Source organism: Oceanisphaera sp. IT1-181 (genome assembly GCF_033807535.1).
Taxonomy (GTDB): domain Bacteria; phylum Pseudomonadota; class Gammaproteobacteria; order Enterobacterales; family Aeromonadaceae; genus Oceanimonas.
In genome coordinates, this window is sequence record NZ_CP136856.1 from 3,255,001 (window position 1) to 3,370,343 (window position 115,343).

Consider the following 115,343-nt stretch of genomic DNA (forward strand, 5'->3'; position numbering starts at 1 on the left):
TCTACTCAGCGCTTTTTAAGTTATGCCAGATCACATTTATCACGCTTAGCGCTAACAAGCATTACTCCATACCCCAATTGAGGCTATGCTGTAATCGGTAGTGGGTAACGCCCTACCATATGCATGCTATTTACATTCATCCACTTTGAGATTGGACTGCCGATGAAGTTATCCCATTATCCTGTTTATATTCAGTCTGCCCTTTATGCAGTTGTGCTGGCCGCGATTGGTTATTTTGTTGTTAGCTGGGCTGCGCCTACGCTTTCTCCTGCTATCTGTATGGCTGTTGGTTTGCTGTTAGGAGGATTTTTAGTTCCGTTATTGACTCGTCCTCCGGTGCCGGCGGCTATTCCTACTACTACCTTATATGTCGGTAATCTGCCTTACCGTGCCAACGAAGCTTCGGTAAGATCATTGTTTGAAGAGTTTGGTCAGGTGTTATCGGTACGCTTGATGAAGGATAAGCACACCGGCAAACGCCGTGGCTTTGGTTTTGTGGAAATGCCCAGCGATGCGGCCATGGCAGCACAACAGGCATTGAACGATTCTGAGTTTCAACAACGCACCTTAAAAGTGCGCGAAGCAAATGAACGCAAAGATGAGGAAGAAGATGCAGAGCCAACCTCTTAAGTTTGCCTATGCACTTTAACTATCATGCCTAAGGCACAAAGCAGTTAAGTTCGCCAAAGCCTTCTTTACTAAAAGCCCTCGCTTGTTGCAGGGCTTTTTTTGTGAGTTCGGTACAGAATAATATCCCTGCTTTATCTTCTATCTGCACGGGCTTGTTACTACTCGCCAGCGCAGGCTGCAATAACAAACTCCCTACTCGCCGAGCGATGGCTGCTCCTGAGTCAATCAATTTAGTCTGTGGCAAGCATTGGCTGATTTCAAAAGCTAACAGTGGGAAATGAGTACATCCCAGCACTAAGGTGTCGGGTGCTTGCTCACCCAACCAAGGCGCCAGTATTTGCTGTAGTCGTTTTAAGTCAACCGGCTGTCCTGCTAATTTATCTTCCGCCATTTTTACTAGCTCTGTGGTACCCAGCATGGAGACCTGTAAGTCTGCGGCGAAGCTTTGCACGAGTTCGGCGGTGTAGCGGCGAGATACGGTGCCAGGTGTGGCCAATAAACCAATGTGTGCTTGTAGGTTTGGATGAGCAAGTTGCCGCTGGCGACTATATTCGGCGGCGGGCTTGATGGCGGGCACCACCCCCACTACAGGAATTGATAAGCACTGGCGCAAGGCGGGCAGTACATGAGTGCTGGCAGTGTTGCAGGCAATAATGGCGATATCCACCGGATAAAGTGCGACGAAGGCACTAAACAATTCTACCACCCGCTCCACTAACCGCGATTCGCTCAGCTCACCGTAGGGAAAGTAGGCGTTATCGAACAGATAAAGATACTGATGACCGCTAAGTGTTTGGCTAAGTTCGCGGTACACAGACAAGCCGCCCATGCCGGAGTCGAAGATAAGAATGTTTGCCAACTTTTTTCCCTTCTATATAAGCAGCCTTGTTGTACAAAGGCCGCCTTTACTGAGCAAGGATCTCCCTCGCTGTGCGGGATCACATCATAACGCCAAAGCTAAAAATGAAAAAGCCGGCACTGTGGCCGGCTTGATATTGTTCATTAACGCTTAGTTCGATTAGAAGCGGTAATCGGCACCCATGTAGAACTCCATGTCAGGGGCGTCGTAGCCATCTATTACTTGGTAGTCTTTATCGAACAGATTGTTGATCTTACCGTTCAAGGTCAGTTGCTGCGTTAGTGGGTAACGAGCGCCTATGTTCCAAATTGTGTAGGAAGGTAGAGTTACATTACCTACGTCTCCACGTTCACCTACATACAGCACCTGTGCAAACAGGTTAGTACTAGCTACATCTATGTCCCCAGTCCAACTAGCCTTGCGCTTCGCACGTCGAACTAATTGCTGAGCGGTTTTGATGTCTTTGGCATTGGTGTAGTCATAACTAATAGTGTGATGCACTAATCCGGTGTCGGCTTTTACTATAAACTCAGCACCTCTAATCAAGGAGTCTGTATTTTCAGTAGAGTTAACGTAACCGCCTTTATAAATAATAAGGTTATCAATTTCATTGCGATAAAGATTGAGCTGCCAATCTAGCACATCATAGTCGCCGGTAAAGCCCAGCTCCCAGTTTTGAGACTCTTCTGGCTGCAATTCTATCCCGCTTTTAGCATATGCAATGTCTCCAAAGCTTGGTGCTTTAAAAGCAGTACCGTAACTTAGCGTCGTTCTATGTTGTGCAGACATAGCCAGTGACAAAGCACCTTGCCAAGTACCGTGAGTACCATACTGTTCGTTCTCATCAACACGGCCTGTTAGTTCAAGAGTTAGTGGTGACCAAGTATGATAGAGAGAAGTAAATACTCCGGTGTTGTCACGACTAGGCTGTGCAGAACCTGTAGACTTCGAAAGTTGGCGCTCTTGCTGCCAGTCCATGCCAGCTAATGCGTAGCCTTGCTCAGAGTAGTGATGCTGTACTAAACCATCTAGACGAGTAATAGCATTTTCAACATTGCTGTATAAATTGGAATTTCGGCCATCTTCTTTGACCCAGTTTTCATTTTCAAACTCACTATAGCTAGCGTTTAATTGGCCAGCTAATTGCTGAGCTTGATAGCTTAAGCCGGTATCAAATTGATAGCTTTTAGTCGCAGAGGTATCAGAAAAGCTACCATCATAATCAGTATTGCTTTCCCAACCGTTAACGTTAGCGTCCCAAGTCCAAGCTTGATTTAGCTGATGCTCAATACCCAAGGTTAAGTTCTTGCTATCGAAGGCATCGCGGTCAGTCTCAGTATTTCCTGGTTGAGGCTGCACATCATAACCACGAGTTTCACGATAGCCGGTGCCTAACTGTAAACGCGTATCTTCGGTTACCCACTGGTTGATCGACACATCGGCAGCATAGTAATCATTGCTACCGGTAGTCACGCTCAGTTTTGAGTCGTTAACTTGAGAGGTAGTAATGATGTTTACAACACCACCGATTGCGCTTGAGCCGTAAATAGCTGCACGTGGCCCACGAATATACTCGATACGCTCGACGTTACTCACCGGCAACCGACTAAAATCAAAATTATTATTAACCATTTGCGCCTGAGGACGACCATTAACCAGTACTAACACATGGTCGGATTCAGTACCACGAACAAACAGACTAGATTGCTGGCCTATTCCGCCATTTTGGCTGCCAAACTGCATACCCGGCAGGGTTTCGAGCAAGTCGACTAACGAGCGCGGCTGGCGACGTTCGATGTCGGCTTTGGTGATCACTTCTACGGGCGCGAGTGCACTGGTGAGCGGTTGTTTCACTTTGCTGTAAATGGTGATTTCGGTGGCATCGTCAGCTTGAGGTGTAGAGTTTTGGGCAAACGCCGCCCATGGCAACAGTGCAACTGCCGCCAGCCATTTCTTAGACATGTTATTACTTCCTAGTACGCGTAGTAATTAGCAACGGGCCATTCCCGTTGGCTCTTTGGCAGGTTTTCGGACTTGGAGGCTCGAGCCCTTCGCTCACCTAAACGACGGCTTCCCACCCTCTTTTTGAGTTGGCAGTGCCTGGGCTTCCCCTTGTCGTGTCGTTCCTCATTACCGCTGCGCGCCAGTTCCGGATTTACACCGGATTCCCGTTTATGCCATTTGGCACCAAAGCGCGGGCATTATAGGGAAAGGCAAGCCAGCTGTATATGCACATACGGGAGCAAAATGTGCATGCTTCCTTATAAAAATGAATATGCGTTAGGTCTCAAACTTGCTTAATTTACATAGCAGTAACATCTAGCTATTTGCTAGGCTGCTTTAATCTATAGTTATGGTCTGACGCTGCCGGTGCATGCGTTGCAAGGAGAGAATAAGATGGCAAACCAACCAAAAGATAACAGTGAGCAGCCTAGCCGAGGCTTACATGAGCTTTACGCAGAAGATCCGATCAAGGCAGATGAACTGGTATGGAGCCGTGAAACCGACGAGGGCAGTCGCCGTGGCTTTCTCAAACGTGGTGGTCTGCTCGCCATGGCCACCGCCATAGGAGCCAGCATTCCCTTCGCAAAGAATATGCCTGCGGGGCTCATTCCCGCTGCCTTTGCCCAGTCTAGCGAACCTTTTTCCCTTCCTGGTAAAGAAGGTCTGACGGTGCTCAACGATCGGCCACTTAACGCCGAAACACCGCCCCATTTATTGGATGATGAGATTACCCCCGCCAAGCATATGTTTGTGCGCAACAATGGACTGATACCCGATGCCAGCGTGTTGGATCCAGCGAGCTGGACGCTGGAAATTGCCGGCGAGTCCTGTGAGAAACCCACCACCTTTACCTTAGCCGAGCTCAAGTCGCGCTTTAAGCATTACAGCTATCAGCTAACGCTGGAATGTGGTGGTAATGGCCGCAGCGAATTCGCACCTGCTGCCAGTGGTAACCAATGGACCACAGGTGCCGTCGCTAGCCCTAAATTTACTGGGGCAAGGCTGCGCGACGTATTAGAAGCCTGTGGGATTAAAAAAGACGCAGTTTATATCGGCTATTATGGCGCTGATTTACACCCCAGTGGCGATGCTAGCAAAGCCGCTATCTCGCGGGGCGTGCCTATGTCTAAAGCATTAGAAGACGAAACCTTGATTGCGTGGGCCATGAACGATGAAGATATGCCGGTGTTAAACGGTCATCCTTTACGTTTGGTGTGCGGCGGCTGGCCCGCTTCCACTTCTGGCAAGTGGCTGAAAAAAATCGTGGTCCGCGATAAAATACACGATGGCAATAAAATGGCCTCTCCTTCTTACCATATGCCTAAATATCCAGTGGCCCCCGGCACACAAGTACCCGATGAAGACATGGAAATTATTAGTTCCATGCCAGTAAGATCGCTGATCACCTTTCCAAAAACCGGTATCACCCATCAATTGGGCGAGCCTTTGCCCGTGCGTGGCCATGCTTGGGCGGGCGATCTGGAAGTGAGCGACTTTTATGTGTCGATAGACTTTGGTACCACTTGGCAAAAAGCCGAGCTGCGGGCACCTGCTAATCGACTCGCTTGGCAGCATTGGCACAGCGAGCTTACTTTTCCTGAAAAAGGCTATTACGAAGTATGGGCCAGAGCCGTGGACAGTGAAGGACAGGCGCAACCAATGGTAGTTCCTGGTTGGAACCCCAAAGGCTATTTAAACAATGCTTGTCACCGTATTGCGGTACAGGTTGTATAACAGGAGCACATAATGGCACACCCTATTGCTGTGAGTTTATTATTGCTGGGGCTGTCGGCCACTCCTGCTTTGGCCGCAGAGCAAGACCCTCAAACCGGCTTTATTATGGCGCCGGGTTGGGAAACGGTACGCAATAATTGCATTGCTTGTCATTCGGCAAGTTTGGTCACCCAAAACAGTGGTAGCCGTGAACATTGGCTATCTTTGATCCGTTGGATGCAGGAATCTCAAGGATTATGGGCGTTTGATGATAGTACAGAAAAAACGATTCTTGATTATCTAAGTAGCAATTATGGCCCTAAGGAAGACGCCCGACGGCCATCGTTGCGCGCCGACCAATTACCGGAAAATCCCTATCGCAAGAAGCAGTCTTAACTATTAAGCCTGAGCCATTCAGTGTTAATAATTGATGCTGATATAAGGCACTTCTTCTACGTTTAGCCGATGCTTGATGGCAACGGTAAGTACAAAGAAAAAATTGGCCAGTACATTGGCAAATCGGAGCAGGGTTTCGTCGAAACTCCTGCCCTCTTGCTCTAAACGCACCAGCATACGTACTATTTTCTTACCGGTGCAACGGCACAAGTGCAGCTGCGGCACGGGCGCTGGCCCTCTGGGTAACACAAACCCCGTCACTCGACCTTCGCTCACTTGCTGATAATAGGTGTAGCGCGTTTTTAACCATTCGATATCTGCTTCAAAGATCCCATTCTTACCACGCACCGAGCCATTAAGGTTATAAATCAACGGCTGTAATTGCTCTAAATCGGCACGAATATCGGCAAATTCTTCCGGCAACATAGAGAGCACAACGCCAATATGGCAGCAGAGTTCGTCGGTGAGTATTTCGTAATCACAAGTAAGTCGGGTTTCGTAGATAAACGGATAACACCATTCGCGAAGATCGGCAGGCTTAGGGCGGCGCATGGGCTCTACTCTCATATTTAGTTGAATATTTCTGGTTGTCAGTTTGACAAAAACAACCATTCACCGCCAGCAGAGCTTGTGCTTGCACACTTCTGAACAGGAGCGTGCTAGAATTTGCGCTTCGTTTTTAAGAGAGGCACATCATGAGCACAGTGGTTAACCCGCACACCTATCAGGCCCAGTTAGATGCAAAAATTGCTCAACTGCAGCAGACTTTTGCGCCTTTTAATCCGCCAAGCCTAGATGTGTTCGCTTCAAAACCTGAGCATTATCGGATGCGCGCCGAGTTTCGTATTTGGCATGATGATGAAGACTTGTATTACATCATGTTTGATCAAGTGACTAAGCAGAGATACCGCGTCGACCAATTTCCTACCGCCTCTTTGCTGATCAACCAAGCTATGCCAGCCTTGCTGGCGGCTCTTAAGCCGGACGCCGTATTGCGCCGTAGCTTATTTCAGGTGGATTTTTTATCGTCTTTGAGCGGCGAGCTGGTGATCAGCCTCTTGTATCATCGCCAGTTAGACGATGCTTGGCAGCAAGCCATGCAAGAGGTGCGAGAGCAATTACAGCAAGCGGGGATTAATGCCAGCATTATTGGCCGAGCGAAGAAGCAAAAAATCGTGCTCGGACAAGATTACGTCATTGAAAAGCTACAGGTGACGACGCAGGCGGGCAAGCAGGAGCTGATTTATCAACAAGTAGAAAACAGCTTTACCCAACCCAATGGCCACATGAATGAGCAGATGCTGAGCTGGGCATTAGCCGCCACTCAAGGTGCGAGCGGCGATTTACTGGAATTATATTGCGGTAACGGTAACTTTTCACTGGCTTTGGCGCCTAATTTTAGGCGCGTGCTGGCCACCGAGATTGCCAGTTCATCGGTAAAATCGGCGCAATATAATATTGCCGCCAATAACATAGATAATGTGACTATTTTGCGGATGTCGGCGGAAGAGTTTACTCAAGCCATGCGCGGTGTACGCGAGTTTCGTCGTCTGCGCGGCATTGATCTGAGTAGTTATGACTGCAATACCATATTGGTAGATCCGCCGCGTTCAGGCTTAGATGAGGAAACCGTGAAGCTGGTGCAAGAATACGACAATATTTTGTATATCTCTTGTAACCCAGACACCTTACAACAAAATTTAGCAACCTTGTCGCAGACTCATGAGATTAGCCGTTTTGCGCTGTTTGATCAGTTCCCATATACCCATCATGTAGAAGCAGGGGTGTATCTGACGAGAAAGCTGCAAGCGTAGAGCTGTGAGTTAGAAGGAAAACATAATTAGGGTAAAGCGGTCGAATAAATTCAACCCTACATAAATAGAACTGCGCGATCAAAAAAGGGAGCCGAAGCTCCCTTTTTTCTATCATGCGTGGAGATTAATCCAGCATGTAGTTTTCTGGCAACTCGATACGAGCTACGCCTGAGGCAACGGCGGCCAGTGCAACGGCACGTGCTACACGAGGCAGTAAACGTGGGTCCATTGGCTTAGGAATCACGTAGTCTTTACCGAAGGTCAGGCTTTCGTAACCTGAAGCGTCTAATACTTCCTGTGGCACTGGCTCTTTAGCCAAGGCACGGATAGCGTCAACAGCAGCAACTTTCATCTCGTCATTAATCTGTGAAGCACGAACATCTAATGCACCACGGAAGATGAACGGGAAGCACAACACGTTGTTTACTTGATTAGGGTAGTCAGAACGACCGGTGCCCATGACCAAATCTTGACGGGTTGCGTGTGCCAATTCTGGCTTGATTTCTGGATCTGGGTTAGAACAAGCAAAGATAACTGGCTTGTCGGCCATCATGGCAACAGCTTCAACTGGCAATACGTCTGGACCAGAAACACCTACGAATACATCCGCTCCTTCCATTACATCTTCCAGCGTGCGCTTGTCGGTGTTGTTGGCGAACAGCGCTTTATATTCGTTCAAGTCGTCACGACGTGAGTGGATAACGCCATTGCGGTCCAACATGTAAATGTTTTCACGCAGCGCGCCACACTTGATCAGCAGTTGCATACAAGCAACGGCAGCAGCACCGGCACCCATGCACACGATTTTGGCTTCTTCGATGCGCTTGCCTTGTACTTCAAGGGAGTTGATCAGGCCTGCTGCGGTAACGATAGCAGTACCGTGCTGATCATCGTGGAATACAGGTACGTTACAACGCTCAATCAGCGCTTTTTCGATTTCAAAGCACTCAGGCGCCTTGATATCTTCCAGGTTAATACCACCAAAGGTGTCGGCGATAGCGGCAACAACTTGGATGAATTCTTCGGTAGTGCGGTGCGTTACTTCGATATCAACAGAGTCGATATTAGCGAAGCGCTTAAACAGTAATGCTTTACCTTCCATTACTGGCTTAGACGCCAATGGACCTAAGTTACCTAGGCCTAAAATGGCGGTACCGTTGGTGATAACGGCAACCAAGTTACCTTTACCGGTATATTTGTAAGCGTTGTCTGGATCAGCGGCGATTTCGCGCACTGGCTCAGCCACACCTGGGCTGTAGGCTAAGGCGAGATCCTGAGCGGTTTCTGCCGGCTTACTGATTTCAACAGAGATCTTTCCTGGTGTAGGGAAAGCATGATAATCGAGCGCTTTTTGACGGAAGTCGGACATTCTACGAGTACCCTGATGTGATTGGAGACATTTAAACGAGTTATGTGTGAACAAGTTTATCATAATGTTTATACAATGTGATAGTAATCAACTTATTCGACACGGCTTAGCAATATTCATTGCTTTATTTGATAAAACTGCCAGTGATAACCCCTACCATAAGATGAGCTCACCAAGGCGATTAATTTTATTTCTGGCTACGCTTATTTTGCCGAGCACATTTGGCCTCAAGCAAACAAGACAGAAGCATCATTCGGTCAGATCTACAGTAACGGCATTGAGCCTAATTCACGCACCTGACTGGCTAATAATAGCCCTTGCTCCGTGAGCGAATGCGCTAACCAGCTGACTTAATCATCACGCCTTTCGATATCAATAACCAGTTTCAGTCGAATCTTATTCGGAATTTTATTCTGTAACTAATCTTTGCTGGTCTGAGCGGCCCCCGCTGGCGGAAATGCGTGGTGTTTATTGAGCTCTGGCTTAGCTATGCCGACAAAGCGGATTACTCTGCCATCCTGCAAAATAACAGTGTCACCCTCTATAATGTAGCGTAAGGAAAAATTTCGTCTGGCATTAAAGTTGGCCAATAAGCCGACTCGCCATCAGTCACAGCGTCACCCTTATCACCAAAAAACTTTACTTATACTCGTTCTCTATATAATTCTGAGGGGCTTGAGTACCGATGAGATAAAGATTATTGAGTCTTAAGTAAAAAAAAAGGCAATAAAAAAGGCGCCCTTAGGCGCCCTCTTGCAGCGATAAACTCGCTTATTTCTTGCTGGCCAAGGCACCGAAGCGCTTGGTGAAGCGATCCACACGACCACCGCTATCAACCATTTTCTGCTTACCAGTGTAGAATGGGTGACATGCACCGCATACGTCCAAGTTCAGGCTTTTGCCTAAAGTAGAACCAACCTTTATCTCATTACCGCAAGAACATTTAGCAGTAATTTCTTTGTACTCTGGATGAATACCTTGTCTCATGGGGATAACCTCTGAATTTGTAGGCCGTGTCGCTATCTGATCCTATGCCAGACACCACACGTAACGATTCACGTTTTGTGAAGGGTGCGAATAATATAGTATCGCTTTTTTACAGGCAAGGATAACCGGAGGTTAATTCATCAATGTCGTCATCGACCACACTTGCTTTGCTTAGGGTGGTGCTGCCCGTCCCGCTGCGTCGAGAGTTTGATTATCTCTGTCCTTTGCCATTACCCGCTCTCGGTTGTCGGGTGGCGGTGCTGTTTGGCAACCGTTCCATGACCGGCTTAGTGCTGTCTCATCCCACAGACTCCAGTATAGATCTCGCGAAAATAAAACCGATTACCGCAGTATTAGATGCCGAGCCTATTTTAGCCGATGGCGAGCTCAAGCTACTGGCCTGGGCCGCGCAGTACTATTTATATGCCACGGGCGAAGTGTATTTTCAGGCGCTGCCCACTTTACTGCGCAAAGGCGAAGCGGCCACTTATCGCAGTTCCAGCGTCTGGCATTTATTAGATAGCGAGGCCGAAGTAGCGGCACGGGCTATTAAGCAGCAGCAAGCACTCACGCTGCTACGCCAAGGGCCATTAAGCGCCGGCGAGTTGCAGGTGCGCGGGGTAAGTAGTGCCACCTTAAATGCCTTGGCGAAAAAGCAGCTGGTTGAAAAACGCGACCAAGTGCCACAGCCCCAAGATTGGCGGGACACCCCTTGGGAGATTAGTGAGCAAGACAAACACAGGCTCACCACAGAGCAAGCCTTAGCAGTGAGTGTGATTCAAAGTGCTTTGGGTTTCAGCCCGTTTTTATTAGAAGGTATTACTGGATCTGGCAAAACCGAAGTCTATCTACAAGTAATGGAAGCCGTGCTCAAGGCGGGATTACAAGTGCTGGTTTTGGTGCCAGAAATTGGCCTCACGCCCCAAACCATTTCCCGTTTTCAACAGCGTTTTAGCTTGCCAATTTGTACGTTGCACTCCGGCATGAACGAGCGCGAGCGATTAGACGCTTGGTTGTCCTGTGGTGATGGCAGCAGTGCCATCGTTATCGGCACTCGCTCTGCCCTGCTTACGCCTTTCGCCCGCTTGGGGCTAATTATTATCGATGAAGAACACGATACCTCTTTTAAACAGCAAGAAGGCTTTCGCTATCACGCCCGCGACTTAGCGCTATTACGGGCCCACCAGCTGGATATTCCTATCGTGCTCGGCTCGGCCACGCCTTGCTTTGAAAGTTTGCACAACGCCGCTCAAGGTAAATATCAACTGTTAACCTTGAGCCAACGCCCCGGCACCGCCACCGTAGCGGAGCATGTGTTGCTGGATAGCAAAAACGTGCAGATGCACGCCGGCTTATCGCCACAACTGATTGAGTTATTGGGCCAAGAGCTAAATAAAGGCAACCAGGTGATGCTGTTTTTAAATCGCCGTGGCTATGCGCCCGCACTCTTGTGCCACGGCTGTGGTTGGATCGCAGATTGTGAGCGCTGCGATGCGCACTTTACGTGGCACCGCCAGCCTTCGCGACTGCATTGCCATCATTGTGATCACCAACGCCCGCTGCCGCCCGCCTGCCCCAGTTGTGGCAGTAGCCAGTTAATGGGCACCGGCCTTGGCACCGAGCAAGTAGAGCAAGCCCTCAGCGGCTTGTTTCCTCAATACGGTATTATTCGTATCGACCGAGATAATACCCGTCGCAAAGGCAGCTTAGAGCAGCACTTAGAAGGCATTCGCAACGGCCAATATCAGATTTTAATCGGCACGCAAATGCTGGCCAAGGGCCATCACTTTCCTGATGTGACCTTAGTGGCGATGTTAGATGCTGACGGCGCCTTATTTGCCAGTGACTTTCGGGCCACCGAGCGCTTTGCCCAGCTTTATATTCAAGTGGCGGGCCGCGCCGGTCGCGCCAGTAAACCGGGCCGCGTGATACTGCAAACCCATCAGCCGGACCACGCGCTGTTGCAAGACTTAGCCAATCAAGGTTACCGACACTTTGCCCACAGTGCGCTGCAAGAACGGCAACTGGCAAACTTGCCGCCCTTTAGTTTTCAGGCCTTGTTTCGAGCCAGAGCTACGGATGCACGCCAAGTGCAGACTTTTTTACAACAATTGGTAGCACAGCTGCAGCCGCATTTACCGGATACCGTGCTGTGCTTAGGCCCGCTAAGCGCCCAAATGGAGCGCAAAGCCGGCGAGTATCGCTACCAACTGTTATTACAATCGGGACAAAGGCGCGAGCTCGCCTCGGCGTGTCGGTTAGCGCTGGCTATCATCGATAAGTTGGCATCCGCCCGTAAGGTGCGTTGGTCATTAGATATAGACCCCGTCGATCTCTTTTAGATATTGGCCAGCTTTTCCACTAGGCTATTGATTAAATAACGAATAACTCGCCAACCGCGACTAACCAGCGCGCGCAAGCCCTAATATAAGGCGACGAGTTTAGTCGTCGTCAGCAAAATACTTCTGTACTGAGATAACCCAGCGGGTGGTTTTACCGGCTATTGCAGGCCTCACTAGGCCTTGGCGGTAGTTTTCTGCCCTCGATATGAGTAGAATTTCCCACCCGGGTTATCTGTGACCTTGTCTTTAATTTGGTGAATTGACTATGAAAGAACATATTCAGGCTCTACTTGAGCAGACGGTAGCGACGCTACAACAGCAAGGCAAACTGCCTGCAGACTTAGCCATTCGAGTCCAAGTAGACAGAACCAAAGACAAAAGCCACGGAGATCTCGCCACTAACCTTGCCTTATTGTTAGCAAAACCTGCGGGTCAAAACCCGCGCGTGTTAGCGCAATTGCTGATGGATAATCTGCCTGCCTCTGAGTTAGTGGCGAAAACCGAATTAGCCGGCCCTGGCTTTATTAACTTCTTCTTGGATGGCGCTTGGCTGGGCCGCCAAATAGACGCCATGGTGGCAGACGATCGCGCTAATATTCCGGTTGCCGAGCACACCCAAACCGTAGTGGTGGATTATTCCGCGCCTAACGTGGCCAAAGAAATGCACGTCGGCCATTTACGCTCCAGCGTCATTGGCGATGCGGTAGTGCGCACGTTAGAGTTTTTAGGTCACAAGGTGATCCGCGCTAACCACATTGGCGATTGGGGCACCCAGTTCGGCATGTTGATTGCCCATCTTGAAGAGTTGGAAAAAGAAAACCCTGACGTGGCCGACTCAGGCTTGGCGGATTTAGAACAGTTCTATCGCGAATCTAAGCAAAAGTACGATGCGGACCCGGTGTTTGCCGAACGCGCCCGTAATTACGTGGTCAAGCTACAAGGCGGCGATACCTATTGTTTGGCCATGTGGCAAAAGCTGGTCAATATCACGCTGCACCATAACCAAGAAATCTATGCACGCCTTAATGTGTCACTTACGCCCGAGCATGTGATGGGTGAAAGCATGTATAACCCTATGCTGGCCGGCATCGTTGAAGACTTGCAAGCCAAAGGGCTAGCGGTAGAAAGTGAAGGCGCCATAGTGGTGTACTTGGACGAGTACAAAAATAAAGACGGCGATCCTATGGGCGTGATCGTGCGCAAAAGAGATGGCGGATTTTTGTATACCACCACCGACATCGCCTGTGCCAAATATCGCTACGAGCAGCTACATGCGGATCGCGTGCTGTACTTTATCGACTCTCGCCAGCATCAACATCTTATGCAAGCTTGGAGCATAGTGCACAAGGCAGGCTACGTGCCTGAGTCCGTGAGCTTAGAGCACCACGCCTTTGGCATGATGCTGGGCAAAGACGGTCGCCCCTTTAAGACTCGCAGCGGCGGTACCGTACGCTTAGTGGACTTGTTGGATGAGGCGCAAGAAAGAGCCACCGCCCTGCTGGCCAAAAGAGATACCGACTTCAGTGAGACAGAAAAAGCCGATATTGCGCGTCGGGTCGCCATGGGTGCGGTTAAGTATGCAGATTTGTCGAAAAGCCGCACTACCGATTACATTTTCGACTGGGACAACATGCTGTCCTTTGAAGGCAATACCGCGCCTTATTTGCAGTATGCCTACACCCGAGTGCAGTCTATTTTCCGCAAATCTGGCATTGTCAGTGACGCCAACTTACAAGGTCAGGTGATTTTAAATGCACCGGCTGAAGAAGCCTTGGCACAAAAGCTGGTGCAGTTTAACGACACCATTAAATCAGTGGCCGACAAAGGCCTGCCACATTTAATGTGCTTATATCTTTATGAATTATCCGGCGCCTTTATGAGCTTTTATGAAGCCTGCCCTATTAATAAAGAAGGGGTCAGCAGTGAGGAGCGCAGCAGCCGCTTACGCTTGTGTGCCGCTACCGCTAAGGTATTAGATCTCGGCTTATCTTTGCTGGGCATCGAAACTTTGGAGCGCATGTAAATCCATGGCCAAGGATTACGTGAGACGCAGTAAGCCGAAAAGCAAAACCAACACTCGGGCTAAAAAAAGCAGCGGCGGCGGTCGAGGCCGCGCCGCTGCACCGCGGCGCTTACCTATTGTACCGGTGTTATTACTGGTGATGGTCGCCGGTGCCCTAGGCTATCTGATCCACATCATTAAGGGCGCAGCCGACCAGCGCTCGGTGACGCCAACGGCTGTGGTGTCAACGAAAAACACCGCCATCGGTGCGCAAAAACCAAGCACAACACCGGTTAATCCTATCGACCAAAAACCGGTCGAGAAGTGGACTTATATCCAACAACTGGAAAATAAAGAAGTGGTGGTGAAGCTCCCCGAGGCACAAGAGTCGTCGCAGCTTTTTTTATTGCAGTGTGGCTCTTTTCGCTCTTCAGCGCAGGCCGAACAAGTCAAAGCCAAAATTGCCTTCCAAGGCTTAGGGTCTCAAGTGCGTCATTCCAGCGGCAGTTCTTGGTATCGAGTGGTGTTAGGCCCCTACGACAGTAAACGCGCGGCTGAGCAACATAAGCACAAATTAATTAAAGCCAAAGCCGTCGGTGATTGTGCTATCTCAAACTGGTAGGGTTGATCTCAACGCTTTTCGTCCCCATTTCTGTGTAGATGACATTTTTGCCGCTTAAAGCGGCTACACAGTCAAGTGAGGTTTTTAGTGACAACGATCGTTTCAGTCCGCCGTAATGGCAAAGTGGTTATTGGCGGCGATGGCCAAGTTTCCCTTGGTAATACCGTAATGAAGGGCAATGCCCGCAAGGTGCATCGCCTCTATAACGGCAAGGTACTGGCAGGCTTTGCCGGTGGCACCGCCGATGCCTTTACCCTGCTGGAACGCTTTGAAGCCAAGCTGCAGGCCCACCAAGGCAACCTAGAGCGCGCCGCCGTAGAGCTCGCCAAAGACTGGCGCACCGACCGCGCCTTACGCAAATTAGAAGCCCTGTTGGCGGTCGCCGACGCCAAAAATTCCTTTATTATCACCGGTAACGGTGACGTGGTGCAGCCCGAAGAGGACTTGATCGCGATCGGCTCCGGTGGCGCTTTTGCCCAATCTGCCGCCCGCGCCTTATTAGAAAATACCGAATTAGATGCCAAAGAAATAGTCGAAAAAGCCCTGACTATCGCAGGCGATATCTGCGTCTTTACTAATGGTAAACACACCATAGAAGAGCTGGACTATGCCGACAAATAAGCGCAGCAAATAAGGCAACTAATTTACTGAGGCTAGACTCTGTCTGGCCCGCATTAAGGATTTGATAATGTCTGACATGACTCCCAGAGAAATCGTTCACGAGCTGGACCAGCATATCGTTGGCCAGTCTGATGCTAAGCGCGCCGTGGCCATTGCCCTGCGTAACCGCTGGCGTCGTATGCAGCTGCCACTGGAGCTGCGCCAAGAAGTCTCGCCAAAAAATATTCTGATGATAGGCCCCACCGGTGTGGGTAAAACCGAAATTGCTCGTCGTCTGGCCAAGCTTGCCAATGCGCCTTTCATTAAAGTGGAAGCCACTAAGTTCACGGAAGTGGGCTATGTAGGCAAAGAAGTGGACAGCATCATCCGCGATCTTACCGATATCGCCATGAAGATGACCCGCGAACAGCAAATGAAAAAATACCAGCACCGCGCCGAAGAATCCGCCGAAGAGCGGGTATTGGATGCACTGCTGCCTAATCCGCGCAATAGCCGCGGCGAAGAAGAAAAAGCCGACAACAGCAACAGTCGCCAGATTTTTCGTAAGAAACTGCGCGAAGGTCAGCTAGACGATAAAGAAATTGAGATTGATGTGGCGGCACCACAAATGGGCGTCGAAATCATGGCCCCTCCTGGCATGGAAGAAATGACCAATCAGCTGCAAGGTATGTTCCAAAACCTCGCTGCCGGCCACACCAGCAAACCGCGCAAGATGAAAATCAAAGAAGCGCTGAAATTATTAATCGAAGAAGAAGCCGCCAAGCAACTCAACCCCGAAGAGCTAAAAGAGCAGGCTATTCATGCAGTGGAAAACCACGGCATCGTCTTTATCGATGAATTCGACAAAATTTGTAAACGCGGTGAAAGCTCAGGCCCAGATGTGTCACGTGAGGGCGTACAGCGCGACTTGCTGCCCTTGATTGAAGGCAGCAGCGTCAACACCAAACACGGCATGGTGCGCACCGACCACATGCTGTTTATCGCCTCAGGCGCCTTTCAGGTAGCCAAGCCTTCTGACTTGATCCCTGAGTTGCAGGGCCGCTTGCCGATCCGTGTTGAATTACGCTCACTGGACACCGATGATTTTGAACGCATCTTAACCGAGCCTAATGCCTCGCTCACCGAGCAATATAAGGCGCTGTTGGCCACCGAGAACGTGACTATCGACTTTACCAAAGCCGGTATTCGTCGCTTGGCAGAAGCCGCGTGGCGCGTGAACGAACGCACCGAGAATATTGGTGCGCGTCGCTTGCACACCATTATGGAGCGCTTGCTCGATGAATTGTCGTTTGAAGCATCAGACAAGTCCGGTGAAAGCATCCTTATTGACGAGCATTATGTGGATCGCTACCTCGAAGACTTGATAGAAGACGAAGATTTGAGCCGTTTTATTCTCTAATTTTCACTCTCAAGTTAGCGATAACTTTCAAGGCATTAAGCAAGGTGCGGCGAGCGGGAACACGATTATGATTGAAAACCGCTCACGCCCCTTTATACTTGATGCCACCTTGTTTCCAAATGTGGCTGACTTCATGGAATACAATACTTCAGAATTGTGCGATACCTATATTGATATGGTGGATGTGGTTGAACCCATGTTCTCCAGTTTTGGCGGCCGAAATTCCTTTGGCGGCTCTATCACCACCATCAAGTGTTTTGAGTCTAACGGCTTAATTAGCGACACGGTAAAAGAAGACGGCCAAGGCCGAGTGTTGCTGATTGACGGCGGTGGCTCTTTACGGCGCGCCTTGCTTGATGCAGACATTGCCGAAACCGCAGCCGACAATGGCTGGGAAGGCATTATTTGCTACGGTTGTGTGCGCGAGGTAGATGCGCTGGAAGATCTGGATATTGGCATTCAAGCCTTAGCGTCAATACCTGTAGGTGCTGATGCCAACGACATAGGTGAGCTGCAAGTACCGGTTAACTTTGGCGGCGTGACCTTCTTGCCCGCCGACTATGTCTATGCGGATACCACGGGGGTTATTTTATCGCCGGAGCCGTTGGATATCGAAGATGAAGGCGACTACGACGGCGATTACGTCGAAAGCGAAGACGACGATCAAGCCTAAAAATAGCCGTAAGCTGTCAGTTAGAGATAAAAACTAACCAGAGCTAAAACAAAAGGCCAACCCCATGGGGTTGGCCTTTTTGCATGGCGCTTTATGCAACATTGAGCAGTGCGGGTCGCGATAGGTATTGCGCCTCTCGCTTTACCCCTCACTCCTCACGGCAAAATTATGCGCTTTCTTCTACCTGATCAATCTTACCTAACAAGACGCGTAAACGGTCTTGCCAAGCTTCATGCTGCTGCTTGAGCTGCTGATTATCTTGCTCGAGCTGAGTATGGTGTTGCTTGAGTTGCTGATTCTCTTCGCCTAACTGGCTGTTCAGCTCTTTTAACTCTTCAACTTCCATTTGCAGTAAATCAATAGTGTCTACGGCCGACAGTATTTTGGCTTCCAGCTTTTCTAATACATCAAAAGACATGCATTCACCTCTAAAATAACGGTTGTCCGGCCTGCTGGCCGCTAATAGCAACGAGGATACAGCGGCATTTGCTTGACAACAAGTAGCCACTGCGTTTGCAACGCAGATTAGAGGATATTTATCTGCTCTGCGTCAATAAAAGTCCTAAATATTTTGGTTCATATCAAAAGAAGGCATATCGGAGCAAGGTCGCCCTACTGCACGCGCCGGTACTCCAGCCACAGTAGTGTGCGGCGGAACAGATTCTAACACCACACTGCCGGCCCCCACTTTGGCCCCACAGCCCACTTCTATATTACCCAAAATTTTTGCGCCCGCACCTATCATCACCCCTTGACGAATTTTCGGGTGTCGATCGCCTCCCGCCTTACCGGTGCCGCCTAAGGTGACATTTTGTAAGATAGAAACGTCGTCTTCAATTACCGCGGTTTCACCCACTACAATACCGGTGGCATGATCAAACATAATGCCTTTGCCAATGCGCGCCGCTGGGTGTACATCGACTCCAAACACCACCGAAATCTGATTTTGCAAATAGGTGGCCAACGCGCGGCGACCATGACGCCACAACCAATTAGCGATGCGGTGGCCCTGTAGCGCATGAAAGCCTTTTAGATACAAAAGCGGCGTGGAAAATAAGTCCACCGCTGGATCCCGCTCTTGTACCGCACAAATGTCGGTCGCTGCAATATCGAGAATACAGGGCTCTGCATCCATTACCGACTCTATCACCTCACGCAGGCTGATAGCTGGCATCACCGAGCTCTCTAACTTATTGGCCAGAATAAAGCTCAGTGAGCACTTTAATGTCTCATGGTTGAGAATAGTCGAATAATAAAAGCTACCTAACATGGGCTCTTCTGCAATCATCCAGCGTGCTTCTTCGCGGATGCGCAACCAAGTACTAGCTTGAATGCCGTCTTCCATGGGTTAAACCTTGTCTACTGTAAAAAGTGGTGTTCATACCCCAGCAGGGGCCAGGACCGATAATGGGTCCATATGAATAATAATATCGGTGTGCGGAAATAGCTGCTCTAGCTCTCGCTCGGTTTGCAGAACAATCTGGTGTGCTTGCACTAAGGGTAAATGATCATCCAGCTCAAGGTGCAATTGAATAAAGCGGGTCACGCCCGATTGGCGAGTGCGCAAGTCATGCAAACCGTGCACCCCAGCGACGCTTAAACACACCTCAATAATGCGCCTTTGCTCGTCATCCGGCAACTGATGATCTAACAGCATCTGTACCGCATCATAGCCAATTTTTAGCGCGCCTTTAAGAATATAGCCGCCAATTAATAGCGCAAATAACCCGTCCGCCCAATGAAAACCCTGCCAAGCCAGACCAATGGCCAGCAACACACCCACGTTCAATAAGATGTCCGCTCGGTAGTGCTGCTGATCCGCACGGATGGCCACCGAATTGGTTTGTTTGATCACATAACTCTGATAAAGCACCAACATCAAAGTGACCAATATCGAAAACAGGATCACGCCAATGCCAAGCCCTGCATGACTGACGGTTTGAGTATTTAACAATCGAGAGATACCGGTGATCATCAGGAAAATAGCCGAGGCACTAATAAACGCCGATTGCGCCAAGCCCGCTAATGACTCCGCCTTACCATGGCCAAAGCTGTGCTCTTTATCGGCCGGCATCAAGGCGTAACGAATGGCCATCAAGTTAATAAAGGAGGCACTAATATCCAACAATGAGTCGGTGAGCGAGGCCAGCATACTGGCGGAGTCCGTAGAAAACCACGCCAGCAGCTTGGTCACTATCATAAGCCCCGCCGCTACCATGGCCGCCTTGGCCGCCCGCGTGACTAACCGTTCATACGTCGAGGACTCAGAAATCACCTCATCCTTACTATTCACCACAAACTCCTTACCGGTTCGTGAAGGGAGAAGCGTGAGGTGTGAGGCGTAAAGCACTCCCGCCTGTTAGCTTGGTATTTTTTCGCCCCTCACCATTCCCACCTCACCCCTCACAGTCTTTAGCTATTTTCCGCCAACAAAGTCATGTTGGCGCCAAGCTTCGTAACTGATGATGGCCACCGCATTGGATAAGTTCAAGCTGCGGCTATCGGGCTGCATAGGAATGCGAATACGAAATTCAGATTCAATATCTGCCAATACAGTGTCTGGCAGGCCGCGGGTTTCTGGGCCAAAGAGCAAGATGTCACCTGCCTGATAGCTGGCTTTATGATGGGGCTGACTGCCTTTGGTAGTGCAGGAAAAAATGCGTTTTCCTGCCACCGCTTGTAAGAAGGCCGCATAGTCTTTGTGGAGTGAAATACGGCCAAAATCTGCGTAATCCAAGCCGGCGCGGCGTAAACGCTTTTCTTCCAGTTGAAAACCCATGGGCTCAATCAGGTGCAAGTGGCAGCCATTGTTGCGCGCCAAGCGCATGATGTTACCGGTATTAGGCGCGATTTCGGGTTCATAGAGCGCAATTTCAAACATGGGTTTCTCTTGTTAAATAAGTCCGCGTAAGGCGTGAATAGTGAGGGGAAAGGTGTCAAATACCCAACCATGCTAGGATTTTACGCTTCACTCCTCACAATTTACACCTCTGTGCCGTTAGTAATAAATCCTTGGCCCCGTTCCAATCGCCACCAAGCCCAGCCCAAGGTGATACCTCGCGCTAGCATAAAGCACAGCATGGCCAACCACAGACCATGATTCCCCAACTCTTGGCTGAAATACCACACTGGGAAGAACACCCCTGCTGTAGAGACCAACATCATATCGCGCATCTCACCGCCGCGCGTAGTGCCGATGAAAATACCATCCAAAATAAAACACCAACAGGCGGCCAGTGGCATCAACACTAACCAAGGCAAGTAACGCACCGCTTGCTCACGCACTTCACTAATGGTGGTGATAAGCCCTATCAGCTGCTGGCCTAAAAGAGCAAATATCAGCACAAATAGTACCGCTACCACAGCACCCCAAAATAAGTTTAAAGCACAGGCGAGGCGAAACTCGAGCCGATTACGCGCGCCCACGGCTTTGCCCACCATGGCTTCTACCGCGTAGGCAAAACCGTCCAGACCAAAAGAGATAAACATCAATAAGTTCATCAATACCGCATTGGCCGCTAGCACCTCATCGCCCAGCCGAGCGCCCTGAAAGGTCATAAAGGCGAAGGTAAGTTGCAAGCACAGCGCGCGAATAAAAATATCGCGATTAAGCCCTAACAATTGTTTGAAGGCGCTGATATTTAAGCAAGCGGGCCAAAAGCCTGGCGTCGGCCAAATGCCACGTTTTTGTAACGTGCGCCACACTAGCCAAGCTCCCAGTGCGGTAGCTAAATAATCCGCCAAAACGGAAGCCGCCGCCGCTCCTTTTACCTGCCAGCCCAGCCCCAGCACAAACCACACATCGAGCACTATGTTGACGCCGTTGCCCAAAATTAATAACAACATGGGCGCGCGCGCGTTCTGGTTACCCAGCAACCAACCCAGCAACACTAAATTAGTTAAGGCCGCCGGTGCGCTCCAAATACGCACTAATACATAATCTCGGCCATAGTGCTGCACTTGTTCACTGCCGCCAATCAACCAAAATGCCAGCTCGGTGATGGGCTTTTGTAGCACCAGAATGACCAGCGCCAGCCCCCAAGCTAAAAACAGCCCTCGCACCAACACCTGCAGCAAGCGAGGTTCATCCCCCGCCCCAAACGCCTGCGCCGCAAGACCGGTGGTCGACATACGCAAAAAACCTAACAACCAAAAAATCAGGCTAATAATAGTCGCACCTACCGCCACGCCACCGAGGTAATAAGCATGCTCTAAGTGACCAATAACTATGGTGTCGACCAAACCTAAGAGTGGCACCGTAATATTGGACAGCACCATAGGCAGCGCCAACACAAACACCTGACGGTGGCGAGCGGCACTAAAAAAAGAGGGAGGCATAATCAATTCTTACTTAAAAACGGTGAAGGGCCGGATCTGTGCACCAGAATCTGCTACGCAGCTGTTCGCGGCTAAAGCACGCGACTACATCCGTGCAATATGTAGCTGTGTCTTACGCTAACCGCGCCAGCGGGCTAGGATGCTGGAAAAATTTTTCACCAGCTCAGGGCCATTCACTAACGGCATTTCTGTTTTCTCATCAAAGTCGGGACGAAACGAGGCATGCAGTTCCCCCTTAGGATTCACCAAGGCGATGGACGCCGAATGATCCACTAAGTAGTTAGCGTCCTCTCGGTCAAAAATGCCATAAATTAATCCCAGTTGCTGAACTGCGGGCATCAGCTGCTCATGCTCGGCGGTCACGGCAATAAAGTTGGGATTAAAATACTCGGTATAGGCTTTTAGCCGCTCAGGCGTATCTCGCGCCGGATCGGCTGATACAAATATTACCTGCACCTTATCGCTCAGCGCGGTGAGTTCAGGATAAATGCGCGATAAATCCGATAGCGTGGTGGGGCAAATATCAGGGCAAAAAGTATAACCAACAAATACTAGGCTCCAATGGTCGGCAAAATTTTGTTCGGTAAAAGGCTCGTCATCACCGTCAGTTAAGGTAAAAGTCGTTAGCGGGCGCGCTTGGGGGTACACCACCACAGCACCCGTTAGGCTATTTTTTTTATCTGCATACCAAGCGCCGCCACTTAAGGTACCGATCAACAGCACAACCATTGCCATTACCCATATCCATCGATTTGTTTTAGCCATAATTTATCCAGTGATCCGCCAATATCAGCACAAAGAGCCACATAAGGTGACTAATTGAAAAGTGGAAGCAGTGTAATGCGGTTTGAGCAGAAGGTCTAAACTTCAGCCGCCATGCCCATTGCATAAAGCGTAAGTTCAGCAAGCTGGCACCCACCAGATACAGCAGCCCCGACATGCCCACTATCCAAGGCAGCACACATACCAAGGTTAACAGTAAGGTATAAAGCAGGACGCAGGTTTTAGTGAATTCAATGCCATGGGTCACCGGCAGCATTGGCACACCGGCTTTGGCATAATCGTCGCGCCTATGAATAGCCAGCGCCCAAAAATGCGGTGGCGTCCAAACAAAGATAATCATCACTAATAACAATGCATGGCCGTGAAACTCACCGGTAATGGCCGTCCAACCAAGCAAGGGCGGCATGGCGCCCGCCAGCCCGCCGATCACAATGTTCTGCGGCGTGGCCCGCTTTAACCAAATCGTATACACCACCGCATAGCCCAATAAAGAGGCCAAGGTAAGCCAAGCGGTCAGCGCATTCACCCACACCAACAAAATCGCCAAACCTACTCCAGACAAAGTAAGCGCAAACGCCAATGCCGCACTGCTGCTCACTCGCCCTTGGGCCACGGGTCTATGGTAGGTGCGCGCCATTTGAATATCGATACGCCTATCTAATACATGATTAATCGCCGCCGCCCCTCCAGCCATTAAACCGATGCCGAGCGTGGCGACCACCACCTGCAGCAAGCTCGGCACTATCTCGGTTAAATACATGCCCACTACCGCGGTGAGCAAGATCAGCGCCACCACCTTAGGTTTAGTCAGAGCCCAATAGTCCGCCCAATTTACTGTCTTGTGAGTGCCAGTTACTGTTTTGTTGATACCACTGGTTTGGTCGGTGCCCACTACTGCTTTATTGCTGATAGATACCGTGTTTCTCGCCATATAGCCTCCCTTGCTCGGCAGAGCTGATCACCGGTCCCGGTGACGATTAATAATAAAAAAGCCGCGCCTGCGTTATGCCCCACTGCTAGCGGCAAAGGTAAATGCCACCAAACATTGGCCACGCCTAATGCCAACTGCATCACGACTGCCAGTGCCAGCCAAGCCCCCCAATGTTGCAGTTCTCTCACCTGGTAACATCGCCACGCCAGTGTGCATAACACTACCGCCGTTACCATGGCCCACAACCGATGAGCCACATGAATGGTGATCCGCTCATCGCTACTTAGCACCCCGTATTGATAGCTGGCGGCAGGCATGCCATGAGGATGAAAGGCACTCCACTGCCACTGACTTAACCAGTCTCCTTGGCATACGGGTAACTCCACACAGGCTAACGCTGCATAGTTGGCGGCCGTCCAACCGCCAAGAGCTATTTGTATTATCAGCACCAGCAAAGCCACCCACCACAGCGCCAGCAACTGCCGACCATATTGCAGGTGAAGCTGTTGCTGAGAGTGCTGGTGAGAATGTTGAAGAGTGTGCAAGCGAGAACGCGGGTCGCCGTATTGGGCCGCTCGAGAGCGGGCACGGAGTAATAATAAAAACAGCAGTGCCAAAATACTAAAGCCACCCAACAAGTGACCGAGCACGATAAAGGGCAGCAAGTTAAGGGTCACGGTCAACATGCCCAAGGTGGCTTGCAAAATAACCAAAGCCAGCAATGCCCAAGCACCAGTGCAATAAGCGCGATGGCGCGCCTGCAAAGAGCACAACGCCAGCACTAAAATGATCATCCCTAAGCTGCCAGCCGCATAGCGGTGCAGCATTTCATTTCCTGCTTTGGCCAGATCAAGCGGCTTATCCGGAAAGCGACTGGCGGCCAGTTGCTGCTCAGAGGCGCTCTCGGGCACATAATTAAAACCATAACACCCAGGCCAGTCTGGGCAACCTAGGCCAGCATCGGTTAAGCGCGTGTAGGCACCCAATAACACCACCAGCAGCGTCAGCGCGAAAGCAAACAGGCAGAGTTGACGCATAACAGCCCCTTATCCAGACCGTGAATAGGTTAATAAACGGCGCACATCACTGAGCAATGCCTTGGCCATCACCTGATCTTTCTGTGACAGGTCTTCTTGTAATAGGCCTTGCGGCTGCAGCTCCAATTGTAACGAGACTTGCGGTGGCTGCCCATAAAGCAGATAGCGCATGATCAAGGTACCGGGCGGATCCGCGATATAGACAAACCCCACCTCGAGCTCAACCGTCGCCGGCATAACCAGCTGCCGCACCCGCGAACCATCTCGGCCTAAGGCCAAAATCAGCTGCGCCAATACAGGCTCAGCTTGCGGGCAAGGCGCGCAATTGGCCGCCTGTGGCACTATTAAGCGCCACTGTGAATCCGCAGCCACTTGCCCCGTTACCCATTGGCCGTGACTGTTCACACCCGTCGTAAACCAGCCTTGCTGTAAGGTCAGCCATGCCAAACCCACGGGTAATAAAAATACCAACCATAAGGCGACAAGCGTGCAATAGCGGCGGGGCAAAGGCTGTCTCCTCCCAACCTGCCGGTGAGGCTTAAGTTTGTACTGCGGGTTATTCATGGGGCCTCCGGTAATACCAGAATGCGGCTATACATACCGCCAACGCCATCAAAAACCACTGCACCGCGTAGCCAATATGCCGCTCAGGCCCCATCACTACCGGCTGCCACTGCTCATGTTCAGCGCTCAGTTTTAGGACGAAAGGCAGCACAGGCTCCCCCCAGATTTGTGTCAATAACGCAGGCGCTAAGCTGGGCACCAGTGGGTGGCTCGGGATAAATGTGAACTGACCTAATGAGATAGGTGCTTGGTAGGGACGTATCAGATGCCCAGCTAACGGTATGGGAGTGGTAATGGCAGCAATGGCGGGTAACTGGCGCCGATCGGCATCTGCTGGCTGCCAGCCCGTATCAACCATCAGCAGGCCTTGTGCCGTGGGTAAGGCGCGAATTAAACGATAACCTACCCGCCCTGCTTGTATTTGGTTATCGAGAAAAACTTCATTTCCGGTCAAGTAACGCCCGTGAGTAGCGAGCCGATAACCAAAAGGAATATCCATAGCACTGGCTTGGGCTAGGCTAATGTCACTGTTACGGCGCTGCTGCCACTCGGCTAACAGCTGGCGTTTTTCTTCGGCGCGGGACAACTGCCAACCTCCCATACCCACCATCACCACACTCAGCACTGCAGTCAGCATGAGTAAGCCCGCATCTTTTCCTCTACTTAACATTCAGTCTCCTTGGCATGCATCCCTGCTCTTCAAGTTACTGCTTGCTGTTCTCGCTTTAGAGACAGAGTGAGCTTTATAAAATATAAACCGTTACAAATAGGCCCAACCACACTATGTCCACAAAGTGCCAGTACCAGCTGGTCGCCTGAAAGCCAAAATGCTGCGCCGAGGTAAAATGTCCTCTTTGTACCCTGATCCACATAATCATCAGCAGTAAAGTACCCAGCATCACGTGGGCACCATGAAAGCCCGTCAATAAGAAAAAGGTGCTGCCGTAGATACCCGAATTAAATTTAAGCCCCAGCTCCTGATAAGCGTGGCTGTATTCCCATGCTTGTAATATTAAGAAAGCGATCCCAAGCAACACGGTAATTCCCAGCCACAACGTAAGAGGGCTACGTTGATTACGTCGTAACGCCAGATGTGCTAAATGCAGGGTAATTGATGAGGTTAACAACACTATAGTGTTAATGAGCGGTAGCCCCATCCAGCTAATGGCGGTGGTTTTAATCCCTCCTGGTGTGAGCAGCAGCGGCCATTGAGGAATAAAATCAGGCCAGAGCACCGCATGGGTCATGGCATTATTACTGGCACCGCCCAACCAAGGCACCACCAAGATACGAATGTAAAATAGCGCACCAAACAGGCCCACAAAAAACATCAGCTCTGAGAAGATAAACCACGTCATGCCGAGGCGAAAAGAGCGATCCATCTGCGCGCTATATAAGCCCGACTTTGACTCTTGGATCACATTACCAAACCAGCCAAACAACATCACAATCATTACCAGCGTGCCTAAGATAAACACGATAGGTCCTGCCAATGGCGCTAATCCAGAAATCCAGAGCCCCGCTCCTGATGCTAATAAGAACAAGCCCAGCGCGCCCATTAACGGCCAAGGACTTTGACTCGGGACATAATACGGCTGAAATTTAACCGGCATGTTTGCCTCCTTGGCTTAGCTACTGCTGGCCCGATCACTAATGTCATACAAGGTGTAAGACAGCGTAAATATTTCTATATCTGACGGCAGCATCCGATCCACATAAAAGCGCATCGGCATGATGGCTTCACTCTTTGCCGCCAAAGGTTGTTCTTGAAAACAAAAACATTCGGTTTTGCGTAAATAACTGGCGGCACGCCCCGGTGCAACCGATGGAATGGCCCGCAGCACTTTGTCTTTGCTACTGGGATTGGTCACCGTAAAATCAACCTGGTGCATTTCTCCGGGCCGCACCTGTAGGTGTTGTACCGACGCCGTAAACTCCCCTTGCACCCCAGTACTTTGATAGGTAATAAATTCCACCGTGACTTGGCGTTGGGTATCAACCTCATGCGACTCCGCCACCGCTTGAGTGGCGGTTTTACCGTTGAGGCCTGTGATATCACAAAACACGTCATATAAAGGCACTAACAAAAAGCCAAAACCAAACATAACGACGGCTAATAGCGCCAGCTGGAGTGCTTTACGATCGCGCATCATAATCTGTGACCTCCGGTGGCGTGCTAAAGGTGTGATAGGGCGCGGGCGATGCCACTGTCCACTCTAGGCCTTGGGCGCCTTCCCACGCTCGAGCTGGGGCCGGCTCACCGCCGCGAATACATTTAATAATCAGCACTACAAACAGCAATTGCGATAAGCCAAAGGCAAAGCCGCCAATACTCACTAGCGCGTTAATATCGGCAAACTGCAGCGCATAATCGGGGATCCGGCGCGGCATACCGGCGAGACCCAAAAAGTGCATCGGAAAAAACAGCACGTTGACAGAAATAATAGAGCACCAAAAATGCCACTTGCCTAAGCGTTCATTAAACATATGCCCGGTCCATTTGGGCAGCCAATAATAGACGGCTGCAAACACCGACAACACAGCCCCCGTGACCAGCACATAATGGAAGTGCGCGACCACAAAATAGGTATCGTGATACTGAAAATCCGCAGGGGTAATGGCCAACATCAAGCCGCTAAATCCGCCAATCGTAAACAGCACGATAAAGGCGATAGAGAACAACATAGGCACTTCAAAGCTGAGTGAGCCACGCCACATAGTGGCCACCCAGTTAAATATCTTTACGCCGGTCGGCACCGAGATCAGCATGGTGCAATACATAAAGAATAATTCTGCGGCCACCGGCATGCCCACGGTAAACATATGATGTGCCCACACTAAAAAACTTAAACAGGCAATGGAGAGAGTGGCATACACCATGGATCTATAACCAAATAAGGGTTTGCGGCTAAAGGCAGGAACAGTGGCGGAGATAATGCCAAAGCTGGGCAAAATCATGATGTAAACTTCGGGGTGACCAAAGAACCAAAAAATATGCTGAAACAAGATGGGATCGCCGCCGCCCGCCGCGTCAAAAAAGCTGGTGCCAAAATACTTGTCGGTTAATACCATGGTCGCCGCCCCAGCCAACACCGGCATCACGGCGATCAGCAAAAACGCCGTAATCAACCAGGTCCAGCAAAACATCGGCAGCTTCATCCACGTCATGCCTGGCGCGCGCATGTTGCAGATAGTCACTATGACGTTAATGGCGCCCATAATGGAGCTGATACCCATGATATGAATGGCAAACACAAACAAGGCCGTGCTATCTGGTGAGTAGGTCGTGGACAAAGGCGCGTAGAAAGTCCAACCAAAGTTAGGCCCGCCGCCGGGCATAAATAAAGTTGATAGCATCAGCAGAAAGGCAAACGGCAGTATCCAAAAGCTCCAGTTATTCATGCGCGGCAAGGCCATGTCCGGCGCGCCTATCATCAGCGGGATCATCCAGTTAGCCAGCCCCACAAACGAGGGCATCACGGCGCCAAAGATCATGATCAGGCCGTGCATGGTGGTCATCTGATTAAAAAAATTGGGCTCCACTAATTGCAAGCCGGGTTGAAACAATTCGGCGCGGATCAGCATCGCCATGCCGCCGCCAATAAAAAACATACTGAGGCTAAACAACAGGTACAGCGTACCTATGTCTTTATGATTGGTAGTAAACAGCCAACGCTTAATGCCTTTGGCTGGCCCATGGGATTCGGCAGGCAAAGTTACCGGATCATGTAAGATACTGACTTTATTTAGCGGTGCCATCCTAGCCCCCTATTGTCCTGCTCTGGCCTGCTCAATATCGCTGGGTTGCACCAAATCTTTGGTGTTATTACCCCAAGCGTTACGCTCATAGGTGATCACGGCCGCCAATTCTTTCGTCGACAGCTGCTTATCAAAACTTTGCATGGCGGTGCCCGTTTTACCGAACAGCACAATATGTAGGTGTGCCGCCTTGTCCTTTAAAATCAGCTCATTACCTTTAAGAGCGGGAAATGCTCCGGCAATGCCTTCGCCACTGGCTTGATGACAAGCAGCACAGGTGCGCTGATATACCTGCTCACCAAGCGTCATTAACTCAGCTTCTGTTAACTGTGCGGCCAGCTGCGCTTGCTCGGCAGCTTGGGCTTGGGCTTGCTTGGCTTGGGCGTTGGCCAGCCAAGTATCAAATTCGGCACCGGTTTTAGCTTCCACCACTATCGGCATAAAGCCATGGTCTTTGCCGCATAATTCCGCGCATTGACCACGGTAGATACCCGGCTCGTTAATGCGCGTCCAGGCTTCGTTAATAAAGCCGGGCACCGCATCTTTTTTGATGGCAAACGCCGGCACCCACCAAGAATGGATGACATCATCAGAGGTAATTAAAAAGCGGATTTTACGATCAGTGGGCAACACTAACGGCCAATCTACTTCCAGCAGATAGTTCTCGCCTTTAGCTACTTGGCCTTGAATTTGTTCGGGTAAAGTACCGATCCGACTATAAAAGCCGACATCTTTCTCAAAGTAGCTGTAATGCCACTTCCACTGAGAAGCCGTAACTTGCACCGTCAGATCTGATTGGCTGGCATCTTCCATGGCGATTAGGGTGTGAGTAGCCGGAATAGCCATGCTTACCAAGATAACGAAGGGGATCAGAGTCCAGATGATTTCTACTTTAGTACTTTCGTGAAACTGTGCGGCTTGTGCCCCTTTGGCTTTGCGATGATGAATGATGGCCCAAAACATAATGCCAAACACAATCACCCCAATCACCACACAGATCAGTAATATGGTCATGTGCAGGCCATACACTTTTTGGCTGATATCAGTCACGCCGGGGGTCATATTTAAACGAGTTTGTGCTCGTAGCGGCAGGGTTATAAGTAAAGAAAACAGCAGCAGAATCGACTTCACTACGCACCCCCAAGTTTCATCCTGAATATTGGCGTTCTGACGTTCTGTGATTATGCGAGTCGGCCTCGTACTCTTATGCAGTACTTGCAATGCCGACGTTAGGAGTAAGTAAAGCATAGCTGAGCGATATGTGCGGAATTTTTGTGCGAAGATAAAATAAGAACAGCATGCCGATGTTGGCTAAGCGCTCAAAGTAAGCCCCTGAACAGAGGCAGATATGGCTTGAGCGGGCGATAGGCTCAGCAATAGAGCAAAAAAAGCGTGAGCTAGCTTAAGCTAGTCTCACGCTAAAATATAAGGTGATTTTTTAAAAGTCTGAATTGCGGATCACGCCCACAGCTAAGCCTTCGATGATCAGCTCTTGGCTGCGCAAGTCAATTTCGATGGGGCTCAGCTCTTCGTTTTCCGGCAATAAGCTGACCTTATTACCCTTACGTTGAAAGCGCTTCACCGTCACCTCATCGTCTAAGCGCGCCACCACGACTTGGCCATTGCGCACTTCTTGCGTCTTATGTACCGCCAGTAGATCCCCATCCATGATGCCGATATTCTTCATGCTCATGCCTTGAACACGGAGCAAAAAGTCGGCGGCCGGATGAAACAGCGCGGGATCCAGCTGGTAATGACTTTCTATGTGCTGTTGCGCCAAAATTGGCTCGCCTGCGGCCACGCGGCCAATCAGTGGCAAGCCCGTTTCTTCTGGCTCATCTTCAATCAGACGAATCCCCCGAGACGTACCCGGCATCATGGTAATCACACCTTTTCTGGCCAACGCTTTAAGGTGTTCTTCGGCGGCATTCGCGGATTTAAACCCCAAGATACCGGCAATTTCGGCACGGGTCGGTGGCATACCGGTTTGCTGAATATGATCTTTAATAATGTCCAGTACCTGAGACTGGCGAAGCGTGAGCGCTTTCATAAGGCACCTGTTTTTATATACAGTTAACTGTCAGTATATCCAGTATGCGCAACAGAGCAAGCATAAAATCCTGCGCCCATGGCCTCAGCCTCAATCAGGCCATCATTCTCTGTTATCTGCGGCTAATCACCGCCTAAAGCAGGGTCAGTACTTAGAGCAACGTCAGTACTAGGCCGACAAACACCAGCATGCCCACATAGTTGTTATTCAAGAAAGCTCGAAAACAAGCCGCACGCTCTCGGTCGCGGATCAGTCGCTGTTGAAACACAAATAAGCCTGCCGCGCCTAATAAGCTCCAGTAAAAGAAGGCGCCTAAGGCAAACGATTGGCCGGCCGCCACCAAGAGCATCAGCGTCAGTAACTGCAATACGCCGACGATCAGCTTATCGCGGCGACCAAATAAGATGGCGGTGGATTTAACGCCAATTTGCAAGTCGTCATCCCTGTCCACCATGGCATACATGGTGTCGTAGGCGATGGTCCACGTTAGGTTGGCGGCAAATAACAGCCATAACCCTAGCGGCAAGCTGTTACTTTCTGCGGCAAATGCCATGGGAATGGCCCACGAAAAAGCAATGCCCAAAAACAGTTGCGGCAAGTGTGTGTAGCGTTTCATAAAAGGATACAGCGCCGCCCAGCCAAGGCCCGCCACCGACAGCAAAATGGTCAGTTTATTGGTGGTGAGCACCAGTAAGAAAGAAATCCCCACCAACAAGGAAAAAAAGCCGAGTGCTTGGCGCTCCGTAAGCTCACCCGTGACCAAGGGCCGCCCATTGGTACGCTTCACATGGCCATCAATATGGCGATCCGCATAATCATTGATCACGCACCCCGCCGAGCGCATCGAAAACACGCCCACGATAAACACTAACAGTAGCCACCAAGACGGGCGCCCGTCACCGGCAATCCATAAGGCCCATAAGGTCGGCCAAAGCAGTAACAGCGTACCTATGGGTTTATCGAGCCGAGCCAGTGCCATGTAGGCACGCCATTTAGGTCGAGGCGGGGTAGGCACATTGGGGTTAGGCCCAGCGGGTTTAGGTGAAGTGGAGATGCTGGTCATGAAATTTACTCTCTGTAAGAACGCGCGGCGGGCAAAAACAATTCGCTCACTAACACGCTCGCCTGGGGAATGGCCAGTACCGAGCGACGCGCCCACAGTGCTCGGCTGGTAGGTATATTAAGCGGAGAAGGATGAACTTGCTGTGCTAGCTGCTGCGACTCAAGTGCCGTCAACTGCGCAAACTCAAACTGACTGCGTATTAATTGGGGATGGTCGAACAATAATTCGCCCAAGGCTTTTGGCCCTAAGCCGCCGAGCGCAGGCACGGCTTGCAGCGCAGAATTAGAATACAGCGAGCTGGCATAAATCCAGGGTTGCTCATCGCATAACAGCAAGACTTCGCGACAATAGCCGTGAGTTTCACCTAACCAGTTTGCTTGGCTTGGCGTAAACGGCACGTCCGCACGGGTATTCAGTAATAACACCCGAAATTGTTTACAATGCAAGCGTAAACGAGCGGTTAATGAACCCGTATCCTGTAACCAATGGTTAAGGCTGGAACTAGAACTGGGAGCCGGTTGAGCAGGGTCGGCAAACTGCCAGCGCCAATGGGCATCGACGGTAGCGTTCACGGGTATTGCCTAATACTGAGGGGATAAGATAAAGATCTTAATGACAGTTTTAATTCTGAAAAACACGTATTCACTTGACCGGCTCACACTTTGTTTAAACAATAGCCATATTATTCAGTTAGAAGGCTTACGATGTTTCGCATAATCGCACTGTGTATTCTGTTCACCACGACCCAGCTTCACGCTGAAGAAGCCATCACCGAAGGTCCGCTATATTACACCATAGAGCCTGACATTATTACTAACTACCATAACTCAGGCCAAACCTTGGGTTATGTTCGGGTTACTGTGGATTTAATGCTAGAAAGTGCCGATAAAATGCCACTCGTTGAGCAGCATATTCCACTACTGCGTGATGCCATCAATAGTCTGTTAGCCGAACAAGACCAACAAGAAATTCGCTCGCTCACCCTACGTGACCAACTGGCGGCTCAGGGCTTACAGCGCCTCAACGATCTCTTACTCAAAGAAACCGGTGAAACGCCCATCCGTCGACTGTTATTTACCAAGTTTTTATATCAGTAAGCGACCGACACTAAATTTGTGCTCGCTTGCGATCCAGCACGGCTTGTAATAAACCAATCAGGCCACCGCCCAAGTGGGCTAAATTGGCCACATTGCCCAATACGCCGACAAAACCCAGCACCAACCACACCACCATCAGCACTGCCATACCATCAGGCAAGCTCATGCCGCCCGCGGGGTTTAAACGCCCCGACAGCCACACATAAGCCAATAAGGCATACACCACACCGGACAAACCGCCAAAGTATGGCCCGCTCACCCAAAACTGCATCAGGTTGGGCAGTATGCCTGCCACAAGCAAGATTAATAGCAAACGACCCGAGCCCCGCACACGCTCCACCATGCCGGACAAATACCACCACCAGAATAAGTTAAACACCAAGTGCTCTAAGCTAAAATGTAACAGCGCGGGCGTAAAAGCGCGCCACAGCTCTAAGCCCATTAGCTGACTTAATTGCGGCGGAAAGGATAGCCAAGCCAGTACCGGTAGCCCGAGCGCTTTGCCCACATAAATCAGCACACAGGCGACAAATACGCTTAAGTTGAGGGGACCGGTGCGACTCAGCAGCTGGCCGAAGAGGCCACTTTTGCGGTCATTAGGAGCAAACTGCACTTGCGTATCACCATGCAGCCAAGCGGCTTCTTGATAGCGCGGATGCCAAGGCTCAGCCATAAAGCGCAGTACTTCGGGCTCAGCCTTTGGCCAAAGCGCCTCATCCACCAGCCAAATACTGGCCTTGTGCTCATCGTCGAGGGTCAACTCGCAGTGCAAGCCAAGTGCTGCCAGATAATCGACAAAGGATTGCGCCCGTCTGGGATCATCCAGCACCAACAGCAATTTCATTAGGCTGCAACCACAGGCTGAGTGCGGCGCCAAGCTTCAAAGCCACCATCTAAGCTGTAGACTTCTTCAAAGCCTTGCTCGATTAAATACTGTGCCGCCCCTTGGCTGCTCACGCCGTGATAACACATCACTATGATGGGCGTCTCGTAATCCACCTCATTGGTAAAAGCCACTAAGGTGTCGTTGGTCAGATGATAAGACTGCTCCACATGAGCGAGCGCAAAAGACTGGGGATCGCGGGTATCCACTAAACGAGCTTGGCCTTGCGCCAATAGATTTTGGGCTTCATCAACAGAAATATGGGCAAACTGCTCCATGGTGAACTCCTCACATAAATTTCAGCCAGTTTACCCAATCTCAACTTCCTTGGCATTAGCTGCTTTAACATGCGAGGCGGCGTAAGGTGACAGCGGTATTTTTCTAGCCGCCTAAATACGCTTGTCGCACTTGCTCATTGTTTAGTAACGCAGCGCCGGTATCCGCCAAGATAATACGGCCATTTTCTAACACATAGCCGCGGTCGGCCAGCTGCAGCGCTTGATTGGCATTTTGCTCGACTAAAAAAATGGTCATGCCTTTTTCAGCTCTCAGCCGCGCTATGGTGGCGAAAATTTGGGTGATGATAATCGGTGCTAAGCCTAGCGAGGGCTCATCCAACAGCAATAAGCGCGGCTTGCTCATTAAGGCTCGGCCAATAGCTAGCATTTGCTGCTCACCGCCCGACATAGTGCCGGCACGTTGCTGCATTCGCTCTTTAAGGCGCGGAAACATCAAATACACTTCGGCTAATAAGCCTGCATGTTCACGCTTATCGACGAAAAACGCCCCCATATAGAGATTTTCCTCCACCGTGAGCCGCGCAAAAATCCGCCGCCCTTCCGGCACTATGGCGATGTCTTTGCGCATAATAGAGGCGGTATCGAGCCCAGTGAGATCCTGGCCTTCAAATATCACCCGCCCTTGGCTCGGTTTAGGATCACCACAAATAGTCATCATTAAGGTGGTTTTACCGGCACCATTGGCACCAATTAAGGTGACAATTTCGCCCTGTTCGATATGCAAGGTCACATCATTCAACGCCTGAATCTTGCCGTAGCCCGCATTTATATTATCCACATGCAGCATGTTCAGGTTTCTCCTGTATTCTGCTTTCACCCATGTCTAGCTCTCACCTAAGTAGGCTTTAATCACCTCGGGATTAGTACGCACTTGCTCTGGCGTACCTTCGGCCAAAGGCCGACCCTGATTCACCACATAGATATAATCAGAAATGCCCATCACCAACTTCATATCGTGCTCAATCAACAAGATGCTTACGCCTTCGTTATCGCGCAAGTCACGGATCAAACCATTGAGTTCATGAGTTTCATTCGGGTTGAGACCGGCGGCGGGCTCATCCAACATCAGCAATTGCGGCCGTGCCGCCATGCAGCGCACGATTTCAAGCCGTCGCTGCTGGCCGTAAGACAAGTTGTCTGCGGTTCGATTGGCAAATTCCGTGAGTCGTACTTTCTCTAACCAGTAATGGGCTAACGCTAGCCCTTCGCGTTCAGAACGCCGAAAGTCGGGTGTTTTAAACAATCCGGCTAAAAAACCAGTATTAAGATGATGATGCTGGGCCACTAACAGATTTTCTAGCACCGTCATTTCTTTAAATAAACGCACATGTTGAAAGGTGCGCACCATGCCAAGGCGAGCAATTTTAAAGCCCGGCATACCGGCGATGGCGTAGTCCTTAAACTGCACTTGGCCGCTACTGGGCCGATAAAAACCCGATAAGCAGTTAAAGATGGTGGTTTTTCCGGCGCCATTGGGTCCAATAATGGAGACAATTTGCCGTTCTTGTAGGCTGAGCGCTACTTGATCGACGGCCACCAAACCGCCGAAGCGCATGCTGAGATCGGAGACGGTTAATAAAGCGGTCATGGCTTTAGCTCCATATGTGGTCTGTGCATCGGCAACAAACCTTGTGGTCGCCAGATCATCATCAGCACCATCAACAAGCCAAATAACAACATCCGATACTCGTTAAATTCGCGCGTCAGCTCCGGCAATATGGTCATGACGCTGGCCGCTAACACCACACCTATTTGTGAGCCCATGCCGCCCAATACCACTATGGCTAAAATAATGGCCGACTCAATAAATACGAACGACTCTGGACTAATAAAGCCTTGGCGAGCCGCGAAAAAACTGCCTGCAAAGCCAGCAAAAGCCGCACCTATGGTAAAGGCACTGAGTTTGATTAAGGTGGGATTTAAGCCCAGCGAACGACAAGCAATCTCATCTTCGCGCAGCGCTTCCCACGCGCGACCGATGGGCATACGCAATAGGCGATTGATCACGAAAATGGTGAACACCACCAAGATCAACGCCAATAAATACAGAAAAATCACCTTATGATTGGAGTTATAGGCAATATTAAAAAATTCATGAAAGGTATTATCACCGCGGCGTTCAAATTGCAGACCAAATAAGGTGGGCTTAGGGATGCCGGCAATACCGTTAGGGCCACCAGTTATCTCTGTCATATTGTTCAGTAAGATACGAATAATCTCCCCAAAACCCAGCGTCACTATCGCTAGATAATCACCGCGCAAGCGCAACACCGGAAAGCCGAGTAAGAAGCCAAATAAGGCCGCCATGGCGCCAGAGATTAATAAGCAGGTCCAAAAATCTAGCCCAAAATAGGCATTGAGCAGCGCATAGCTATAAGCACCCACCGCATAAAAGGCCACATAACCTAAATCCAGTAAGCCAGCTAACCCCACCACTACGTTCAGCCCTAAGCCCAACATCACATAAATCAGCGTTAAAGTGGCCAGATCTACCGCACCACGTGAGCCCATAAAAGGCCAGATCAGTAAGGTAGCGAGCACCAATACCGTCATCATGCGATACAAACCCGGCCGCTCTTCTGGGGCAGGCAATGAAAAGCTGCCTTTACGGTCTAGGACAAGACGTAGCCCTTGGCGTACCCGGGCGTGCAGCAGCTGAGCCACAAATACCAAGCCCGACCCCAGCGCCAGCCATTGCCAGGTGCTATCTAGGCGATTGGTGACCACCAATTGCGTGCCTTCTGTTTCGAGTCGGAACCCCATTAACCAACCGGCTAACACTAAAAATAATAGGCTGGCCATCGCCGCCGCTTTTAAGGTCCTCATACTTTTTCTACCTCCGGCTTACCTAAGATGCCGGTTGGCATAAACAACAGCACCGCAATCAGCAAGCCAAATGAGACTACGTCTTTGTATTCGGTGCTGAAATATGCGCCTGTCATGGCTTCGGTGACCCCTAATAATACGCCGCCAATCACAGCGCCTGGAATACTCCCAATGCCACCCAGCACAGCAGCAGTAAAGGCTTTTAGCCCCGCCATAAAACCAATATAAGGATTAATTACCCCGTAATATGAGCCGAGCAACACCCCTGCCACCGCCGCCAATGCCGCCCCGATCACGAAGGTTAAGGAGATCACCGTATTGCTGTTGATACCGAGCAAGTTCGCCATCTTAAGATCTTCAGCGCAGGCTCGACAGGCGCGGCCCATGCGCGAGCGAGAGATAAACAAAGACAAGAGCGCCATGGTCACTAAGGTGACGGCGAAGATAATTAACTGCATATAAGACAAAGACGCCTGAAAGTCGCCCTCGCCAAAGTTCCAGCCACCCGAGATCAAACGCGGCATAGCCACATCTCGCGAGCCTTGAAAAAGCCGCATCATGTTTTGTAAAAATATCGACATACCGATGGCAGAAATCAGTGCAATCAGTCGTTTACTGCCGCGCAGTGGCCGATAAGCCACGCGTTCGATGGAGTAGCCATACACGCTGGTAAGAATAATGCTCGCCAAGAAGGCTGCAGTTAATAGCAGCAAGGTGCTATCGATACCCAGCATAAGCAAGCCGGTCATCACCATAAAAGAAGCGTAAGCCCCTATCATATACACCTCGCCGTGGGCGAAGTTGATCATGCCGATAATGCCATACACCATGGTATAGCCAATGGCGATCAGGGCATAAGTGCTGCCTATGGTGAGGCCATTAAGTAATTGCTGAGTGAAATACAGAAAGGGCTCAGACATACAACGTTTCCTTGTCGTAAGAGCAGGTCGTAAGCGCAGGCGAGAGCAGGCTTAAATAAGGTAGCAGCGCGGGCTTACAAGAGCCTAACCGCTGACTCACTGAGCTCGCCCTTAATGCGAGCTCAGTTGGATTATATATTCGTTATTACATCTGCGTTGAGGTACCGTCTTTATGCCACTCAAACACGCCAAATTCAAAGCCCACCAAGTCACCTTTATCATCCCAAGACAAAGGACCCATTACCGTATTGACCGGTTCGCTACGCAACGCTTTGATCACGGCTTCAGGATCTGAACCCGCCCGTTTAATGCCCTCGGCAATCACTTCCACTGCCGCATAAGTAGTCCAGACAAATGGCCCACTGGCATCCAACCCTTTCGCCTGAATCGCTTGTACCACGTCAATGTTGGCCGGATCGAGATCGTATTTTTTCGGTAAGGTCACCAGTAAGCCTTCAGAGGCATCACCGGCAATCGAAGTAATATCTTTATGACCTACGCCTTCTGGCCCCATAAAGCGCGGCTTAAAGCCTCGTTCTGCGGATTGACGTAAAATCAGCCCTAGTTCTGGGTGGTAGCCGCCGTAATAGATAAAGTCCACTTTATCTCTTTGCAGTTTCGCCACCAAAGTGGAGAAGTCTTTATCGCCAGACGTCACCCCTTCGTATGCCACCACCTCAACCCCGGCCGCTTTTAGCTCATCGCGTACGCTGGAAGCTAAGCCTTCACCGTATTGTTTTTTATCGTGAACAATGGCGATGCGCTCAGGCTTTGCTTTCTCTAGGATATATTTAGCCGCCGTTGGCCCCTGATCACTGTCCAAGCCTATGGTACGCATCACCAACGGCTGGCCGCGCTCGGTGATCACCGCATTGGTGGAGGCGGGTGTGATCATAAAAATGCCTTCATCGTCGTACACATCAGAGGCCGGCAAGGTACTGTCTGAGCACAAGTGACCCACTACAAATTGAATACCGTCGTTCACGATACGGTTAGCCACCGCCACCGCCTGCTTAGGGTCGCAAGCATCATCGTATTCCTCGGCCTCTAAGGTGTACTCACCCAAGGTACCGGACTTATTTATCAGCTCGACCGCCATGCGCCCACCGGTAAACTCCATATCACCGTATTGTGCTACTGCCCCCGTAATGGGCCCAGCAATGGCTATCTTCACGGTTTCGGCTGACGCTGAAAACACAACACCACAACCTAACGCCATCGATATCGCCGTAGTCAGTGCCTTTTTATTCCATGTGCTCATCTCGCTTCCCTCTATCCATTGAGTGATTGCGCCGGAATGAGTCCGGACTGTTCTTTTTCTAACCTTAGCGTGATTGTTTAACAAGCGAAATATGCTAAGCCCTGCTTAAGCTAAGACCCAAATGTAAAAATTGTGAAGCAAGCCGCGGTTTACGCGCTTAACTAACACCCGCTTGGTCGTACTGTTTGGCCGATAGCAGCAACGATAAAAAAAGCCAAGGCGCGGTGTAAGCGAGCCTTGGCTTTAAGTAATAGCTTTAACAAGTATTTCTAACAAATAGTTTTAACAAATAGTTTTAACAAATAGCGCGGACAAACGTCTTTTAAAATAAGAGGCTGACTCTACAATCTAGCCTCCTTTAATGACGCGAGTGTCTTAAGTCCAGTCGAGGATCACCTTGCCGGATTGGCCGGAGCGCATGGCATCAAACCCTTGTTGAAAATCATCCACCTTAAAGTGATGAGTGACCATAGGGGTTAAGTCCAAGCCCGATTGAATAAGGCTGGCCATCTTATACCAAGTCTCAAACATTTCTCGGCCATAAATACCTTTTAGCACTAAGCCTTTGAAGATAACTTTAGTCCAATCGATGGCCATCTCACTAGGCGGAATGCCCAACATGGCAATTTTTCCGCCGTGGTTCATCTTATCCAGCATGTCGCAAAACGCCGCCGGCACGCCGGACATCTCTAGCCCCACATCAAAGCCTTCGGTCATGCCTAACTCTCGCATTACCGTATCAAGCCCCTCTTCAGCCACGTTCACCGCACGGGTCACCCCCATCTGGCGGGCTAAATCCAGTCGGTACTCGTTCACGTCAGTGATCACCACGTGTCGCGCGCCCACATGCCGTGCCACGGCGGCGGCCATAATACCGATAGGCCCGGCACCGGTGATTAACACATCTTCGCCCACTAAATCGAAAGAAAGTGCTGTGTGTACCGCATTACCGAAGGGATCAAAAATAGCGGCTAAATCGTCGGTCACTTCATCGGGTAATTTAAAAGCGTTAAAAGCCGGGATCACCAGATATTCAGCGAAGGCGCCTTGACGATTAACGCCCACGCCTATGGTATTGCGGCACAAATGGGTGCGACCGGCACGGCAATTTCGACAATGGCCGCAGGTAATATGTCCCTCGCCTGAAACTCTGTCGCCCACCGCAAAGCCACGAACTTCTTGGCCCATGGCTACCACTTCACCCACGTATTCATGGCCCACCACCATGGGCACGGGTATGGTGTTTTGCGACCACGTATCCCAGTTATAAATATGGATATCGGTGCCGCAAATGGCGGTTTTACGGATTTTAATCAGTAAGTCGTTATGACCTACCTCGGGCTCAGGCACGTCTGTCATCCAGATGCCCGGTTCCGCTTTTAATTTGGCTAAAGCTTTCATGCGTTCTCCTTACCTCTTTGCTCGATGACCTTTAGTTCACGACCCACGGTGATGAAAGCAGCAATCGCTTTATCCAGCTGTTTACGACTGTGTGCCGCCGACATTTGGGTGCGAATGCGCGCCTGACCGTTGGGCACTACTGGGAAGGAAAAACCAATCACGTAAATACCGCGCGCCAATAAACGATCCGACATCTCTGCCGCCAAGGCTGCATCGCCCAGCATCACCGGAATAATGGCGTGGTCGTTACCGGCCAAGGTAAAACCGGCGGCCGTCATGTGCTGGCGAAAATAGGCGCTGTTCTCACGCACTTTTTCGCGCAGCGCATCACCGTCTTTTAGCAGTTCAAGCACCTTGATAGAGGCGGCAACGATAGCGGGCGCTACCGAGTTGGAGAATAAATAAGGGCGTGAGCGCTGACGCAGCCAGTCGATAAGCTCTTTCTTACCCGAGGTATAGCCGCCCGATGCGCCGCCTAGTGCCTTGCCCAAGGTGCCGGTGATCAAATCCACCCGCCCCATTACTTGGCAATATTCGTGAGTGCCACGCCCCTGCTCGCCAACAAAACCCACTGCATGGGAGTCATCCACCATCACCATGGCGCCATACTGGTCGGCCAAGTCACAGATGGCAGATAAGTTAGCAATCACGCCGTCCATCGAGAATACGCCATCAGTGGCTATCAAGATAAAACGTGCGCCATCGGCTTTGGCTTGTGTTAGCTGCGCCTCTAATTCGCCCATGTCGTTATTGGCATAACGATAACGCTTAGCCTTGCACAAGCGCACACCATCAATAATAGAGGCATGATTTAGAGCATCAGAAATAATGGCGTCTTCGGGGCCGAGTATGGTTTCAAATAAACCCGTATTGGCGTCAAAGCAGGAGGTATAAAGAATGGTGTCTTCCATGCCGAGAAAGGCAGAGATATCGGCTTCTAGCCGCTTATGTAAGTCTTGAGTGCCGCAGATAAAGCGCACCGACGCCATACCAAAACCATGACTGTCGAGCCCCTGTTTGGCGGCTTTTATCAGTTCAGGATGATTGGCGAGGCCAAGATAGTTATTGGCACAAAAGTTAAGCACTTCTTGGCCCGCTGATTCTTGCCCAGCGACCGTAATGGCCGCACTTTGCGCTGAGCTAATAATGCGTTCTTGCTTAAACAGACCGTCGGCTTGGGTTTGTGCAAGCTGGTTAGATAAATGAGCATAAAATGGCGCTGACATACGGAATTCCTACTATCAATCTGACTACTTAAGGATTGTTCAGCTCACTTTACGCCTGTGCCGCGGATTTAACACAGGATATTCTACTGATTGGCGCTACTTGTGAAAGGGATCACTGGGTTTGGCCGCCAGTGCCTGATAATGTGCCATCAAACTACTCAGCTCCAGCCCAAGCTCTGGGTGAAAATAAGGTTTTAACAGCAACAATATCCGCGATACACCCTCATATAACACCGCTTGGCTAATATGCGGCGTCAGTGATTGCGCCGACTGATAGCTAACCCAGAACGACACCAGCATTTTTAGCACATCCGTTAACGGCGCTATCTCTGCATCGGCAATGATCAGTACTTGCTGTTGATTCAGCTCACGCAACAAGGCCTGCAAATTCAACGTCAGCTCTTGCTGCACCGCCAGATATTGCTGATGCAGTTCGGGATCACGCTGCAAAATATCGTTGAGATTGGCGTAAAAGAAGCGAAATTCCCACATCACATAGAAAGTAGCATCCAAATAATGAAACCACATCGCCGGGCTCGCAGAGCTACTGCTTACAGGTCCACTAAGAGGGGTAAAATTCTGGCGCAAATGCTCGCTGTATTGCAAAAATATACGCGCGATAATGTGGTTTTTATTACGAAAATGGTAATACAGATTGCCAGGGCTGATGCCCAAATGCGCCGCTATATGATTGGTAGTGACATTGGCTTCGCCTTGCTCGTTAAACAACTGCAAGGCGGCGGCCACAATTCGTTCTTTGGTTTTTATCATGGGAACCAAAAGCTCAAGGTAGTTTGCTAAATAATAACACAGGCAGCCGAGTTAGTTTTCTCAGCCCTAAGCGTGATAAACTTACGCCAATTTTATTGTTAGTGACGCCGGACTCTCCGGCCAACCAGAGGCAAATCTGATGATCATAGTGACTGGCGGCGCCGGCTTTATCGGCAGTAACCTAGTAAAAACCCTGAACGACCAAGGGCGCACCGACGTTGTGGTCATCGACGACCTCACAGATGGCACCAAGTTTGTGAATCTTGTGGATCTGACCATTGCCGACTACCTCGACAAAGACGAGTTTATCCAGCGCATCTTCTCCGGCGACGACTTTGAAGAATGGGGCGGCATTGAAGCTATCTTTCATGAAGGCGCCTGCTCAGCCACTACCGAGTGGGACGGCAAATTCATGATGGAAAATAACTATCAATATTCCAAAGACTTGCTGCATTACTGCATCGAGCGTGAAATTCCGTTTATTTATGCCTCATCTGCAGCCACCTACGGCGGGCGTAACGACAACTTTATTGAAGAGCCGCAATATGAGCAGCCGCTCAACGTCTATGGCTACTCTAAGCAATTGTTCGACCAATATGTACGCCGTTTAATGCCAGAGATCAGCTCACAAGTAGTGGGTTTAAAGTATTTCAACGTCTACGGCCCGCGTGAGCAGCATAAAGGCGGCATGTCGAGCGTGGCCTTCCACCTCAACACTCAACTGCACAAAGGCGAAAACCCTAAGTTATTCGCCGGTTGTGACGGCTTCCCTGATGGCGGCCAAATGCGCGACTTCATCTATGTAGAAGACGTATGCAAAGTAAATCTGTGGTTCTGGGAAAACCCAGAAGTGAGCGGCATCTTTAACTGCGGCACCGGCCAAGCCGAGCCGTTCCAAAATGTCGCCGAAGCCGTGATCAAGCACCATAACAAGGGAGAAATTGAATATATCCCCTTCCCCGAGCAGTTAAAAGGCCGCTACCAGAGCTTTACCCAAGCGGACCTCACCAAACTGCGCGCCGCCGGTTATCCGCACAAATTTAAAACCGTCGCCGAGGGCACCAGCGAATACATGGCTTGGTTGAATAAGTAATGACCAGCACCAATAATTCTAACCACCGCGTTGCTCATATCTGCCTTTCTAAAGGCTGGGGTGGCTTAGAAATGTATCCAGCGCGCGTCAGCAAATATTTACCAGAGCAGAGCTGGGAAGCGGTGGCTATTTGCTTCAAAGGCGGCAAAGTGGCGCAGTCTTTCCTTGACATAGGAAGTGACGTTTTCGAAGTTAGTAGTCAAGCGAATGCTTTGTTCAAGATTCGCACGTTAGTTAACTGGCTTAAAGAGCGCAATGTTTCTGTATTACATTGTCATAAATCAAGCGACTTGCGCCTGGCTGCCATACTAAAAAAGATGATCGGCTGTCGAGTCATTTTTACTGAGCATATGGGCGTAACTCGTCCGAAAAAAGATTTTCTGCATCGTTGGATATACAGCCATGTCGATCAAGTTCTGTCTATCAGCGATGTCACCTTAGCCCGTAATATTAAAGCGCTTCCCGTAGATCCAAGTAAAATAAAACGGCTTTGGTTAGGTACTGAATTTAAAAAACCAGACAGAACAGTAAACGATATTAAACAAGAGTTAGGCCTAACAGATCAGCAGCTCATTATTGGGCTGCCTGGAAGACTCTGCCCAGGTAAAGGACATTGCGTACTGCTCGATGCTTTTAAACTATTGCAAGACGATAGCGCATTTAAAGACGCAAAGTTACTAATCGTTGGTGGGCTAAGCGCACAAGATGGCGCAGATGAAGATTTTGTTAGAGGGTTAGAAAATAAGATAGATGATGCCAAACTAACTGATAAAGTTGTTTTCTCTGGTTTTAGATCGGATATGGCCAATCTACTAGCGATCATGGATGTGGTATGCATACCTTCACAAAATGAGGCTTTTGGTCTAACAGCTATTGAAGCCATGGCTGCAGGAAGGAAAATTGTCGCTGCAGATTCGGGAGCGTTGCCAGAAATTATTGAAAATACCGGATTGTTAGCTTCCCCTGACTCCGCTGAAAGCTTTGCATTAGCCATAAATAAAATTCAACAGCATACTAATATAAATATTTCTAGACTAACTCAAGAGAGAGCTGAAAAATTATTTTCCATACAAAATCACGTGCGAAAATTATCGGAAATTTACATTGAAAAACTTCCACCTAGCTATAAAAACACTTAATCAATTAGATACTTATGCTCAACCATGTTATTACTCTTTAAATTAACACACTAAGCCAAAATGAAGTAAAGGGTAATACTTCATTATAAAATAGAGTATTTATGAAAGTTTCGATTGTCATAATAAATTTTAACTCTACCATTCACACTATAAAATGTGTTGAATCAATACTAGAAAAAACAAAAACAGAAATAGAAGTCATTATTGTAGATAACAACTCTGAAGATAAGGAGCGAAATGCGCTAGAATTATGGCATCAGAAACAAAGCAAAAATGTGAAGTATATAAAATCAAAATTAAATACTGGTTTTGCTATGGGCAACATGTTGGGTGCCAATTTTTCCTACGGTGAATATATTTTTTTACTAAATAATGATTGTCTATTACTAAATAGCGCCATCGATAATTTAGTTGAATTTATGGACAAAAATCATAACGTAGGACTAGCGAGTCCTAAAATATTTGACGGCGAAAAAAATTACACTCCATCTTTTAACTATCCTCCTACTGTCGCTAACAAATGGTTAGGTAGCTCTGTCTGCCGGATATTCAATAAAGAAGCATATCCTCCAAGAAAGAAAAAATATCTATCACCGGTATCTGTCCCTATGATTTCCGGCTCTGCAATGTTTTTTCGGAAAAGTTGTTTTAATGAACTGGGGGGGTTAGACACCAACTTTTTCCTTTACTGTGAAGAAGAAGACGTTAGTATTAGAGCGAAAAGAAACGGTTATGATATTTATTATAATCCCGCTGCAGAAATAATTCATTTCTGTGGTGCCAGTACGCAAAGAAGTTTAGATATTGAAAAAGAATTTTATATTTCACTTTTCTATATGTTAGAAAAAAACTATAGCTTACTACCTAGAAATTTAATAAAACTTAGATATATAATTAAAGAACTTAAAAAAGCAACAAAAAACAAAAGACACATGAAAATATTTTTATTCCTGTTAAAAGGCCCATCTTTAACAGAATCAATGCGCCATAAGATGAAATGTAGCCGATAATTATGTTAAACAAATATAAATTGACATGTGTAAAAATAAATTATAGGCGTACACTTTTATCAATTAAACGACTCATCGATTGATAGCTACTAGCGTGAATATTATGAAAATTTTAGTCATAGGCCCGTCTTGGGTTGGCGACATGGTAATGTCACAAAGCCTGTACATTAGTATTAAGCAAGAACACCCTAATGCCGAGCTGCATGTGTTGGCGCCGGCATGGTGCTGTGCTCTTCTGGAGCGCATGCCTGAGGTAGACAAGGCGATCGTCATGCCGCTAGGCCATGGTGATTTTAAGCTGTTCGAACGCTTTCGTCTCGGGCGGCAGCTCAAGGCACAAAACTACGATTGGTCTATCGTGCAGCCTAACTCATTGAAGTCAGCGCTGATCCCGCTATTTTCCGGCATTAAGAAGCGTACCGGTTGGAAAGGCGAATATCGCTATGGCCTACTCAATGACTTACGCAGTAATAAGCGGAGTTTTCCGCTCATGGTTGAGCGCTATGACGCCTTAGCCTACCCCAAAGCGCACATGATAGATAACCATTGCCTGCCAAATTTACCTTGGCCTGCCCTCACTGTTGACCAGAAAAACCAACAACTCGCAGTGGCAGAGCTGCAGTTAGATACGAGTAGGCCAGTATTAAGCCTGTGTCCTGGAGCCGAGTTTGGCCCTTCGAAGCGGTGGCCTGAACAGCATTATGCGGAGGTTGCTAAACAGCAAATTGAGCAAGGTAAACAAGTGTGGATTTTTGGCTCCGCCAAAGATATTACCGTCGCCGAAACTATACGTCATTCTTTGCCAGCAGCATTACAATCCAACTGCCATATTCTGGCAGGCAAAACATCTCTGCACCAAGCCATTGATCTGATGGCGCTAAGCGCTATGGTGGTGTCTAACGACTCCGGATTAATGCATATTGCAGCCGCCTTACAACGCCCTCTGGTTGCTGTCTATGGCTCTACTTCCCCCAAATATACGCCCCCGTTGGCGGAGCAAGTAGCCGTCGTACATACAAATATTGAATGCAGACCCTGCTTTCAACGTGAATGTCCACTAGGTCATTTAAAATGCTTAAAGGACCTAGCGCCACAGCTAGTGATCAATGCTATTAATAAATTACAAGAACGGGAATAGAATGAGAAATCGTATGAAGCATTTATGGTTCGAAAAAGGCGGTTATGCTAATAAGAAAGCTCGTTACTTTTTAGCGAACAACTTCAACCCCGACAATATAAAAAACATTGCCGTGATTAGACATGCCGCATTAGGCGACCAAGTCATTACTCGTCCATTTTTGGTCGAGGCTAGAAAGTTTTTCCCAAACGCTCACATTACGCTCTGTGCCGTATCTAACTATCAGTATGGTATGCCTAGTGATCTTGCAGATAGTGTGCACATCATGCACGGGCCCGATATGAAATCTGAAATAAACCTAGCTGAAAAAATCGCTAATATCAAAAACTTACCTGAACAGGATATTATCTTTGATTTAGCTGCAACTAATAGATCCTACTGGATGACAGCATTATCGAAAGCTACATTGAAGATAGGATTCCCTTACCGTTCTATTTTAAATAAACTTTTATATGATGTAGCCGTTTTTCGATCCGACTTTAGCTCTGAAATAGAGACGATGCTGGATATGCTAAGAATAATCGGTCACAACCCTGAGTATCCATTAGACTTTTCATATCCTAACAATACTGATCATAAAAACATCAGCACACCTTTTATAGTATATTTTAATGGTGCATCTCAAGAATCAAAAATGTATCCAATTACAGAGCAAGCAAAATTATTAGAAAAAGCAGTACAAAAACTCCCTGAATATCAGCATATATTTCTAGAGGGATTAAATAAAAAAGAAAAAGGTGGCACGTTGCAGCACTTAACAAGCCATAAGAACTTCTCCATTCAGCCTTGCCTTGAGTTAGCACAACTAGCTCAATTACTCTCAGAAGCTACCTTAGTGGTAAGCACGGATACGGGCATAAGAAACTTAGCGATTGCCACTCACACGCCCACCGTCGGTATTTTTTATTCAACGGTACCTTTTCGTTATACACCGTCTTATGAATATCATCACATTGTGATGAATGCAGATGCCAGTTTGCCTTCACCTGAGCAAGTATTATCTGGCATAAATACTACTTTGCAGCATCTTAAAACATCATGACTTCTTTGCTGTATAACATATTAACCCACCTTTTTAGCCCAATTTTATTGGCAATATTGTATTGGCCTAAAAAAGGCAAGCCGGGTTTTGGCAAGCGATGGTCTGAGCACTTAGGGTTAGTGCCAACCTCCAGACAACAAAATCCTATTTGGCTACACGCGGTGAGTGTGGGCGAAATCATCGCCGCTACCCCGCTAATCAAAGCTCTGAAGGCCGAATACCCAGAACTGCCAATTCTGGTCACTACTACTACGCGCACCGGTGCTGATTTAGCGGAGAAGCTAGGTGATTTAATCGAGCATCGCTATGCGCCGTTAGACTTTCCTTGGGCGGTGGCGCTGTTTTTGCGGCGCATGCAGCCACGCGCGCTACTGATCATGGAAACTGAGCTCTGGCCCAATTGGCTACAAGCCTGTGGCAAGCGGCAATTGCCGGTTATGGTGTTGAATGCGCGGCTCTCCGCTCGTTCTGCCACTCGCTATCAACGATTTCACGCTGTTTTTAGACTGTTATCAAAAAATATCAGCCACATCGCCTGCCAATATCCCGCAGATGCCCAGCGCTTTTCTGATCTAGGCGTGGCCAACGACAAGCTGAGTGTTACTGGCTCCATTAAGTTTGATATTGATTACGGTGCAGAGGTACATCAACAAGGGCAGCAGTTACGTATACAGCTAGGTATTGAGCGCCCAGTCTGGATTGCCGCTTCAACTCATGAAGGGGAAGATGAACAAATACTGGCGGCTCATAAACAACTATTAACAATACTGCCCGATGCGTTATTGATCTTGGTACCTCGTCATCCGCAGCGTTTCGCTCAAGTGGCGGAATTAGTAAAGCAGCAAAGTTTAACGTTAGTTCGCCGCACTCAGACCACGCTCGTTATTGATAGTCAGGTCTATTTGGGTGATACCATGGGCGAATTACCTATCATGTTAGCAGCCGCTGATATCACCTTTGTGGGGGGCAGTTTAATTGTACGCGGTGGTCATAACTTACTGGAGCCTGCTGCCTTAGCTAAACCGGTACTTACCGGCCCTTCGATATTTAACTTCACTGATATTTATCAAAGGTTGCTTGAGCAGGATGCGCTGATCACGGTAAGCGATGCCATCACCTTATCCGACACCTTAATAATATTATTCAGGGATAAGCCCCGCCGCCTACAGTTAGGCAACAATGCCCTCGATGTGGTAAACGAGAATAAAGGGGCCATTAATAAAACACTGCAATGTATGCAGAATTTTATCTAAAAAAAAGAGCCAAGAGTTGGCTCTTTTTTGTTTAATTTAGATTAATTACTTGGCTTTATAACTATTTAATAAGACGCGCCAATCGGCTTCTTGCCAGTGAAATTCGGGATGTAAGCCTTTCTCTTTGCGAAACGAGCGCAGCAATCTATCCATATTCTCGCGAGTCCAAGTGTTGGGCTGGCGAAAATGGCACTTATCAAAGTCAATCAACCAGACTTTGCCATCGGTATCGAGCAAGATATTGTGGCTATTTAAATCGGCATGATAAAGGCCCGCATCATGAAAGCGGCGAATGGTTTCACCTACGGCTTGCCACTCTTCTTTGGTTAAGGCGCGCTCTTTTAACACGGCGACTAAATCAAGCGAGTTTTCAACCAAGCTCAATATAATATCGGCTCGGTAAACTAAATTGGAGCGCACCATGCGAGCAGCACAAGGGCGAGGGACGGGTAAGCCACGGCGGTATAATTTAGCTAATACGGTAAATTCGGCCATGGCGCGACTTTTAGACTCGGCGACGTGCAAGAAGGTATCTTCCATCACTCGACCTATCATGCCGCCGCGGTAATAATGGCGCAGTACCTTGTCGCACACCGCATCTTTTACAAACCAAGTGGTGTTACGGCCAACGGCTTTGCCACAAATGGCGTTTTGTTCCCGCCAGTAGTCGATCTCAAAAAAATCACGCTGAAATGAGTCAAAACATTCCGGGTCATACCAGATAATTTCTGAACCGTGCTCAATGCGCTCCACTGTCGTTTCCCCCAAGCCGAAAACACAGATTTTACATGGCTGGTCAGCCTTTGCATAATGCCTGACTCAAATTATGGAGATTTCCCTATGGCCTTGTTCGATGCGCCCCCTATTAGTCTCTGTTTATTACGCTTATCTGCCATTGGCGACTGCTGCCATACCATCGCCTTAGTGCAGGCGATACAAAGACAATGGCCAACCACCAAGATCACCTGGATAACGGGCAAGGTTGAAGCTAACTTACTGCAGTTACTGCCAAAGGTAGAGATTATCGTGTTTGATAAGTCGGCCGGATGGCACGCTTACCGCCAGTTGTGGCGAGCACTCAAGGGACGTGAGTTTGATGCGCTACTGCATATGCAGGCGGCACTGCGCGCCAGTATTGCTAGCTTAGGCATACGCGCCAAGTATCGACTCGGCTTCGATAAGTCTCGCGCTAAAGATGGCCAATGGTTATTTACCAATTATAAAGTGGCCCCTCTCGGCGAACATGTGGTGGATGGCTTTATGGCATTTGGCCAAGCCCTCGGCTTAACCGATGTCACGCCCCACTGGTCGCTCGACTTACCCGATGAAGCAGTGCTGTGGGCTAAACCTTATCAAACACAGCAGCCTTTATTATTGATCTGCCCCGCAGCCAGTAAAGCTTATAAAAACTGGACTGCCGAAGGGTACGCCAAGCTTGCCGAGTACGCCCACCACAAAGGCATGAAGGTAGTATTGATTGGCAGCCCAGCTCTGCAAGAACGTGAGCTAGCGGCACAGATCTGCGAATTAACGCCCCATATCACCAAGAATCTGGTCGGGGAGACCAGTCTACCGCAATTATTAGCGTTAATTAAAGTAGCGCGATTAGTAGTAGCACCCGATACAGGGCCAACCCACATGGCGACCCTAGTTGGGACGCCCGTGCTGGGCTTATACGCCCACCATAACCCGGCACGCACCGGTCCCTATTATTGCCGCGATTATGTAGTGAGCGTCTATGACGCCGCTCTCTTGGCTGAAACCGGTAAAACCACCGAACAGCTGCCTTGGCGCACCCGTGTAAAAGACGCGCACGCCATGCAACGTATCGATATTGAGCAAGTTACTGCGCTGTTTGAGCGCATCATCTATGATTTTAATCTATTACAGGAGCCTGTTTAATGAGTACTCGCCCGACCCTAGCCGCGGTATTAATCGTCAAAAACGAAGCCGAAAATTTGGCTGACTGTTTAGCGACCCTAGATTGGGTGGATGAAATTGTAGTATTGGACTCAGGCAGCACAGACGACACCCAAGCGGTGGCGGAATCTGCTGGCGCCCGTTTTTTTGTGAATAGCGAATGGCCGGGCTTTGGTAAGCAACGCCAAATTGCCCAAAGCCATGTGCAGTCCGATTGGGTGCTATGGATAGATGCGGATGAGCGGGTCACTCCAGAGCTTAAAACCAGTATCGAGGCGGCATTAACTAAACCAAAAGCAAATACGGTATATTCGATACCGCGCTTGTCTTGGGTATTTGGTCGTTTTATTCGCCATTGCGGCTGGTATCCGGATCGCGTGCTGCGCCTTTATCCTAAAGCATTAACTGGCTACAACGATGCACTGGTGCATGAAAAAGTGCATATTAACAAAGGCGTTAAAGTTAAAAAGCTGCAGGGGGATCTGCTGCATTATACCTATCAAAACTTAGAGCATTACCTCGTAAAGTCCGCAGGTTATGCGCGGGCATGGGCGGAGCAACGCCAGCTTAGAGGCAAACAAGCATCAATAAGCCAAGGCATTTTCCATGGCCTCGGCTGTTTTATAAAAATGTATGTGCTTAAAGCCGGTTTTCTCGATGGCAAACAAGGTTTTTTATTGAGCGTGCTATCGGCCCATTCGACTTTCGTAAAATACGCAGACTTATGGATTAAGACACATACTCACGGGCCCAAGGAGTAATAGCACTCGCTACCTCGGCCATGTCCACTTGGCTCATGTCTTCCACTTCTGCATTCGCCGGTGGATGAAATGCCAAGTGGCGGCCTTCGCTATTCAGGGGCCGCCAACGCAGTGGTGTGGCCGAGCGGCGCAGCGGGAAAAAACCCACAGTAGGTACATCCAATGCGGCCGCTATATGCAGCGGGCCTGTGCTGCCGGCAATAAACAAGCTGCCACAGGCTAATAATCGGCAAAAGTCCGGCAACGGCAAGTCATGGGCCAGCACTGTCCTTTGACCGGCGGCCCCTTGACCGAGCGCGTCTTGGCCAACTGCGTCTACCACTTGTTGCGCCAACGCTTGCTCGCCAGGCCCTGCGGTGAGCACTGCTTGTAGCTGCGGATAAGCGGCTTGTAGGCGACGAGTCAAGTCCGCGTATTGGGCAATCGATAAGTTATTGGCCGAGCCACCACTGCCTGCGTGCACCAATAACCAAGGCTGGTCCGCGGATATGCCTAATTGCTGCCCTTGGGCGATTTTAAAGTCAGTTAAATCGGCTGCATCAAAGCTCAGATATGGCGCTTGAGGCTCAATAATGGCCAGTTGATTATGCTGTAGAAAAGCGCACACCAGATCTAGGTTATATTCGTATTCGGGCTTAGCCGATTGGGAGCGTCGTTGCTTAACTCTGTGGTTATACAACACTTGGGCTAGCTTGGTGGCCGGCGCCCAACGTTGCTTAATGCCCGCTTGCCACATTAGCTTAGCGTTGCGAAAATTTGAGAACAAGCAGATAACAGCGTCGAATTTGCCAGATTTAAGCATCTTGAGTAACGCTGTTTGCTCAGATTCGCCGGCAGCTTTACCTGGGTCGATAATCACCTCGTCGATACTGGGGCACAGCTCGGCTAAAGGCTGAGTATAACCGGGTACTAACGCCGTTATATGGCAATCAGTAGACGCTTTTAGCAAGGCGAATGCGGGCCACGCCAGCATAAAGTCGCCAATCTTATCGTTACGTACTACTAAAACTCGTTTTGTCACCTGGCTCTCCCACTGGCCGTTATGCGGTACTATTCTACCTCAAGCATTCTACCTCAAACTTTCTGACGGTTGCGCAATTATAAGGAACCAGCATGAGCACTCGAGTTATTTATCCCGGCACCTTCGATCCCATTACCAATGGGCATTTAGATTTAATTGAGCGAGCCTCACAACTGTTTGGCGAGGTAATAGTGGGCGTAGCGTTTAGCCCCAGTAAGAGACCCATGTTTGAGCTAGCAGAGAGAGTGAGCTTAATTAAGGCCGTGACTCAGCAGTTGCCTAATGTGACTGTGGTGGGCTTTTCTGGCTTGTTGATCGACTTGGCTAAAGACCATAACGCCAAGGTATTAGTGCGTGGTTTACGCGCCGTGTCGGACTTTGAATATGAATTTCAGCTGGCCAATATGAATCGCCGTCTGATGCCGGAATTAGAAAGCGTATTTTTAACGCCCGCAGAAGAGAACTCTTTTATTTCGTCTACCTTGGTGAAAGAAGTGGCCATTCACGGCGGCGATATCAGCCAATTTGTACCCGACGCGGTGGCTCAAGCCGTTACTTTGAAGTTAGCCTCTAGCACCTAACTTCGAGCTAAGAGCTAAGACCAAAAACAAACCCCAATCCATTTTTGCAACGGAAGAACACGGAATCTGCGGAAAAATTAAGCTGAGATAAGATCGAAAAGTGACAAGATATTGTTATTGGTAAATCTAGAACAAAGCCTAAGCGGTCAGCTAAAGCGCACGGCGTCTGTAGCCTTGCGCTTTAGCTGCAAGTCCTGAGAAGCAGGATAGTTTGGTCTTACCAATTAAATCCCTTTCAGGTCTGATCTCTATTTTTCCGTGCTTATCGTAAACAGAGAATGTGGGTTGCGTTGCAAATCGATCTTTAGTCTTTTTTGAGCTGGGCGCTCGGCTATGTTTATCTCTTACCCTTCACACTTTACTCCTCCCTCCTCACGCGCCCTTTCTCGGCTGACATCGCGGGCAGAACACGGTGCTGCGCCCGCCCATGCGGATTTCTTGCAATAAGCCGCCACAAGCGCCGCAGGGCTGCTCAGCGCGGCCGTACACTTGTAGCTCTTGGACAAAGTAGCCGGGTTTGCCGTCACTGCCGGTAAAGTCTTTCAGCGTGGTGCCACCCTGCGTGATGGCGCGGGCTAACACTAGCTTGATCTCGATAGTCAAAGCCGCGTATTGCTGCCGCGTCACTTGATTGGCAGGCAGCTCGGGGTGAATACCGGCGCTAAACAAGGACTCGTTAGCATAAATATTACCAACCCCCACTACCACATGGTTATCCATGATGAATTGCTTAACCGCAATTTTCCGTTTCAGGCTGCGTTCAAAGAGATGGCTCGCATGAAAGTCATCGGTCAGCGGTTCAGGTCCTAATTTCGCCAGCAATGCATGCTGGTCGGCGGGCTCTCGGGTCCATAACACGCAGCCAAAACGGCGCGTATCATTAAAGCGTAGCAACTTGCCATTACTCAGCTCAATGTCCACATGATCGTGCTTACCGGGCGGTGTACCGTGATCCAATATGCGCAAATTACCCGACATACCTAAGTGCAAGATGGCAGTGCCCCAATCGGTTTCCAGCAATAAATACTTAGCACGCCGGCGCACGCCGGTAATGGTCAAGCTCACCATTTCTTGCAACTCGCTGGGTACCGGCCAACGCAAGCTCGGATTACGTACCACTATCCGCATCACGGTTTCGCCCAACATAAAGGGAGTGATACCTTGGCGGCTGACTTCAACTTCGGGTAATTCTGGCATTCACGCTCTCCTTCTCGGCATCTGGGCAGTATATCTAAGATAACGGACATAAAAAAACCCAGCCGAAGCTGGGTTTTTTTTAAAGAGAGCAAAATCTATTTGATTTTGCCTTCTTTGTACATTACATGCTGACGAACAACGGGATCAAATTTCTTGATTTCCATTTTTTCAGGCATGTTGCGCTTGTTCTTGGTCGTAGTGTAGAAATGACCAGTACCAGCACTTGAGTTCAGGCGGATCTTCTCGCGAATACCTTTAGCCATCGGTTAACTCCTTAAACTTTTACGCCATTGGCACGCAGGTCTGCTAAGACGCTGTCGATACCTTTTTTGTCGATAATACGCATACCTTTAGTGGTAATGCGCAGTTTTACAAAACGCTTCTCGCTCTCAACCCAAAAGCGGTGGCTTTGCAGGTTAGGCAGGAAACGACGCTTGGTAGCGTTATTGGCGTGCGAGCGGTTGTTACCAACAGCTGGTCGCTTACCAGTTACTTGGCATACTTTAGACATGTCAGTCTTCTCCAAATCTTACTATTTGCTCGAGCAATCAATCACCCCGTTGGCCGTCTATCGGGGCAAAATAAGGCGGCAATTTATACAGTATACCGAGCCCAAGATCAACAAAAAGCCAAAAAATGCAGCAATTTATAGCCAACCGCGCTCGGCAAACGAGACGGTTTCGCCGTCTCCCACCACTAAATGATCTAATACGCGAATATCCAGCAACCCTAAGGCGGCTTGAATACGTTCAGTAATTAAACGATCGGCATGACTGGGCTCGGCGACCCCGGACGGATGATTATGCACCAAAATCACCGCCGCGGCACCCCGTTTCAGCACTAGAGAGACGATTTCTCGCGGATACACAGCTGCCGCGTCCAAAGTACCGAAAAATAACTCATTAAACTCGATAACCCGGTGCTGATTATCAAGCAGTAATAATGCGAATACTTCCCTCGCCTGATCCCGCAATCGCGACTGTAAAAACATTCGTGTCAGCTCAGGATTAGTGAGGGCGTTGGCCCGCATCAGCTTTTCATCTAAAAAGCGGCGCATCAGCTCTTGGCTAGCCTGCAATTGCACATATTTGGCCAAACCCAAACCAGGCTTTTCGCAAAAGCTTTGCTGATCGGCCAACAGTAATTGCCTAAGCGAACCAAATTGCTCTAATAAGGCGCGCGCCAAGCTCACCGCATCCATGCCTTTGGTACCGGTACGTAAAAATATCGCCAATAATTCTGCATCCGATAAACTGCTTGGCCCGCGGCTCAATAGTTTTTCTCGGGGCCGCTCGCCTAACGGCCAATTTTTAATGCTCATCACCACCTCCTTGTCGTAATGAATCATCGGCTATAAACGCTGGGAGTATCGATTTAGGGTCGCGGGGCCGATTAGCTCTAAGACTAGCCTAAAGCCTGAGAGAGACCGCCAACGGCAATTTTTTATGATAATCTTGCCGTTCGGTCAGCAGGGGGAAAACAGTGATGTCATTAGTAGGAAAACGTATTTTAATCGGCGTGAGCGGCGGTATTGCGGCCTATAAAAGTGCCGAGCTGGTGCGCCGACTTAAAGAGCGCCATGCCCAAGTAAGAGTAGTTATGACTGACTCCGCCAAGGCCTTTATCACGCCGCTCACCCTGCAAGCCGTCTCCGGTGAGCCGGTGTCTGATGCCTTGCTAGACTCCGCCGCTGAAGCGGGCATGGGCCATATTGAGCTGGCCAAATGGGCCGACTTAATCCTGATCGCGCCGGCCAGCGCCAATACCTTAGCGCGACTTACCGCAGGGCTGGCCGATGATTTACTCACCACCTTGTGCTTAGCCACGCCGGCCCCCTTGGCGGTGGCGCCCGCCATGAATCAGCAGATGTATCGCCACGCGGCCACTCAGCACAACCTAAGGGTGCTGCATGAGCGGCACGTGAATATTTGGGGCCCAGCGCAAGGTGCACAAGCCTGTGGCGACATAGGTTCTGGCCGCATGTTAGAGCCTATGGAGTTAGTGGCTTTAATCGAGCAGCATTTTTTGCACTCAGATTCTTTGCATGCAGATTTATTGCCACCCACCGGCCAACTTTTAGCGGGCCTTAAGCTGATGCTTACCGCAGGCCCCACCCGCGAAGCATTAGATCCGGTACGTTTTTTGTCTAATCACAGTTCAGGAAAAATGGGCTTCGCACTGGCTGCAGCAGCCCAGGCTCTGGGCGCCGAGGTCACCCTAGTGACCGGTCCTGTCGCCTTAACTACCCCTGCTGGCGTAACCCGCATCGATGTAGAAAGTGCCAAGCAAATGCAGGCCGCCGTGATGCAGACTATTCATCAGCAGCAGATTTTTATCGCCTGTGCCGCCGTGGCCGATTACGCACCCAAAACCGTATCCAGCCAAAAGATTAAAAAAACCAGCGTCGATACGCTGGTCATAGAATTGACCAAAAACCCCGATATAGTGGCGGGCGTAGCGGCCTTGGCCGATAAGCCCTTTACGGTAGGGTTTGCCGCCGAGACCCAAGATGTAGAAACTTATGCACGCGATAAGCTCAGCCGTAAAAAATTAGATATGATAGCCGCCAATAACGTGGCGCTGGCCGGCCAAGGCTTTAATAGTGATGACAATGCGCTCAGCGTATTCTGGCCCAGCGGCCACGTGGACTTACCGCTCACCAATAAAAATCAATTAGCACACCATCTTCTCACCCTAATAGCAGAACGATATTATGACTCCCATTGAACTGAAAATTCTTGACCCTAGAGTGGGCACCGACCTCCCCCTGCCCGCCTATGCCACACCTGGCTCTGCTGGGCTGGACTTGCGCGCCTGTTTAGATGCGCCGCTCACGCTCGCGCCCGGTGAAACGCAGCTTTTGCCGACGGGTATGGCGATTCACATTAAAGACCCAGGCCTGTGCGCCACCATTTTACCGCGCTCAGGGCTGGGGCATAAACACGGCATAGTATTGGGCAACTTAGTGGGCCTGATTGACTCCGACTATCAAGGTCAGTTAATGGTCTCTTGCTGGAACAGAGGGAGCGCATCATTCACCATAGAGCCCGGTGAGCGCATCGCACAACTGGTTATTTTGCCGGTGGTGCAAGCACAATTTACACTCGTTAATGAGTTTGACCAAAGCGAACGGGGAGAAGGCGGTTTCGGCTCTTCTGGTCGCCAATAATCGAGTAAGCACCGCTATGACCACACCTCAACCAAAAATAAATCGCCGTGAGCAAATTCTTCAAGCTCTGGCTCATATGCTGGAAGCAAGTCCTGGGCAGCGCATCACCACGGCTAAACTCGCTGCCGAAGTGGGGGTGTCTGAGGCGGCTTTATATCGGCATTTTCCCAGTAAGGCACGGATGTTCGAGGGTTTAATCGACTTTATCGAAGAAACCCTGTTCTCGCGTATTAACCTGATCTTGCACGATGAAAAAGCCAGCGCCCTGCGACTACGTTACATCATGCAGTTGATTTTAGGCTTTTGTGAACGTAACCCTGGCATTACTCGCTTACTTAATGGCGACGCCCTGCAAGGCGAGCACGAGCGCTTGTTAGCCCGCATCAATCAGCTGTTTGAACGCCTTGAGACCCAATTCAAGCAAGTGATGCGTGAGCGCAAGTTATACGAAGGAGAAGGGTTTGCTGCCGATGAAAAAGTATTAGCCAATCTACTGTTGGCCTATATTGAGGGACGCATTAATCAATATGTGCGTAGCCAATTTCGCATTAAGCCTACGCTCTACTTTGAGGATCATTGGCAACTGCTACTGATGCAGATCACTCCCGTCGCCGCTGAATAACACCACATATATTAAGTGATGCCATTCATCATGCTCCTCGAGTGTTATTGACTGGCATCACCAAGCAGAGAAAGCACATGGATACTAATACCCTGACCCCTGAAGTCATTAATCAGGCCCAAAGCTGGATAATAAATAACCAAAGCTTGTTACTCAGCTACGGCGTTAATATCGTCGCCGCTATTATCACCTTAATGATCGGCTTTATGCTGGTGAGAACCCTGACCAATGGCGTTAATTCACTGCTAAAAAAACGCAATATTGATAATACGATTTCTGACTTTATTACCAGCATGATCAAATATGCCCTGCTGGCGTTTGTCATTATCGCCGCTCTTGGCCGAGTAGGCGTACAAACCGCTTCCTTTGTCGCCATTATTGGTGCTGCTGGCCTCGCTGTTGGCTTGGCCTTGCAGGGCTCTTTGTCCAACTTTGCCGCCGGCGTAATGCTGATTGGTTTTCGGTTTTTTAAGGCCGGTGATTACATAGAAGCGGCAGGTACTGCAGGGACAGTACGTTCGGTACAAATATTTACCACTATTTTGATGACGGCCGATAACCGTATGATAGTGGTGCCCAACGCTAAAATATTAAATGATAAAATCATTAATGTTTCCAGAGAGAAAACTCGCCGCCTCGACTTAGAAATAGGCGTGTCTTACAGTGCCGATTTAAAGTTAACCAAAGAGGTATTGGAGCGCATTATTAACGAAGACCCACGCGTACTGCCAGAGCCCGCACCTCGCATTGCGGTCAGCAACTTGGGCGCGTCTTCGGTCGATATTATTGTGCGCCCTTGGGTGAATGCCACGGATTATTGGGCACTGAAATTCGATTTACTCGAGAAGATTAAAAACGAGCTAGATGCCAACAACATCGGCATCCCGTTCCCACAAATGGATGTGCACCTTATCAAAAGTGACGTCGCATAAGGTTTAGCTCTGAGATAAAGCCGCTAAAAAAAGCGGCTTTTTTTTAGCGGTTTGTCTCGTGTTTAGCCTCACTTGGCTTGCAAATTTCAGCTTCTAATTTATCGCTCATGAAGCAGCCGATTATTTGTAGTTCCTGCTAGCTTGCTCACCCTTTTTGGCTGGACTTACCAAGTTGGCGTTTCATATAATCTCGCCTGCAAATACCGCCCGTACTCCTTGTCAGGTGTCCATTCTGCAAATTAAACGAGTATGTGAATGTATGAGTAAACATCCCAAGCAGCTGCAAAAACTGCTGCTGTTTCAATTAGCCGGCACGCGCTTATTTGGCTTAGGTACGCTGAAAATTCGCGAAATCATGCCGTTACCTCGCTTGGCCAAACTTCCCAGTAGTCAGAGTACCGTGATTGGTACCGCCACTTTTAGAGGTTCGGCCCTGCCAGTGATAGATATGGCTGCAGCCATCGGCTATGCGCCGTTAACAGTTGAAGAGCGCGCCACCGCGTCTGTGATTGTCACCGATGTGAATCGTAAAGAGATAGGCTTTATGGTGCGCAAGGTGCAGCGCATCGTGGAAACCGACTGGAAAGATGTGTCACCCCCACCCAAGGCGTTAGGCAAAAACGCCTTTATTACTGGGCTGGTGACCATAGATAGCGACTTAATTCAGTTGCTGGATTTAGAGCTACTGTTGGCCAAAGTCTATCCTGAATCGCTCAATAGCAAAGATGTGCTGCTCAATGATATGGAAGTAGAGACCCTGCGCGGCTTATCGATCCTACTAGTGGATGACTCCATCGTGGCCCGCAAGCAGTTGAGTGATGTATTGGATCGTAAAAATATCGGCTATCAGGTGACGCATGATGGCAGTGATGCCATGGCGCGCATCTTAGAAGCGCAAGCCAGCGGCAGGCCGATAGATATTCTAGTGAGCGACATTGAGATGCCGGGGCTCGACGGTTACGAGCTGGCTTTTCAAGTGCGCAACAATCCTAGCCTGCATCAGCCCTGGATTATTTTGCACTCCTCGCTGAGCAGCGAGATGAGCCTGAGCTATGCGGAGCAAGTAGGTGCCGATAGAGCTTTGACCAAATTCGATGCCCACGAGCTACTGCACACTATGCTAGGTGCCGCCGCGGTTCGCCAAGCCAACTAGACAGCTACATAAACAAATAGCTAAATAAAAAGGGAAACGCTAAGTTTCCCTTTTTTCATGCTCTGAACCCATCCATCAGCTGTTACGGCAAGCTTTACTCGTTCGCTCCAAGCAACGGATGTTAGCGACCATTAGATACCGTACTGCTGACGATACGCTTGTACGCGCACCAAATGTTCGGCCATGGCCGGTTGCTCGCTCAAGTACTCCACCAAGTCGGCCAGCGAAATAATGGCGGTGACTTCTGCATTGTAATCGCGCTCAACTTCTTGAATGGCAGATAACTCGCCTTTGCCTTTTTCTTGGCGATCTAGGGCTATCAGCACACCGGCTAAACTCGCGCCATTAGCAGCTATGATATCCATCGATTCACGAATCGCAGTGCCTGCCGTGATCACGTCGTCCACTAACATGATGCGTCCTTTCAGCGGACTGCCCACTAAGTTGCCGCCTTCGCCGTGAGTTTTGGCTTCTTTACGGTTAAAGCAATAGGGTACGTCTTGGTCGTGTATTTCTGCTAACTGTACGGCGGTGGCGCTGGCAATGGGAATGCCTTTGTACGCAGGGCCAAACAGCACATCATATTGAATATTAGCGTCCACTAACGCTGCCGCGTAAAAGCGACCTAAACGGGCCAAGTCACGGCCGCTATTAAACAAGCCCGCATTAAAGAAATAAGGGCTAATCCGACCGGATTTCAGGGTAAACTCGCCGAACTTAAGCACATCTTTGCTCATGGCAAACTCAATAAACTCACGCTGATAAGCTTTCATCAATTTTTCTCTCAAGTGTGTTATCTCGACTCGCAGCTAATGCGGCCATTGCAAACCTTAAACATATTTTTGCGAAGAAATCTTTAGTTTTTGTTCTTTACGAATTCTTAGGCCGCTATCGCTTGGCGCTGAATGGCCACTAACTCATCTATGGACTTACGCGCCAAGGCCAGCATGGCCAGCAACTGCTCATGGGTAAAAGGGGCGCCTTCTGCGGTGCCCTGCACTTCAATCATGTTGCCTTCGGCTGTCATCACTACGTTCATATCAGTTTCGGCCGCAGAGTCTTCAGTGTATTCCAAATCCGACACCGCTTGGCCGTCGACCATACCCACCGAAATCGCCGCAACTAGAGTTTTCATCGGGTCTGTGGTGATCATGCCTTTCGCCTTCATCCACGCCAGTGCTTGGGCCAATGCCACACAAGCGCCGGTAATAGCTGCGGTACGGGTGCCGCCGTCTGCTTGGATCACATCGCAATCCACCACTATGGTGTATTCGCCTAACTTTTTCAGATCCATGGCCGCACGTAACGAGCGACCAATCAGGCGCTGAATTTCCATAGTCCGGCCGCCTTGCTTGCCGCTGGCGGCTTCGCGGTTCATGCGGCTGTGGGTGGAACGTGGCAACATGCCATATTCCGCCGTCACCCAACCTTGGCCTTTGCCCCGTAAGAAACGCGGTACGCCTTTTACGACCGAGGCGGTGCACAGCACCTTGGTATGACCAAACTCTACCAACACAGAGCCTTCCGCATGGCGGGTATAATTAGAGGTGATGGTAACGACGCGCATTTCATCAACCGCGCGGCCGCAGGCTCGTGTAGACATGGTATTCTCCAATGAGGATAAATCGCGCGCCGTGAGGCTTAAGCGATTCTTATAAAGACGACATTATAAAGAAACTACCGGCGCATTGCATGTGCTCACCATTGCCGCAAGTCGGTGGCGGTGTCACACTTAAGCGCTTCACGTGCAACTAATATTGAGAGCCACATGATCCACAGTATGACCGCCTATGCGCGACAAGAATTTAAACAAGATTGGGGCACCGCCGTTTGGGAAATCCGCTCGGTAAACCAGCGCTACTTAGAAATCTACACGCGCTTACCCGAGCAATTTCGCAGCCTAGAGCCGCTAGTGCGCGAAAAACTGCGTGCCCGTTTACAGCGCGGCAAGGTGGAATGCGGCCTGCGCTTTGAGTCTAACTTGGCTAATCAAGGCCAGTTGCAAATGAATAAAGCACTGGCCAAACAGCTGATTGAAGGTGCCGACTGGATAATGGAAGAAGCCAGCCAAGGCGCCTTAAATCCAGTCGATATTTTACGCTGGCCGGGTGTAATGGAAGCGCAAGCCCAAGACATGGACGCGCTGAGCAATGAGCTGATTGCTTGCCTAGATAAAGTGGTGGATGATTTTCTCGACGCTCGCGCCAGCGAAGGTGACAAGCTAAAAGATCTGATTGAGCTGCGCTTATCCGGCATCGAGCAAGAAGTCGATAAAGTGAAAACCCAAATGCCCGCCATCATGGCGTGGCAGCGCCAACGCCTGCAAGACCGCTTTGAAGAAGCCAAGATTGAACTTGATCCCCAGCGTGTCGAGCAAGAAATGGTGTTATTGGCACAAAAAGTGGACGTGGCTGAAGAGCTAGATCGCTTAGTGACGCACATTGGCGAAACCCGCAAGATCCTGAAAAAAGGCGGCGCCTGCGGTCGACGATTGGACTTTATGATGCAAGAGTTCAACCGCGAGTCCAATACGCTAGGCTCTAAGTCGATCAGCACCGATATAACTAATTCCGCAGTAGAAATGAAAGTATTAATCGAGCAAATGCGCGAGCAGATCCAGAATATCGAATAACTATTCTGGCAGCTGCCTATTTCAGGTAAGACGTTACCAAGCCCCTATCCAGGGGCTTTTTTATGCGCATATTAAGGCTGCTGCATTAGGATTGATGCTCTCATTGACCGCGCCGCGCCTTAAGCCCTACCTTGCTAGGATTAATAATGACCACCTAAGCTAGCGCTTTGTATTTGTCGAACGCCAGCCTAGGTATTAAAGTAAGCCCGCCTTTATTCACCATTTTTATTTTAAACAAGAGCCGCACCCATGCAATTCACCCTAGACGATATCAAACAGATGACCAGCCCTGCAGCCTTTGCACGAGGTAAGGCCTATTTTGAACAACATAAGGTGATATTTAGCCAACTGGATGCGGCGAATGAGCAGATTGTGGCCGAAGTTGAGGGCACTGAGCCTTACCCCTATGAGGTGTTCTTATTCTGGGAAGATAAAGAGCTAACATCTGACTGCAGTTGCCCAGTGGGATACAACTGCAAGCATGGAGTGGCGGCCGGATTGCACTGGTTAAGCACTCATTCCAAGGCTCAATCAAAGACACAACAACTCACATCAAGTACAGAGCCCGATGCCAGCCTAAACCAGTGGCTAACTACGCTGTATGATGAGGTTGAGCATCATAATGTTGAGGCGACATTAGTGCCTGGCCGACATTATCTGCTGTATCAGTTGGAAGCAGATCAGGGCCAGCATCAAATTTTATTGCTTAAGGCTTACCTTAAAAAAAACGGCAAATGGAGTCAGCAGCAAAGTATCCCGTCCGACCATGCGACTTGGAATGCGCCGAGTTTTTACCTGCCACAAGACAGAGATATTGTACAAAAACTGCAAATATTACAACGACAAGGATCACAGCAACAAGCCGCCACCAGATTACGGCTAGCAGGGAGTGAAGGCGCACAAATATTAGAGCAAATGCTGCTCAGCCAACGCCTAATCTTAGCTGACTATCGGACACTACAAACCGGCCAGCGGCGGGCACTCAGCTGGCAGTGGCAAGCATCAAACTCAGAGCAACGCCTAACCGCCGAGCTGGAGGACTTGACTCACTGGGAGCCGATTGCGGTGACACCGCCCAGCTACCTAGACAGATATAACGCCGCCATTGGCGAGATAGTTACCTCGCTCACCAGCTCACAGCTGACTCACTTATATAACATGCCGCCGGTGCCGAATGAACAGATGGCCATTACCGCCGCACAGCTGCGGCGTGTATTTACGCCTAAGCAGCTGCCGCTGACCGAAGAGCCGCAATTAATCAAAGAATCGACACCCATACCGCACCTGACGCTGACGATGGTGCCAGGCCTGAACGGCGTTCAGCTACCTGGCACAGAGCTCCACTTCGACTACGGCCCCATCACCATAGCACCCAGTCATCTAGGCAACCCTACTGCGGATTTACCCGTGCAGGAGCACGACGGTCGCGCCTATCTTATTGAACGTAATGAAAAATCCGAAATCGACTATGGGCTGCAACTACACGACCTAGGCTTATGGCCCAATGCCGTACCCAAAGATACGGAGCTAAAAGAGATCTGGTTGCCCAATACCGGTGATGCAGTGCAAGCACTACAACAATGGCAGCAGTTTTCGGAGCAAGACTTGCCAGTGCTGGAACGCCAAGGTTGGCGTATTAGTAAGGCTCCTGATTACCGATTCGAGATCCAAGACGCCCGCTTCGATATTGAACTGCAAGACCAGCATAATAACTGGTTCGATTTTTCACTTGGTTTACAAACAGGCGACACCAAGCTCGACACCATGGAGGTGATCGGCGCTTGGTTTAAGGCTGATATGCCGAACGAACTGTTTATGCCAGTCGGCGACGATTGGCTACGCATTGATACCCAGCCGTTATGGACCATACGCGATCTCTTACAGGAACTCTTCAACAAAGACTTGCTCGACCGCCCGGTGAGTCTGCCAGGCTTTCAGGCGGCACAGTTTCAAGGTATGGAACTCAACGATCGTCAAGCCCCCTTAACTCGCGCCATGATGGAGCAACTACAGGACTTCACCGGCTTGCAAACGGTGCCTATGCCTATTGGACTTAAAGCCGAGCTGCGCCCCTATCAACAACAAGGGTTGGACTGGCTGGTGTTTCTGCATCGTTATGGCTTAGGCGGCATTCTTGCCGACGACATGGGTTTGGGCAAAACCTTGCAAGCCTTAGCGCTGATCCAACACCTCAAAGAAACCGGCCAACTGCAGCAAGCGGCCATGATCTTAGCGCCCACCAGCCTAGTGGGTAACTGGCAACATGAAGCCGCGCGCTTCGCGCCGGATCTCAAAGTATTGGTGATTCACGGGCCTAAGCGCCATGGTGCCTTCGAACAGATTGACGACCACGACTTAGTGATCACCACTTACCCCTTATTGCTACGCGATGGCGAACACTACGCTGCACACCATTTTTCCGTACTGGTGCTGGATGAAGCCCAAGCCATCAAAAATCCCATTACCAAAGTCGCACAACAGGTGCGTGAGCTTAAGGGCGGCTTACGGCTGTGCCTGAGTGGTACGCCGCTAGAAAATCATCTCGGCGAGCTGTGGGCGTTGATGGACTTCGTGCTGCCCGGCCTGCTCGGTGGCCGCAGCCGTTTCAATCGTAGCTATCGCCAGCCTATCGAAAACGAAGGCAATCGCCAGCGCCAACAAGAGCTAGGCCAGAAACTGGCGCCCTTTATGTTGCGCCGCACCAAGGCCGAAGTGGTGAAAGAGTTGCCGGCAAAAACCGAGATTACTCAGTACGTAGAGTTGCAGGGCAAACAGCGAGCTTTATATGAAGGTATTCGCATCAGCATGGAAAAACGGCTACGTACTCTGGTCGCCCAAAAAGGCATGGCCCGCAGCCATATCGAATTTCTCGACGCTTTGCTTAAATTACGCCAAGCCTGCATCGATCCGCGCTTAGTTAAGTTAGAGAAAGCTGCCGATATCAAAGAGCATGCCAAGCTCGACTGGCTAACCGACGCTATTCCGCGAATGCTGACAGAAGGCCGTAACTTGCTGATATTTTCGCAATTTACTGGAGTGTTAGACTTAGTAGAAGCCGATCTAAAGCGGCAAAAAATCGCTTATAGCAAGTTGACCGGTAAGACCCGCAAACGTCAGGAAGCTATCGATCGTTTTCAACAAGGCGAGGCACGAGTATTTTTAATCAGCCTTAAGGCCGGCGGCAGCGGCTTGAATTTAACGGCAGCAGACGTAGTAATACACGTGGATCCTTGGTGGAATCCGGCGGTAGAAAATCAGGCCACCGACCGCGCCCATCGTATCGGCCAAGACAAACCGGTGTTTGTGTATAAATTAGTCGCCGCCGATACCGTAGAAGAGCGCATTCAGCAGATGCAGCAACAGAAACAAGCACTGGCCGATGCCCTGTTCAGCGACACCAGCAGCGCCGGCCTGCCCGCAGATTCAGAAAGCTTATTGGCGCTGCTGAGCTAAATTTATACCACCACTAAACCATAACCGGCGCTATGCAGAGCTTGGCGAAAATTAGGCTCTTGGTGTGGCTTAACCAGCAGTCGATTGTCTCCGCCGCCTGGCATAAATCTGCGGTTAGCGGATGCGCGGCAATCGCCGCCGCCGTCTGCGCGTCTCGGCAATGCAACAGCAGTACGGTTCCTATCGGCGTCACCGCACAGGCATTGGCTTCACAGCTGGCCAACAGCCGTTCGCTGTCTTGCGGCAGAAAAGGCTGCTCATCACGCTGGGCAATAAAGTCGCGCAGCGGCGCCAAACTACTGCCATTTTCCAGCAGGGTCAGCATTTTTGCTTGGGAAAGCTGCCAATCGTGTTCATTCAAACTATCGGCGTAACCCTCAAGCAATAGCAGCTCGGTATCGCTGGGCGATTGCTGAAAGCTAAGCCGCCCCGCCTGATGCATGTTGAGCGCCGTTTTTTGATGAGTCGACGGATCGTCATATTCCTTAGTCAGCCCCAAGCAATAGGCCCCCAAGGCATTAAGTCGAATATAAAGCAGGCCATCGTAGCGGCTCAGGCAATCAACATCCTCGCCACACCACACATTTTCATAGTCGGGTTCTGGCTGCTCGGGGGCGGCCAGCACCACATCAATCAGCCCCAGCGTGGCTGGCATATTCCAGCAACACACAGCGCAGGTATCGGCCTTAACAACTGAGCCGCTATTACGACTTAATCCACCTATGGATCAGCTTCATTTGTATAACAACTCGGTATTAACGAGGTTTTAAGCAGGAAAAAACTGATAGAGCCGAAGCTACTAGCTGATCATAATGCAATTTGCGTGGAGGGCACTTCCGCAGCAAGCTATAGTTTTTTTTGAATGGCCGTTGTCTTTACAACGGCCATTTTTTTATGGCCCGCATTCTGATAAACTTGGTCGCCCTTGGTTCCAGCCCCGCTCGGCGCTGGCAGATAATCCCGAACGGGCATAAAACTATGGCGCACTGCGGTACCTTATTTATTATTTCTTCCCCTAGTGGTGCAGGCAAATCCAGCCTGATCCGCGCCCTACTCGATCGCCCCAGCATAGATGGCATGCTGCAGGTCTCCGTCTCTCATACCACGCGCTCAGAACGGCCAGGTGAAGTAGACGGCATTCATTATCACTTCGTCAGTCAGCCTGAATTTAAAGCGTTGATTGAGCGCGGTGCTTTTTATGAGTGGGCTCAAGTATTTGACAACTACTACGGCACATCACGCGAGTGGATTGACGAGCAATTGGAAAAAGGTATCGACATTTTACTCGATATCGACTGGCAAGGGGCGCGACAAATCCGCGCGCAATCTCCCAGTGCCAAGTCTATTTTTGTATTGCCTCCAAGCAGAGTTGAGCTGGAACGACGTTTAAATGCGCGTCAGCAAGATACGGCTGAGGTAATAAAGGGTAGAATGGACAAGGCTGTGTCAGAAATGTCCCACTACGACGAATATGACTACTTGCTGGTTAATGATAATTTTGACCATGCACTCGATCGCCTCAGTGCCATTATTGAGGCCGAACGAGCCAGTACTGAGAAACAAGCCATACGTTTTCAGAACTTACTTGACGGTTTGCTGGCGGAATAAGCTAAAATCCATTAGAATTTTGCACCTTTTTTAATCATTGGAGTCCTTTATGGCACGCGTTACTGTTGAAGATGCTGTTGAGCAGGTAGGCAATCGTTTTGATTTAGTGTTGGTTGCTTCTCGTCGCGCTCGCCAATTGGCAACCCAGGGCAAAGAAGCGCTGGTCCCCCTCGAGAATGACAAACCCACCGTTGTTGCACTGCGTGAAATTGAGCAAGGCTTAGTTAACCATGCAATGATGGATGTGCAAGATCGCCAAGAGCAGCAAGAAATGGATGCCGCCGAACTGGCCGCCGTGGCTGCTATTGCCGAAGGTCGTTTGTTGTAAGCTAAATTCAAGCGCCCGTTTACTTAAACGGGCCTTAATTTCGCCTGCATGTTAATAGCTTCGATGATCGGAGTCTCTATTGTATCTATTTGAATCTCTTAAAGAGCTTGCCTCCAGCTACCTTCCCGCCGACCAGATAGAGCTGCTCACCGCCGCTTATGTGGTGGCGAGAGACGCGCATCAGGGGCAAACTCGTTCCAGTGGCGAGCCTTACATCACCCATCCGGTGGCGGTGGCGCGCATTCTGGCAGAGATGCATCTCGATCATGAAACTCTGATGGCGGCTCTTTTGCATGACGTCATCGAAGACACCGCCACCACCAAAGCCGTATTAGCCGTGCAGTTTGGCGAGGCGGTGGCGGAATTGGTCGAAGGGGTCTCTAAGCTCGAGAAAATCAAGTTTAGAGATCATAAAGAAGCCCAGACCGAGAACTTCCGCAAGATGGTGCTGGCCATGACCCAAGACATTCGGGTCATCCTTATTAAGCTCGCTGACCGCACCCATAATATGCGCACGCTCGGCTCATTACGGCCCGATAAGCGCCGCCGCATCGCCCGCGAAACCCTCGAAATTCATGCCCCCATTGCTAACCGCCTCGGTATTCACAGCATCAAGAATGAGCTGGAAGAATTAGGGTTAGAAGCCTTATACCCGATGCGTACCCGCGTGTTGCGCGAATCCGTGCGCCGCGCGCGAGGCAATAGACGGGAAATAATTCAATCGATTTTCGAAGAAGTCAATGGCCGGATCCAAGACGCGCACATTGATGCCACTGTGTTGGGTCGTGAAAAAAACATGTTCTCCATTTATAACAAGATGGTGAAAAAAGAACTGCAGTTTCACGAAGTCATGGATATCTACGCGTTTCGCGTCATCGTCAAGGATATCGACACCTGTTATCGGGTGTTAGGCCAAATGCATACCTTGTATAAGCCCAGACCCGGCCGCTTTAAAGACTATATCGCCATTCCTAAAACTAACGGTTATCAGTCATTGCATACCTCTTTAGTGGGCCCCCACGGCTTGCCGGTAGAAGTGCAGATCCGTACCGAATACATGGATCAAATGGCCGATAAAGGCGTGGCCGCGCACTGGGCCTATAAGCACGAGGCTGAGCGTTCTAATACCACGGCACAAGTACGCGCCGAGCGTTGGATGCAAAGCTTGTTGGAATTACAGCAAAGTGCCGGCTCCTCGTTTGAGTTTATCGAAGGCGTTAAAACTGACCTCTTCCCCGATGAAATCTATGTCTTTACCCCTGAAGGGCGCATCTTAGAGCTACCCTCAGGCGCGACTGCGGTCGACTTTGCCTATGCGGTACACACTGACATTGGCCATGCCTGCGTAGGTGCCCGCGTTGATCGCCAGCCTTATTCGCTCAGCCAGCGTTTGCACTCAGGCCAAACCATAGAGATCATTACCGCACCCACAGCTCGCCCTAATGCGGCTTGGCTGAATTTTGTGGTCACCTCACGGGCCCGCACCAAGATTCGCCAATTCTTGAAAAACTTGCGTACCGAAGAGTCAGTGTTGCTGGGTAAGCGTTTGCTTAATCACGCCTTGGGCGCGAAAAATATCGAAGATATTTCGGTAGAGCGCGTCGAAAAAGTCCTAAAAGACACCAAACATGGCTCAGTCAGCAGCCTAATGGCGGATATTGGCCTCGGCAACGCCATGAGTGTGGTGGTGGCTCGCCGCTTGCTTGCTGACGTAAATGACGCGCCCATTGAAACGAGCAAAAATGCGAAGAAGATGCCGATCCGCGGAGCAGACGACATGTTGCTGAACTTTGCCAACTGTTGTCGTCCTATTCCCGGCGATCCTATCGTGGCGCACATCAGCCCAGGTCGGGGTTTGGTGGTGCATCTTGAGTCTTGTAAAAATATCCGCGGCTACGCTAAAGAGCAAGAAAAGTACCTGCCGGTGCAATGGGATATGGAGCAAGACTTCGACTTTGAATTTAAAACCGAAATCGGCATCGAGCTTATCAACCATCATGGCGCCTTAGCCGCACTCGCCAACGTAATTGCCGCCACCGGCGCCAATATTCATAATATTGCTACCGAAGAAAAAGATGGTCGCGTCTACTTAGTTGAGCTGCTAATTACCACTAAGAGCCGCGTGCATCTGGCCAATATTATGCGCAAAATTCGCGTGACGCCCAATGTATTGAAAGTATTCCGCTTACGTAAATAATCCCAGCACCGCTTTGTTTTAGCACTCAGCTGTGCTTAAAATTAACGTCAAATCTTAAGCGAAGAGTCTGCACGGGTAATATCTGAGCGCTATCTTACCCACCCTATCTATACTGCGTTAAGCGCTTGGAGCCTGTTATGCTCAGCCGTCTGTTGTTGCTCGGGACTTGTTTATTTATGAATGGTCTACTTATGACTGGTCTAATGATGAATAAGGCCCTTGCTGCCCCCCAATTAACTACCGCCACCGAGCTCAGTGAGCTTGGCATAGCGGGGTTGGCGGCACACTGGCAAGCGCAAGTACAACAAGGCCATTTCTTAAGCCACGACGACCTCTCGCTCCCCTATGCCAAACTGGTTAACGCCCAGCATCAAAAGACCATTATCGTGGTCAATGGCCGCACCGAAAGCTATCTTAAGTACCAAGAGCTGGCACTGGATTTATTCAATAACGGCTATAACGTTTATTTATACGATCATCGCGGCCAAGGCTTAGCGCCTCGGCTGCTGGCTAATCCTGATGTGGGTTACGTGGCCGACTTTGATGACTACGTGCAAGATCTTGAGCAGTTCGTGCAGCAAGTGGTATTGAAAGATCCTGCCAAGCCACTTTATTTAGTATCGCACTCCATGGGGGGCACCGTAGCCGCGCTCTGGCTCAGTCAAACTCAAGTACGCTTACAGGCGGCAGCCCTGTCTTCGCCCATGATGAGCATTTATGTGCAGCCGCTGCCGCTCTGGTTAGCGAAGGGCTTAATCAGCGTCCTTAATAAAAGCTGCCAGTGGCTGGGTCATACTGCCTGCTACGCGCCCGGCCAAGGGGACTATCAAGCCTTACCCTTTAAAGATAATGTGCTCACCCACAGCGAGGTGCGCTATCAGCTGTTTATCGATCAATATCAACTTACGCCCGAGGTCCAACTAGGCGGCGTTAGCAGTCATTGGTTGCAGCAAGCCTTTAACGCCGGAGAGCAAGCCATAGCGCAAGCGGGCCGCATCACGACGCCGATTCTAGTGTTGCAAGCAGGCCAAGACGTAGTGGTTGATAATAAGGCACAAGACCGCTTTTGCCAGGCACTGCCCGCTTGTGAAGGTGGTCGACCTAAACGCATTAAAAAAGCCGCTCATGAAATATTTTTGGAGCAAGATAATGAGCGCCGCCAAGCGCTAACCGCAATATTATCTTTCTTTGCACAACACCCCCCCCCTGCGAGGAGTGAACAGCCGTAAGCTGTACGCCTTAGGCTTTAGGTAAAAGACAGAGCTAAACACTCGCCCTTCAAGAGGATCGTATTGCTTTTGTTCTCAACTTACGGCGTACAACTTAAGACGTATCGCGGCTTTAATGCATTTAGATTTTGATATTCTGTCGTAGACAGTTTACAACTGTGCGTTATTACCTATGGTCGGCCTCGTTCGCGACTACCTGTTCTGTTATGGAGTCATGCTAGTGCAGCATTTTTTGCGTAATTCATTGGTTTGTTTGAGCTTATCTTTGGCCCTTAGTGCTTGTAATACGCCACCCCCTCCTGCACCGGTTAAGCCGGTAGTGGCCGTGAAAAAAACCAGCCCGCCGCAACCGCAGCCATTTGAAAATGGCGTGATCAGCGTGCCAGTTAGCCCAATGCAAGCCCTGCCGAGCGACTGGTAATGGCCAGCCCGCTTGAGCTTTATATCGGCATTATGTCGGGCACCAGCTTAGATGGCATAGACGCGGTATTAATGGCCACCAATGGCCAACAAGCTCAGCTAACAGCCAGCATTACCCGTCCTTTTGCCACAGCATTGCGCCAGCGTCTGCTGGATGTGGCTAATGGCACGCCCGTTAGCGCCCAACACTGGGGCGAGCTGGATGCCCAGCTCGGCCAAGCCTATGCGGATATAGTGCTGCAGTTACTTCAAGAGTCGGGCACGCCTGCAAACCAAGTGCGTGCCATCGGCTGTCATGGCCAAACGGTGTGGCATCAGCCCAGCGGGGACTTGCCCTTCTCGCTGCAATTAGGTGATGGCAATCGTGTAGCTGCGCTGACCGGCATTATCGCCATTAACGATTTTCGCCGCAAAGACATGGCGCTCGGCGGCCAAGGGGCACCTTTGGTGCCGGCCTTTCATCAGCAAGTGCTGGCCGACGCTAAGCAGCTGCGCATAGTGGTCAATATTGGCGGTATCGCCAACATTACCGTGCTCGACCCTCAGCATCCTGTGCTGGGCTTTGACGTGGGCCCCGGCAATATGTTGCTGGACGCTTGGTGCCAACAACAATGGGGCCAGCCGTTTGATAAAGACGCCGCCTTTGGTTTACAGGGCCAAGTAAACACAGACTTATTAGCGCGCTTGCTGGACGAACCTTGGCTGGCATTGCCCGCCCCTAAAAGCACGGGCCGTGAGCTGTTTAGCCCACACTGGCTGGCCGCTCATTTACAAGAACATCAAGCACAGTTCGGCGTAATCAATGCGCTGGACGTACAAGCCACCTTGACTGAATTTAGCGCGCGCGCCATCGTCGACCAAGTAACAGGCTATGCAACTAAACCCACAGCTGCGACTCAAGCCATGCCTACAGGCCAACTGCTGGTCTGCGGCGGCGGCGGTCATAATCCATTATTAATGCAGCGCTTAAGTGCGTTATTGCCTAACTGGCAGGTAACCACCACCAACAGCGCAGGGGTAGACATGGACGCCATGGAAGCCATGGCCTTCGCCTGGCTGGCCCATCAAACGTTAAACGGTTTGCCGGGTAACCTGCCCGCCGTGACGGGCGCCAGCCAAGCGGCTATATTAGGCGCAATTCATTTACCGGGCTAAAGACGGTGAAGGGTGAGGTGTAAGGCGTGAGGGGCCATTCCAATTAAGGGCCACAGCTAAAATCTAAGAAGAGCATTTTTACCACGGAACACACGGAAAACAGCGATAATATCTGAAATATTGATGAGCAAGACCTTAGTAGTCTGACGCTTTAGTGGTCAGTCACGCTTGGCGGGATGAAAACTCACTTTTCGTTCTTATATATCTTAATTTTTCGTGGATTCCGTGTATTCCGTGGCGAAGAAGTCTTTAGTTTTTTATGGAGAATTTATTATGGGAACGACTCAACCGTCGACTTCAGATCTGCTCAAAGATTTAGCTAAGCTCACCTCCGAGGGGCGCAACCCTGACACCTTACACATTGATAAGCTGGATACTCTTGAGCTGCTCACCACTATTAATGCTCAAGATCAGCAGGTGCCCACTGCCGTGGCCCAAGTGCTACCGGCCATCACCCAAGCCGTGGATGCAATTGTGGCGGCGTTCCAGCAAGGCGGCCGATTAATTTACATGGGTGCGGGCACCAGTGGCCGAATGGGCGTGCTGGATGCTTCCGAATGCCCGCCTACCTTTAGTGTGCCCAGTGACATGGTGATCGGCTTAATTGCCGGTGGCCCCGAGGCCATGTTTCGCGCTCAAGAAGGTGCCGAAGATAATGTGGAGTTGGGTGCCGAGGATTTACGCCAACTAATGCTGACTCAAAAAGACGTGGTAGTGGGTATCGCTGCCAGTGGCCGCACGCCCTATGTATTGGGTGGCCTTGAGTATGCACGCCACATAGGCGCCACTACGGTGGCATTGGCGTGCAACAGCGGCTCAGCCATTGGGCGGTTGGCGGATATCGCCATCGAGCCCAACGTGGGCCCTGAGGTGATAACGGGCTCTACTCGTTTAAAATCTGGCACCGCGCAAAAGCTGGTGCTCAATATGCTCAGCACCGCCAGTATGATCCGCATCGGCAAGGTATATCAGAATCTGATGGTTGACCTGCATGCCAGCAATTTTAAGCTGCAAGCTCGGGCACTGCGCATCGTGATGCAAGCGACCGACGCGACCGAACTACAAGCCACAGCAGCACTTCAGGCTGCGGATAATCAAGTGAAGTTGGCCATCTTAATACTGCTTTCTGGCTTAGAAAAAGCGCCAGCTCAAGCTCAATTAGAAAAGCATCAAGGGATCTTGGGCGAAGCGTTAAGCCGTCAGCTTTAAGCGAACAATTAAAGATAAACACCGTTTCGTCGGCGGTGTCGTCTGGCCCGGGCTCATTTTAACTTACGGCTTTACAGCTCGGGCTTATCTTCTTCCGATTGCGCACGTAGTTTTTCTTCGCGTTTTTGATACCAACTGGTCTTAAGACCGGTCCACCAATCTGCAGACAGCTCGCCGCCAAAGTCTTCAAGTACGGCTATTACCCGCTCTAGCGTTAATTGATTAGCGTCGTATTCAATTTCCAACCATTGCTTGCGCACCACCACCTTGACCACGCCCGGCTCTTGTTGAAACTCTTTAGCCAGCAGTTCAATTTGTAACTGATTTAAATCTTCCAACCGCAGTCGGCGGCGCACTGCAGCCAGCTCTGTGGATTCATCTTTATCAAAGGTGGTCATATCAGCCTCCTGCTGTTTTATAAGACTCACAGTTTAAGTCTACAAGCGTTGCCTGCTATTAAGCATATAAAGGCGCTTGGGCATTTATTTAAGTAAATAGTCATTTAACTAAATAATGTTACTTAGCACCGGCGGTTAACGCGCAGCGTCTGCGTTGCAATAGCCGTCTTGCTCGGTCAACATATTGGCCAGCACGCTATAAAAAGTACAGTATAAAAAACACTTAAAAGATGCTTACCCCATTACCCTAACACCAGCCAAGAGGTCATCATGGACGCTACCGTCACCCTAAAAGCCACCACTACCGAGCCCGCCATTGCGCTCCCCGCCATCGGCCAAGGCACTTGGTATATGGGGGAAGGTTTAGCACCGCGCCAAGACGAAGTACGCGCACTGCAACAAGGCTTGGACTTAGGGCTGACTTTGATTGATACCGCCGAAATGTACGGGGACGGCGGCGCTGAAGAAGTGGTAGGCCAATCCCTGCAAGGCCGGCGCGAGCAGGCTTTTTTAGTCTCTAAAGTCTATCCCTGGAATGCGGGCAAGCGCAGCGCCATTCAAGCCTGCGAAGCTAGCCTAACACGTCTAGGTACCGATTATCTCGACCTGTACCTGCTGCATTGGCCCGGCAGCATCCCACTGGAAGAAACCCTCGCCGCCTTTGAGCAACTACGCGCCGATGGCAAAATAAAACGCTTTGGCATTTCTAACTTTGACTTAAGTGAAGCACAAGAGTGGCAGGCTTTAAGCGATCCCTTGACCGGCCAAAGTACAGCCGTAAACCAAGTGCTGTATCACTTAGGCTCCCGCGGTATTGAGCACTCGTTACGCCCTTGGCAACGTGAGCAACACATACCGACTATGGGTTATTGCCCACTGGCCCAAGGTGGCAGCTTGCGCCGCGACCTACTGTCTAATAGCGAACTGCAAGCTGTGGCCAAAGAGCTACATATCAGCGTACCGCAATTATTACTGGCTTGGGCGATTCGCCCCATCGACGGCCAACGCGATCTCATTGCCATCCCTAAAGCGGTACAGCCTCAGCATGTGCAGCAAAACGCCGATGCTCTTAATATTCAATTAAGCGATGAAGTATTAAGCCGCTTAGATAAGGCCTTTCCGGCACCTAATCGTAAAACGTCATTGGATATTGTTTAAGGGATCGTGAGGGGTGAGAAGTGAGGTGCACCCCTGTGCCACGCAAAAAACACAGCCCTTACGGTAGCCCTAAGCAAACACATAATTTAAGGAGTTCCCAATGAAGCACCTCTACGCCAGTTTGGCCGTTATTTTATGCTTGATATTTAGCAGCGCCCAAGCCGCTACTTACCAACCTTTGTTAGAAGTACCTGAGCTCAATACCGCCCTCGCTGGCGAAACGGCGCTTCAGCTGATCGATATTCGTAGTCCAGAAGATTATGCCGCCGGCCATATCGCCGGCGCCGTCTCTGCGCCTTATGGAAAGTGGCGCGGGCCGGCAGATAATCCCGGTAAATTAGCCGATGAGGCTTATTTTGAGCAATTACTGCGCCAGCTTGGTATCACCGAGCAGCAGCCGATTGTGGTTTACTCCAGTGGTAGCGATCAAACTGATTTTGGTGCCACGGCGCGCGTGTACTGGACGCTAAAATACCTAGGCCTGTCGGACTTAAGTATCCTTAACGGTGGCTTTGAGCAATGGCAACAAGACAGGCAATCTAGCGCTATTCACATCAGTACTGGCTTAACCACCAACAACACGCCCCTGCAAGCCAGTCATATCAAGGTGCGCACTAATCCAAAGTTGGTAATCTTTAAAGAAGAGCTGTTGAATAAAATCGCGCAACCGAATAGCAGCTATCAATTATTAGATGCTCGGCCACCGGCCTTTTATCAAGGCCAAGCCAAAGCGCCCACCGCCAGCACAGCCGGTACTATCGCCACGGCGCAAAACCTGCCGTTTGCCCAATGGTTTAATGATCACGATAACCGTGTGCGGCCGGTGGCAGAGATTAAAGAGCTAGTGCAAGCTCAAGGCTTAAACAAAGCGCCCGAAACCGTGTCCTTTTGTAATACCGGCCACTGGGCCGCCACTAACTGGTTTGTATTATCCGAGCTGGCAGGCTTAGTGAATGTACGCCTCTATCCCGCCTCCTTGGCAGAATGGACTCAAGATCCGTCAAGCTTACCCATGGAAAATACGCCCAGTCGACTTGAACAAATAAAGGCTAAATTCTCTAAGATTGGTGAATAAATAACATGAACAATCGTTGGGCGCTGGCCTTAGTATTTGCGGTATTTGCCGTATTCTTATTTTGGTTTGTCTCGGTACGCCAAAGTTTACTATTTATGGTGGGCATGGGGTTAGGCGCCGTGTTGGCAGGCGCGCGCTTTGGCTTTACTACCGGTTGGCGCCACTTAATTGAGCGCCGCGATGCCAGTGGCGTCTTCGCACAATTATTGCTGCTCGCTATTGCCGCCGCCTTTTCTATGCCGCTGCTGGCCAGCTTTCCTACCGAGTTAAGCGCCGCCCTTGGCCCACCCAGTATCAGCTTATTAATCGGCGCTTTAGTTTTTGGCGCCGCCATGCAGATTGCTGACGGTTGTGGATCAGGCACCTTGTATAAAGCTGGATTAGGCATTCCCTTGAACATGGCCATACTGCCACTATTTGCGCTGGGCAGTTTTTTAGGCTCGGCACACTTGGGCTGGTGGTTAGATTTAGGCCAGATACAACCCATAGGCTTAGTGACAGAAGTGGGCTTAAGCGGCGCACTCGGCCTCACGTATTTAGGCTTAGCACTAATCGGCTTGGCCGCGTGGGGCTGGTCCAAAACCAGTGGCGGGTCACGCAGCCTGTTCAGTAAAAGCTTGCTGATAGGTGCGGTATTAATTGCACTACTGGCGGTCTTAAACTTGGTAATAGCCGGTCAACCTTGGGGCGTCGTTTATGGCTTTGGTTTATGGGCCGCTAAAATCGCGCAGGCAAGCAACTTGTTTGACCCCGCCACTAATGCCTTTTGGAGCCAACCGGTTAACGCCACGGCGCTGCAGCAGTCGGTGTTCTTAGACCTCACTTCCATTACTAATATCGGCATTTTGGCAGGGGCTTTATGGATTTTCTCCCGCAATAAGACGGGTAAGTCTAATCCGCTCACCTCTCAACAATGGATAGTGGGACTGATTGCCGGCTTCTTGTTGGGCTACAGCTCACGCCTCGCCTTTGGTTGTAACGTGGGAGCCATGGTCAGTGGTATTTCTACAGGCAGTATTCATGGCTGGATTTGGGTAGTGATGGCCTTCTTAGGCTCGCTGGTCGGTGTTCGTATTCGCCGCTATTTTGGCTATTGATAGGGGCATTAATATGAGCACTAAGATGAGTAAGTTAAGTAGCATACGTATTGTGCTGTTTTGGGCGTTACTGGTCGGCTTCTTCGTCTGGGACTGGCATCATGCCCAGCCGGTGAACTTACGCTTAGAAGCACCCATTATCGCCATCGGCTCCGGCCAAGCCCCATCCGGCGGCCACTGCTCTATTTTTTAGCCTACCGGCTGCAAGCGAACATAAAATAGCGGCCATAACTAAATAGAGAGCAGATCTAAAAAACCCCATTACCACCTAGGTGGTAATGGGGTTTTTTATTTTTAGCGGGTGCTAACGCTATTTTGCGCTGACAATGGTGCACTAACAATAAAGTTAAACCGCTTGCCCCGCACACCAACCTGCACTCCAGGCCCACTGGAAATTATAGCCCCCTAACCAACCGGTTACGTCGACAACTTCGCCGATAAAGTACAAGTTAGGGACTTTTTTGGCCATCATGGTTTTGGACGACAACTCATCTGTGTCCACACCGCCCAGCGTTACTTCAGCCGTACGATAACCCTCAGAGCCGCCGGGCTTAATGGCCCAAGCGCTCAACAGCTGTTCGATAGCGGCAATTTCTTTGGGTACATATTGCTTGAGCGGCTTGTTGGTAATGTGAGTACTCGTCCACTCTTCTCTCAAAAACAGCGCCTCTACTAAGCGTTTAGGTAGCTGATGACCCAGCCAAGTTTTTAGCTCTTGATTAGGATGATCTTTAATACCTTGCGCCAATTTACCGACCGGCAGCAGCTCAAACAGCACCTGCTCGCCGGCTTGCCAATAAGACGAAATTTGCAGCACCGCTGGGCCTGATAACCCTCTGTGAGTAAACAGCAGATTTTCGCTAAAGCGGGTGCCATCTTCACTGGTTGCCACAACCGGTAGCGACACCCCAGCCAGCGGCTCAAGGGTAGCTTTGTCGACCGGCTGTAAGGTGAAGGGCACTAAGCCGGCGCGGGTGGGCAACACTTTTAAACCAAATTGCTCGGCCAACTGATAACCAAAAGGCGTGGCACCCAGCTTGGGCATAGACAAGCCGCCGGTGGCCACCACTAATGATTGGCAGGTGTAAGTATCGCTGGCCGTGGCCACGCTAAAGCCTTCGGCCTCGCTCGCATCATCGTTACTCCTAAGCCGCTCAATCTGGCCAATTTGAGCGCGAGTGCTAATAGTCACACCGGCGTCTTTACATTCTTTTAGCAGCATATCGATAATATCTTGCGCCGACTCGTCGCAAAATAGCTGACCTAGGGTTTTCTCGTGATAGGGAATGGCGTGCTTTTCTACCATGCCAATAAAGTCCCACTGGGTGTAACGAGCCAGTGCCGATTTCACAAAGTGGGGGTTTTGGCAAAGGTAGGCGCTGGGCTCTATATGGTAGTTGGTAAAGTTACAGCGCCCGCCGCCCGACATTAAGATTTTGCCGCCAATGCGTTTTGCATGATCCAGCAACAAAACACGGCGCCCGCGCTTAGCCGCCTCTGCTGCACACATTAATCCGGCGGCGCCGGCTCCCAGTACTATCACATCCCAGCTTCTCATGTTTTTTCCACAAACCTAACAAAGGCGCTATTCTACCGCTCCCATGACGCTGCGGCTATGCCGAGAAACAAAGCCGGACGCTTTACGCCGTACGAGGTAAAATACACAACGTCAGGCATACCGCGTATGACGTATAGTGCATGACTACACCCCGAGGTAACAATCCGCTTATGAGTCTTTATGCCGACACCTTTTTACAGCTCAGCCAACTGCTGCAGCACGCTCGTCACGACTGGCAACATACGCCTTTCAGCTGTACCCAGCTGCCTTGGCCGGAATTAGCCACGGCGTTACAGGCACTCGATGAAGATGAGCTGGATACGCTGGATGCAGATGACGACGCGGCATTTGCTTGGTTGAGCAAGTACCGCTCCGAGCTATTGAGCGCAAGACAATTGCCATTGCCTGACCTTAAGCGGGCGCCCGATTACGCCACGCCGCGCTGGAGTAGTGGCATCGGCGGTCGAAAATGGGCGCAGATCAAAGACTTTGCCGCCAATATTCATGCCATTAACCACAAGATCGCAGACGTTACCCTTACTCAGCCGATATTAGAATGGTGTGCCGGTAAAGGGCACTTAGGTCGGCTCCTCGCCCAACAAGGTGCGCCCAAGGTGACCAGCCTAGAATGGGCACCAGACTTATGCGCCCAAGGCGAAGCATTAGCCAGCCAACTACAACTGCCCCATGAGTTTGTGTGTGCCAATGCCCTAAGCCCACAAGCTGCAGCTTTATTTCAGCCACCACAAATCGCGGTGGCTTTGCACGCCTGCGGCGAGCTGCACTTGCGCTTTCTTAAGCATGCGGCGGCGGCCGGCACTCAGCAACTGGCGGTGTCGCCTTGCTGTTATCACCTGATTACAGATGAGCATTATCAGCCACTCTCGCAAGTCGGCCAGCAGCACGACCTAAAATTAGATCGCCACAGCTTACGCCTGCCATTGCAGCAACAAATCACCGGCGGCGAGCGGGTGCGCCGCTTGCGCCACATCGAACTGACGTGGCGACTGGCCTTCGATGAGCTACAACAAACCCTCACGGCTGATACCAGCTATCTGCCTTTACCCAGCTTTCCTAAGCGACTGCTCAGCGGCGATTTTAGCGACTTCGTGCTGTGGGCCTGTGAGAAAAAATCACTCACCCCTCCTCATATTATCGACAGTGAGCATTGGCTGGCACTCGCAGCATCCCGTCGATTGCTCGTCAAACGCATCGAATTTGTGCGCCACCGTTACCGCTATTTACTGGAGTTATGGCTGCTACTGGATAAAGCCTTGTTTCTTGAGGAGCAAGGTTATCAGGTGCAGCTTGGCCTCTTTACTGATCTGCAGCACACGCCCCGTCGTTATCTGTTACAAGCCACCTTACCGGCCTAGCGGCTGGGCCTAAAGAGATCGCAATATGATCACGCAATACGGCCGCGTATTATGGTCGCATTTAGAGCTTAATTATCAATTACTGGCTTAACTATCATTAGCAGACTCGTGATGCAAAACACACAGGATTTCCCGTGGATAACAAAGTACGCATAGTGCCCCCTAATGCCTTCGAAATAGTCATGATGGTGCTGTCCATCATTTCAGTAGTGCTCATAATCCTGCATCAATTTGGCCCCTTTGAGGGCGATGAAAAAGAACTGCTGCTGAAACTCGATACCGGCATTTGCCTAGTGTTACTGAGTCACTTCTTTTACGGATTATTTAGCGCCCGCAATAAAAAACAGTTTTTAGCGACCCACTGGATTGATTTTATCGCCTCTATTCCGGCGATAGATATCTTCCGTTATGGCCGAATTTTTCAGGTGTTACGCGTACTGCGCATGCTGCGGGTGGCCAATCAGGTGATCCGCCATTTATTAAAACACAGCGAAAGCACCATGCTGGCCTCTATGCTGTTGATCTTGCTGGTGGTGCTCGGCGGCAGTGCCATTGCTATCTTAATGACGGAAGCGGGCAATCCTGGCTCTAATATCGAAACCGCAGAGGATGCCATCTGGTGGGCTTTGGTGACCATCTCTACCGTGGGTTACGGGGATTATTATCCGATCACCACAGCGGGGCGAGTAATTTCGGCGGTGGTGATTTTAACCGGTGTCTCTATTTTTGCCGGTATCTCGGGTCTGGTGGCGTCCAGTTTATTAACGCCCAAAGCTGAAGAGTCGGATCGTCAGCAACAAGCCAACGACACTCAACAGCGCCAAGAAGTAAAAGAGCACCTCTACAGCTTGCAGCAAGAAGTCACTCAATTAAGAGCTGAAATAGGTGCATTAACAGAAGCGCTTAAGAAACGTGAGGGATAAATACCGCCATACGTCTTAGGCTGTACGCCGTAAGGTAAGTACATAAACACCGCTTCTCTTAACGGCTCGCGTATGCCGTAAAGCGTACTGCTATCCCTTCTCAGACCATTAGACTAGCCGCTCGCCCTTGTGCTGGAGCCAATTTTTAGCCTATGCTGCCAAGGGTGTAATATTTCTAAGTAACTCACGTTTTATTTACTAATGGATTGATAGAGTTATGAAAAAGGAGAAGTGCCATGACAGAACCCTATAAATATAAGCATATATTGGCGGCCGTCGACATGACCGAAAGCAATCGTAAGGTGATTGCTAAGGCTGTGGATCGGGCGCGCGCCAATGATGCATTGCTGTCGGTGATCCACGTGGATGTGGACTTGAAAGACCTTTATACCGAGATGATTGATATCGACATCGATAACATTCAAGACCAAGTGGTGGCCGATGCTAAACAGCGGCTTGAAGAATACATAGGCGCTATCGACTACCCGATAGAGAAAAAGTTAGTGATTTGTGGCGATCTGGCACTTAAAGTCAATGAAGCTGTTGATGTACACGGCATTGATTTACTGATTTGCGGCCACGAACAGAGCTTTTGGAGCTTGCTCACCTCTTCTGCCCGCCAGCTGATGAACACGGTGCCCTGCGATCTGTTAGTGGTGCCCCTGCCCAAGAATAAAAAGTAATCCGCACTTTAAACCGCACTTAAGGCGATGGCCGCAAGCTGTCGCCTACTTCATTTAGTAACTCTCGAAACCAAATCAATGCCGGATCAAATTCAGTCAGCGGATGCTGAGCCAGCACATAGGTGCTGCGCAGTGGCTCGCTTAATTGATGCTGTTGCAGCGGATAAAAATGGCAAAAATCCCGCGCGATTAATTCCGGCACCATCGCCAAATACCGTCCGGTCGCCAACAGCTTAGGCAGTGCCTCAAAGCTTGGCACCCACACCGCAATCGGCCGTTCTAGACCTTTTTTCTTCAGCCAATTTTCTACCAAGGTCTGATTATGACCCCAAGTAGAAGTAGACACATGGCTCCAGCTCACCAGTTGCTCGGCGCTTAATCGCGTCGGCAAATCACTGCCCGCCGCCGACAAACACACCATGGCATTATCAAACCAAGGCTCTACCTTTAGCCGTGGCGATAAATGGTCACCACTGGCGAAGGCCACCACAAAGTCCATGCCGCCGCGCGACAAGGTATCTTCGTAATCAGAATGCACTAACTCAGTCACCGCTAAGCGACAGGCCGGCGCGCGCTGATGCAATAACTCCACCAATAATGGCACGGCACCGTGCTCAATGGAGGAAGGCACGGCGAGGCGAAAAGTGCGCGCCGACACTGCCGGATCAAAACTCGCAGATTGGCGTATGCCCTGCTCAAGCAACATCAGCGATTGGCGTACCGGTGCCGCCAGCGCCAGCGCTCTTTGCGTGGGCCGCATTTCTTTACGCGTCATCACAAATAAGGGATCGTCTAACGCTTGGCGCAAGCGAGCCAGCGCATGACTCACCGTAGACTGAGATAAATTGAGTTGTTCGGCGGCTCGGGTCACATTACGGCTGTGCATGAGTACATCAAACACCCGCAGTAGGTTGAGATCGAGCCGTTGGTATAAGTTATCCATCGATGTAGACCATAGCTTTATGCTGATAATTCATTTTTGACATGGGTTATCTGACCATAGAATGGCGTCGTTAAACAAGTTTATCGTCGGCGTGATGAAGTAATTCATCCAGCAGTTAGTTCAACAAGGTTCTGGGCACGGTGGCATCATGGGGGGTACTGCCTGTCTATTGTGGTTAGCGAATTATTCGAGGTAATTCGATAAGCGCAATAACAACAGAATAATGTCGGTCTGGCAGCGTGGATAATCACGCTGACAACTTATTAGGGTTTAAGCCCGAAAGTTCTGCGTGTGGTATTAACCACCTTGTTTAGGGACGTCATACTTTTTATGACACACCTTAAATGGTTCCCTGGCCGATGCTATGCATCGGCTTTTTTTATGCCTGTAAATCAGTGAAGGGATAGGTGTGAGGGGGGCAAACAAAGACCGACGGCGAGATCCTGATTTCCATCAGGAAGACGGCCAAATAACAAACACCGCCCTGTGCCGTCTTACCGGTACTGAATCAAGTTCAGCATGACGGCCCCGGTATCTCGCACTTAGACATCCCAACCAAAACCGAGATCCTGATGTGCATCAGGAAGACGGCATAAACAACAACACCGTCTTTTGTTTAGCTTGATGCTAGGCGCTGCCCACAGGGCGCTTTTTTGCTATTATTGCGCCTATCTTCACTTAATTTAGCCTAACTTCATGCCTTATCTCGTTGCCGTCACTCTCTTGTGGGCCTTTTCATTTAGCTTAATTGGCGTTTACCTAGCCGGTAGCGTAGACAGCTACTTCTCGGTAGTTAGCCGCGTGTTCTTGGCCACTTTGCTGTTTCTGCCGTTTTTATCCTGGCGCCAGCCGCCCCGCTTGGCGTTGGGTATTATGGCCTGTGGTGCGTTGCAGTTAGGCGTAATGTATTTATTTTACTATCAATCCTTTTTGCTGCTCAGCGTGCCAGAAGTGCTGATTTTTACGGTGCTCACGCCCATTTACGTGACCCTTATTTATGACTTGCTGCATCAACGCTTTAATCCAGGCTATTTGCTCACCGCCGCCCTAGCAGTATTAGGGGCCTTGGTGATCCGCTTTAATGGCCTGAGCCAAGATTACTGGTTGGGCTTTGCCGTGGTACAAGGCGCTAATCTCTGTTTTGCCCTCGGTCAGGTGGGTTACAAAGTATTGCTTGAACGCTATCAGCCTGCTGCACCGCAACATAAATTATTTGGCTACTTTTACCTAGGCGCATTAGCGATAGCCGTGCCCGCTTGGTGGTGGTTAGGCACGCCGGTTTACCCCACTACGAATTTGCAGTGGGGTATCTTGTTATGGTTAGGGTTAGGCGCCTCCGGTTTAGGTTATTTTTTGTGGAATAAAGGGGCGACTTTAGTTAATGCGGGTGCGCTGGCGATCATGAACAATGCTTTAGTTCCTGCGGGTTTAGTGGTAAATCTCTTGATCTGGAACCGAGATGCAGACCTATTACGCTTAAGCTTAGGCGGCGCCATCTTGTTAGCCTCATTGGCGCTCAATCAATGGTGGTTAAAACCTCATGTTTTGGTCACGGCCAGTGCTACCAAGCTCACAAAACCATAACTTCACCTTTAATACTAATAGCAATTAGCAGCCTTCTCCTTACACTGAACATCAGGGAATCGCATTAGGAGAAGACCATGTTTAATGCACTGCTTCTAGAACAATCAGGTAAAGACACCACAGCTCGCGTGCAGCGTCTTAAGCAAGAACAGCTCACTCAAGGTAATGTGCTCGTTAAGGTCGATTACTCGACTCTCAACTACAAAGATGCCTTGGCCATTACCGGCAAAGGGAAAATTGTTCGCCAATGGCCGCTGGTGCCCGGGATCGACTTTGCCGGCACCGTCTTGGCCTCTGAGCATCCGAACCACCACATTGGCGATGAAGTTATTCTCACCGGTTGGGGCGTTGGCGAACAATACTGGGGCGGTCTTGCAGAAAAAGCTCGCGTAAATGGCGATTGGCTAGTGCCTTTGCCAGGCCTAATGACCACAAAAAGAGCCATGGCCATCGGCTCGGCGGGCTTTACCGCCATGTTGGCACTGATGGCACTGGAAAAAGCCGGCGTAACTCCTGCTCAAGGGCCGGTATTAGTCACTGGCGCCAGCGGCGGTTTAGGCTCCATTGCCGTTCGCCTGCTGACCAAGGCTGGCTTTGAAGTACACGCCGAAACGGGCCGTATGCAAAACAGCGAGTGGCTACGCAGCTTAGGTGCTTGCGAGATAATAGATCGCACCACGCTGGATAAAGAGCCAGCACCATTAGAGTCGCAGCGTTGGGCCGGCGCCATAGATGCAGTAGGCGGACGTACTTTGGCCAGAATTTTAAGCCAAACTAAGATGCACGGCGCCGTGGCCGCCTGTGGTTTAGCCGGTGGCGTTAACCTAAACACTACCGTAATGCCCTTTATCTTACGCGGCATACAATTGCTGGGTATCGACTCAGTTTATGTACCAAAAGAGACCCGTATTCTGGCATGGCAACGACTGCAAGACAGCCTGCCCAAAGACTTTGAACAGGAAGCCGATACCTACACGCTGGAGCAAAGCGTAGCGGTCGCTCACGACCTGTTAACTGGTAAAGTGAAAGGAAGAGTGCTGATACAGCCTTAACCAATACTGTGAATCGTAAAAAGTGAGGTGTGAGGCGCAAAGCCTACACGCCTCACCATTCACACCGCACCGACTCGAGTAAACGCTCGGCTTTACGGCTGGCATTCAGCTTTAATCATGCCGTATTATTTTAAATACCCCGCCCTTGCTTTAAATACCTCTCTTATCTGTTATAAGATAACAAAAACTCCTCACGGGCATTATTATGAGCACTCCTGTTATCACCCACCTTGTAATGGGCTTTTTGGGCACGGGCAAAACCACGCTGCTGCGCCATTTATTAGCGAATAAGCCAGAGCATGAGCGTTGGGCTATTTTGGTGAACGAGTTTGGTGAAGTTGGCATAGATGGCGCCTTACTCACCGAACAAGGCGCCATGATCAAAGAAGTTCCCGGTGGTTGTTTATGTTGTGTGTCCGGTTTGCCGTTTCAAATTGGCTTAAATGCGCTGCTGCATAAAGCCAAGCCAGACCGCTTATTTATCGAACCCAGCGGTTTAGGTCACCCTAGCCAGATTTTAAAAACCCTCACCAATGAGCATTATCAAGACGTATTGCAGCTGGGCGCTACATTTTGCGTGGTAGATCCGCGCCAATGGGCACAAGCGCGTTATCAGGCCCACGAAACTTACCAAGATCAGTTGGCACTGGCAGATGTATTAGTACTGAACAAAGCCGACCTTAGCTCGCCCGAGCTGGTGGCCAACTTACAAGCCGCGATCAGCAAAGGCTTATTTGCCGATCAAGCAGCACAAGCATGCGTCACCGTTAGCCAAGGCCAGTTAGATGTTAATTGGTTGCAAGCAATCCACCACACAGGGCGCAAGGCAGCCTCGCCCGCCGCCCATGCCAATAACAGTGCCCGGCCTTTAATCGCCAAGTCAGAACCGCGACTAAGCCGCGCCCAGCCTTGGCGGCGTTACAGTAATCTGGGCCAAGATCATTACTCTGTGGGATGGCGCTTTTTAGATGAAGTGTGTTTTGATTTGCAGGCAGTGGAAGCCTTTTGCCGCTCACTTAAGGTGGCACGTCTTAAAGCGGTACTGCCCACCGCAGACGGCTGGCGCGCTTTTAATATGGTGGATGACCAACTCACTGTATATCGCATTGCCGCCCAAAATGAGGGCCGACTTGAGCTCATCGATCCCGAGCCATTACCTGCCCAGCAGTTACAAAAAGCGTTGTTAGCAACGATGACAAGATCGTGAATAGTGAGGGGTAAGGCGTGAGGAGAAATGCCAAGAATCGAGCCGCGCATCTATTACCGACTACGCCGTCTGAACAAGATTTACGTTCTTGTAGCCCGCCAACTTGTTCGGCGGCCAGCATAGCTGGGTATTGTATATCGTCTCTTCCAGCTGTGCTCTTAACGCGAGCATCATAAAACTGTCACCTGTTTGCCTTACCCTGCCAACATAAGAAACATATTAGGGTCTGGCTGATGAAAGTGTCTTTGTTTTCTTGGTTGTCTTCACTATTACTGATAGCGCTGGCGCTTATTTTGGCCGCCAGCCTGTATTTAGCCGATCAACGGCTGCGCCAAGGTGAGCAGGCGAGAGCCGAAGTAGAACAGCTGCGCCGTGTGGCTAACCTTGATTTATACCGCACTATTACCGCCTATTTAACGAGCGGTGATAACAGCCTGTTGACCACCGCTGAGCAACAACTCAGCACGCTCAATGCAGTGTTGGCTACCTATCCTAATGCACAAGCGGCACAAGACGCGGTGGCCCATCTTGAGCAACAAATTAGTCTGGATTTTAGAGCAGCGGGTAAGTTATCCGCGAACAGCCAACAGCTATTACAGCACGCCGAGCAAGAGCTCGCCGATCACTTACGGGCTTTGCTGCGCTATGCGGATCTTGAGCATGCAGACCTTGCTTACACAAACCTGTCTGCTATCAACCAAGACCAGCGGTTAAGCGAGCAATATCGTAGTCATGCCAGCGCCATGTTGGCAGCCCTGCCCAAGCTGATTCATTTACGCCAAGGCTATATAAATAGCCACAGCGAACCCCTTAAAGCGGCGCTCGACTTTCAGCTCAACGAACTTAATGAGCTGGCCGCCAAGCTTGATGCTCTACCCCTGCGTAATATTTATCTTGCAGCCGACGTCGACGAATTTGCACTACGCAAACCTAAGCCGGTAGAGGCAGGGGCAGATCCCAAGCGAGAATTATTGAGTCTACTGCGCCGCTACCCCAAAGAGTTGGAGAACACCGGCAATAATCTTGCCCTGCAAAGCCAAGCCGCCAGTGCGCTTAACACCAGTTTGAGCCACATTGAGCAGGCGTTAGATGGGCTGGTCGCCCAGCAAGAAACCCTGCGCTTAGCCCACTATCAACAATTAACGTTCTTGTTGTTTGGCCTGTGTATTACGCTGCTGCTATTTGCCTTGCTCAGCTATGGTTTTCAGCGCCAATTAGTCGTGAAACGACTGCATCAGCTCAGCGAGGCTTTTGCCCGCTTGCTGCACACCGGCCAGCTTACCCCGCTCGCCGTTACCCACCCCAACAGTGAGCTGGGCCAAATTGCCAATAGCTTTAATGGCTTGATCAACCAACTGCAACACCAGCAACAGGCAAGAGCCGAGCAACTGCGCCATGTGTCGGCGGCATTAGAGCACATGGTAGAAGAGGTGCTGGATATTCAACAGCATACCCAAACCACCGATCACACCATGAGCGGCAGTATACGCATGGTGGACGAGCTTAATAGCTTGGCACAGCAGATGCGCCAAGCCACCGACGATATAGCCCTTACGGCTCGGGATAACCTGCAAGCCATGGGCGTGAGTAAAGAAAAGGTAGAGCAGCTCGTGCACACCGCCAAAGAAAGTCAGCAGGCGGCAGATACCGGCCAGCGCGCACTGCGCAGTTTAACCACCTCAGTGGATGATGCGGCGGCCATTATTGGCGTGATCCAGCAAATTGCCGAGCAAACTAATCTATTGGCACTCAATGCGGCTATTGAGGCGGCGCGAGCCGGCGCCCACGGTCGTGGTTTTGCGGTGGTGGCTGATGAGGTGCGAAAATTATCGGGCAGCACCCAAGGTTCATTGAGTGAAATCAGCAATATTATGGAGCGATTGCGTCTGTCTAGCGATGAACTTAACCACACCATTAGCAACATGATGCACGCTGCACAAACTCAGCACGAACAGGCGCAAACCGTGCTGGCGGTCACCGAGCAGGTACGCACTACCTCGCAGGCGACCACGGTCGTGGCCGAACAGGGTGCCGGCCACGCAGACAGCCAAGCTGCTGAGCTGAATCGCTTTATGGGTTTAATGGACGAACTGAAACTCCAGTCGGCCCAAGTTTCAGAGCGGGCCGGCCAAGTAGTAGAGCGCATTCGCGGCCAAGCCAGCACCATTACCGAGATGCTGCGCTAAAGCCACGACCAAGCCGCGGTATTTATTATTTGGCCGTCTTCCTGATGCACATCAGGATCTCGTTTTGCTATTAGTACCTAAGTACGAGATACCGAGGCCGTCATGCCGGGCTAGACCCGGTATCGGTAAGACGGCATAGGGCAGTATTTGATGTTTGGCCGTCTTCCTGATGCACATCAGGATCTCGTTTTACTGTTAGTACCTAAGTACGAGATACCGAGGCGAGCTCGGTAAGACGGCATAGGGCGGTATTTATTATTTGGCCGTCTTCCTGATGCACATCAGGATCTCGCTTTTGCTATTAGTGCCTAAGTGCGAGATACCGAGGCGAGCTCGGTAAGACGGCATAGGGCAGCATTTGGTGTTTGGCCGTCTTCCTGATGCACATAAGGATCTCGTTTTTGCTGTTAGTGCCTAAGTGCGAGATACCGAGGCGAGCTCGGTAAGACGGCATAGGGCAGCATTTGATGTTTGGCCGTCTTCCTGATGCACATCAGGATCTCGCTTTTGATGTTAGTGCCTAAGTGCGAGATACCGAGGCCGTCATGCTGAACTTGATTCAGTACCGGCAAGACGGCATAGGGCAGTGTGTGATTTTTAGCTGGGCGCCGGGCGCTTAGCGCTCGGCGCTGCTGTTACAGCTTATTAATAGGTATTTTCAAAAAGGTATTACCTTGCTCATCCTTGGGCGGCATTTCGCCGGCGCGAATGTTCACCTGAATGGCGGGCAAGATCAGTCGTGGCATGCCTAAGGTGGCATCGCGTTTATCACGCATGGCCACAAAGCTTTGCTCATCTATGCCGTCGTGCACATGAATGTTCTCGGCTTTTTGCTTGGCAACGGTAGTGCGGTATTCATGCTGGCGATCATCTTTTGGGTAATCGTGACACACGTAAATCTCAGTCTCGGCGGGCAAGGCGAGTAAGCGTTTTATCGACTGATACAACTGCTGGCTGCTACCACCGGGAAAGTCACAGCGCGCCGTGCCCACGTCTGGCATAAACAAGGTATCACCCACAAACAGCGCCTGTTCATTTACTAAATAAGCTAAATCTGCAGGTGTATGGCCTGGGCTGTGTAGCACCCGTATCTGTAACTGACCGACGCTAAACTGCTGCTCATCCGCAAACAAGCCATCAAACTGGCTGCCATCGGCGTTAAATTCTGGCTCTAAGGCAAATACCTCGCGAAAAATGCTTTGTACTTGAGTAATTTGATCGCCAATGCCAATTTTGGCATTAAGCTGATCGCGCAAGAAAGGCGCGGCCGACAAGTGATCTGCATGAGCATGGGTTTCTAACACCCAATCGATAGTAAGCTTTTGTTCGCGCACAAAATCCAGCTGCTGTTGGGCCAGCTCAGTGCTGGTGCAGCCTGCAGCATAATCAAAATTTAATACAGAATCGATAATCACCCCGTGGCCGCCGGCTTGGTCGTACACCACATAGCTAAAGGTCTCGCTGTCTTTTTCTAGAAATGCTTTCACCTTAGGCTTAAGTGCATAGGGTTTAAGAGCTTGGGGTTTAACTGCTTGTGTCATGATGTTCCCTCTCCGTCTCTGCAATCCAGTGTCAACAATCAAATATTAGCATGATCTAAATTAAAGAATAGTGACAGCTGGAAGCGGGAAACTAAAAGTTACCTGATTTCCCACAAAGCTCAGCCATGTTTAGAGAACTCAGCACTAATTAATTCAATAGGTTACAGGGGTCTTCCCGTCTCATCCCTTGTAGGTGCCCGTCTCTTCGGCGAAGAGGACTTCGGCGCGGTTTTGGTTTTATTTCTAAACCTCACAAACAGCCAGCGGAGCTGGCCAGCCGAAGTCCTCTTTATTAAAGAGACGGGCTGCTACAAGTGCCAGACCCTTGGCCTTGGAGCCAACCGGGCAGTGAGAAAAAAAACCGAAACATTAGGCATAATGGCTGAGGTTCATACGTAATCAGGAAAAGTTAAAACAAAAATGCCGAAGCTAGGCTTCGGCAATGGTTAGGTTCTTAATCAAATTAGCGCGTTACTTTTTGCGGGGTGCGTTCGCGCCAATAAACCAGGCGTCTTTGTCGATAATGCGGCTGGCTTCGGTAAACAAGTCTGCTGTGTCTTCGTCACCCGCATCGCCGGCGGTATTAATTGCCTCGCGCAGAGTTTCGGCTACTTTTTTATAGCGATCGGTGAGCGCCCTAACATGTTCATCCACTGCGGTAATACCGGTGGGATAAGGTTTTAGTACCGTGTCTTTAGCAACGCGAGCCACTAGGCCGTTGGGCTCCCCTCCTAAAATCACCACTCGTTCGGCAATGCTATCCGAGACTTCGAGAATACGTGCTGTGGTTTCATCTAGCAGTTGATGCACGCCAATAAAGCCCGCACCTTGTAAGTTCCAATGACACTGCTTACCGGACAAAGTTAAGTCGATAACGTTGGCCAAGTTAGCATTGAGTAGTTCGATCATTTTCTTGGCAGTGTTATCGTCCAGTCCGCTTGCGTAACGTTCTCTCATTTTTACACTCCGTATTGAATAGTAGTGAATAACTTGATGTCGTTTGCTGCTCTACCTTTACTTAAACTGTAAGCCTTAAACTCTGATCGTTGACTCGTTACATGACTTATTTTGCACACATTTATACTAGCAGCTTAAAAACGCCTGTTAACCCCTAGCAAGAAAATTGTGTGAACCTTCTGTCAGACTCGGCCGCAGCCTTGTCCCTAGGTTTCACCTCACGCCTTTCGCCTCACCCTTCACGACTTACAGCGCCTGCTTCACATATAAATCGAAACGATTATTTTTGGTTTCTATTTGTGCCGAGGGCGGCACTTCATTTAAGAAGCCCGCATAGCTGGGCCGCTTTACCACGACTCGGGCGCGCGCCAGCTGCAAAGCTTGTGGCAGCAAGGCATCTGCGTCTAAGTCTGGCCCCACCAGTGAGTGAAACACGCGCATTTCTTTTTTCACCAAGGCGGCTTTTTTCTTGTGCGGAAACATAGGATCTAAATAGACCACATCTATGTCTTCACCGGTCAGTTCACTAATATCTGCCAAACTGATGCCGAGCGGTAATAGCTGCATGCGCTCACTCACCCAGTCACCAATTTCGGCATCAAGGGCGGCGCGGCGCAAACCATCGGCCAAAAGCGCGTGCACCACCGGATGGCGTTCACACAACCATACTTTGCAACCCAGAGAGGCCAACACAAAAGCATCTCGGCCTAAGCCTGCCGTGCCATCCACCACCGTCGGATTATGGGCTTTTTTTAAGCCCACCGCTTTGGCAATCGATTGCCCGCGACCACCACCAAATTTGCGCCTATGGGCCGCTGCACCTTCGGCTAAGTCCACAAATACGCCGCCTAATTTTGGCTCATCGAGCTTTTGCAGCTCAAGGCGGCCTTGGGTTAACACCAAGGCAAAGGGGGCGATAGCGCTGACGCCCGCCAGCGCCTCAGTGAGCCGCTCGGCCTCGGCGCTTAAAGCGTCATCTTCTAAAACAATCTGCAGTGGGATCAAAGGTGCTGTCATTAGCCTTACCATTAAAAACGGCTGGCACTGGGCCAGCCGTAAGCTGTGTTACATATTAATATGTAAAATCAAATCGGCCTGTTAAGCCGTTATGCCAGAGTGACGCAATAAGGCATCAATTTTTGGCTCGCGGCCGCGGAACTGCTTAAACAACTCCATCGGCTCTTTAGATCCGCCCTGCTCTAAAATGGCGTGCAAGAAATCACGGCCCGTTTTAGCGCAGAAGATGCCTTCTTCTTCAAAGCGCGAGAAAGCATCGCTGGACAATACTTCGGCCCACTTATAGCTGTAATAACCTGCCGCGTAACCACCAGCAAAAATATGGGCAAAGCCATGCTGAAAACGGTTAAAGCTTGGCGGCGGCAACACGGCCACGGACTTGCGCACTTCGTCCAAAATCGCCTGCACTTGGCCGGGCTTGGCACCGTCTGCACTCATGTGCAGCTTAAAGTCGAACAAGGCGAACTCTAACTGGCGCAACATCATGAGCGCCGAATGGTAGTTACGGCCCGCCAACATACGCTCTAGCAAGTCTGCCGGCAGCGGCTCACCGGTTTCATAATGGCCGGAGATAAAGGCCAAGGCCTCTGGCTGCCAGCACCAGTTTTCTAAGAACTGGCTCGGCAACTCAACGGCATCCCACGGCACGCCATTAATACCGGCCACGCCCGCCACTTCGACTTTGGTCAACATATGGTGAATACCATGACCAAACTCGTGGAACAGGGTTTCTACTTCGCCATGGGTAAACAGCGCCGGCTTATCGCCCACTGGGCCGTTAAAGTTACAAGTCAGGTAGGCCACCGGCTTTTGCAGGCTGCCATCTTCACGATAACGGCGACCCATGCAGTCGTCCATCCAAGCGCCGCCCCGCTTATTGGCGCGGGCATATAAGTCTAAGTAGAAACTGCCGCGCAGTTCGCCATCTTCGCCGCAAATATCGAAGAAGCGTACATCCGGGTGCCACACTTCTACGCCAAAGCGCTCGGTGACTTTCACGCCAAATAAACGTTTTACGGTTTCAAACAGGCCATGAATAACCTTGTTGGCCGGGAAGTACGGACGCAGCTCTTCATCAGAAATGGTGTATTTATGTTGTTTAAGTTTTTCGCCGTAATAAGTCACGTCCCAAGCATTCAGCTTATCTATGCCGTGATGCTCGCGGGCAAACTCGGTTAGCTCCGCTAAATCCGCCTGACCTTGCGGGTAAGAACGCGCGGCCAGTTGGTCTAAAAAGTCCAACACCTGTTGCTCGCTCTCGGCCATTTTGGTGGACAGCGATAATTGCGCGTAGTTTTCAAAACCCAGCAGCTCGGCTAATTCGTGCTTCAGCGCCAGCGTTTCTTCAATCACTTGGGTGTTATCAAACTCACCCGCATTTGGGCCTTGGTCTGAGGCACGGGTACTGTAAGCGCGATATAGCTCTTCACGCAAACTGGCATCGTCTGCATACATCATCACCGGCAGATAAGACGGAATATCCAGCGTAAACAGCCAGCCATCCAGCTCACGGGCTTCGGCTTGTGCCTTGGCAGCGGCTTGAGCCGACTCGGGCAAACCGGCCAACTGAGCGGCATCGGTAATCTGTTTGGTCCACGCTTGAGTGGCGTCTAACACTTGGTTAGAAAAACGCGAGCCTAAGTCAGACAAGCGAGATTTTATCTCACCAAAGCGCTGCTTTTGTGCCGACTCTAAGGCAATGCCCGATAAGCGAAAGTCACGCAGCGTGTTATTCACTTCTTTTTGCTGGGCCAAGCTTAATTTTTTAAAGTTATCGCGTTTGGCAAGGCTTTGGTACGCCTCAAACAAGCCTTGGTGTTGGCCCATCCAGGTGCTGTATTCCGATAACAAGGGCAAGCACTCTTCATAGGCAACGCGCAGTTCATCACTGTTTAACACGCTGTTTAAATGACTGGCCGGTGACCAAATGCGCGACAAGCGATCGCCCACTTCTTCTAATGGCGCGACTAGGTTATCCCAAGTGAAATTTTCATCATGCGCTAACACAGTTTCTACGCGCTTTTTGCAGTCGACAATAGCGTGCTCTAGCGCGGGCTTGATGTGCTCTGGCTTGATCTGGCTGAACGGCGGTAAGCCATCCATGGTCAGTAGCGGATTAGTCATTTGGGTACCTCTTGGTGTTTTGGCCATCGACTTGCTTAAAAGCAATCGAGGAATACCTCTAAGATGGTGATGCTGAGACCAATGTTCAAGCTTTTACTGGCCATAAAGGCTAAATTTCGCCGATAACGCTCAGATAGTGAGCATATTATTAGGCAAGTCTTAGTGTACAATCGGTGATGGCTTAGGCTGGTTCTCATTCTTGCCTCAGGTTTTCTTATCTTCTCTGTTAGGAGCATATACATGGCACAGCATTTTGATTACATCGCCATCGGTGGCGGTAGCGGCGGCATCGCCTCAGCAAACCGCGCCGCCATGCACGGTAAAAAAGTAGCCTTAATTGAAGCCAAAGACTTAGGCGGCACTTGCGTAAACGTGGGTTGCGTACCGAAAAAAGTCATGTGGTATGGCGCCCAAGTCGCCGATGCCATTAAGTTATATGCCAAGGATTATGGCTTTGAAATCGATCTTAAAGGCCACAGCTGGACCAAGCTGGTTGAAAGCCGCCAAGCCTATATTGGCCGTATTCATGACTCTTACGACCGCGTATTAGGCAATAACAAGATCACCGTGATCAAAGGCTTCGCCAGCTTTAAAGATGCCAACACAGTGGTCGTCAACGGTGAAGAATACACTGCCGATCACATTACTATCGCCACCGGTGGCGAGCCGGTTATCCCACAGATCCCGGGTGCCGAGCACGGCATTAACTCGGACGGTTTCTTTGCGCTAACCGAACAGCCAAAGCGCGTTGCGGTAGTGGGCGCCGGTTATATTGCGGTAGAGCTGGCCGGTGTAATGAATGCGCTGGGTTCAGAAACTCATTTATTAGTGCGCAAACACGCACCGCTGCGCGAGTTCGACCCCATTTTGGTTGAGACCTTGGTCGAAGCCATGGCCACCGAAGGTCCGAAACTGCACACGCAATCGACACCTAAAAGCGTTGAAAAGAATAGCGATGGCAGCTTAACGCTGCACTTAGAAAACGGCGAACGCATCACCGTTGATTGCCTGATCTGGGCCATTGGCCGTCGCCCGCTGACTGCTCAGCTGAACTTAGCCGCCGCTGGCGTAGAAACCGATGAGCGTGGCTACATCAAGGTCGATGAATATCAAAACACCAGCGCCAAAGGCGTGTACGCGGTGGGCGATAACATCGGTTATGTAGAGCTGACGCCGGTAGCCGTTAAGGCGGGTCGTTTATTGTCTGAGCGTTTATTCAATGGCCAAACCAAGGCCAAAATGGACTACAGCTTGATCCCAACCGTGGTATTTAGTCACCCGCCCATTGGCACGCTGGGTTTAACTGAGCCAGAAGCTAAAAAGCAATATGGCGACGACCAAGTGAAGGTTTACACCTCTACCTTTACCTCCATGTACACCGCCGTTACTGCGCACCGCCAGCCTTGTAAGATGAAGTTGGTCTGTGTGGGCGATAACGAAAAAGTAGTAGGCGTGCACGGCATCGGTTTTGGTATGGACGAAATCCTGCAAGGCTTCGCGGTCGCCGTGAAAATGGGCGCCACCAAAGAAGACTTCGACGCCTGTGTAGCGATACATCCTACGGGCGCTGAGGAATTCGTGACCATGCGCTAAGTCGTTAACAAGTAACGAGTTATAGCAAAAGGCCGAGCAATAGCTCGGCCTTTTTGTTGGTACACTAGTGCGGCTTAGCGCACTACTTTCCACTCGCCTGCTTTGTTTTTCTTAAAGCTAAATTCTTGCATATTGGTTTGTTGCATACCCATCACGGTAATAGTGGCTTCAACGGTACAGTTGTAAATATCGTTGGCTGCCTCTTCACAGCCTTGAGGCGTAATATTGTCAATTTTTGGCATCATGCCATCCATAGCGCCATCAAGGCCGACCCCTTTTAGGCCACCGGTAACTTGATCCATATCGCTTTGGATCTGCTCTTCCAGCGCCTTGCGCACTTCTGCATCTGAAGGCGCGCCACCGCACGCGGTCAGCACCGCCGCCAAACCAAAAACTAATCCGAGTTTGGTCACGCTTTTAACTGCTTTCATAATTATCCCTATATAGGCGCTTAAGCGTCCTGATGAAATCCATTAAACAACCAGCAAAAATATCGGTGTGTCATGGTATTGAGCAAAGGCAAAGAGCATAGGCACTTCATCACATGCATTCAACAGTTTGCCGCTCACGCAAGCGGCCGAGCACCCTGAACCTTGAGTCTTTAAGAATTTGCGCGCCATAGCGTTATTCACGCTCTATTCTCAGGCACAATAGGATTATTACCGCAATTCTTTGGAATGCTTGTGACTGATCAAAATTCAAACTTACAAACACTCTGGCTCTGCGAGACCGTACGACTGCGCGAAGAGCACACCGGCCAGTTGGAAGACAGCGAGGCTTGTCGCAAAGCCCGAGCCACTGAAGGTTCACTTAGCCAACGCTTGCAGGTGCGCGGCTTATTTTTAGCTAAGCGCGATGGCCTAGTTGCGGCACTGCAGCACTGGCTGCAAGGTGCCAAGCTGGCTTTATGGCTGCTGATTTTCAGCGCTATTTTATCGGGTGTAGTGTTAGCGAAAACCGCGCTCAGCGGTAACCCAGAGGCGATTAATATCTTTTGGGCTTTGTCCGGTTTAATCGGCTTAAACCTACTCAGCTTATTGGCTTGGTGTATCAGCCTAATTTTTGCTAAACAAAGCAGCTCACCGCTTAGCCACGCTTGGCTGTGGCTCAGTAATAAACTGGCGCGCGATGCCAAGGCGGCCCAGTTAGCCCCGGCATTATTAGTATTATTACAACGCCATAATCTATTACGCTGGGGCTTAGGCCGCTTGTTGCACGGCTGGTGGCTGATCACCTTAAGCAGCGCCCTATTCAGCTTAATTGCGCTGTTGGCCACCCGCAGATATGGCTTTGTGTGGGAGTCAACCATAGTGGCCAGCGACTCCTTTGTGATGCTGGTTAATCTATTGGGCCAGCCCGCGGCTTGGCTCGGTTTTGCGCTACCTAACAGTGAACTTATTCAACAAAGCGGCCTGCACGCTTTAGCCAGTGAACAAGCAAGACAAATGTGGGCCAGCTGGTTACTGGGCATGCTGTTAATTTACGGCGTGCTGCCGCGCCTCGCCTTTAGCTTATTGTGCGAATGGCGCTGGCGCCGTGGCGTTAAGCGCTTAGCATTCAATGCGGATGATGAAGTGTGGCAGCCGTTACATGAGCGCGTGCAACCCAGCAGCGAGCGCTTAGGCGTAGTAGATGCGGCACCCTCAGCGCTGCCCAGCACCACGGCAGGCTCACAATTAGCGGGGCACGACGCCGTGTTAGTTGCCATTGAACTGGATGACAGTATTAGCTGGCCGCCTGAACATTTAAAATCAGATCATCCTCAACATCTATTAGATGCTGGAGTGATAGATACCCGCGAGCAGCGCCGCCAACTGCTTGAGCAACTGAGCGCTCACCCGCCGGCACGGCTGCTGATCACCTGTAATCCGCAGCGCTCGGCAGATAGAGGCACCTTACATTTAATTGCCGAGCTATCACGCACGGCGTCAGCAACTCGGGTTTGGCTACTGGACATTGACGCGCCTGCTGAGCGGCTAGAAAACTGGCAACAACAGTTGGATGCATTAAAGATTGAACATAGCCGCACCGCCCCTTGGGCTTGGCTAGAACAAAAACTAGAGCAAGAGCGGGATCAAGAGTTAGAGCCAAAGGCGGGAGCAAGCGAATGACCAAGCAAACAGCACCCTTAACACTGGCGGTAGTTGGCCACACCAATGTGGGCAAAACCTCATTACTGCGCACCCTAACTCGGGACGTAGGCTTTGGCGCTATCTCCCATCGCCCCAGCACCACCCAGCACGTAGAAGGCGCACGCTTGTCGGTCGATGGCGAGGCGCTAATTGAACTTTACGACACGCCAGGCTTTGAAGATGCGATTGCGCTCTATGAATATATTGAGCAACTGCCCCAATTGGAGCAACGCCTAGATGGCCCAGAACAAGTGGAGCGCTTTTTAAATACCAGCGAAGCCCGCCAGCGCTTTGAGCAAGAAGCCAAAGTGTTACGTCAGCTCTTAAAATCCGATGCCGGCTTTTATGTAATTGATGCCCGCGAGCCAGTACTGGCTAAATATCGAGATGAACTGGCGATTTTAGCCATGTGCGGTAAACCCTTATTGCCGGTCTTAAATTTTGTAAACGCGCCTGAGCAACGCGAAGCCGCATGGCGCGAAGTACTGGCCCGCCTTGGCCTACACGCCGTAGTACGTTTCGACAGCGTGGCCCCGCCTGCCGATGGCGAGCAACGGCTTTATGAAAATTTAAGCTTGGTGCTGGATAGCCAACGCCCACGTTTACAGCGCTTAATTGACCATAACCAAGCCCAAGTAAAAGTGCGCCGCAAAGCCAGCCAACGCCTGATTGCCGAACTATTAGTAGACGTAGCTGCCGCACGGCGCAGCGTGCACCCAGACTTATTAGAAGAAGCCATTCAACAGCTACATAAAGATGTTCGCCAGCGTGAGCAACAATGCGTAGAAGCGTTATTAAAGCTGTATGCGTTTCGTAAAGACGATGCCGAGGCCCAAGATTTACCGCTAGAAGAAGGCCGCTGGGGCGAGGATTTATTTAACCCCGCCACCATGAAGCAGCTCGGCGTAAAAGTCGGCGGCGGCATGGCAGCCGGTGCCGCCACCGGTGCCGGCATAGACCTGTTTACCGGCGGGCTAAGCCTAGGTGCCGCCACCGTACTGGGCGCCGCCATCGGTGGCTTTACCCAAACCTTTCGTAACTACGGCGAGCGCATTAAAGGCAAATGGCGCGGCGAGCGCGAGCTCACGGTGAATGACGCCACACTGCGCCTCTTGGCCATTCGCCAACAGCGCTTACTTAATGCCCTAGAGCTACGGGGCCACGCCGCACAAGATCGCATTCAAATGGACACGCCATTAGAGCAGCAATGGCGCAAAGGCGAACTGGCTGAGCCGTTAATCACCGCCCGCGCCTACCCCGCATGGTCGAGTCTAAATGGCCGCAAGCCTAAGCTCGACCATGAGCGCACCAGCGAGATTGAAAGCCTGGCAGCGAGCTTGGCGAGACAAGACGCGAGTGATTAAATAGGAAAAGCAGTGGGTAAAAGACCGAGCAACTGCTCGGCCTTGGCTTTTTCTATTTGGCTTTCAGAAAGTCGGCTACTTCGAGCAGTATGAATTCGTTATCAGCGGCGGTATTCAACTGCCGACCGGTAGAGCCCGGCAAATTGTTGTCGTTGGCCACCATGATATGCCGATCATCTACCTTTACGACGTTTTCGATGGTAAAGAAGGGAAAGGTAAAAAGAGCACTCAAGTCTCGATTGGCTTGAGTATCTAACCGATTTTTATGATCGGGGTCAGCAATAGCCATGAGATCGATGTAACCCAGACGCTCGGCCCGACCCTGCTCGTCTAGATTAGATATATCGATCAGCACCACTCGCTTGTGTCTAGCAGGATGAGGGAAGCAATCGGGCTGGGCTTCGCCTTGACAGGCAAGGCTGGGGTCGCCTTCACCGTTGTCGCGTTCGATGACCAGTGCACGGTGGTTATCGATGAAGTTGAAGTCTCCAATGGCGGTGGCACCTTCTGCCAGCGGAAAACGGAAGCTGTCTCCGGTCCATTTTCCTTCTGTTGGATCGAATGCCATAACTTCGAGATCTCGGCCTAAAGGCTGCCCGTTAGTATCGAGTAGTGGCTTTTCTAGCATAGCCCACAGCAGCCCAGTGTCGGGTTGCAGCGCCAGACCTTCAAAGCCGCCGGAACGAGACACTTGCCAATCGCTGCCGACATTACTAAGGGCGTCTACGCCTGGGCTGTCAGGACTTTTCAATATGTTGCCATTCAGCAGAGAGGGATATACCTCACGCACGGTACCGTCCAGTCCGGCACGGATCAAATAGGGACCGAACTCTTCACCGATCCATATTTCTCCGTTAACGAGCTGAATGCTTTCAGGATCGAAATCTGCACCTGTCAGATAACGGGATTCGGTAGCTTCATAGGCGATACGAAAGGGAACCTTGAAGTCGGGATCTCGTAGAAAGAAAGTCTCTTTCACATCCACCTTTCCGGTATCGAAGTTCGGTGCCATAAGGTGGAAAAATAGTAACGCATCCGGACTGTTGGCCTTGGTACCAAAGCCGTTATCTGTCAATACATAAAAGGCTCCGTCTGGTCCTCTATCCATGGCGAATCCAGAAAACCCTTGCAATGGCTGACCAATAAAAGGACTAGCCAGCTCAGTATTACGCTTGCCGTGCAGGGCACCGGTGTTACCCAGACGACTCATGGCGCTATGGTTACGTTTGGCATCGATAAATTTACCGCTCAACCAAGCGTCTTGCGGAGCATCGGCTGGCGGTGTAATCAGTGAAAGGGCCGGTAGCCAGGCATGGCCAGCTAAGGTTGCGGTATATGCTTTTTCTTCTGCCTGAATTGCACCACTCAGGCCAAGTGTAGCCAGCAATAATGCTGTGGAAATGGGAGTTATTTTCATTTTATCTCCAGATGAAGTTGGAAAATCAAACTCATTGAAGCGTTAATTCAATACATACTGATGACAACCTAGTGACGATGCTATGATGCCCGCACTACTCTCTCTAACAAACAACCCATATTAGTTGATCACTGACTCGTTAACTGAGCCGATACATAACGACACCCGTCAACGGGAGTAACGCTGTGTTGAGGCATTAAAGCCGACAGCCGCATAGCGACCCGAGCCTACCCGCATGGTCGAGCTTAAATGGTCGCAAGCCCCACCAAGATCACGAGCGCACCAGCGCTATGAAAGCTTGGCAGCTAGTTTAGCTCGGCAAGATAACCGTGCTTAACGGATTTAAAAAAGCGTAGTAACTAACAAAAAGGCCGAGCAGCAGCTCGGCCTTTTTATGGATTAAAGGGATTAAATAACGGTTTTATTTGGGTTCTGCGGTAAAGGTCGGACGAAGGCCTGCTCCGGTGCCGCCTGTTGGTACCATCTGCGGGCAACTCGCTATTCCAATTTTTAACCGGAGCTACCTATGACAATGAGGCTTCATATGAGCGTCAACTTGATATGGCATCACAGGGGTCAGGTCTTTCTTTTCCCCCTGCCTCCCAATTAAAGTGTTTTGCTGCAGAAGGCAACAAGCAAGACTTGCCCCCAAATAACCCTTACCACAACGGACGAATGGGATGATTACTCATTCGAAATCAGAGAATGGCTACAGGATAAAGTCGCACCACTACTCGAGAATTAAAGTGACGCTGCATAACAGGCAAAATCAGGGTGTTACTCTGTAGGAATTGGGAAAAGTAGGAAGTCAAATTCTTTCTCATTGACCCTTGGTTCATGAATAACATAACCGCCCTCGGCAATATTCATCTTTGTGAGATCAGCCGCACCAAACTCAATACGATCTTTCGGCTTGTTCATATTAGGCCTACGAACTTTGAGTTGACCATTTTCGTTAACCTTAATTGCGACAGCCCCATTTGCACTATCAAAAAATAGATCTGCTCTCATACCTGCTACGTAATCTAGGCCTAATTTTTCCATTATTTCAATGCCAGAACGCCCTATCCTAAGTTTTGCTTGTGTCACCTCACCTTTCTCATTTTTGTAAGCACGAAAACTAGCATGAGCCCCTAGAGGAGACTTGCGAGCGGAAGCGAGAAATTTAACAAAAGCCATAAAACACACCTCAATATAAAATTGAAAGGATCATTGATCAATGAAACAAAAATGTCAACAAACACTTTGTGCAGAACTTTAAGTTATAAAATGCTGAATTTTAAGAGAAACACAAGGTGGGAAAGGAGAGCAAGAATAACAAGGAGAACTAGGAGAGCTAGGAGAGCTAGGAGAACTAGGAGAACTAGGAGAACTAGGAGAACTAGGAGAGCTAGGAGAGTAAAGAGAACAAGAATCACAGGGTTAGGTCTTTTGCCTAGTCGAATATGAAAAAATGAGGGCATGTTCAAAAGGGATGCCTGCTTTATTGGGGGAAGATCACTAGCTTCGCTTGGCGGCTTAGCTCACCTCTAAGCATTCGCGTTAAACGATCCTAGCCGAGCATTTACTCGGCTTTTTTGTTTGTGCTTCCCACCGATAATATCATACCGATGAGAGAGGCTGCTGGGATAACCTCAGCCGACCATCATATGCCAGGGATCTCATGTGTGAGCCCAGATGGGGCTAGCTTGTTTCGCCGTGACGAACTGTTTTAGCCTAATCGAACATCCAGTGAATGTTCGCAGTAGGCTAAAACTGTGAGTGTCATATCCCACGGCGTGTCGGAGGAGGTTACCCAGTTGCCTATTTATACGCGCACAATCGCGAACGAATGCAGCAATAAAAAGGCCGAGCATCAGCTCGGCCTTTAGTTTTTAGATCTCACCGGCAACACCATATCGACGAGAGAGGCAGCAGGGATTGCTGGAGCCGACCGTCAAATGCCAGGGACGGCATTTGCCGAGCGCCGCATGGATGCGGGTTAAGCGCGTCGGCGTAAGCAACCCTGCTGCCTCTTTATACACTCCGAGCTACAGAATTCAGTGCACAAAAAGGCCGAGCATCAGCTCAGCCTTTATTTTTAGATACGCACCAAGCCAAAAACAGTGTCTGCCTTTAGCTTGTTTAGTCGTAACTATTCAGCTTGTTTTTAGAAAATAAATACATATAAAACAAATAGTTAAATTTTTAACGCTATAGGAAATGCTGAATTCGACTCATTTTCATACATTACGGAACGCAAAACACACAATATGTAGTGTTTCTTTAGCTCTTAACCACTATGGGTATATGCTGAATAGTTACGTTTAGTCTTTTTCTTCCAGCTTAAAGCTTACCGCTTCCGGCTGGGATCCTATACTTCAACTGATGTTCCGTATCAGTTAGGAGAACTTGTTATGCCGGCCAAACGACTACAACAATACCTAGATCAACAGGGGGTCAAATATCGGGTGATTACCCACTCGCCGGCTTTTACCGCACAAGATGTGGCCGAAGTCGCCCATATACCGGGCAGCGTAATGGCCAAAGTAGTGATCGTGACCCTAGATGGCCAGATGACCATGATCCTGGTTCCCGCCCCCAAAATGATCCATACCGACACCCTCGCCCAAGCCCTGTCGGCGCAGAAAGTGACCCTTCTGCATGAACACGACTTTCGCGAGAAGTTTCCCGACTGCCAAGTCGGTGCTCTGCCTCCCTTTGGCAACCTCTATCAAATGCCGGTCTATATCGACACCGAACTCGCTCACCAGAAAGAAATCGTCTTTAGTGCCGGTAGCTACCGTGAACTGTTTAGCCTGCCCATAAAAGACTACCTAAAACTGGTTCAGCCCAAACAGTTTGCCGACTAGCCCAGGCGTGTGCCGCACCCAACAAAAAGCCGAGCATCAGCTCGGCTTTTTTAATCTTTAACTTACAGCGTAAAGCGTACCGCTTACAGCTTTGCTCAAGTTTAGTGGTGATGGCCACCTTCGCCGTGGGCGTGACCGTGGGCAATTTCTTCTTCGGTTGCGGCACGTACGCTGACTACTTCTAGATCAAAAATCAGGGTTAAGCCGGCTAATGGATGGTTCATGTCTACGTCTGCCATAAACTTACCTACTTTAGCTACTGTGACCTGACGCTCTCCTTGTTCAGTATGAACCGTGGCCATCATGCCCGCTTTCCAATTTTTGGCACCGTATAAATGCTTAACCGGTACGCGCTGGATTAGGTCGTCTTTACGCTCGCCGTAGGCATCTTCTGGTGCCAAGGTGATGCTAAAGCTGTCGCCTTCGTTCTTACCCGTTAACGCTGCTTCTATGCCTTCCAACATACCTTTATGACCATGCAAATAGGCCAGCGGCGTGTTGCCGACGTTGGTGTCCAACGTATCACCTTCTTCGCTTTTTAAGGTGTAGTTAAACTGTACGACTGTGTTGTCTGCAACTTGCATCGGAGATCTCATTAGTTAGGTAATAAATTTAGGCCGAAATAGTAACAGATGGCAAAGCACGATTCACGACCAAGGCGTTGCCGTGATGAGTAATGTGTAAAAAGTGCAGCGGACAAACCAAAGAAAGATACGAGTGCGAGGCTCATTAAGTTTTGCTGCGCAAAACCGGCCGACAGAAGTGGCCTCAACAAAAGATGATGCTGCGCACACCAAATTGAGCACTTTCTGCCTTTAAGATACACTGCTTGTCACAATGGTTAGTTAAGAAGCTGGGTCGTATGTCAAATTCGCAGGACAATGTCCGTATTATCAAGAAATATCCTAATCGTCGCCTGTATGACAGCTACACCAGTAGTCATGTCACTTTGGTGGACATTCGCCGACTCGTGCAAGAGCAAGAACCTTTTCAAGTGGTGGACGCCAAAAGCGGTGAGGACATTACCCGCAGTATTTTGCTGCAGATCATTCAAGAAGCCGAGAGTGATGGCAATCCGATTTTTTCTAGCACCATGCTAAAAAACATCATCTGCTTTTATGGCCCTTTTCAAGGTGTGCTGGGCAGCTACTTGGACGAAAGCATTCAGTCAGTGATCGACATTCAATCACAAACCGGCTCTCAGTCTTCACAAGCCTGGACCGAATTTATGCAAGGCCAAGCGCCCATCATGCAAGATATGATGCGCCAATACGTTGAGCAGTCGCGCGACTTATATATGAACACCCAAAACATGTTTGGTCTGTTTGGCGGCTTTGCGGGCAGTAATGACGCCAGTAAGAAGTCTGACTCTAGCTCAGATACGGCTTCTGCTTCTAAACCAGAAAATTCAGATCCAAAAAAAGGCGATAAGGAGTAATCCTTATCGCCTAAGCAGTTACCGCTATTACTGAAGATTAATAGCGGAGATTATTAGTTACTTTGTAGTGGCGTTACGTGCGCCTTTAGTTTGCTGCTCTGCTGCTGCTTTAGCAGTAGCAAGATTCTTTTCAGTAGCTTGAGCTACTTCACGAGCGGCTTTCTCAGACTGCTCAGTTGCCTGCTTTACTGCGTTTTCAGCAATAGTAGCGGCTTCTTTAGATGCAGTTTGTGCTTGGCCAAATACTTGGTTGGCGTTAGCTACGGCTGATTTTAACGCCGTTACTGCTTGCTCGCTGCCTGCTGGTGCTTGACCGACCAACTTCTCAACTGCTTCATTGATCTGCTCATTACCTTTAGCAACTTGCTGGTCAGCAAACTGGCTTACTTGCTGCTGGCTGTCAGTTAATACTGCCAACACTTCGCGGTTGAAGTTCAGTTGCTGGTCTAAAACAGCAGTAGGGCTCAGGAATTCGTTTTGCAGTTCAGCAAAATCTTTGATGTCGCGTACTGCGAACAATTTGTTAGCAAACGCAAATTGGCTGCTTACTAACTGAGTGAATGCATCTTGCTGCAGCTTGCCCAGTTTAGTGGCGTTAGCAATTAAGTGGTTGGTTAAGTTCTGTGCTACTTGCAAATTTTCTTGTGAGGTGGCTTGCAGCTGTTCAGTGTTGAATAAAGACATTGGGTATCTCCTAAAGAATTGGGGGGCTTAATTGCCTGATACGCCTGTAAGAAAACTTCATCACTTACTTTCTTAGCTTAAGGCGTGGAGTTATTGTGCACCGCACAAAAAGGATTGGCAAGTATTCTTTTGTGCGCTGCACAAAAAAGGTGTGCCCGACTATCAACCGTAAGCGTTGAACCCCCGCAGACTCTTAACTTACTACTGTTAAGTTCCGCCTTTATGTCGGCGCCCTACTCTATGTATCTATGTAAAGAGTATTGGGTAAAGAGTATTAGGCGCGGTTTCGCCTACGACAAAATGCGAGAGCAAGCGTTCGCCTACACAAAAGCGAGTGAAGGGTGAGGTGTAAAGTGTGGAGGGAACAAACATAGGCCAAAGTAAACTCCTGATGTATCTCAAAGAAACAACAAGGTGCGATGTTCTGATTTCTCGCCCGCTTCACTCTTCCCGCTTTACCCTTCACGGTGTCAAAGCCGCCTACCTTCCTGCTACGCAAGGCTCGCAGCTTAAGCGCGAGACAATATAAGCGTCTATTCTGATCGCTGACGGCTGAAAACTAGCAGCAGTCCAAAGAACCAAGGTTAGCAGTAAGTAGATAAAGCGCTAACGAACTATAAAATTTAATGAGTAAATTGTTCACACAGTTGTAATCAAAAACAGTAGAGAATGTTTATTTCGTCATATTATTGCTATGATATGTGACGTAGGTTTTGTTTACCCTCTGTTTAAGTGCTCAATTTGTGATCCTCCTCAGCGCTATCGGCACTAGCTGGTAACGTAAAAGTGCGACCTTATTGATGTAAGACAGACCGAGTCACAAGACGCTGCTATAGAATCAACAGAATGGTCATGCAAACTGTGCTGATTTACCCCTTGGACGTTTTAGCAATTCCACATGGTAAAAATGATTTCCATAAATTAGTTGATCGTCACAGTATTTTTTGTATGATCACGATATGAGTTACTGAGCTATCAACCGTTCTCACCAGACGGAGCCAGTAATCATTACCCTTGGATAAACAACAATGGTGCCGAGAGCACCTCAGATGAATGGATACCGATTATGGCTAAAATGAAAGCAATCGAGGCAGTTGCCAAAATCCTTGAGCTTGAAGGTGTAACTAAAGCCTTTGGCGTTCCCGGCGCCGCAATTAACCCTTTCTACGCAGCACTGCGTGGCTTAGGTTCAATTGAACACGTACTGGCTCGCCACGTTGAAGGCGCGTCACACATGGCTGAAGGCTACACTCGTGCAAACCCAGGCAATATCGGCCTGTGTATTGGTACTTCTGGCCCTGCCGGTACCGATATGATCACCGGTTTGTACTCAGCGATGGCTGACTCGATTCCAATTTTGTGCATCACTGGCCAAGCGCCACGTGCTCGCATGCACAAAGAAGACTTCCAAGCTGTAGACATTGAGTCTATCGCTAAGCCAGTAACTAAGTGGGCTATCTGCGTAATGGAACCCGCTCAGTTGATCGGTACTTTCCAGCAGGCATTCCACATCATGCGTTCTGGTCGTCCTGGCCCAGTTCTTATCGACATGCCGTTCGACGTACAGATGGCTGAGATTGAATTTGACGCTGAAGCATACGTACCCATGATCCCGTACAAGCCAGCTGCTACTCGTATCCAAATCGAGAAAGCGCTGACCATGCTGAACGAGTCTGACAAGCCGCTGTTGGTATCTGGTGGTGGTGTTATCAACGCCAACGCAGACAAGCAACTGACTGAGTTTGCTGAACTGGTAAACGTTCCAGTAATTCCTACTTTGATGGGTTGGGGCACTATTCCTGACGACCACGAGTTGATGGCGGGTATGTGTGGTCTGCAGACTTCACACCGTTACGGCAACGCTACTATGCTGGCATCTGACTTCGTGTTGGGTATCGGTAACCGCTTTGCTAACCGTCACACCGGTTCGGTTGAGGTTTACACCAAGGGCCGTAAGTTCGTCCACGTAGACATTGAGCCTACGCAGATTGGTCGCGTATTCTGCCCAGATCTGGGTATCGTATCTTGCGCCGGCGCTGCTTTGGATCTGTTCTTAGAAGTTGCTAAAGAATGGAAAGCGGCAGGCAAGCTGAAAGATCGTTCTGCTTGGGTTGCTGAGTGTAAAGCACGCAAGAGCACCATGCAGCGCAAGACCAACTTCGACAACGTTCCAGTTAAACCACAGCGTGTTTACCAGGAAATGAACAAAGTCTTTGGCCGCGATACTACTTATGTATCCACCATTGGTTTGTCACAGATTGCTGCGGCTCAGTTCCTGCACGTATACAGCGCACGTAACTGGATCAACTGTGGTCAGGCTGGCCCTCTGGGTTGGACTATTCCTGCTGCTCTGGGTGTGGTTGCTGCAGATAAGTCTCGCAACGTGGTAGCTATCTCTGGTGACTACGACTTCCAGTTCATGATCGAAGAATTGGCCGTTGGCGCGCAGTTTAAACTGCCGTACATCCACGTACTGGTAAACAACTCTTATCTGGGTCTGATCCGTCAGGCACAGCGTGGCTTCGACATGGACTTCTGTGTTCAGTTGTCTTTCGAAAACATCAACTCTCCTGAGCTGGGCGAGTACGGTGTTGACCACGTTAAGGTTGTTGAAGGTCTGGGCTGTAAAGCAATCCGTGTTTACAAGCCAGAAGAAATCGCTCCTGCACTGGAAGAAGCCAAGAAGTTGATGGCTCAGTACTCTGTACCAGTAGTAGTTGAAGTGATCCTTGAGCGTGTAACCAACGTTTCTATGGGCGTTGAAATTGACGCAGTTAACGAGTTTGAAGAATTAGCAGAAAAAGGCATCGATGCCCCTACTGCGACTATCTCTCTGCTTGATTAATTAATACCTTAAAGCCCAGCCACTCGGCTGGGCTTATTTTTGCCCCCTATTAATGAAGGACATTGTTATGCCTAAATTAGCTGCCAACTTGTCTATGCTGTTTACCGAAGTGGCCTTTATGGACCGCTTTGAAGCCGCCGCTAAGGCTGGCTTTAAGGGTGTAGAATATCTGTTCCCTTATGCTGAAACTGCACAAGACATCAAAGCCAAACTTGATGCCAATGGTCTGACTCAGGTGTTGTTTAACCTACCAGCCGGTAACTGGGACGGCGGCGAGCGCGGCATTGCTTGCCATCCTGACCGTGTTGAAGAGTTTCAAGCCGGTGTTGATAAGGCGATTGAATACGCCAAAGTGCTGGGCAACACCCAGATCAACTGTTTGGCCGGTATTCAGCAAGCGGGTGTATCTTACGACCAAGCTGAAGCGACCTTTGTTGCTAACCTGAAATTTGCTGCTGACAAATTGGAAGCAGCCGGTATCAAGTTGGTAATGGAAGCGATTAACACTATCGATATTCCAGGCTTCTTCTTGAACACCACCACCCAAGCACAGTCTATCCGCGAAAAAGTGGGTAGCGCTAACCTGTATCTGCAGTATGACATTTACCACATGCAGATCATGGAAGGCGACTTGGCTCGTACTATTAAAAACAACTTGGGCAACATCAACCACGTACAGTTGGCTGATAACCCAGGTCGTAACGAGCCAGGCACCGGTGAGATCAACTACGAGTTCTTGTTTAAATACTTGGACGAAGTAGGCTACGACGGTTGGATTGGCTGCGAATATAAGCCAGCTACCACCACCGAAGCCGGTCTGACTTGGTTGAAGAACTACGCCAGCCTGAACTAAATTTTGACTGTGCTGCACTGCGGCATGGCAATTCTTAAAGGTATGAAACGCCGCAGCTTATTGCGCGGCGTTGACTAACCCCACAAGTTAACAAGGAATTTACGATGAAAATAGGTTTTATTGGTACCGGTATCATGGGCAAGCCCATGGCGGTGAACCTGCAAAAAGCAGGTTACACACTGTATTTCTCTGAGCACTTCAACAAGGCTCCTGCCGATTTGTTGGGTGACAAAGGTATTGCTTTAGCAACACCTAAAGCGGTTGCAGAAGCTGCAGACGTTATCATCACCATGGTGCCAGATACCCCACAGGTTGAAGACGTACTGTTTGGTGAGAACGGCGTAGCCGAAGGTCTGTCTGCTGGCAAAATCGTAGTAGACATGTCTTCTATCTCTCCGATTGCTACCAAAGTTATCGCTAAGCGCGTTAACGAAACGGGTGCCGACTACTTAGACGCTCCAGTATCTGGCGGCGAAGTGGGTGCGATCAACGCAACGCTGACCATCATGGTTGGTGGCGAGCAGTCAGTATTCGATAAGATCAATCCTTTGTTCGAAATCATGGGTAAGAACATTACTCTGGTAGGCGGTAACGGTGACGGTCAGACTACTAAAGTAGCGAACCAAATCATTGTTGCACTGAACATTGAAGCCGTTGCAGAAGCCTTGGTATTCGCTTCTAAAGCCGGCGCCGATCCTGCCAAGGTGCGTGAAGCACTGATGGGCGGTTTCGCTTCTTCTAAGATTTTAGAAGTGCACGGCGAGCGTATGGTTAAGGGTACTTTTGAACCTGGTTTCCGTATCGCTTTACACCAGAAAGACCTGAACTTGGCTCTGACTGGCGCACGTGAACTGGGTGTTTCTCTGCCTAACACTGCTGGCGCACAAGAGTTGTTCAACACTTGTAACGCTTTGGGCGGTGCTGGTTGGGACCACTCTGGTTTGATCAAGGCGCTTGAGCACTTGGCAAACCACAACATTCGCGGCGAGTGATTTCGCTGTCTGTCCGCAAACCTTAGGTGAGCGGGCAATTAAGAATCGGGGCAGGCAAAGATAAGTACGAGCTTTCACTCAGGGGGCTTTGTGTAAGATCTTAATTATCGCTGTGCTGCCCCACCTTCTTAAAGCTAGAAGCATCAAAGCACAGCGCTCAGCTGTTAGTTAACATATTCTCACCTCGTATTACCCTCATTATAATCCAGCTTTATTCCTGCTCCACCTCTCCAGTAACACCAAGATTCAAACAGAACCTCGATTTAATACTCCCCCCAATCCGCTGTATACCTGGCATTAACGACAAAAATGTTTGTTATTTAAATGTTTACGCCCTTTTTCCTCTTTCATAGATCTCCCTCTAATACCACTGCTCACATTCAGATATACAAACTTGGTTACAAATCACAAAGAAAAGTTACCAACCTATGGATACTTTGTTAACAAAGTAGTATTAATACTCGCGAGTCCGCGAGCAAGTTTTCTATGTACGCTGATGAATGAGTTAAGGATGATGATTTTTAGCAGCCTTCTTAACGTTAAACAGGTTTACTACTGCGCTTAATGCAGGGAAAAATACTATGACAACACCCACTTCTCAGATAGACCAGCAGCCGCAAAAAACCGGCACCAAGAGTAAAAAATCGTTCGAGATGCCACATATTTATGTCATCTTATTTGTGTTTAGCGCAATCGCTGCTGTCTTAACCTATATCGTACCTGCGGGCCAGTATGAGCGCGTACCAGGACCCAACGGCCGTACCACTATCGATCCCAACTCTTATCAGGTGATCGAATCTACCCCTGTCGGACTGGTCGACTTTATGACATCCATTCCCAAGGGATTGATCGATGCGGGCGCGGTGGTATTCTTCACCTTTATGATCGGCGGCATGTTTATGGTGCTGCGCCGCACCGGCATCATAGAAATTGGCGTCGATAAGCTCACCCGCCGCTTTGCCAGCAACACCATAGTGATTATTCCGGTATTGATGACCACGTTCGCGGTGATCGCCACGCTTATCGGCACCCAAGAGCTCGCCTTAGTCTATGTGCCCGTTATCCTGCCGTTGATGATAGCGCTGCGCTTTGACTCAATCACCGCAGCCGGTGTCGCACTCGTTGCTACTACAGCAGGCTTTACCACCGGTATACTTAATCCCATTAATACTGGGTTAGGCCAACAGCTCGCTGACCTGCCTGTTTACTCAGGTATGCTATTACGCGCCGTGGCTTTTGTTCTTATCTTGCTGGTCGGTATCTTCTATGTCACCCGCTATGCGCTCAAGGTACGCAATAATCCAGCACTGAGTCTGATGGGCGACGATGCCAAGGAACAAACAAAACGTGACCGTTACCTGCACAGTGCCAGCGAGCAGTCACTCACCGCCACCACTCGTCAGAAATGGGCTTCTTTGGCCGCTCTCAGCTTCTTTGGTCTGCTAGTATGGGGAGTCATGACACGCGGCTGGTTTATGATGGAAATGGCCGGTCTCTTTATCATCATGGGTGTGGTTGTAGGCCTGATTGCCGGTCTTAAAACTGAAGATATCTGTGATGGATTTAATGAGGGATTTAGAGACGTATTAGTCGGCGCCATGATTTGTGGCATCGCTCGGGCAATAGCTGTGGTGTTAGAAGATGGCCAGATCATGGATACCTTGGTTTATAGCTTAGGTAACTTAGTGGGTGGCTTTCCGGCTATGTTCTCTGCTATTGGTATGTTCTTCGCCCAGCTTGGCTTAAATTTTGTCATTCCTTCGGGCAGCGGCCAAGCCCTAGTCACTATGCCAATCATGGCCCCGTTATCGGATCTAGTGGGTGTAACTCGCCAGACTGCAGTACTGGCGTTCCAGTTAGGCGACGGACTTGGAAATATTTTATATCCAACCTCCGGTTACTTTATGGCAACTCTAGCTCTGGCCGGCGTGTCATGGAATAAATGGGTAAAGTTCTTTTTACCGCTGTTCGCAGTCTGGATTATGATTTCTATGGGCTTTCTGATTTTTGCTCAAGTCACCCAATGGGTTGGCTAACAATTCCAGCTCTTATCTAGGCCTCCTACGGGAGGCCTTTTTCGTTATTCCTACCTGATAAACCACAACAAATTCGCCCATAAGTCGACAGTACAAATCGACGCCAAAGGTCATAGCGGCGATTTCGCTCGAAGCAGCTCACCATTTCTACTATAATCATGCGCTTCAAATTTCCCCGCGCTCCGGCCGGGTGGGTAAACGCAGTCAAGAGGGTATGACCTAGTTGATAAAAACGCCGTACTATCTCATCGATAAAGCCGCACTTTTGCGCAATATGGAAAAGATCGCCTATGTGCGTGAGCATTCCGGCGCCAAAGCACTGTTGGCCTTAAAATGCTTTGCTACCTGGTCGGTGTTCGACTTAATGAGCCAATACATGGACGGGACTACCTCGTCTTCGCTCAATGAAGTCAAACTCGGCAAGCTAAAATTTCCCGGTGAAACCCATGCCTATAGCGTGGCCTACTCCGACGACGAAATTGCAGAAGTTCTGGCCCACAGCGATAAAATTATTTTTAACTCTATTGGCCAGCTCACCCGCTTTGCCGATGAGTCTGCCAATCATGTGCGCGGTTTACGTTTAAACCCCGGTGTGTCTAGCTCCGCCTTTTTAATTGCCGACCCTTCTCGCCCCTACAGCCGTTTAGGCGAGTGGAACGCGGACGAAATTAGCCCAGTGCTGGAGCAAATCTCAGGTTTTATGATCCACAACAACTGCGAGAACAATGATTTTTCCTTGTTCGATCATATGTTAAGCGACATAGAAGCTAAGTTTGGTGACTTGCTCAAGCATCCTAATATCACTTGGGTGAGCTTAGGCGGCGGCATTCACTTTACCGGCGAGGGTTATCCGCTTGATCACTTCTGCGCCCGCCTTAAGGCCTTTAGTGAATGCTACGGCGTGCAAGTTTACTTAGAGCCCGGTGAAGCCTCCATTACCCAGACCACCTCACTGGAAGTCACGGTATTGGATACCCTCTATAATGGTAAACAGTTGGCCATCGTCGACAGCTCCATTGAAGCGCACATGCTGGATCTGCTGATTTATCGCGAGACCGCAAAAATGGCGCCCAATAACGGCACCCATGAATACATGATCTGCGGCAAATCCTGTTTGGCCGGCGATATTTTTGGTGAGTTTAACTTTGAGCAGCCGCTTAAAGTAGGTGATCGACTGTCGTTTATCGACGCGGCCGGCTACACCATGGTGAAGAAAAACTGGTTTAATGGCGTCAATATGCCCGCCATTGCTATACGTCAGCTCGACGGACAAGTTGAGTTGGTTAAGGAGTTCGGTTTCAACGACTTTGTGAACAGCCTCTCCTGAGGCATGAATCAACTATAACAGAGCCTTTT

108 protein-coding genes and 1 riboswitch are annotated in these 115,343 nt (G+C 49.9%); of the genes, 55 read left to right on the plus strand and 53 right to left on the minus strand.

What is annotated here, in order from left to right; translation table 11 throughout:
• The first annotated feature begins 162 nt into the window (after positions 1 to 162).
• Positions 163 to 630, plus strand: coding sequence for an RNA-binding protein (locus tag R0134_RS14455; protein ID WP_319782657.1), 468 nt, complete (start codon positions 163 to 165; stop codon positions 628 to 630).
• A gap of 28 nt (positions 631 to 658) precedes the next feature.
• Here the strand turns inward: R0134_RS14455 and murI are convergent, their stop codons facing one another.
• Together murI and R0134_RS14465 are read right to left on the minus strand one after the other, a co-directional pair.
• Positions 659 to 1,489, minus strand: coding sequence for a glutamate racemase (gene murI, locus R0134_RS14460; protein ID WP_319782658.1), 831 nt, complete (start codon positions 1,487 to 1,489; stop codon positions 659 to 661).
• A 159-nt stretch (positions 1,490 to 1,648) separates the two neighbouring features.
• Positions 1,649 to 3,451, minus strand: a complete 1,803-nt coding sequence (locus R0134_RS14465; RefSeq protein WP_319782659.1) for a TonB-dependent receptor domain-containing protein — start codon at positions 3,449 to 3,451, stop codon at positions 1,649 to 1,651.
• Between the two features lie 39 nt (positions 3,452 to 3,490).
• A riboswitch (cobalamin riboswitch) is annotated at positions 3,491 to 3,696 on the minus strand.
• 190 nt (positions 3,697 to 3,886) lie between these two features.
• On the opposite strand from R0134_RS14465, the gene R0134_RS14470 reads away from it, so the two are divergent.
• Entirely contained in the window at positions 3,887 to 5,227 is a 1,341-nt protein-coding gene (locus tag R0134_RS14470) for a sulfite oxidase (protein WP_319782661.1), read from the plus strand.
• A gap of 12 nt (positions 5,228 to 5,239) precedes the next feature.
• Complete coding sequence (locus R0134_RS14475; RefSeq protein ID WP_319782662.1) at positions 5,240 to 5,602, plus strand: hypothetical protein; 363 nt, start codon at positions 5,240 to 5,242, stop codon at positions 5,600 to 5,602.
• A 24-nt stretch (positions 5,603 to 5,626) separates the two neighbouring features.
• On the opposite strand, the gene R0134_RS14480 is transcribed toward R0134_RS14475, so the two are convergent.
• On the minus strand, positions 5,627 to 6,154 hold the full coding sequence (locus R0134_RS14480) for an ATP--cob(I)alamin adenosyltransferase (RefSeq protein WP_319782663.1): 528 nt from the start codon (positions 6,152 to 6,154) through the stop codon (positions 5,627 to 5,629).
• A gap of 143 nt (positions 6,155 to 6,297) precedes the next feature.
• On the opposite strand from R0134_RS14480, the gene trmA reads away from it, so the two are divergent.
• A complete protein-coding gene (trmA, locus tag R0134_RS14485; protein ID WP_319782664.1) occupies positions 6,298 to 7,416 on the plus strand; it encodes a tRNA (uridine(54)-C5)-methyltransferase TrmA in 1,119 nt (372 codons plus the stop codon).
• Between the two features lie 124 nt (positions 7,417 to 7,540).
• Here trmA and R0134_RS14490 read toward each other — a convergent pair whose 3' ends face one another.
• Positions 7,541 to 8,785, minus strand: coding sequence for a malic enzyme-like NAD(P)-binding protein (locus R0134_RS14490; RefSeq protein ID WP_319782665.1), 1,245 nt, complete (start codon positions 8,783 to 8,785; stop codon positions 7,541 to 7,543).
• Positions 8,786 to 9,556: 771 nt separating this feature from the next.
• Positions 9,557 to 9,772 carry a 50S ribosomal protein L31 gene (gene rpmE / locus R0134_RS14495; RefSeq protein WP_319782667.1) on the minus strand — a complete coding sequence of 72 codons (216 nt, stop codon included), beginning with the start codon at positions 9,770 to 9,772 and terminating at the stop codon, positions 9,557 to 9,559.
• A 143-nt stretch (positions 9,773 to 9,915) separates the two neighbouring features.
• Here rpmE and priA point away from each other — a divergent pair, with 143 nt between their 5' ends.
• The 6 genes from priA to rraA all read left to right on the plus strand — a co-directional run bounded on the left by priA (position 9,916) and on the right by rraA (position 17,431).
• Entirely contained in the window at positions 9,916 to 12,114 is a 2,199-nt protein-coding gene (priA, locus tag R0134_RS14500) for a primosomal protein N' (protein WP_319782668.1), read from the plus strand.
• A 265-nt stretch (positions 12,115 to 12,379) separates the two neighbouring features.
• Positions 12,380 to 14,137 (plus strand): arginine--tRNA ligase, encoded by a 1,758-nt coding sequence (gene argS, locus R0134_RS14505; RefSeq protein ID WP_319782669.1) that lies wholly within the window; start codon positions 12,380 to 12,382, stop codon positions 14,135 to 14,137.
• A 19-nt stretch (positions 14,138 to 14,156) separates the two neighbouring features.
• Positions 14,157 to 14,738: an SPOR domain-containing protein gene (locus tag R0134_RS14510; protein ID WP_319782670.1), complete on the plus strand. Its 582-nt coding sequence runs from the start codon at positions 14,157 to 14,159 to the stop codon at positions 14,736 to 14,738.
• Positions 14,739 to 14,825: 87 nt separating this feature from the next.
• Positions 14,826 to 15,359, plus strand: coding sequence for an ATP-dependent protease subunit HslV (hslV, locus tag R0134_RS14515; RefSeq protein ID WP_087035609.1), 534 nt, complete (start codon positions 14,826 to 14,828; stop codon positions 15,357 to 15,359).
• A 67-nt stretch (positions 15,360 to 15,426) separates the two neighbouring features.
• Positions 15,427 to 16,758: an HslU--HslV peptidase ATPase subunit gene (gene hslU / locus R0134_RS14520; protein ID WP_319782671.1), complete on the plus strand. Its 1,332-nt coding sequence runs from the start codon at positions 15,427 to 15,429 to the stop codon at positions 16,756 to 16,758.
• A gap of 133 nt (positions 16,759 to 16,891) precedes the next feature.
• Positions 16,892 to 17,431, plus strand: coding sequence for a ribonuclease E activity regulator RraA (gene rraA / locus R0134_RS14525; RefSeq protein ID WP_319784380.1), 540 nt, complete (start codon positions 16,892 to 16,894; stop codon positions 17,429 to 17,431).
• 166 nt (positions 17,432 to 17,597) lie between these two features.
• On the opposite strand, the gene zapB is transcribed toward rraA, so the two are convergent.
• The 17 genes from zapB to R0134_RS14610 form a co-directional block, all read right to left on the minus strand.
• Positions 17,598 to 17,849 (minus strand): cell division protein ZapB, encoded by a 252-nt coding sequence (gene zapB, locus R0134_RS14530; RefSeq protein WP_319782672.1) that lies wholly within the window; start codon positions 17,847 to 17,849, stop codon positions 17,598 to 17,600.
• 144 nt (positions 17,850 to 17,993) lie between these two features.
• On the minus strand, positions 17,994 to 18,776 hold the full coding sequence (cysE, locus tag R0134_RS14535) for a serine O-acetyltransferase (RefSeq protein WP_087035615.1): 783 nt from the start codon (positions 18,774 to 18,776) through the stop codon (positions 17,994 to 17,996).
• Positions 18,777 to 18,809: 33 nt separating this feature from the next.
• Entirely contained in the window at positions 18,810 to 19,649 is an 840-nt protein-coding gene (locus tag R0134_RS14540; RefSeq protein WP_319784381.1) for a cation diffusion facilitator family transporter, read from the minus strand.
• A gap of 198 nt (positions 19,650 to 19,847) precedes the next feature.
• Positions 19,848 to 20,312, minus strand: a complete 465-nt coding sequence (locus tag R0134_RS14545; RefSeq protein ID WP_319782673.1) for a tRNA (cytidine(34)-2'-O)-methyltransferase — start codon at positions 20,310 to 20,312, stop codon at positions 19,848 to 19,850.
• 101 nt (positions 20,313 to 20,413) lie between these two features.
• On the minus strand, positions 20,414 to 21,769 hold the full coding sequence (dinF, locus tag R0134_RS14550) for an MATE family efflux transporter DinF (RefSeq protein ID WP_319782674.1): 1,356 nt from the start codon (positions 21,767 to 21,769) through the stop codon (positions 20,414 to 20,416).
• A gap of 117 nt (positions 21,770 to 21,886) precedes the next feature.
• Positions 21,887 to 22,504, minus strand: a complete 618-nt coding sequence (locus tag R0134_RS14555) for an SCO family protein (protein ID WP_319782675.1) — start codon at positions 22,502 to 22,504, stop codon at positions 21,887 to 21,889.
• 22 nt (positions 22,505 to 22,526) lie between these two features.
• On the minus strand, positions 22,527 to 23,483 hold the full coding sequence (cyoE, locus tag R0134_RS14560) for a heme o synthase (protein WP_319782676.1): 957 nt from the start codon (positions 23,481 to 23,483) through the stop codon (positions 22,527 to 22,529).
• Positions 23,444 to 24,520: a COX15/CtaA family protein gene (locus R0134_RS14565; RefSeq protein ID WP_319782677.1), complete on the minus strand. Its 1,077-nt coding sequence runs from the start codon at positions 24,518 to 24,520 to the stop codon at positions 23,444 to 23,446. The genes cyoE and R0134_RS14565 overlap by 40 nt, the downstream gene beginning before the upstream one ends.
• A 9-nt stretch (positions 24,521 to 24,529) precedes the next feature.
• The gene (locus R0134_RS14570; RefSeq protein WP_319782678.1) at positions 24,530 to 25,084 is read right to left on the minus strand and encodes a hypothetical protein; all 555 of its coding nucleotides are present in this window, start codon (positions 25,082 to 25,084) and stop codon (positions 24,530 to 24,532) included.
• On the minus strand, positions 25,077 to 25,754 hold the full coding sequence (locus R0134_RS14575; protein WP_319782679.1) for an SURF1 family protein: 678 nt from the start codon (positions 25,752 to 25,754) through the stop codon (positions 25,077 to 25,079). Before R0134_RS14575 ends, R0134_RS14570 begins: the two co-directional genes overlap by 8 nt.
• A 73-nt stretch (positions 25,755 to 25,827) precedes the next feature.
• Positions 25,828 to 26,697, minus strand: a complete 870-nt coding sequence (locus R0134_RS14580; RefSeq protein ID WP_319782680.1) for a cytochrome c oxidase subunit 3 — start codon at positions 26,695 to 26,697, stop codon at positions 25,828 to 25,830.
• Between the two features lie 15 nt (positions 26,698 to 26,712).
• Positions 26,713 to 27,237 (minus strand): cytochrome c oxidase assembly protein, encoded by a 525-nt coding sequence (locus R0134_RS14585; protein ID WP_319782681.1) that lies wholly within the window; start codon positions 27,235 to 27,237, stop codon positions 26,713 to 26,715.
• On the minus strand, positions 27,221 to 28,843 hold the full coding sequence (ctaD, locus tag R0134_RS14590; RefSeq protein WP_319782682.1) for a cytochrome c oxidase subunit I: 1,623 nt from the start codon (positions 28,841 to 28,843) through the stop codon (positions 27,221 to 27,223). Before ctaD ends, R0134_RS14585 begins: the two co-directional genes overlap by 17 nt.
• A gap of 9 nt (positions 28,844 to 28,852) precedes the next feature.
• Complete coding sequence (gene coxB, locus R0134_RS14595; RefSeq protein ID WP_319782683.1) at positions 28,853 to 29,974, minus strand: cytochrome c oxidase subunit II; 1,122 nt, start codon at positions 29,972 to 29,974, stop codon at positions 28,853 to 28,855.
• A gap of 307 nt (positions 29,975 to 30,281) precedes the next feature.
• The gene (gene lexA / locus R0134_RS14600; RefSeq protein ID WP_319782684.1) at positions 30,282 to 30,893 is read right to left on the minus strand and encodes a transcriptional repressor LexA; all 612 of its coding nucleotides are present in this window, start codon (positions 30,891 to 30,893) and stop codon (positions 30,282 to 30,284) included.
• A 151-nt stretch (positions 30,894 to 31,044) separates the two neighbouring features.
• Positions 31,045 to 31,872, minus strand: a complete 828-nt coding sequence (ubiA, locus tag R0134_RS14605) for a 4-hydroxybenzoate octaprenyltransferase (protein WP_319784382.1) — start codon at positions 31,870 to 31,872, stop codon at positions 31,045 to 31,047.
• Positions 31,873 to 31,961: 89 nt separating this feature from the next.
• Entirely contained in the window at positions 31,962 to 32,528 is a 567-nt protein-coding gene (locus tag R0134_RS14610) for a chorismate--pyruvate lyase family protein (protein WP_319782685.1), read from the minus strand.
• 132 nt (positions 32,529 to 32,660) lie between these two features.
• Here R0134_RS14610 and R0134_RS14615 point away from each other — a divergent pair, with 132 nt between their 5' ends.
• Entirely contained in the window at positions 32,661 to 33,053 is a 393-nt protein-coding gene (locus R0134_RS14615; protein WP_319782686.1) for a flagellar basal body-associated FliL family protein, read from the plus strand.
• Positions 33,054 to 33,063: 10 nt separating this feature from the next.
• Here R0134_RS14615 and glpG read toward each other — a convergent pair whose 3' ends face one another.
• From glpG to R0134_RS14665, 10 genes are all read right to left on the minus strand, one after another.
• Positions 33,064 to 33,897 (minus strand): rhomboid family intramembrane serine protease GlpG, encoded by an 834-nt coding sequence (gene glpG / locus R0134_RS14620; protein WP_319782687.1) that lies wholly within the window; start codon positions 33,895 to 33,897, stop codon positions 33,064 to 33,066.
• Positions 33,897 to 34,214: a thiosulfate sulfurtransferase GlpE gene (gene glpE / locus R0134_RS14625; protein ID WP_087035645.1), complete on the minus strand. Its 318-nt coding sequence runs from the start codon at positions 34,212 to 34,214 to the stop codon at positions 33,897 to 33,899. Before glpE ends, glpG begins: the two co-directional genes overlap by 1 nt.
• A 103-nt stretch (positions 34,215 to 34,317) precedes the next feature.
• Positions 34,318 to 35,022 carry an ABC transporter ATP-binding protein gene (locus tag R0134_RS14630; protein WP_319782688.1) on the minus strand — a complete coding sequence of 235 codons (705 nt, stop codon included), beginning with the start codon at positions 35,020 to 35,022 and terminating at the stop codon, positions 34,318 to 34,320.
• Positions 35,023 to 35,058: 36 nt separating this feature from the next.
• Positions 35,059 to 35,823, minus strand: a complete 765-nt coding sequence (livG, locus tag R0134_RS14635) for a high-affinity branched-chain amino acid ABC transporter ATP-binding protein LivG (protein ID WP_319782689.1) — start codon at positions 35,821 to 35,823, stop codon at positions 35,059 to 35,061.
• Positions 35,820 to 37,061: a high-affinity branched-chain amino acid ABC transporter permease LivM gene (locus R0134_RS14640; protein ID WP_319782690.1), complete on the minus strand. Its 1,242-nt coding sequence runs from the start codon at positions 37,059 to 37,061 to the stop codon at positions 35,820 to 35,822. Before R0134_RS14640 ends, livG begins: the two co-directional genes overlap by 4 nt.
• Positions 37,058 to 37,981, minus strand: coding sequence for a high-affinity branched-chain amino acid ABC transporter permease LivH (gene livH, locus R0134_RS14645; RefSeq protein WP_319782691.1), 924 nt, complete (start codon positions 37,979 to 37,981; stop codon positions 37,058 to 37,060). Before livH ends, R0134_RS14640 begins: the two co-directional genes overlap by 4 nt.
• 145 nt (positions 37,982 to 38,126) lie before the next feature.
• Positions 38,127 to 39,242 carry a branched-chain amino acid ABC transporter substrate-binding protein gene (locus R0134_RS14650; protein WP_319782692.1) on the minus strand — a complete coding sequence of 372 codons (1,116 nt, stop codon included), beginning with the start codon at positions 39,240 to 39,242 and terminating at the stop codon, positions 38,127 to 38,129.
• Positions 39,243 to 39,617: 375 nt separating this feature from the next.
• The gene (tdh, locus tag R0134_RS14655) at positions 39,618 to 40,643 is read right to left on the minus strand and encodes an L-threonine 3-dehydrogenase (protein ID WP_087035657.1); all 1,026 of its coding nucleotides are present in this window, start codon (positions 40,641 to 40,643) and stop codon (positions 39,618 to 39,620) included.
• Positions 40,640 to 41,869 carry a glycine C-acetyltransferase gene (locus R0134_RS14660; RefSeq protein ID WP_319782693.1) on the minus strand — a complete coding sequence of 410 codons (1,230 nt, stop codon included), beginning with the start codon at positions 41,867 to 41,869 and terminating at the stop codon, positions 40,640 to 40,642. Before R0134_RS14660 ends, tdh begins: the two co-directional genes overlap by 4 nt.
• A gap of 96 nt (positions 41,870 to 41,965) precedes the next feature.
• The gene (locus R0134_RS14665) at positions 41,966 to 42,640 is read right to left on the minus strand and encodes a TetR/AcrR family transcriptional regulator (protein ID WP_319782694.1); all 675 of its coding nucleotides are present in this window, start codon (positions 42,638 to 42,640) and stop codon (positions 41,966 to 41,968) included.
• Positions 42,641 to 42,779: 139 nt separating this feature from the next.
• Between R0134_RS14665 and rfaD the strand changes: the two genes are divergently transcribed.
• The 6 genes from rfaD to waaA all read left to right on the plus strand — a co-directional run bounded on the left by rfaD (position 42,780) and on the right by waaA (position 49,315).
• A complete protein-coding gene (rfaD, locus tag R0134_RS14670) occupies positions 42,780 to 43,733 on the plus strand; it encodes an ADP-glyceromanno-heptose 6-epimerase (protein WP_319782695.1) in 954 nt (317 codons plus the stop codon).
• On the plus strand, positions 43,733 to 44,872 hold the full coding sequence (locus tag R0134_RS14675; protein WP_319782696.1) for a glycosyltransferase family 4 protein: 1,140 nt from the start codon (positions 43,733 to 43,735) through the stop codon (positions 44,870 to 44,872). Before rfaD ends, R0134_RS14675 begins: the two co-directional genes overlap by 1 nt.
• Before the next feature lie 101 nt (positions 44,873 to 44,973).
• Positions 44,974 to 45,882: a glycosyltransferase family 2 protein gene (locus tag R0134_RS14680; protein WP_319782697.1), complete on the plus strand. Its 909-nt coding sequence runs from the start codon at positions 44,974 to 44,976 to the stop codon at positions 45,880 to 45,882.
• A 103-nt stretch (positions 45,883 to 45,985) separates the two neighbouring features.
• The gene (gene waaF / locus R0134_RS14685) at positions 45,986 to 47,020 is read left to right on the plus strand and encodes a lipopolysaccharide heptosyltransferase II (protein ID WP_319782698.1); all 1,035 of its coding nucleotides are present in this window, start codon (positions 45,986 to 45,988) and stop codon (positions 47,018 to 47,020) included.
• A 13-nt stretch (positions 47,021 to 47,033) separates the two neighbouring features.
• Positions 47,034 to 48,062, plus strand: a complete 1,029-nt coding sequence (locus R0134_RS14690) for a glycosyltransferase family 9 protein (RefSeq protein ID WP_319782699.1) — start codon at positions 47,034 to 47,036, stop codon at positions 48,060 to 48,062.
• Positions 48,059 to 49,315, plus strand: coding sequence for a lipid IV(A) 3-deoxy-D-manno-octulosonic acid transferase (waaA, locus tag R0134_RS14695; protein ID WP_413641410.1), 1,257 nt, complete (start codon positions 48,059 to 48,061; stop codon positions 49,313 to 49,315). The genes R0134_RS14690 and waaA overlap by 4 nt, the downstream gene beginning before the upstream one ends.
• A gap of 45 nt (positions 49,316 to 49,360) precedes the next feature.
• On the opposite strand, the gene R0134_RS14700 is transcribed toward waaA, so the two are convergent.
• The gene (locus tag R0134_RS14700) at positions 49,361 to 50,068 is read right to left on the minus strand and encodes a 3-deoxy-D-manno-octulosonic acid kinase (protein WP_319782700.1); all 708 of its coding nucleotides are present in this window, start codon (positions 50,066 to 50,068) and stop codon (positions 49,361 to 49,363) included.
• 87 nt (positions 50,069 to 50,155) lie between these two features.
• Here R0134_RS14700 and R0134_RS14705 point away from each other — a divergent pair, with 87 nt between their 5' ends.
• Both R0134_RS14705 and R0134_RS14710 read left to right on the plus strand, forming a co-directional pair.
• Positions 50,156 to 51,217: a glycosyltransferase family 9 protein gene (locus R0134_RS14705; protein ID WP_319782701.1), complete on the plus strand. Its 1,062-nt coding sequence runs from the start codon at positions 50,156 to 50,158 to the stop codon at positions 51,215 to 51,217.
• Complete coding sequence (locus R0134_RS14710; protein ID WP_319782702.1) at positions 51,217 to 51,996, plus strand: glycosyltransferase family 2 protein; 780 nt, start codon at positions 51,217 to 51,219, stop codon at positions 51,994 to 51,996. The genes R0134_RS14705 and R0134_RS14710 overlap by 1 nt, the downstream gene beginning before the upstream one ends.
• On the opposite strand, the gene R0134_RS14715 is transcribed toward R0134_RS14710, so the two are convergent.
• Complete coding sequence (locus R0134_RS14715) at positions 51,965 to 52,969, minus strand: glycosyltransferase family 9 protein (RefSeq protein WP_319784384.1); 1,005 nt, start codon at positions 52,967 to 52,969, stop codon at positions 51,965 to 51,967. The two genes, R0134_RS14710 and R0134_RS14715, sit on opposite strands and share 32 nt — an antisense overlap.
• Positions 52,970 to 53,109: 140 nt before the next feature.
• Here R0134_RS14715 and coaD point away from each other — a divergent pair, with 140 nt between their 5' ends.
• Positions 53,110 to 53,598, plus strand: a complete 489-nt coding sequence (coaD, locus tag R0134_RS14720) for a pantetheine-phosphate adenylyltransferase (protein WP_319782703.1) — start codon at positions 53,110 to 53,112, stop codon at positions 53,596 to 53,598.
• Positions 53,599 to 53,970: 372 nt separating this feature from the next.
• Here the strand turns inward: coaD and mutM are convergent, their stop codons facing one another.
• The 4 genes from mutM to radC form a co-directional block, all read right to left on the minus strand.
• Entirely contained in the window at positions 53,971 to 54,795 is an 825-nt protein-coding gene (gene mutM / locus R0134_RS14725; RefSeq protein ID WP_319782704.1) for a bifunctional DNA-formamidopyrimidine glycosylase/DNA-(apurinic or apyrimidinic site) lyase, read from the minus strand.
• A gap of 95 nt (positions 54,796 to 54,890) precedes the next feature.
• Positions 54,891 to 55,058 (minus strand): 50S ribosomal protein L33, encoded by a 168-nt coding sequence (gene rpmG, locus R0134_RS14730; RefSeq protein ID WP_087036289.1) that lies wholly within the window; start codon positions 55,056 to 55,058, stop codon positions 54,891 to 54,893.
• An 11-nt stretch (positions 55,059 to 55,069) separates the two neighbouring features.
• A complete protein-coding gene (gene rpmB, locus R0134_RS14735; protein ID WP_087036287.1) occupies positions 55,070 to 55,306 on the minus strand; it encodes a 50S ribosomal protein L28 in 237 nt (78 codons plus the stop codon).
• Between the two features lie 135 nt (positions 55,307 to 55,441).
• Positions 55,442 to 56,116 (minus strand): RadC family protein, encoded by a 675-nt coding sequence (radC, locus tag R0134_RS14740; protein WP_087036285.1) that lies wholly within the window; start codon positions 56,114 to 56,116, stop codon positions 55,442 to 55,444.
• Between the two features lie 164 nt (positions 56,117 to 56,280).
• Between radC and coaBC the strand changes: the two genes are divergently transcribed.
• The 5 genes from coaBC to R0134_RS14765 all read left to right on the plus strand — a co-directional run bounded on the left by coaBC (position 56,281) and on the right by R0134_RS14765 (position 60,671).
• Entirely contained in the window at positions 56,281 to 57,522 is a 1,242-nt protein-coding gene (gene coaBC, locus R0134_RS14745) for a bifunctional phosphopantothenoylcysteine decarboxylase/phosphopantothenate--cysteine ligase CoaBC (protein WP_319782705.1), read from the plus strand.
• Complete coding sequence (gene dut / locus R0134_RS14750; RefSeq protein WP_413641467.1) at positions 57,506 to 57,964, plus strand: dUTP diphosphatase; 459 nt, start codon at positions 57,506 to 57,508, stop codon at positions 57,962 to 57,964. Before coaBC ends, dut begins: the two co-directional genes overlap by 17 nt.
• A 16-nt stretch (positions 57,965 to 57,980) precedes the next feature.
• On the plus strand, positions 57,981 to 58,586 hold the full coding sequence (gene slmA / locus R0134_RS14755) for a nucleoid occlusion factor SlmA (protein WP_319782707.1): 606 nt from the start codon (positions 57,981 to 57,983) through the stop codon (positions 58,584 to 58,586).
• A gap of 92 nt (positions 58,587 to 58,678) precedes the next feature.
• A complete protein-coding gene (gene mscS, locus R0134_RS14760) occupies positions 58,679 to 59,518 on the plus strand; it encodes a small-conductance mechanosensitive channel MscS (protein WP_319784385.1) in 840 nt (279 codons plus the stop codon).
• Positions 59,519 to 59,777: 259 nt separating this feature from the next.
• The gene (locus tag R0134_RS14765) at positions 59,778 to 60,671 is read left to right on the plus strand and encodes a chemotaxis protein (RefSeq protein ID WP_319782708.1); all 894 of its coding nucleotides are present in this window, start codon (positions 59,778 to 59,780) and stop codon (positions 60,669 to 60,671) included.
• A 131-nt stretch (positions 60,672 to 60,802) separates the two neighbouring features.
• Here R0134_RS14765 and pyrE read toward each other — a convergent pair whose 3' ends face one another.
• Positions 60,803 to 61,444: an orotate phosphoribosyltransferase gene (pyrE, locus tag R0134_RS14770; protein WP_319782709.1), complete on the minus strand. Its 642-nt coding sequence runs from the start codon at positions 61,442 to 61,444 to the stop codon at positions 60,803 to 60,805.
• A 107-nt stretch (positions 61,445 to 61,551) separates the two neighbouring features.
• On the minus strand, positions 61,552 to 62,274 hold the full coding sequence (gene rph / locus R0134_RS14775) for a ribonuclease PH (RefSeq protein ID WP_319782710.1): 723 nt from the start codon (positions 62,272 to 62,274) through the stop codon (positions 61,552 to 61,554).
• Between the two features lie 165 nt (positions 62,275 to 62,439).
• On the opposite strand from rph, the gene R0134_RS14780 reads away from it, so the two are divergent.
• Both R0134_RS14780 and R0134_RS14785 read left to right on the plus strand, forming a co-directional pair.
• Complete coding sequence (locus R0134_RS14780) at positions 62,440 to 63,303, plus strand: YicC/YloC family endoribonuclease (protein WP_319782711.1); 864 nt, start codon at positions 62,440 to 62,442, stop codon at positions 63,301 to 63,303.
• A 249-nt stretch (positions 63,304 to 63,552) separates the two neighbouring features.
• Entirely contained in the window at positions 63,553 to 66,756 is a 3,204-nt protein-coding gene (locus R0134_RS14785) for a DEAD/DEAH box helicase (RefSeq protein WP_319782712.1), read from the plus strand.
• 13 nt (positions 66,757 to 66,769) lie between these two features.
• Here the strand turns inward: R0134_RS14785 and R0134_RS14790 are convergent, their stop codons facing one another.
• On the minus strand, positions 66,770 to 67,411 hold the full coding sequence (locus R0134_RS14790; protein WP_319782713.1) for a hypothetical protein: 642 nt from the start codon (positions 67,409 to 67,411) through the stop codon (positions 66,770 to 66,772).
• Between the two features lie 323 nt (positions 67,412 to 67,734).
• On the opposite strand from R0134_RS14790, the gene gmk reads away from it, so the two are divergent.
• The 7 genes from gmk to murQ all read left to right on the plus strand — a co-directional run bounded on the left by gmk (position 67,735) and on the right by murQ (position 74,902).
• Complete coding sequence (gene gmk / locus R0134_RS14795) at positions 67,735 to 68,364, plus strand: guanylate kinase (RefSeq protein WP_319784386.1); 630 nt, start codon at positions 67,735 to 67,737, stop codon at positions 68,362 to 68,364.
• 49 nt (positions 68,365 to 68,413) lie between these two features.
• The gene (gene rpoZ, locus R0134_RS14800; protein ID WP_087036259.1) at positions 68,414 to 68,692 is read left to right on the plus strand and encodes a DNA-directed RNA polymerase subunit omega; all 279 of its coding nucleotides are present in this window, start codon (positions 68,414 to 68,416) and stop codon (positions 68,690 to 68,692) included.
• A gap of 79 nt (positions 68,693 to 68,771) precedes the next feature.
• A complete protein-coding gene (spoT, locus tag R0134_RS14805) occupies positions 68,772 to 70,889 on the plus strand; it encodes a bifunctional GTP diphosphokinase/guanosine-3',5'-bis pyrophosphate 3'-pyrophosphohydrolase (protein ID WP_319782714.1) in 2,118 nt (705 codons plus the stop codon).
• A gap of 203 nt (positions 70,890 to 71,092) precedes the next feature.
• Positions 71,093 to 72,118 (plus strand): alpha/beta fold hydrolase, encoded by a 1,026-nt coding sequence (locus R0134_RS14810; RefSeq protein ID WP_319782715.1) that lies wholly within the window; start codon positions 71,093 to 71,095, stop codon positions 72,116 to 72,118.
• A gap of 220 nt (positions 72,119 to 72,338) precedes the next feature.
• On the plus strand, positions 72,339 to 72,539 hold the full coding sequence (locus R0134_RS14815; RefSeq protein WP_319782716.1) for a hypothetical protein: 201 nt from the start codon (positions 72,339 to 72,341) through the stop codon (positions 72,537 to 72,539).
• Positions 72,539 to 73,693 (plus strand): anhydro-N-acetylmuramic acid kinase, encoded by a 1,155-nt coding sequence (locus R0134_RS14820; protein WP_319782717.1) that lies wholly within the window; start codon positions 72,539 to 72,541, stop codon positions 73,691 to 73,693. Before R0134_RS14815 ends, R0134_RS14820 begins: the two co-directional genes overlap by 1 nt.
• A 273-nt stretch (positions 73,694 to 73,966) precedes the next feature.
• Positions 73,967 to 74,902 carry an N-acetylmuramic acid 6-phosphate etherase gene (gene murQ, locus R0134_RS14825; RefSeq protein WP_413641411.1) on the plus strand — a complete coding sequence of 312 codons (936 nt, stop codon included), beginning with the start codon at positions 73,967 to 73,969 and terminating at the stop codon, positions 74,900 to 74,902.
• A gap of 71 nt (positions 74,903 to 74,973) precedes the next feature.
• On the opposite strand, the gene R0134_RS14830 is transcribed toward murQ, so the two are convergent.
• A complete protein-coding gene (locus R0134_RS14830) occupies positions 74,974 to 75,300 on the minus strand; it encodes a hypothetical protein (RefSeq protein WP_319782718.1) in 327 nt (108 codons plus the stop codon).
• Positions 75,301 to 75,570: 270 nt separating this feature from the next.
• On the opposite strand from R0134_RS14830, the gene R0134_RS14835 reads away from it, so the two are divergent.
• The 4 genes from R0134_RS14835 (at position 75,571) to R0134_RS14850 (ending at position 78,823) form a co-directional block, all read left to right on the plus strand.
• Positions 75,571 to 76,458 carry an aldo/keto reductase gene (locus tag R0134_RS14835; RefSeq protein ID WP_319782719.1) on the plus strand — a complete coding sequence of 296 codons (888 nt, stop codon included), beginning with the start codon at positions 75,571 to 75,573 and terminating at the stop codon, positions 76,456 to 76,458.
• Between the two features lie 100 nt (positions 76,459 to 76,558).
• Complete coding sequence (locus tag R0134_RS14840) at positions 76,559 to 77,533, plus strand: sulfurtransferase (RefSeq protein ID WP_319782720.1); 975 nt, start codon at positions 76,559 to 76,561, stop codon at positions 77,531 to 77,533.
• 5 nt (positions 77,534 to 77,538) lie between these two features.
• Positions 77,539 to 78,630 carry a YeeE/YedE thiosulfate transporter family protein gene (locus tag R0134_RS14845; RefSeq protein ID WP_319782721.1) on the plus strand — a complete coding sequence of 364 codons (1,092 nt, stop codon included), beginning with the start codon at positions 77,539 to 77,541 and terminating at the stop codon, positions 78,628 to 78,630.
• Between the two features lie 13 nt (positions 78,631 to 78,643).
• Positions 78,644 to 78,823, plus strand: coding sequence for a hypothetical protein (locus tag R0134_RS14850; protein WP_319782722.1), 180 nt, complete (start codon positions 78,644 to 78,646; stop codon positions 78,821 to 78,823).
• A 153-nt stretch (positions 78,824 to 78,976) separates the two neighbouring features.
• Here the strand turns inward: R0134_RS14850 and R0134_RS14855 are convergent, their stop codons facing one another.
• Positions 78,977 to 80,188 (minus strand): NAD(P)/FAD-dependent oxidoreductase, encoded by a 1,212-nt coding sequence (locus R0134_RS14855; protein WP_319782723.1) that lies wholly within the window; start codon positions 80,186 to 80,188, stop codon positions 78,977 to 78,979.
• A gap of 170 nt (positions 80,189 to 80,358) precedes the next feature.
• Here R0134_RS14855 and R0134_RS14860 point away from each other — a divergent pair, with 170 nt between their 5' ends.
• The 3 genes from R0134_RS14860 to R0134_RS14870 all read left to right on the plus strand — a co-directional run bounded on the left by R0134_RS14860 (position 80,359) and on the right by R0134_RS14870 (position 83,170).
• On the plus strand, positions 80,359 to 81,564 hold the full coding sequence (locus R0134_RS14860; RefSeq protein ID WP_319782724.1) for a methyltransferase: 1,206 nt from the start codon (positions 80,359 to 80,361) through the stop codon (positions 81,562 to 81,564).
• Between the two features lie 134 nt (positions 81,565 to 81,698).
• Positions 81,699 to 82,487: a potassium channel family protein gene (locus tag R0134_RS14865; RefSeq protein ID WP_319782725.1), complete on the plus strand. Its 789-nt coding sequence runs from the start codon at positions 81,699 to 81,701 to the stop codon at positions 82,485 to 82,487.
• 236 nt (positions 82,488 to 82,723) lie between these two features.
• Positions 82,724 to 83,170: a universal stress protein gene (locus R0134_RS14870; RefSeq protein ID WP_319782726.1), complete on the plus strand. Its 447-nt coding sequence runs from the start codon at positions 82,724 to 82,726 to the stop codon at positions 83,168 to 83,170.
• A gap of 19 nt (positions 83,171 to 83,189) precedes the next feature.
• Here the strand turns inward: R0134_RS14870 and R0134_RS14875 are convergent, their stop codons facing one another.
• Positions 83,190 to 84,113 (minus strand): LysR family transcriptional regulator, encoded by a 924-nt coding sequence (locus R0134_RS14875; protein ID WP_319782727.1) that lies wholly within the window; start codon positions 84,111 to 84,113, stop codon positions 83,190 to 83,192.
• A 696-nt stretch (positions 84,114 to 84,809) separates the two neighbouring features.
• On the opposite strand from R0134_RS14875, the gene R0134_RS14880 reads away from it, so the two are divergent.
• The 4 genes from R0134_RS14880 (at position 84,810) to R0134_RS14895 (ending at position 90,142) form a co-directional block, all read left to right on the plus strand.
• Entirely contained in the window at positions 84,810 to 85,697 is an 888-nt protein-coding gene (locus tag R0134_RS14880; protein ID WP_319782728.1) for a carboxylate/amino acid/amine transporter, read from the plus strand.
• A gap of 77 nt (positions 85,698 to 85,774) precedes the next feature.
• On the plus strand, positions 85,775 to 86,749 hold the full coding sequence (locus tag R0134_RS14885; RefSeq protein WP_319782729.1) for an MDR family oxidoreductase: 975 nt from the start codon (positions 85,775 to 85,777) through the stop codon (positions 86,747 to 86,749).
• A 205-nt stretch (positions 86,750 to 86,954) separates the two neighbouring features.
• Complete coding sequence (locus R0134_RS14890; protein ID WP_319782730.1) at positions 86,955 to 87,956, plus strand: GTP-binding protein; 1,002 nt, start codon at positions 86,955 to 86,957, stop codon at positions 87,954 to 87,956.
• A 233-nt stretch (positions 87,957 to 88,189) separates the two neighbouring features.
• Entirely contained in the window at positions 88,190 to 90,142 is a 1,953-nt protein-coding gene (locus tag R0134_RS14895; protein ID WP_319782731.1) for a methyl-accepting chemotaxis protein, read from the plus strand.
• Between the two features lie 635 nt (positions 90,143 to 90,777).
• Here R0134_RS14895 and R0134_RS14900 read toward each other — a convergent pair.
• The 4 genes from R0134_RS14900 to prlC all read right to left on the minus strand — a co-directional run bounded on the left by R0134_RS14900 (position 90,778) and on the right by prlC (position 95,781).
• Positions 90,778 to 91,683 (minus strand): MBL fold metallo-hydrolase, encoded by a 906-nt coding sequence (locus R0134_RS14900; protein ID WP_319782732.1) that lies wholly within the window; start codon positions 91,681 to 91,683, stop codon positions 90,778 to 90,780.
• Positions 91,684 to 92,154: 471 nt separating this feature from the next.
• Positions 92,155 to 92,640 (minus strand): DNA starvation/stationary phase protection protein Dps, encoded by a 486-nt coding sequence (dps, locus tag R0134_RS14905; protein ID WP_319782733.1) that lies wholly within the window; start codon positions 92,638 to 92,640, stop codon positions 92,155 to 92,157.
• Positions 92,641 to 92,886: 246 nt separating this feature from the next.
• The gene (locus R0134_RS14910; protein WP_319782734.1) at positions 92,887 to 93,657 is read right to left on the minus strand and encodes a class I SAM-dependent methyltransferase; all 771 of its coding nucleotides are present in this window, start codon (positions 93,655 to 93,657) and stop codon (positions 92,887 to 92,889) included.
• 81 nt (positions 93,658 to 93,738) lie between these two features.
• Entirely contained in the window at positions 93,739 to 95,781 is a 2,043-nt protein-coding gene (prlC, locus tag R0134_RS14915; RefSeq protein ID WP_319782735.1) for an oligopeptidase A, read from the minus strand.
• A 240-nt stretch (positions 95,782 to 96,021) separates the two neighbouring features.
• Here prlC and gorA point away from each other — a divergent pair, with 240 nt between their 5' ends.
• Positions 96,022 to 97,374, plus strand: a complete 1,353-nt coding sequence (gorA, locus tag R0134_RS14920; protein ID WP_319782736.1) for a glutathione-disulfide reductase — start codon at positions 96,022 to 96,024, stop codon at positions 97,372 to 97,374.
• Positions 97,375 to 97,448: 74 nt separating this feature from the next.
• Here the strand turns inward: gorA and R0134_RS14925 are convergent, their stop codons facing one another.
• Positions 97,449 to 97,805 carry a hypothetical protein gene (locus R0134_RS14925; RefSeq protein WP_319782737.1) on the minus strand — a complete coding sequence of 119 codons (357 nt, stop codon included), beginning with the start codon at positions 97,803 to 97,805 and terminating at the stop codon, positions 97,449 to 97,451.
• Positions 97,806 to 98,057: 252 nt separating this feature from the next.
• Here R0134_RS14925 and R0134_RS14930 point away from each other — a divergent pair, with 252 nt between their 5' ends.
• The gene (locus tag R0134_RS14930) at positions 98,058 to 99,485 is read left to right on the plus strand and encodes a DUF2868 domain-containing protein (RefSeq protein WP_319782738.1); all 1,428 of its coding nucleotides are present in this window, start codon (positions 98,058 to 98,060) and stop codon (positions 99,483 to 99,485) included.
• Complete coding sequence (locus R0134_RS14935) at positions 99,482 to 100,870, plus strand: DUF3482 domain-containing protein (protein WP_319782739.1); 1,389 nt, start codon at positions 99,482 to 99,484, stop codon at positions 100,868 to 100,870. Before R0134_RS14930 ends, R0134_RS14935 begins: the two co-directional genes overlap by 4 nt.
• Positions 100,871 to 100,922: 52 nt before the next feature.
• Here R0134_RS14935 and R0134_RS14940 read toward each other — a convergent pair whose 3' ends face one another.
• Positions 100,923 to 102,287 (minus strand): esterase-like activity of phytase family protein, encoded by a 1,365-nt coding sequence (locus R0134_RS14940; RefSeq protein ID WP_319782740.1) that lies wholly within the window; start codon positions 102,285 to 102,287, stop codon positions 100,923 to 100,925.
• A gap of 777 nt (positions 102,288 to 103,064) precedes the next feature.
• Entirely contained in the window at positions 103,065 to 103,466 is a 402-nt protein-coding gene (locus R0134_RS14945; RefSeq protein WP_319782741.1) for a hypothetical protein, read from the minus strand.
• 1,217 nt (positions 103,467 to 104,683) lie between these two features.
• On the opposite strand from R0134_RS14945, the gene R0134_RS14950 reads away from it, so the two are divergent.
• Positions 104,684 to 105,139, plus strand: a complete 456-nt coding sequence (locus R0134_RS14950; protein ID WP_319782742.1) for a YbaK/EbsC family protein — start codon at positions 104,684 to 104,686, stop codon at positions 105,137 to 105,139.
• 101 nt (positions 105,140 to 105,240) lie between these two features.
• On the opposite strand, the gene R0134_RS14955 is transcribed toward R0134_RS14950, so the two are convergent.
• Positions 105,241 to 105,723: a peptidylprolyl isomerase gene (locus R0134_RS14955; RefSeq protein ID WP_319782743.1), complete on the minus strand. Its 483-nt coding sequence runs from the start codon at positions 105,721 to 105,723 to the stop codon at positions 105,241 to 105,243.
• A gap of 278 nt (positions 105,724 to 106,001) precedes the next feature.
• Between R0134_RS14955 and phaR the strand changes: the two genes are divergently transcribed.
• Positions 106,002 to 106,577 (plus strand): polyhydroxyalkanoate synthesis repressor PhaR, encoded by a 576-nt coding sequence (gene phaR / locus R0134_RS14960; RefSeq protein WP_319782744.1) that lies wholly within the window; start codon positions 106,002 to 106,004, stop codon positions 106,575 to 106,577.
• Positions 106,578 to 106,634: 57 nt separating this feature from the next.
• On the opposite strand, the gene phaP is transcribed toward phaR, so the two are convergent.
• Positions 106,635 to 107,261, minus strand: a complete 627-nt coding sequence (phaP, locus tag R0134_RS14965; protein ID WP_319782745.1) for a TIGR01841 family phasin — start codon at positions 107,259 to 107,261, stop codon at positions 106,635 to 106,637.
• A 1,066-nt stretch (positions 107,262 to 108,327) separates the two neighbouring features.
• Here phaP and gcl point away from each other — a divergent pair.
• From gcl to R0134_RS14990, 5 genes are all read left to right on the plus strand, one after another.
• The gene (gene gcl / locus R0134_RS14970) at positions 108,328 to 110,106 is read left to right on the plus strand and encodes a glyoxylate carboligase (RefSeq protein ID WP_319782746.1); all 1,779 of its coding nucleotides are present in this window, start codon (positions 108,328 to 108,330) and stop codon (positions 110,104 to 110,106) included.
• A 67-nt stretch (positions 110,107 to 110,173) separates the two neighbouring features.
• Positions 110,174 to 110,959, plus strand: coding sequence for a hydroxypyruvate isomerase (hyi, locus tag R0134_RS14975; RefSeq protein ID WP_319782747.1), 786 nt, complete (start codon positions 110,174 to 110,176; stop codon positions 110,957 to 110,959).
• Between the two features lie 104 nt (positions 110,960 to 111,063).
• Positions 111,064 to 111,951 carry a 2-hydroxy-3-oxopropionate reductase gene (gene glxR / locus R0134_RS14980; protein WP_319782748.1) on the plus strand — a complete coding sequence of 296 codons (888 nt, stop codon included), beginning with the start codon at positions 111,064 to 111,066 and terminating at the stop codon, positions 111,949 to 111,951.
• A gap of 581 nt (positions 111,952 to 112,532) precedes the next feature.
• A complete protein-coding gene (locus tag R0134_RS14985; protein ID WP_319782749.1) occupies positions 112,533 to 113,987 on the plus strand; it encodes a YfcC family protein in 1,455 nt (484 codons plus the stop codon).
• 223 nt (positions 113,988 to 114,210) lie between these two features.
• Positions 114,211 to 115,314, plus strand: coding sequence for a carboxynorspermidine decarboxylase (locus tag R0134_RS14990; RefSeq protein ID WP_319782750.1), 1,104 nt, complete (start codon positions 114,211 to 114,213; stop codon positions 115,312 to 115,314).
• Positions 115,315 to 115,343 lie beyond the last annotated feature (29 nt).

Coding starts and splice junctions, on each gene's coding strand:
- R0134_RS14455 (WP_319782657.1), top strand. CDS start 163: ATGAAGTTATCCCATTATCCTGTTTATATTCAGTCTGCCCTTTATGCA.
- R0134_RS14465 (WP_319782659.1), bottom strand. CDS start 3,451: ATGTCTAAGAAATGGCTGGCGGCAGTTGCACTGTTGCCATGGGCGGCG.
- R0134_RS14470 (WP_319782661.1), top strand. CDS start 3,887: ATGGCAAACCAACCAAAAGATAACAGTGAGCAGCCTAGCCGAGGCTTA.
- R0134_RS14475 (WP_319782662.1), top strand. CDS start 5,240: ATGGCACACCCTATTGCTGTGAGTTTATTATTGCTGGGGCTGTCGGCC.
- R0134_RS14480 (WP_319782663.1), bottom strand. CDS start 6,154: ATGCGCCGCCCTAAGCCTGCCGATCTTCGCGAATGGTGTTATCCGTTT.
- trmA (WP_319782664.1), top strand. CDS start 6,298: ATGAGCACAGTGGTTAACCCGCACACCTATCAGGCCCAGTTAGATGCA.
- R0134_RS14490 (WP_319782665.1), bottom strand. CDS start 8,785: ATGTCCGACTTCCGTCAAAAAGCGCTCGATTATCATGCTTTCCCTACA.
- rpmE (WP_319782667.1), bottom strand. CDS start 9,772: ATGAGACAAGGTATTCATCCAGAGTACAAAGAAATTACTGCTAAATGT.
- priA (WP_319782668.1), top strand. CDS start 9,916: ATGTCGTCATCGACCACACTTGCTTTGCTTAGGGTGGTGCTGCCCGTC.
- argS (WP_319782669.1), top strand. CDS start 12,380: ATGAAAGAACATATTCAGGCTCTACTTGAGCAGACGGTAGCGACGCTA.
- hslU (WP_319782671.1), top strand. CDS start 15,427: ATGTCTGACATGACTCCCAGAGAAATCGTTCACGAGCTGGACCAGCAT.
- rraA (WP_319784380.1), top strand. CDS start 16,892: ATGGAATACAATACTTCAGAATTGTGCGATACCTATATTGATATGGTG.
- zapB (WP_319782672.1), bottom strand. CDS start 17,849: ATGTCTTTTGATGTATTAGAAAAGCTGGAAGCCAAAATACTGTCGGCC.
- cysE (WP_087035615.1), bottom strand. CDS start 18,776: ATGGAAGACGGCATTCAAGCTAGTACTTGGTTGCGCATCCGCGAAGAA.
- R0134_RS14540 (WP_319784381.1), bottom strand. CDS start 19,649: ATGGTAGCGGCGGGGCTTATGATAGTGACCAAGCTGCTGGCGTGGTTT.
- R0134_RS14545 (WP_319782673.1), bottom strand. CDS start 20,312: ATGTTTGAAATTGCGCTCTATGAACCCGAAATCGCGCCTAATACCGGT.
- dinF (WP_319782674.1), bottom strand. CDS start 21,769: ATGCCTCCCTCTTTTTTTAGTGCCGCTCGCCACCGTCAGGTGTTTGTG.
- R0134_RS14555 (WP_319782675.1), bottom strand. CDS start 22,504: ATGGCAATGGTTGTGCTGTTGATCGGTACCTTAAGTGGCGGCGCTTGG.
- cyoE (WP_319782676.1), bottom strand. CDS start 23,483: ATGGCGAGAAACACGGTATCTATCAGCAATAAAGCAGTAGTGGGCACC.
- R0134_RS14565 (WP_319782677.1), bottom strand. CDS start 24,520: ATGCGTCAACTCTGCCTGTTTGCTTTCGCGCTGACGCTGCTGGTGGTG.
- R0134_RS14570 (WP_319782678.1), bottom strand. CDS start 25,084: ATGAATAACCCGCAGTACAAACTTAAGCCTCACCGGCAGGTTGGGAGG.
- R0134_RS14575 (WP_319782679.1), bottom strand. CDS start 25,754: ATGTTAAGTAGAGGAAAAGATGCGGGCTTACTCATGCTGACTGCAGTG.
- R0134_RS14580 (WP_319782680.1), bottom strand. CDS start 26,697: ATGCCGGTTAAATTTCAGCCGTATTATGTCCCGAGTCAAAGTCCTTGG.
- R0134_RS14585 (WP_319782681.1), bottom strand. CDS start 27,237: ATGATGCGCGATCGTAAAGCACTCCAGCTGGCGCTATTAGCCGTCGTT.
- ctaD (WP_319782682.1), bottom strand. CDS start 28,843: ATGGCACCGCTAAATAAAGTCAGTATCTTACATGATCCGGTAACTTTG.
- lexA (WP_319782684.1), bottom strand. CDS start 30,893: ATGAAAGCGCTCACGCTTCGCCAGTCTCAGGTACTGGACATTATTAAA.
- ubiA (WP_319784382.1), bottom strand. CDS start 31,872: ATGGCACTGGCTCGGCTCGATAAACCCATAGGTACGCTGTTACTGCTT.
- R0134_RS14615 (WP_319782686.1), top strand. CDS start 32,661: ATGTTTCGCATAATCGCACTGTGTATTCTGTTCACCACGACCCAGCTT.
- glpG (WP_319782687.1), bottom strand. CDS start 33,897: ATGAAATTGCTGTTGGTGCTGGATGATCCCAGACGGGCGCAATCCTTT.
- glpE (WP_087035645.1), bottom strand. CDS start 34,214: ATGGAGCAGTTTGCCCATATTTCTGTTGATGAAGCCCAAAATCTATTG.
- R0134_RS14630 (WP_319782688.1), bottom strand. CDS start 35,022: ATGCTGCATGTGGATAATATAAATGCGGGCTACGGCAAGATTCAGGCG.
- livG (WP_319782689.1), bottom strand. CDS start 35,823: ATGACCGCTTTATTAACCGTCTCCGATCTCAGCATGCGCTTCGGCGGT.
- R0134_RS14640 (WP_319782690.1), bottom strand. CDS start 37,061: ATGAGGACCTTAAAAGCGGCGGCGATGGCCAGCCTATTATTTTTAGTG.
- livH (WP_319782691.1), bottom strand. CDS start 37,981: ATGTCTGAGCCCTTTCTGTATTTCACTCAGCAATTACTTAATGGCCTC.
- R0134_RS14650 (WP_319782692.1), bottom strand. CDS start 39,242: ATGAGCACATGGAATAAAAAGGCACTGACTACGGCGATATCGATGGCG.
- tdh (WP_087035657.1), bottom strand. CDS start 40,643: ATGAAAGCTTTAGCCAAATTAAAAGCGGAACCGGGCATCTGGATGACA.
- R0134_RS14660 (WP_319782693.1), bottom strand. CDS start 41,869: ATGTCAGCGCCATTTTATGCTCATTTATCTAACCAGCTTGCACAAACC.
- R0134_RS14665 (WP_319782694.1), bottom strand. CDS start 42,640: ATGATAAAAACCAAAGAACGAATTGTGGCCGCCGCCTTGCAGTTGTTT.
- rfaD (WP_319782695.1), top strand. CDS start 42,780: ATGATCATAGTGACTGGCGGCGCCGGCTTTATCGGCAGTAACCTAGTA.
- R0134_RS14675 (WP_319782696.1), top strand. CDS start 43,733: ATGACCAGCACCAATAATTCTAACCACCGCGTTGCTCATATCTGCCTT.
- R0134_RS14680 (WP_319782697.1), top strand. CDS start 44,974: ATGAAAGTTTCGATTGTCATAATAAATTTTAACTCTACCATTCACACT.
- waaF (WP_319782698.1), top strand. CDS start 45,986: ATGAAAATTTTAGTCATAGGCCCGTCTTGGGTTGGCGACATGGTAATG.
- R0134_RS14690 (WP_319782699.1), top strand. CDS start 47,034: ATGAAGCATTTATGGTTCGAAAAAGGCGGTTATGCTAATAAGAAAGCT.
- waaA (WP_413641410.1), top strand. CDS start 48,059: ATGACTTCTTTGCTGTATAACATATTAACCCACCTTTTTAGCCCAATT.
- R0134_RS14705 (WP_319782701.1), top strand. CDS start 50,156: ATGGCCTTGTTCGATGCGCCCCCTATTAGTCTCTGTTTATTACGCTTA.
- R0134_RS14710 (WP_319782702.1), top strand. CDS start 51,217: ATGAGTACTCGCCCGACCCTAGCCGCGGTATTAATCGTCAAAAACGAA.
- R0134_RS14715 (WP_319784384.1), bottom strand. CDS start 52,969: ATGCTGGCGTGGCCCGCATTCGCCTTGCTAAAAGCGTCTACTGATTGC.
- coaD (WP_319782703.1), top strand. CDS start 53,110: ATGAGCACTCGAGTTATTTATCCCGGCACCTTCGATCCCATTACCAAT.
- mutM (WP_319782704.1), bottom strand. CDS start 54,795: ATGCCAGAATTACCCGAAGTTGAAGTCAGCCGCCAAGGTATCACTCCC.
- rpmG (WP_087036289.1), bottom strand. CDS start 55,058: ATGGCTAAAGGTATTCGCGAGAAGATCCGCCTGAACTCAAGTGCTGGT.
- rpmB (WP_087036287.1), bottom strand. CDS start 55,306: ATGTCTAAAGTATGCCAAGTAACTGGTAAGCGACCAGCTGTTGGTAAC.
- radC (WP_087036285.1), bottom strand. CDS start 56,116: ATGAGCATTAAAAATTGGCCGTTAGGCGAGCGGCCCCGAGAAAAACTA.
- coaBC (WP_319782705.1), top strand. CDS start 56,281: ATGTCATTAGTAGGAAAACGTATTTTAATCGGCGTGAGCGGCGGTATT.
- slmA (WP_319782707.1), top strand. CDS start 57,981: ATGACCACACCTCAACCAAAAATAAATCGCCGTGAGCAAATTCTTCAA.
- R0134_RS14765 (WP_319782708.1), top strand. CDS start 59,778: ATGAGTAAACATCCCAAGCAGCTGCAAAAACTGCTGCTGTTTCAATTA.
- pyrE (WP_319782709.1), bottom strand. CDS start 61,444: ATGAAAGCTTATCAGCGTGAGTTTATTGAGTTTGCCATGAGCAAAGAT.
- rph (WP_319782710.1), bottom strand. CDS start 62,274: ATGTCTACACGAGCCTGCGGCCGCGCGGTTGATGAAATGCGCGTCGTT.
- R0134_RS14780 (WP_319782711.1), top strand. CDS start 62,440: ATGATCCACAGTATGACCGCCTATGCGCGACAAGAATTTAAACAAGAT.
- R0134_RS14785 (WP_319782712.1), top strand. CDS start 63,553: ATGCAATTCACCCTAGACGATATCAAACAGATGACCAGCCCTGCAGCC.
- R0134_RS14790 (WP_319782713.1), bottom strand. CDS start 67,411: ATGCCAGCCACGCTGGGGCTGATTGATGTGGTGCTGGCCGCCCCCGAG.
- gmk (WP_319784386.1), top strand. CDS start 67,735: ATGGCGCACTGCGGTACCTTATTTATTATTTCTTCCCCTAGTGGTGCA.
- rpoZ (WP_087036259.1), top strand. CDS start 68,414: ATGGCACGCGTTACTGTTGAAGATGCTGTTGAGCAGGTAGGCAATCGT.
- R0134_RS14810 (WP_319782715.1), top strand. CDS start 71,093: ATGATGAATAAGGCCCTTGCTGCCCCCCAATTAACTACCGCCACCGAG.
- R0134_RS14820 (WP_319782717.1), top strand. CDS start 72,539: ATGGCCAGCCCGCTTGAGCTTTATATCGGCATTATGTCGGGCACCAGC.
- murQ (WP_413641411.1), top strand. CDS start 73,967: ATGGGAACGACTCAACCGTCGACTTCAGATCTGCTCAAAGATTTAGCT.
- R0134_RS14830 (WP_319782718.1), bottom strand. CDS start 75,300: ATGACCACCTTTGATAAAGATGAATCCACAGAGCTGGCTGCAGTGCGC.
- R0134_RS14835 (WP_319782719.1), top strand. CDS start 75,571: ATGGACGCTACCGTCACCCTAAAAGCCACCACTACCGAGCCCGCCATT.
- R0134_RS14840 (WP_319782720.1), top strand. CDS start 76,559: ATGAAGCACCTCTACGCCAGTTTGGCCGTTATTTTATGCTTGATATTT.
- R0134_RS14845 (WP_319782721.1), top strand. CDS start 77,539: ATGAACAATCGTTGGGCGCTGGCCTTAGTATTTGCGGTATTTGCCGTA.
- R0134_RS14850 (WP_319782722.1), top strand. CDS start 78,644: ATGAGCACTAAGATGAGTAAGTTAAGTAGCATACGTATTGTGCTGTTT.
- R0134_RS14855 (WP_319782723.1), bottom strand. CDS start 80,188: ATGAGAAGCTGGGATGTGATAGTACTGGGAGCCGGCGCCGCCGGATTA.
- R0134_RS14860 (WP_319782724.1), top strand. CDS start 80,359: ATGAGTCTTTATGCCGACACCTTTTTACAGCTCAGCCAACTGCTGCAG.
- R0134_RS14870 (WP_319782726.1), top strand. CDS start 82,724: ATGACAGAACCCTATAAATATAAGCATATATTGGCGGCCGTCGACATG.
- R0134_RS14875 (WP_319782727.1), bottom strand. CDS start 84,113: ATGGATAACTTATACCAACGGCTCGATCTCAACCTACTGCGGGTGTTT.
- R0134_RS14880 (WP_319782728.1), top strand. CDS start 84,810: ATGCCTTATCTCGTTGCCGTCACTCTCTTGTGGGCCTTTTCATTTAGC.
- R0134_RS14885 (WP_319782729.1), top strand. CDS start 85,775: ATGTTTAATGCACTGCTTCTAGAACAATCAGGTAAAGACACCACAGCT.
- R0134_RS14890 (WP_319782730.1), top strand. CDS start 86,955: ATGAGCACTCCTGTTATCACCCACCTTGTAATGGGCTTTTTGGGCACG.
- R0134_RS14895 (WP_319782731.1), top strand. CDS start 88,190: ATGAAAGTGTCTTTGTTTTCTTGGTTGTCTTCACTATTACTGATAGCG.
- R0134_RS14900 (WP_319782732.1), bottom strand. CDS start 91,683: ATGACACAAGCAGTTAAACCCCAAGCTCTTAAACCCTATGCACTTAAG.
- dps (WP_319782733.1), bottom strand. CDS start 92,640: ATGAGAGAACGTTACGCAAGCGGACTGGACGATAACACTGCCAAGAAA.
- R0134_RS14910 (WP_319782734.1), bottom strand. CDS start 93,657: ATGACAGCACCTTTGATCCCACTGCAGATTGTTTTAGAAGATGACGCT.
- prlC (WP_319782735.1), bottom strand. CDS start 95,781: ATGACTAATCCGCTACTGACCATGGATGGCTTACCGCCGTTCAGCCAG.
- gorA (WP_319782736.1), top strand. CDS start 96,022: ATGGCACAGCATTTTGATTACATCGCCATCGGTGGCGGTAGCGGCGGC.
- R0134_RS14925 (WP_319782737.1), bottom strand. CDS start 97,805: ATGAAAGCAGTTAAAAGCGTGACCAAACTCGGATTAGTTTTTGGTTTG.
- R0134_RS14935 (WP_319782739.1), top strand. CDS start 99,482: ATGACCAAGCAAACAGCACCCTTAACACTGGCGGTAGTTGGCCACACC.
- R0134_RS14940 (WP_319782740.1), bottom strand. CDS start 102,287: ATGAAAATAACTCCCATTTCCACAGCATTATTGCTGGCTACACTTGGC.
- R0134_RS14945 (WP_319782741.1), bottom strand. CDS start 103,466: ATGGCTTTTGTTAAATTTCTCGCTTCCGCTCGCAAGTCTCCTCTAGGG.
- R0134_RS14950 (WP_319782742.1), top strand. CDS start 104,684: ATGCCGGCCAAACGACTACAACAATACCTAGATCAACAGGGGGTCAAA.
- R0134_RS14955 (WP_319782743.1), bottom strand. CDS start 105,723: ATGCAAGTTGCAGACAACACAGTCGTACAGTTTAACTACACCTTAAAA.
- phaR (WP_319782744.1), top strand. CDS start 106,002: ATGTCAAATTCGCAGGACAATGTCCGTATTATCAAGAAATATCCTAAT.
- phaP (WP_319782745.1), bottom strand. CDS start 107,261: ATGTCTTTATTCAACACTGAACAGCTGCAAGCCACCTCACAAGAAAAT.
- gcl (WP_319782746.1), top strand. CDS start 108,328: ATGGCTAAAATGAAAGCAATCGAGGCAGTTGCCAAAATCCTTGAGCTT.
- hyi (WP_319782747.1), top strand. CDS start 110,174: ATGCCTAAATTAGCTGCCAACTTGTCTATGCTGTTTACCGAAGTGGCC.
- glxR (WP_319782748.1), top strand. CDS start 111,064: ATGAAAATAGGTTTTATTGGTACCGGTATCATGGGCAAGCCCATGGCG.
- R0134_RS14985 (WP_319782749.1), top strand. CDS start 112,533: ATGACAACACCCACTTCTCAGATAGACCAGCAGCCGCAAAAAACCGGC.